The organism is Vreelandella olivaria (genome assembly GCF_023507745.1).
Taxonomy (GTDB): domain Bacteria; phylum Pseudomonadota; class Gammaproteobacteria; order Pseudomonadales; family Halomonadaceae; genus Vreelandella; species Vreelandella olivaria_A.
Genome location: NZ_JALPZO010000182.1, coordinates 1 through 115343 on the forward strand (window position 1 = coordinate 1; position 115343 = coordinate 115343).

95 protein-coding genes (1 of these 95 running past the window's edge) are annotated in these 115343 nt (G+C 50.4%); 78 read left to right on the forward strand and 17 right to left on the reverse strand.

The genetic code is table 11. The features are described 5' to 3' along the window. Together HP566_RS21695 and HP566_RS20910 are read left to right on the forward strand one after the other, a co-directional pair. A partial coding sequence (locus HP566_RS21695) for an Ig-like domain-containing protein (RefSeq protein ID WP_284041609.1) occupies positions 1-2620 on the forward strand: 2620 nt, incomplete at its 5' end. Between the two features lie 107 nt (positions 2621-2727). Continuing rightward, positions 2728-3051 (forward strand): tryptophan synthase subunit beta like protein, encoded by a 324-nt coding sequence (locus HP566_RS20910; RefSeq protein WP_249979230.1) that lies wholly within the window; start codon positions 2728-2730, stop codon positions 3049-3051. Positions 3052-3113: 62 nt separating this feature from the next. Here the strand turns inward: HP566_RS20910 and HP566_RS20915 are convergent, their stop codons facing one another. From HP566_RS20915 to HP566_RS20925, 3 genes are all read right to left on the reverse strand, one after another. Then, the gene (locus HP566_RS20915; RefSeq protein WP_249979231.1) at positions 3114-5021 is read right to left on the reverse strand and encodes a bifunctional diguanylate cyclase/phosphodiesterase; all 1908 of its coding nucleotides are present in this window, start codon (positions 5019-5021) and stop codon (positions 3114-3116) included. 14 nt (positions 5022-5035) lie between these two features. Further along, positions 5036-5749, reverse strand: a complete 714-nt coding sequence (locus HP566_RS20920; RefSeq protein WP_249979344.1) for a transglutaminase-like cysteine peptidase — start codon at positions 5747-5749, stop codon at positions 5036-5038. A gap of 97 nt (positions 5750-5846) precedes the next feature. Then, positions 5847-6518 (reverse strand): arylesterase, encoded by a 672-nt coding sequence (locus HP566_RS20925; protein WP_249979232.1) that lies wholly within the window; start codon positions 6516-6518, stop codon positions 5847-5849. Here HP566_RS20925 and HP566_RS20930 point away from each other — a divergent pair. From HP566_RS20930 to glyA, 3 genes are all read left to right on the forward strand, one after another. Further along, a complete protein-coding gene (locus HP566_RS20930; RefSeq protein ID WP_249979233.1) occupies positions 6517-7326 on the forward strand; it encodes an ABC transporter ATP-binding protein in 810 nt (269 codons plus the stop codon). The two genes, HP566_RS20925 and HP566_RS20930, sit on opposite strands and share 2 nt — an antisense overlap. Continuing rightward, complete coding sequence (locus tag HP566_RS20935) at positions 7319-9883, forward strand: ABC transporter permease (protein ID WP_249979234.1); 2565 nt, start codon at positions 7319-7321, stop codon at positions 9881-9883. Before HP566_RS20930 ends, HP566_RS20935 begins: the two co-directional genes overlap by 8 nt. Before the next feature lie 195 nt (positions 9884-10078). Further along, positions 10079-11344: a serine hydroxymethyltransferase gene (gene glyA, locus HP566_RS20940; RefSeq protein WP_249979235.1), complete on the forward strand. Its 1266-nt coding sequence runs from the start codon at positions 10079-10081 to the stop codon at positions 11342-11344. A gap of 96 nt (positions 11345-11440) precedes the next feature. Here the strand turns inward: glyA and HP566_RS20945 are convergent, their stop codons facing one another. From HP566_RS20945 to HP566_RS20955, 3 genes are read right to left on the reverse strand one after another with little or no spacing between them, the layout of a single operon-like run. Next, complete coding sequence (locus tag HP566_RS20945) at positions 11441-12244, reverse strand: glycosyltransferase family 32 protein (protein WP_249979236.1); 804 nt, start codon at positions 12242-12244, stop codon at positions 11441-11443. Positions 12245-12288: 44 nt separating this feature from the next. Beyond that, the gene (locus HP566_RS20950) at positions 12289-12879 is read right to left on the reverse strand and encodes a FlgO family outer membrane protein (protein WP_249979237.1); all 591 of its coding nucleotides are present in this window, start codon (positions 12877-12879) and stop codon (positions 12289-12291) included. 4 nt (positions 12880-12883) lie between these two features. Next, positions 12884-13621: a hypothetical protein gene (locus HP566_RS20955; protein ID WP_249979238.1), complete on the reverse strand. Its 738-nt coding sequence runs from the start codon at positions 13619-13621 to the stop codon at positions 12884-12886. Positions 13622-13724: 103 nt separating this feature from the next. Between HP566_RS20955 and HP566_RS20960 the strand changes: the two genes are divergently transcribed. The 3 genes from HP566_RS20960 (at position 13725) to HP566_RS20970 (ending at position 17187) form a co-directional block, all read left to right on the forward strand. Then, positions 13725-14732, forward strand: coding sequence for an OmpA family protein (locus HP566_RS20960; RefSeq protein ID WP_249979239.1), 1008 nt, complete (start codon positions 13725-13727; stop codon positions 14730-14732). Between the two features lie 265 nt (positions 14733-14997). Beyond that, the gene (locus HP566_RS20965) at positions 14998-15933 is read left to right on the forward strand and encodes an HAD-IIB family hydrolase (protein WP_249979240.1); all 936 of its coding nucleotides are present in this window, start codon (positions 14998-15000) and stop codon (positions 15931-15933) included. Between the two features lie 33 nt (positions 15934-15966). Then, entirely contained in the window at positions 15967-17187 is a 1221-nt protein-coding gene (locus HP566_RS20970) for a glycosyl transferase (RefSeq protein ID WP_249979241.1), read from the forward strand. Between the two features lie 58 nt (positions 17188-17245). Here HP566_RS20970 and HP566_RS20975 read toward each other — a convergent pair whose 3' ends face one another. Next, the gene (locus HP566_RS20975) at positions 17246-18850 is read right to left on the reverse strand and encodes a methyl-accepting chemotaxis protein (RefSeq protein ID WP_249979242.1); all 1605 of its coding nucleotides are present in this window, start codon (positions 18848-18850) and stop codon (positions 17246-17248) included. 197 nt (positions 18851-19047) lie between these two features. Here HP566_RS20975 and HP566_RS20980 point away from each other — a divergent pair, with 197 nt between their 5' ends. From HP566_RS20980 to HP566_RS20995, 4 genes are all read left to right on the forward strand, one after another. Next, a complete protein-coding gene (locus tag HP566_RS20980; protein WP_249979243.1) occupies positions 19048-19914 on the forward strand; it encodes an MBL fold metallo-hydrolase in 867 nt (288 codons plus the stop codon). 61 nt (positions 19915-19975) lie between these two features. Beyond that, positions 19976-20167, forward strand: coding sequence for a YgaP family membrane protein (locus tag HP566_RS20985; RefSeq protein WP_249979244.1), 192 nt, complete (start codon positions 19976-19978; stop codon positions 20165-20167). A gap of 20 nt (positions 20168-20187) precedes the next feature. After that, a complete protein-coding gene (locus HP566_RS20990) occupies positions 20188-20649 on the forward strand; it encodes a YeeE/YedE family protein (protein WP_249979245.1) in 462 nt (153 codons plus the stop codon). Further along, positions 20646-21077: a YeeE/YedE family protein gene (locus HP566_RS20995; protein WP_249979246.1), complete on the forward strand. Its 432-nt coding sequence runs from the start codon at positions 20646-20648 to the stop codon at positions 21075-21077. The genes HP566_RS20990 and HP566_RS20995 overlap by 4 nt, the downstream gene beginning before the upstream one ends. A 42-nt stretch (positions 21078-21119) precedes the next feature. Here HP566_RS20995 and dsbG read toward each other — a convergent pair whose 3' ends face one another. Together dsbG and HP566_RS21005 are read right to left on the reverse strand one after the other, a co-directional pair. Next, the gene (gene dsbG / locus HP566_RS21000; protein WP_249979247.1) at positions 21120-21899 is read right to left on the reverse strand and encodes a thiol:disulfide interchange protein DsbG; all 780 of its coding nucleotides are present in this window, start codon (positions 21897-21899) and stop codon (positions 21120-21122) included. A 97-nt stretch (positions 21900-21996) separates the two neighbouring features. Next, positions 21997-23775, reverse strand: a complete 1779-nt coding sequence (locus HP566_RS21005; RefSeq protein WP_249979248.1) for a sugar phosphorylase — start codon at positions 23773-23775, stop codon at positions 21997-21999. Positions 23776-24045: 270 nt separating this feature from the next. On the opposite strand from HP566_RS21005, the gene nrdR reads away from it, so the two are divergent. The 12 genes from nrdR to ilvD all read left to right on the forward strand — a co-directional run bounded on the left by nrdR (position 24046) and on the right by ilvD (position 40097). Further along, positions 24046-24555 carry a transcriptional regulator NrdR gene (gene nrdR / locus HP566_RS21010; protein ID WP_249979249.1) on the forward strand — a complete coding sequence of 170 codons (510 nt, stop codon included), beginning with the start codon at positions 24046-24048 and terminating at the stop codon, positions 24553-24555. Further along, on the forward strand, positions 24555-25724 hold the full coding sequence (gene ribD, locus HP566_RS21015; protein ID WP_249979250.1) for a bifunctional diaminohydroxyphosphoribosylaminopyrimidine deaminase/5-amino-6-(5-phosphoribosylamino)uracil reductase RibD: 1170 nt from the start codon (positions 24555-24557) through the stop codon (positions 25722-25724). The genes nrdR and ribD overlap by 1 nt, the downstream gene beginning before the upstream one ends. A 70-nt stretch (positions 25725-25794) precedes the next feature. Continuing rightward, positions 25795-26961: a bifunctional 3,4-dihydroxy-2-butanone-4-phosphate synthase/GTP cyclohydrolase II gene (gene ribBA / locus HP566_RS21020; RefSeq protein ID WP_249979251.1), complete on the forward strand. Its 1167-nt coding sequence runs from the start codon at positions 25795-25797 to the stop codon at positions 26959-26961. 4 nt (positions 26962-26965) lie between these two features. Next, complete coding sequence (ribH, locus tag HP566_RS21025) at positions 26966-27454, forward strand: 6,7-dimethyl-8-ribityllumazine synthase (protein WP_249979252.1); 489 nt, start codon at positions 26966-26968, stop codon at positions 27452-27454. After that, the gene (gene nusB / locus HP566_RS21030; protein ID WP_249979253.1) at positions 27451-27954 is read left to right on the forward strand and encodes a transcription antitermination factor NusB; all 504 of its coding nucleotides are present in this window, start codon (positions 27451-27453) and stop codon (positions 27952-27954) included. The genes ribH and nusB overlap by 4 nt, the downstream gene beginning before the upstream one ends. 35 nt (positions 27955-27989) lie before the next feature. After that, entirely contained in the window at positions 27990-28967 is a 978-nt protein-coding gene (gene thiL, locus HP566_RS21035) for a thiamine-phosphate kinase (RefSeq protein WP_249979254.1), read from the forward strand. Beyond that, positions 28964-29437, forward strand: a complete 474-nt coding sequence (locus tag HP566_RS21040; RefSeq protein ID WP_249979255.1) for a phosphatidylglycerophosphatase A family protein — start codon at positions 28964-28966, stop codon at positions 29435-29437. The genes thiL and HP566_RS21040 overlap by 4 nt, the downstream gene beginning before the upstream one ends. A gap of 95 nt (positions 29438-29532) precedes the next feature. Then, positions 29533-30786, forward strand: a complete 1254-nt coding sequence (locus tag HP566_RS21045; protein ID WP_249979256.1) for a DUF945 family protein — start codon at positions 29533-29535, stop codon at positions 30784-30786. Between the two features lie 152 nt (positions 30787-30938). Next, on the forward strand, positions 30939-33389 hold the full coding sequence (gene lon, locus HP566_RS21050) for an endopeptidase La (RefSeq protein WP_249979257.1): 2451 nt from the start codon (positions 30939-30941) through the stop codon (positions 33387-33389). 154 nt (positions 33390-33543) lie between these two features. Next, positions 33544-35700: a methyl-accepting chemotaxis protein gene (locus HP566_RS21055; protein ID WP_249979258.1), complete on the forward strand. Its 2157-nt coding sequence runs from the start codon at positions 33544-33546 to the stop codon at positions 35698-35700. Positions 35701-35967: 267 nt separating this feature from the next. Then, the gene (locus HP566_RS21060; RefSeq protein WP_249979259.1) at positions 35968-38121 is read left to right on the forward strand and encodes a methyl-accepting chemotaxis protein; all 2154 of its coding nucleotides are present in this window, start codon (positions 35968-35970) and stop codon (positions 38119-38121) included. A 131-nt stretch (positions 38122-38252) separates the two neighbouring features. Then, entirely contained in the window at positions 38253-40097 is a 1845-nt protein-coding gene (gene ilvD, locus HP566_RS21065) for a dihydroxy-acid dehydratase (RefSeq protein WP_249979260.1), read from the forward strand. A gap of 218 nt (positions 40098-40315) precedes the next feature. On the opposite strand, the gene nudE is transcribed toward ilvD, so the two are convergent. Continuing rightward, positions 40316-40930, reverse strand: a complete 615-nt coding sequence (nudE, locus tag HP566_RS21070; RefSeq protein ID WP_249979261.1) for an ADP compounds hydrolase NudE — start codon at positions 40928-40930, stop codon at positions 40316-40318. A 70-nt stretch (positions 40931-41000) separates the two neighbouring features. Here nudE and yrfG point away from each other — a divergent pair, with 70 nt between their 5' ends. The 10 genes from yrfG (at position 41001) to HP566_RS21120 (ending at position 52684) form a co-directional block, all read left to right on the forward strand. After that, on the forward strand, positions 41001-41678 hold the full coding sequence (gene yrfG, locus HP566_RS21075; RefSeq protein WP_249979262.1) for a GMP/IMP nucleotidase: 678 nt from the start codon (positions 41001-41003) through the stop codon (positions 41676-41678). A 12-nt stretch (positions 41679-41690) separates the two neighbouring features. Then, complete coding sequence (gene hslR, locus HP566_RS21080; RefSeq protein ID WP_249979263.1) at positions 41691-42080, forward strand: ribosome-associated heat shock protein Hsp15; 390 nt, start codon at positions 41691-41693, stop codon at positions 42078-42080. A 59-nt stretch (positions 42081-42139) separates the two neighbouring features. Further along, a complete protein-coding gene (hslO, locus tag HP566_RS21085; RefSeq protein WP_249979264.1) occupies positions 42140-43015 on the forward strand; it encodes an Hsp33 family molecular chaperone HslO in 876 nt (291 codons plus the stop codon). 315 nt (positions 43016-43330) lie between these two features. Then, positions 43331-44887, forward strand: coding sequence for a phosphoenolpyruvate carboxykinase (locus HP566_RS21090; protein WP_249979265.1), 1557 nt, complete (start codon positions 43331-43333; stop codon positions 44885-44887). Positions 44888-45172: 285 nt separating this feature from the next. Beyond that, positions 45173-46366, forward strand: coding sequence for an alpha-hydroxy acid oxidase (locus HP566_RS21095; RefSeq protein WP_249979266.1), 1194 nt, complete (start codon positions 45173-45175; stop codon positions 46364-46366). Between the two features lie 286 nt (positions 46367-46652). After that, complete coding sequence (locus HP566_RS21100) at positions 46653-47660, forward strand: extracellular solute-binding protein (RefSeq protein WP_249979267.1); 1008 nt, start codon at positions 46653-46655, stop codon at positions 47658-47660. Between the two features lie 79 nt (positions 47661-47739). Further along, positions 47740-48744 carry an ABC transporter ATP-binding protein gene (locus HP566_RS21105; RefSeq protein ID WP_249979268.1) on the forward strand — a complete coding sequence of 335 codons (1005 nt, stop codon included), beginning with the start codon at positions 47740-47742 and terminating at the stop codon, positions 48742-48744. After that, positions 48741-50429 (forward strand): ABC transporter permease subunit, encoded by a 1689-nt coding sequence (locus HP566_RS21110; RefSeq protein ID WP_249979269.1) that lies wholly within the window; start codon positions 48741-48743, stop codon positions 50427-50429. Before HP566_RS21105 ends, HP566_RS21110 begins: the two co-directional genes overlap by 4 nt. Before the next feature lie 3 nt (positions 50430-50432). Further along, positions 50433-51209 (forward strand): DeoR/GlpR family DNA-binding transcription regulator, encoded by a 777-nt coding sequence (locus HP566_RS21115; protein WP_249979270.1) that lies wholly within the window; start codon positions 50433-50435, stop codon positions 51207-51209. A gap of 134 nt (positions 51210-51343) precedes the next feature. Beyond that, positions 51344-52684, forward strand: a complete 1341-nt coding sequence (locus tag HP566_RS21120; RefSeq protein WP_249979271.1) for an aspartate aminotransferase family protein — start codon at positions 51344-51346, stop codon at positions 52682-52684. Between the two features lie 17 nt (positions 52685-52701). Here the strand turns inward: HP566_RS21120 and HP566_RS21125 are convergent, their stop codons facing one another. Beyond that, positions 52702-53556 (reverse strand): LysR substrate-binding domain-containing protein, encoded by an 855-nt coding sequence (locus tag HP566_RS21125; protein WP_249979272.1) that lies wholly within the window; start codon positions 53554-53556, stop codon positions 52702-52704. 121 nt (positions 53557-53677) lie between these two features. Between HP566_RS21125 and HP566_RS21130 the strand changes: the two genes are divergently transcribed. The 5 genes from HP566_RS21130 (at position 53678) to rsd (ending at position 59271) form a co-directional block, all read left to right on the forward strand. Next, on the forward strand, positions 53678-53914 hold the full coding sequence (locus HP566_RS21130; RefSeq protein WP_249979273.1) for a DUF1127 domain-containing protein: 237 nt from the start codon (positions 53678-53680) through the stop codon (positions 53912-53914). Between the two features lie 110 nt (positions 53915-54024). Beyond that, entirely contained in the window at positions 54025-56367 is a 2343-nt protein-coding gene (locus HP566_RS21135; RefSeq protein WP_249979274.1) for a Tex family protein, read from the forward strand. A gap of 142 nt (positions 56368-56509) precedes the next feature. Continuing rightward, positions 56510-58150, forward strand: coding sequence for a glutamate--cysteine ligase (gshA, locus tag HP566_RS21140; protein ID WP_249979275.1), 1641 nt, complete (start codon positions 56510-56512; stop codon positions 58148-58150). Further along, the gene (locus tag HP566_RS21145; RefSeq protein WP_284041611.1) at positions 58150-58647 is read left to right on the forward strand and encodes a disulfide bond formation protein B; all 498 of its coding nucleotides are present in this window, start codon (positions 58150-58152) and stop codon (positions 58645-58647) included. The genes gshA and HP566_RS21145 overlap by 1 nt, the downstream gene beginning before the upstream one ends. A 135-nt stretch (positions 58648-58782) precedes the next feature. After that, positions 58783-59271 (forward strand): sigma D regulator, encoded by a 489-nt coding sequence (rsd, locus tag HP566_RS21150; RefSeq protein WP_249979276.1) that lies wholly within the window; start codon positions 58783-58785, stop codon positions 59269-59271. A 168-nt stretch (positions 59272-59439) separates the two neighbouring features. Here rsd and HP566_RS21155 read toward each other — a convergent pair whose 3' ends face one another. Both HP566_RS21155 and HP566_RS21160 read right to left on the reverse strand, forming a co-directional pair. Next, complete coding sequence (locus tag HP566_RS21155) at positions 59440-62511, reverse strand: efflux RND transporter permease subunit (protein WP_249979277.1); 3072 nt, start codon at positions 62509-62511, stop codon at positions 59440-59442. Beyond that, positions 62495-63622, reverse strand: coding sequence for an efflux RND transporter periplasmic adaptor subunit (locus tag HP566_RS21160; RefSeq protein WP_249979278.1), 1128 nt, complete (start codon positions 63620-63622; stop codon positions 62495-62497). Before HP566_RS21160 ends, HP566_RS21155 begins: the two co-directional genes overlap by 17 nt. 234 nt (positions 63623-63856) lie before the next feature. On the opposite strand from HP566_RS21160, the gene HP566_RS21165 reads away from it, so the two are divergent. After that, positions 63857-64831 (forward strand): malate dehydrogenase, encoded by a 975-nt coding sequence (locus tag HP566_RS21165; protein WP_249979279.1) that lies wholly within the window; start codon positions 63857-63859, stop codon positions 64829-64831. A 152-nt stretch (positions 64832-64983) separates the two neighbouring features. Next, positions 64984-65217: a hypothetical protein gene (locus HP566_RS21170; protein WP_249979280.1), complete on the forward strand. Its 234-nt coding sequence runs from the start codon at positions 64984-64986 to the stop codon at positions 65215-65217. A gap of 673 nt (positions 65218-65890) precedes the next feature. On the opposite strand, the gene HP566_RS21175 is transcribed toward HP566_RS21170, so the two are convergent. Continuing rightward, the gene (locus HP566_RS21175) at positions 65891-66547 is read right to left on the reverse strand and encodes an HAD family hydrolase (protein ID WP_249979281.1); all 657 of its coding nucleotides are present in this window, start codon (positions 66545-66547) and stop codon (positions 65891-65893) included. Between the two features lie 188 nt (positions 66548-66735). Here HP566_RS21175 and HP566_RS21180 point away from each other — a divergent pair, with 188 nt between their 5' ends. Beyond that, positions 66736-67230 (forward strand): RNA pyrophosphohydrolase, encoded by a 495-nt coding sequence (locus HP566_RS21180; RefSeq protein WP_249979282.1) that lies wholly within the window; start codon positions 66736-66738, stop codon positions 67228-67230. An 86-nt stretch (positions 67231-67316) separates the two neighbouring features. Continuing rightward, complete coding sequence (ptsP, locus tag HP566_RS21185; RefSeq protein WP_249979346.1) at positions 67317-69578, forward strand: phosphoenolpyruvate--protein phosphotransferase; 2262 nt, start codon at positions 67317-67319, stop codon at positions 69576-69578. Between the two features lie 28 nt (positions 69579-69606). On the opposite strand, the gene HP566_RS21190 is transcribed toward ptsP, so the two are convergent. Next, complete coding sequence (locus HP566_RS21190; protein ID WP_249979283.1) at positions 69607-70383, reverse strand: NRDE family protein; 777 nt, start codon at positions 70381-70383, stop codon at positions 69607-69609. A 172-nt stretch (positions 70384-70555) separates the two neighbouring features. On the opposite strand from HP566_RS21190, the gene HP566_RS21195 reads away from it, so the two are divergent. The 8 genes from HP566_RS21195 (at position 70556) to HP566_RS21230 (ending at position 77554) form a co-directional block, all read left to right on the forward strand. Beyond that, the gene (locus tag HP566_RS21195; RefSeq protein ID WP_249979284.1) at positions 70556-71725 is read left to right on the forward strand and encodes a response regulator; all 1170 of its coding nucleotides are present in this window, start codon (positions 70556-70558) and stop codon (positions 71723-71725) included. Further along, positions 71722-72519 (forward strand): sulfite exporter TauE/SafE family protein, encoded by a 798-nt coding sequence (locus HP566_RS21200; protein WP_249979285.1) that lies wholly within the window; start codon positions 71722-71724, stop codon positions 72517-72519. Before HP566_RS21195 ends, HP566_RS21200 begins: the two co-directional genes overlap by 4 nt. 50 nt (positions 72520-72569) lie before the next feature. Then, positions 72570-73358 (forward strand): prolipoprotein diacylglyceryl transferase, encoded by a 789-nt coding sequence (gene lgt / locus HP566_RS21205; protein WP_249979286.1) that lies wholly within the window; start codon positions 72570-72572, stop codon positions 73356-73358. Between the two features lie 250 nt (positions 73359-73608). Further along, positions 73609-74382, forward strand: a complete 774-nt coding sequence (locus HP566_RS21210) for a thymidylate synthase (protein WP_249979347.1) — start codon at positions 73609-73611, stop codon at positions 74380-74382. After that, entirely contained in the window at positions 74379-74918 is a 540-nt protein-coding gene (locus HP566_RS21215) for a dihydrofolate reductase (protein ID WP_249979287.1), read from the forward strand. Before HP566_RS21210 ends, HP566_RS21215 begins: the two co-directional genes overlap by 4 nt. Beyond that, positions 74884-75723: a ProQ/FINO family protein gene (locus HP566_RS21220; RefSeq protein WP_249979288.1), complete on the forward strand. Its 840-nt coding sequence runs from the start codon at positions 74884-74886 to the stop codon at positions 75721-75723. Before HP566_RS21215 ends, HP566_RS21220 begins: the two co-directional genes overlap by 35 nt. Before the next feature lie 263 nt (positions 75724-75986). Next, the gene (locus HP566_RS21225; RefSeq protein WP_249979289.1) at positions 75987-77105 is read left to right on the forward strand and encodes a porin; all 1119 of its coding nucleotides are present in this window, start codon (positions 75987-75989) and stop codon (positions 77103-77105) included. Positions 77106-77221: 116 nt separating this feature from the next. Beyond that, on the forward strand, positions 77222-77554 hold the full coding sequence (locus HP566_RS21230) for a hypothetical protein (RefSeq protein ID WP_249979290.1): 333 nt from the start codon (positions 77222-77224) through the stop codon (positions 77552-77554). Between the two features lie 117 nt (positions 77555-77671). Here HP566_RS21230 and HP566_RS21235 read toward each other — a convergent pair whose 3' ends face one another. Next, positions 77672-79102 (reverse strand): phosphomannomutase, encoded by a 1431-nt coding sequence (locus HP566_RS21235; RefSeq protein ID WP_249979291.1) that lies wholly within the window; start codon positions 79100-79102, stop codon positions 77672-77674. A 587-nt stretch (positions 79103-79689) separates the two neighbouring features. Between HP566_RS21235 and HP566_RS21240 the strand changes: the two genes are divergently transcribed. From HP566_RS21240 to HP566_RS21280, 9 genes are all read left to right on the forward strand, one after another. Further along, positions 79690-81111, forward strand: a complete 1422-nt coding sequence (locus HP566_RS21240; RefSeq protein WP_249979292.1) for a mannose-1-phosphate guanylyltransferase/mannose-6-phosphate isomerase — start codon at positions 79690-79692, stop codon at positions 81109-81111. A 55-nt stretch (positions 81112-81166) separates the two neighbouring features. Further along, positions 81167-82375 (forward strand): oligosaccharide flippase family protein, encoded by a 1209-nt coding sequence (locus HP566_RS21245; protein WP_249979293.1) that lies wholly within the window; start codon positions 81167-81169, stop codon positions 82373-82375. Positions 82376-82378: 3 nt separating this feature from the next. After that, positions 82379-83233 carry a glycosyltransferase family 2 protein gene (locus HP566_RS21250; protein ID WP_249979294.1) on the forward strand — a complete coding sequence of 285 codons (855 nt, stop codon included), beginning with the start codon at positions 82379-82381 and terminating at the stop codon, positions 83231-83233. A gap of 28 nt (positions 83234-83261) precedes the next feature. Continuing rightward, positions 83262-84605 carry a hypothetical protein gene (locus tag HP566_RS21255; protein ID WP_249979295.1) on the forward strand — a complete coding sequence of 448 codons (1344 nt, stop codon included), beginning with the start codon at positions 83262-83264 and terminating at the stop codon, positions 84603-84605. Then, positions 84598-85596, forward strand: coding sequence for a glycosyltransferase family 4 protein (locus tag HP566_RS21260; protein WP_249979296.1), 999 nt, complete (start codon positions 84598-84600; stop codon positions 85594-85596). The genes HP566_RS21255 and HP566_RS21260 overlap by 8 nt, the downstream gene beginning before the upstream one ends. A 39-nt stretch (positions 85597-85635) precedes the next feature. After that, on the forward strand, positions 85636-86760 hold the full coding sequence (locus HP566_RS21265) for a glycosyltransferase family 4 protein (protein WP_249979297.1): 1125 nt from the start codon (positions 85636-85638) through the stop codon (positions 86758-86760). A gap of 91 nt (positions 86761-86851) precedes the next feature. Beyond that, positions 86852-88249 carry an undecaprenyl-phosphate glucose phosphotransferase gene (locus tag HP566_RS21270; protein ID WP_249979298.1) on the forward strand — a complete coding sequence of 466 codons (1398 nt, stop codon included), beginning with the start codon at positions 86852-86854 and terminating at the stop codon, positions 88247-88249. Between the two features lie 12 nt (positions 88250-88261). After that, positions 88262-89269: a UDP-glucose 4-epimerase GalE gene (gene galE, locus HP566_RS21275; protein ID WP_249979299.1), complete on the forward strand. Its 1008-nt coding sequence runs from the start codon at positions 88262-88264 to the stop codon at positions 89267-89269. Positions 89270-89437: 168 nt separating this feature from the next. Next, positions 89438-90703 carry an O-antigen ligase family protein gene (locus HP566_RS21280; RefSeq protein ID WP_249979300.1) on the forward strand — a complete coding sequence of 422 codons (1266 nt, stop codon included), beginning with the start codon at positions 89438-89440 and terminating at the stop codon, positions 90701-90703. Between the two features lie 24 nt (positions 90704-90727). Here the strand turns inward: HP566_RS21280 and HP566_RS21285 are convergent, their stop codons facing one another. After that, on the reverse strand, positions 90728-92071 hold the full coding sequence (locus HP566_RS21285; RefSeq protein ID WP_249979301.1) for a UDP-glucose dehydrogenase family protein: 1344 nt from the start codon (positions 92069-92071) through the stop codon (positions 90728-90730). A 303-nt stretch (positions 92072-92374) separates the two neighbouring features. On the opposite strand from HP566_RS21285, the gene HP566_RS21290 reads away from it, so the two are divergent. The 18 genes from HP566_RS21290 to cysQ all read left to right on the forward strand — a co-directional run. Continuing rightward, on the forward strand, positions 92375-92782 hold the full coding sequence (locus HP566_RS21290) for a DVU3141 family protein (protein ID WP_249979302.1): 408 nt from the start codon (positions 92375-92377) through the stop codon (positions 92780-92782). Then, on the forward strand, positions 92782-94506 hold the full coding sequence (locus HP566_RS21295; RefSeq protein ID WP_249979303.1) for a polysaccharide biosynthesis/export family protein: 1725 nt from the start codon (positions 92782-92784) through the stop codon (positions 94504-94506). Before HP566_RS21290 ends, HP566_RS21295 begins: the two co-directional genes overlap by 1 nt. A gap of 70 nt (positions 94507-94576) precedes the next feature. After that, complete coding sequence (locus tag HP566_RS21300; protein ID WP_249979304.1) at positions 94577-95386, forward strand: ABC transporter permease; 810 nt, start codon at positions 94577-94579, stop codon at positions 95384-95386. Between the two features lie 3 nt (positions 95387-95389). Further along, the gene (locus tag HP566_RS21305) at positions 95390-96487 is read left to right on the forward strand and encodes a chain-length determining protein (RefSeq protein ID WP_249979305.1); all 1098 of its coding nucleotides are present in this window, start codon (positions 95390-95392) and stop codon (positions 96485-96487) included. 1470 nt (positions 96488-97957) lie between these two features. Beyond that, positions 97958-99349: an MBL fold metallo-hydrolase RNA specificity domain-containing protein gene (locus HP566_RS21310; protein ID WP_249979306.1), complete on the forward strand. Its 1392-nt coding sequence runs from the start codon at positions 97958-97960 to the stop codon at positions 99347-99349. Between the two features lie 103 nt (positions 99350-99452). Beyond that, positions 99453-99860: a hypothetical protein gene (locus tag HP566_RS21315; RefSeq protein ID WP_249979307.1), complete on the forward strand. Its 408-nt coding sequence runs from the start codon at positions 99453-99455 to the stop codon at positions 99858-99860. A gap of 322 nt (positions 99861-100182) precedes the next feature. Continuing rightward, positions 100183-100995 carry an ABC transporter ATP-binding protein gene (locus tag HP566_RS21320; protein ID WP_249979308.1) on the forward strand — a complete coding sequence of 271 codons (813 nt, stop codon included), beginning with the start codon at positions 100183-100185 and terminating at the stop codon, positions 100993-100995. A gap of 18 nt (positions 100996-101013) precedes the next feature. Further along, positions 101014-104454 carry a hypothetical protein gene (locus HP566_RS21325; RefSeq protein WP_249979309.1) on the forward strand — a complete coding sequence of 1147 codons (3441 nt, stop codon included), beginning with the start codon at positions 101014-101016 and terminating at the stop codon, positions 104452-104454. Beyond that, the gene (locus HP566_RS21700; RefSeq protein ID WP_284041613.1) at positions 104444-105124 is read left to right on the forward strand and encodes a CatB-related O-acetyltransferase; all 681 of its coding nucleotides are present in this window, start codon (positions 104444-104446) and stop codon (positions 105122-105124) included. The genes HP566_RS21325 and HP566_RS21700 overlap by 11 nt, the downstream gene beginning before the upstream one ends. 14 nt (positions 105125-105138) lie before the next feature. After that, on the forward strand, positions 105139-105927 hold the full coding sequence (locus tag HP566_RS21340) for a hypothetical protein (protein ID WP_249979310.1): 789 nt from the start codon (positions 105139-105141) through the stop codon (positions 105925-105927). After that, positions 105927-108104: a tetratricopeptide repeat protein gene (locus HP566_RS21345; RefSeq protein WP_249979311.1), complete on the forward strand. Its 2178-nt coding sequence runs from the start codon at positions 105927-105929 to the stop codon at positions 108102-108104. The genes HP566_RS21340 and HP566_RS21345 overlap by 1 nt, the downstream gene beginning before the upstream one ends. Positions 108105-108113: 9 nt before the next feature. Further along, a complete protein-coding gene (locus HP566_RS21350) occupies positions 108114-108845 on the forward strand; it encodes an acyltransferase (protein WP_249979312.1) in 732 nt (243 codons plus the stop codon). A 2-nt stretch (positions 108846-108847) separates the two neighbouring features. Beyond that, positions 108848-109690 (forward strand): 3-deoxy-8-phosphooctulonate synthase, encoded by an 843-nt coding sequence (gene kdsA, locus HP566_RS21355; protein WP_249979313.1) that lies wholly within the window; start codon positions 108848-108850, stop codon positions 109688-109690. A 10-nt stretch (positions 109691-109700) separates the two neighbouring features. Beyond that, positions 109701-110987, forward strand: a complete 1287-nt coding sequence (gene kdsB / locus HP566_RS21360; protein ID WP_249979314.1) for a 3-deoxy-manno-octulosonate cytidylyltransferase — start codon at positions 109701-109703, stop codon at positions 110985-110987. A gap of 25 nt (positions 110988-111012) precedes the next feature. Further along, the gene (locus HP566_RS21365) at positions 111013-111960 is read left to right on the forward strand and encodes a KpsF/GutQ family sugar-phosphate isomerase (RefSeq protein WP_249979315.1); all 948 of its coding nucleotides are present in this window, start codon (positions 111013-111015) and stop codon (positions 111958-111960) included. A gap of 183 nt (positions 111961-112143) precedes the next feature. Next, the gene (pgm, locus tag HP566_RS21370; RefSeq protein ID WP_249979316.1) at positions 112144-113739 is read left to right on the forward strand and encodes a phosphoglucomutase (alpha-D-glucose-1,6-bisphosphate-dependent); all 1596 of its coding nucleotides are present in this window, start codon (positions 112144-112146) and stop codon (positions 113737-113739) included. Positions 113740-113832: 93 nt separating this feature from the next. After that, a complete protein-coding gene (locus HP566_RS21375) occupies positions 113833-114687 on the forward strand; it encodes a UTP--glucose-1-phosphate uridylyltransferase (protein ID WP_249979317.1) in 855 nt (284 codons plus the stop codon). 105 nt (positions 114688-114792) lie between these two features. Then, positions 114793-115343 carry the 5' portion of a 3'(2'),5'-bisphosphate nucleotidase CysQ gene (cysQ, locus tag HP566_RS21380; RefSeq protein ID WP_249979318.1) on the forward strand. 211 nt of this gene lie beyond the right edge of the window, so 551 of the gene's 762 nt are visible here — the first part of the coding sequence; the start codon lies at positions 114793-114795; its stop codon lies off the right edge, out of view.

Consider the following 115343-nt stretch of genomic DNA (forward strand, 5'->3'; position numbering starts at 1 on the left):
CGACGGCAGCTACACCACCAGCGAAGACCTCAGCAGCCTGGTCGACGGCACCATCACCGTCGAGGCCACCGCCAGCGACCGCAACGGCAACCCGGTGACCGACACCGACAGCGGCGAACTCGATGCCTTCACGCCAGATGTAGAAGTCGTGTTGCTGGGGGCTGGTAGCGATGGTATCTACAACATTGATGAGATTGCACAAGGGGAGGCTGGCAGTGTCAGTGCACAAATCACCTTGCTTGATGGTACTCAAGTTGGCGATACCCTAGTGGTGCGTGACGGGCTAAATTCCGTATTGCTGGACACAACGGTAACTAGCGATATGCTGAATGACGGCTTGGTGGTTCAGGTGCCGGTCGATAGCAGCATGGAAAGTGTCAGTGTGACAGCGACAGTCACCGACCCGCAGGGAAATATGGAATCAAGTAGTGATACTAAAGGTGTGGATGCCATTGCTCCAAGCGTAAGTGTGGAACTGCTGGGGGCCGGCGATGATAATGTCTATAACATCGATGAGATTGCTGCTGGAGTGCCAGGTAAGGTAGCTGCCAAAGTTACCCTAGGTCAGGATACGAAAGTAGGCGATGTACTGGTTGTCACGGATGGCTCTGGCAATGGGCTGGTTAATCGCGCGGTTACTCAGGCTGATTTGACCAATGGTGTCATTGTGCAGGTCGCTGTAGCTGAAGGGGTCTCCAGTGTTAGCGTCACGGCTACGGTAACCGATCCAGCGGGTAACAGTGACACTGATAGTGATAATAAAGGTGTTGCAAATGTCGCGCCTGAGGCAATGATCTCCATCAACCAGCCGTTGTTTGGGTCTGACAATGTGCTTAACAATAACGAGGTAGATCAAGCGCATACTATTCGTGGAAACGTAGGTGGAGATGCCAAGGCTGGGGATGAGGTTACGGTTACCATCGATGGCAATGAGTTCGTTACTGCGGTAAACGCGGATCTGAGTTGGGAAGTTGAAGTGCCCGTCGATATAGTGGGTAGTCTGTCCAGTGATAGCGTTTCCGCGATTGTGAATGGGGCAGACCAGTACGGCAATCCTTACAGTGCTAGCGACAGTGTTAGCTATCAAGTACAGGAGAGTGCTTCACTGGAAATAGGTGGTAACGGTAGCGATACTATTGAAGGCGGTGGTGGGGATGATGTCATTATTGGTGATCGCGGCGGTAAGGTTACCATTATCGATCCAGCAACAAACTACAATATCTCGCTGATCGTTGACGTTTCAGGCAGCATGAATAACCAATCGGGTACACCTGGGGTGTCCAGAATGGACCTGACCAAGCAGGCGCTGGTTAATTTGGCTAACCAACTCCAGGGGCATGAAGGGGTTGTGAATGTACAGTTAGTGCCATTCTCAACGCATGCTTCAAATCCTGTTGTGTTCGAAAACGTAAGCTCTGCAAATGTGCAGCAACTAATTAACGCTATCAATAGCCTCTCTGCCGTTGGTGGCACCAACTATATGGCGGCCTTCCAGGCCTCTGCAGCGTGGTTTAATGCCCAGAATGATCAGCAGGCATCAGGTGAATTTGAAAATCTGTCCTATTTTCTGACAGACGGTGATCCAACTCTTTACTATAACTCGTGGGGCAACGTATCTGGTCCCGGTAGTAGTACGGACTACAATACATTTAATGCCTCAGTTACCGCATTTGAAGCACTTTCAGCCATATCCTCGGTAAATGGTATTGGTATCGGCAGTGGTGTGTCGGAAAACTATCTGAGGTTCTTCGACAATACCGATATTACTGGCGATGGCAGTGTATCTTTCGGCTGGTGGGGCTTAAACGTTGTTACCGGGCCTGTAGGAGATGTGGATATTGTCAATAATGCCGAAGATTTAGCTGCCGCTTTAGAGGGTAGTTCGGAGTTCGATGAGCTGGCTCCCTTGGGTGAGGATACTCTCTATGGTGGGGATGGCGATGATATTATCTTTGGCGATACTATCAACACAGACCACTTATCGTGGACTAATGGTGATACAGGGGTAGCCTATAATGCGGGTGAACATGATGGTATGGGGTATCAAGGGTTAAGAGAGTTCCTCCGTTGGGAAGTTAATGATGGAACTGCTCCCGATGATGATCAGGTGCTGGATTATGTTCGTCAAAACTGGGAAGCATTGATTGATACGGTACGCACTGATGGCGGTAACAACGTGCTTGATGGTGGGCAGGGCAATGATATTCTCATCGGTGGTGCCGGTAACGATACGCTGATAGGCGGCGAGGGGAATGATATTCTCATCGGAGGAGACGGCGATGACATCTTCCTGTGGAATCTGGGCGACCAGGGAACTGAAGATGCTCCGGCTGTGGATATTGTCAAAGACTTCGGTAACGGTAACAATGTTCTGGATATTGCTGACCTGCTCCAGGGAGAAGAGGATGCGACTGATCTAAGTACCTATATTGTTGCTGAAGAAGAGGGCGGCGATACTGTGCTTTATCTCAATTCTCAAGGTAATTTAGCCGGTGATAAAGAGAATGCTGACCAGGTGATTCGCCTGGAAGGCAAAACCTTCTCTGACTTTGGGGGAGGTAGCCCGCAGGATGTTATTCAGCATATGTTGAATAATGATCAGTTAAAAATTGATCAATAGTATAGGCAGTTAGCGCCAAGGTCGCCCATGAGGGCGGCCTTGGTCTAATCTTGATGCTATTTACGTTTGGCAATATTTTGGTGCTTATACTGACAGAGGAAGCCGCTATGCTTTATATCAAGCGCAATGCCCAAGGGGAGATTGTGATGCTCAGCAAGGAACCATCGTCTGAGTGCAACGACACCATTACAGAAGACTCACCAGAAGTGTTTGCTTTCCTGGCCGAGCAGACAGGGCAGTCGGCACAGTTTATTGCCTCTGACCTCGCCTTTGTGCGGGTCGTGGAGGATATGTTGGAGGTGTTGTTGGAGAAGGGAGTACTTAGTTTTACCGATTTACCACCCGCAGCTCAAAGCAAGTTGATGGAGCGTAAGTCGCTGCGCTCAAAGAGTGATGTTAGTTTGATTGGCGACGATGGTGGTATCATCTAACAGCAGCGGCAGGTATTGATACTCATCCACGCCGCCGCTGTTAGATAACCTTATTGACTTGGTTAGACTTGTACCCCTGGTCCTGTAGCACCATCCAGCCCTGCCCGGAATAGACTTTCCAGCTCAGCCTGTTCTGTCACCCCTTCTGCAATTACCTGAATGCCCAGCGAGTGGCACAGTGTTGCCATTCCCCGCACAATGGCTTGTTGTTCGCTGGAAGTATGAATACCGCGAATGAGACTACTGTCCACTTTTAAATAGGCCAGGCCCACATCATGCAGGTCAGCCAGTTTGGTAAATTCAGTTCCTACATGCTCAATACCAAACTGGCAACCAAACGGCCTTAGGGCGGTACATAAGCCACGTAAACTTCCTATGGCGTGAGTATTGAGTACAGCAGGCACTTCAAAACAGAGCTGTTTGGCCAATAGCGGCTGTTTTTCCAGCAACATACGCAGCTCAATCACAAACTGGGCATTCGTAATGGAGGCAATGGAAAGGTTAATACCCAGCTTTTGGGCTGGATGTCCTGCCAGGTGTTCAAGCGCTTTTTTAACTACTGCAATGTCCAGTGCGGGTTCTAAATTGAAACGGGTGACCCAGGGGATAAAAACGCCTGCTGTTTGCCACTTTTGAGCAAGCTCTAAGCGGGCAGGTGACTCATAGTGAAGAATGTTGTCATGTGCATCAATGACTGGGAAGTAGGCTAACTGGGGCCCTTGGGTAATGGCTGCATTCAGTGCAGAACGCCACTCAGCATGGTTACTATACAATGAGCCTTGCTCACGTTTACGAATAATTATACTGCTGGCAGAGACACTGGTGCTTTCGGCTTCCGCAAGCGTATCGTCGATAGCAGCGAGCAGGGCACTCCGTTCGTCCTGAGGTGTATAAGTAATGATAGCGGTAGGTAAACGTATCTCCACTTGGGAGGCGCTATCCGAAACCAGTTCGAGTGCCTGACTTACACGCGATGCTAGCGCGTCCGCACTCTCGTCTAAAGGCAGCATCAGCATAAAGTCACTGCCATTGAGGCGCCCCACCAGTGCCTCTTCTGAAAGGTCATCAAGTTGGGCGAGTTGCTTTACCAACTTGCTAAGCAGGTTATCGGTCGCTTGATGCCCCAACTGTTCGTTTAATTGCTCCAGGGCTTGTACTCTAACCATTACCACCAGTCCTGTGGCACGTGCATCGTCACTACCTAACAATGAGGCCATTCGGCCCATAAAAACATCGCGGTTAAGGGCGCCTGTGACTCGGTCATGCTGAAGGTGACGCCGTAGCTCATCGAGTTTCAGGCTCTCTTGGCTAAGCATTTGGCGAACATTGGCGGAGAGGATATTCATCGCTTGTGCCACTTCGCGCAGTTCCAGTGTGCGGGGCTCTTTAATGGTCGTGAAGCGACGGGCACTAATATCTTTCGCCTGAGCGACAACGCGAACCAGGGGGTGTTTGATACCGCGAACCAGTACTGTAGCAATCGCTAAGCTGATGGCGCCTGCCAGTAGGAACCAGCCTGCCAGCTCAATCATGCTGCGCCATAAAGAGGCATATGCAAAACTGTGATGGCTGTCAAGTTCCAGAGTGCCGAATTGACGCCAACCATCCTGTATAGTGGCCGTTCCGGTGGGAACATCAAACTGAATCAAGTTACGAAACCAAGCAGGTACATCGCCACTGTAACCACTTGCTGAACGCTCAATCAACACATTGCCTTCAGCATCGCGTAGTGTGATATTGCGGTAATATCCGGTATCAAACTGAGCTGAAATCAGTAGCTCCAATGTCACCATATCTTTGTCGAGCTGGCTCATGGAAAGTGCCAGTGCTGTCGCATTGTCTTCGTTTTTAATGCGGACTTCCTGCTCAATATAGTCGCGGCTAGAGGCAATGCTGATGGCAAGGCTGCCAATAAATGAAAGTAGTAGTAGCGCGATAATGGCCAGCCAGAGCTGTTTAATAAGCGACATAGTGCCAATTCCTCTTAAATAAAGCCTTGTGATCGCATACGCTCAACCACGCTGCGCCAGCGAGATAGCCGTGCCAGTGGGTCGGCACGTGATTCAGAAGAGCCCCCAGCCCACAATCCCTCACTGTTAAAACTAAAGACAGGGTCAAGATCGGTACGTTGTGAGGCGGGGGTAATAGAAGGTGCAATATTATCAAGAATTAACGGTTCGGCACTGGGCGTTGCGTAGTAGCCCAGTACCATATGGGCCTGGGAGATTTGGCTACGGCCAATACGCGCTCGAACATAAATCATTCGAAGGCGTTCGCCGGGTACACCCAATTGCTTAAGGGTAATATATTTGCCAATTGAATACTCTTCGCAATCGCCTCGCCCCTCTCCTAATGCCTCTAGAGGCGTCGCCCAATAATCCTCTTGACCCCAAACATGGATATCGTCAACCCAGCGAATACGGCGGTTAAAAAAATCATTCACATCACGCAGTTGTGTCTGAATATCCTGGCCGCGTAAACGCTCCAGCATGGCAAGCCACTCTTCCAGAACCGCAAGACCGCTTTCTCCATACTGCTGTTGCATACTTTGGCGCAAGCGTTGAGGATTAAAAGCGGTTGCTGAGACAGGTATAAGCCCGATGCCTGTGCCTAATATGAGTGCGCCTGCAGTTATTAAAAACTGCCTACGGGACAAGGAACCGGTAGAAGGGCGAAAGGACTTAGGCATAGACGCCATCAGCATTGGACAAATAATCGTTAAGACTACAAGCTGTGGCGTTGAAGTGCTATATCTACTTAGTAGAAAGTACTATTATGAGGTAGCCATGATGCCATCACTCCTCTGCTGCAAGCAGTACACGGTCCAGTAGAGGTTCAAGTTCTGGCCATACGTTTTCAAGAATGATGGGTTGTGCCTCGGCGGTGGGGTGTATGCCATCGCTTTGCATCAGTTGGTCATTAAGCGCTACACCTTCAAGTAAAAAAGGTACCAGCGGCACATCGTACTCCTCAGCGAGGGAGCGAAAAACGCCAGTGAATGCATCGCGATAGGCTTGCCCATAATTGGGTGGTATATCAATACCCAGTAGCAGTACATCCGCGCCTGCCTGTTGGCTTTGATCAATCATACTTGCCAGGTTGTCGCGCATTTGAGTTGGAGACAAGCCTCGCAAACCGTCGTTACCGCCCAGCTCCAGAAGAACGATGTCAGGTTGCCGCTGTCCGATAATACTTGCAAACCGTTGTGCACCGCCGGAGGTCGTTTCACCGCTTATACTGGCATTGATCACCTGTGCCTCGCCCTCAAGGCGCTCAGCCAGAAGTGTGACCCAGCCCTGTTCCTGCTCAATACCATAGGCAGCACTTAGGCTATCGCCCATCACTAACAGCGTGGGTTGTTGATCTGCATTGAGTGTTGAAGCGCCAAGGGTGACTATCAGTACCAGTAACCCTCCGGTTACCATGCGGTTAAGTTTTTGCCACATTACAGGGATGCCACGCTTCATGTCTTACTCCTCAGACCAAGCTTCCAATATATCAACCGATGATGCTCCCGCCCATCGCCCTTTCACCGACACCCAGAATACCCGACAGGTTCCTCATGGGCATCACTCCGTTCTACATGCTGAAAAACTCTCTAAGCAGGTCTCGAGCGGAGAGCGATCGTTGACTATCTTACACAACCTCTCTTTAAGCGTAGTGGCGGGAGAAAGTGTTGCTATTTTAGGTAAAAGTGGTTCTGGTAAGTCGACACTGCTGGGGCTCTTGGCCGGATTGGATACCCCAAGCGATGGTGAGTTAACGTTGTTTGGGCAACCACTGAGCCGTTTGGATGAGGATGGCCGAGCAGCGCTGCGGGCGGGGCGAGTCGGGTTTGTATTTCAAAATTTTCAGCTACTACCCACGCTGAGCGCGCTGGAAAACGTGTTATTACCGCTTGAGCTGTCTCCGCGGGCAGGAGAAAATCAGCATGCTTCCCAATGGCTTGAGCGTGTTGGCCTTGGTGAACGTACGGACCATTTACCCAAACAGCTTTCTGGTGGTGAGCAGCAACGTGTGGCGATTGCTCGCGCTTTTGTCACCGACCCTGAACTGGTTTTTGCTGATGAACCCACAGGTAACCTGGATCCCGATACCGGTGCACAGATTATTGATCTGCTCTTTACCTTGAACCGGGAAGCGGGCACTACGTTAATCCTCGTCACCCATGATCACGCCCTTGCACGTCGTTGCGGCAGGTGTTTGCGGTTAGTCAATGGTCAATTGGAGCCATTCCAGCCAGCAGCGATTTCTAACGGGGGTGGCGATGAGTGATCATAACTGGCGTCTTGCCGCCCGTAGTTTGAAGCGAGATATACGGGCGGCAGACGTCCGGGCGTTGTTTGTCGCCCTGGTCTTGGCCGTTGCAGCTTCCACGATGATTGCTTTTTTCCTTGATCGCCTGGAGCGAGGTCTGGAGCGTCAGGCGGGCCAAATGCTGGGGGGAGATTTGGTCTTGGAGCAGCGACAACCTTTCGATGAGGAACTGCGTACACGATTAGAGCAAGTCGGCTTTGTGCTGAGTGACCAGGTAGACTTAGTCTCTATGATCAGTCGGGGAGAGCGCTTTCAACCCGCCAGCTTAAAAGCGGTCGATGACGTTTATCCACACTATGGTGTATCCCACGTGGATCGTGGCAACGGCACAGAGGAAATCGCATCCGGCCCACCACCGGGCGAAGCCTGGGCTGACCCACGCCTTGCTCAATTGATAGAAATCGAGTTGGGCGACCGCGTACAGGTAGGCCAAACAGAACTCACCATCAGCGGTATTATTGAACGTGAGGCGGATCAGTCCGGTGGGTTTGGTAACTTCAACCCTCGATTGATGCTGAATACTGCTGACTTGGAGGCCACAGGGCTGGTACAGCCAGGGGCGCGTGTCGATTTTGAGTTGTTGGCAGCCGGGCCGCCAGCTGCACTGGAACAAGTGCAAGGGCTACTTGCCGGACTAAGGCGTGACGGTGTTGATGTTAGGGATGTACGGGTCGATCGCCCTCAGTTAGGTAATGCCCTCCAGCGTGCGGAAAGCTATCTCGGTTTAGCCGGTCTGGCGGCTGTGCTGTTGGCTGGTGTTGCTGTTGCCATGTCAACCCGTCGCTACGTTGAGCGCCACCTGGATACTGCCGCATTACTACGCTGTTTTGGTGCCAGTCAATATCAGCTTGTGGTGATTTTCTCGCTTCAGTTACTGGGGCTAGCGCTGCTCGCATCAGTGGTCGGGGCGCTACTTGGCCTCATCGGGCAAGCGGTATTGCTTTGGCTACTCGTCAGCTTTTTACCCATGACACTGCCTCCACCCGGCATTATGCCGCTATGGTTGGGTATTTTTACCGCTTTAGCGGTACTGGTTGGCTTTGCAGGGCCAACGCTACTTCGCATCAAGCAGGTAAGTGCACTGAAAGTATTGCGCCGCGAACTAGACCCACTGCCACCCTCGGCATGGCTGGTAGTCGGTGTTGCCAGTATTGTCTTCGGTGGGCTGCTCTGGCTTTACTCGGGTAGCTTTCCACTGGCATTAGCGCTTCTCATTGGTGGAGCCGCACTGTTGGGCTTGCTATGGACAATCAGTTCGCTGCTACTTAATGGCTTGCTGATCGTTGTACAACGGATGACGGGGGGCGGCGAATGGTCCCAGGCGTTGCGTCTTGGTGGCAAACAGCTTGCCCGGCGCAAACAGGCAGGCCTTGGTCAACTATTGGCATTCTCGGTTACCTTTTTTGCCATGGCGATGATTGTCCTGGTGCGTGGTGACTTGCTGACTACTTGGCAGGATCAATTGCCAGAAGATGCTCCCAACTACTTTGCGATCAATATACAGCCCAGCGAGCGCGACGCTTTTGAAAGAGTGATTGCTCCTCGCGTCGATACCCAAAGTACGCTCTATCCTATGGTGCGTGGCCGGATTACCGCGATTAATAACCAAGCACCAGGAGATGTCGTTCCACCTGACGCCAGAGGCGATGGCTCGTTACGCCGTGAGCTGAACCTCACCTGGCAGGCCGAACTGCCGGAAGGTAATCAAATAGTGGCAGGGCAGTGGTTTACGACATTGAGCGAACCACAAGGGTGGATGGGGGCTGTAGAGGCAACACCTCGAGCCGTTGATGAAAGCGTGCCCATATCAGTGGAAGATGGGTTGGCTGAGCGGCTGGGCTTAGGTGTGGGCGATGAGCTAACGTTTTCAGTGGGTAGTGACACCATTACTACTCATATCGAGAGTTTGCGTAGCCTCAATTGGGATAGTTTCAACCCCAACTTCTTTGTCATTTTCCCGCCAGGCATACTGGAGTCTTTTGGGCACAGCTATATCACCGCGTTCCATCTGCCAGATAGTGAGCAGGGGCTGATACGTCAACTGGTTAGCGATTTCCCCGGTGTTTCGTTACTTAATGTTGACGCTATTCTAGGCCAGGTGCGAGACGTGTTAACTCAAGTAACCCGTGCAGTAGAGTTAGTGCTTGCTCTGGTGCTGCTGGCGGGCATCAGTGTGTTATATGCTGCGCTGACCGCAAGCCGACCAGTGCGTGCCCATGAAAGTGGGCTGCTACGCGTATTTGGTGCGGGGAACCGCATGATATCCCGGGTGCAATGGGCAGAGTATGCGCTACTTGGTTTTACCAGTGGCCTGATGGGGGCTGCCCTTGCCGAGCTGGCGACTGCCGGGCTCTACCTGTATTGGTTGGATCTAACTCCGCGCTTGCATATAGGGCTATGGGTCATACTGCCATTAGGCGGAGCGTTACTGATCGGTGCGATTGGTCATGCCCTTTCTTACAGCCTTAGACGACAGGCACCTGCTGCCAGCCTTGGGCTGATAGGAGAAGCCTAGGTAGTTTGATGTGGTAATGGCCTACCCTGATAAGGGAGTATTGCTGCGGGCGTGTAACGTCTGTGTCTGCTCCCTTCAACATGAAACATGCTCATGCACGACCTGACGCGGATGCGATGAAAGTCGCGTCAGGCTGCGTTATCATAGCGCCCTCGCTTCTCCCATGATGATCCTTTCGCTACGAGGTTCCCGCCGATGTTCAGCCGCGATATGACAATTGCCGGATTTGATGATGCACTTTTTTCCGCTATGCAGAAAGAAGTCGAGCGCCAAGAAGCCCATATCGAACTCATTGCTTCTGAAAACTATGCCAGCCCTCGCGTACTGGAAGCCCAGGGCAGTCAACTGACCAACAAATATGCTGAAGGCTACCCAGGCAAGCGTTATTACGGCGGTTGTGAGTTTGTCGATATCGCTGAAAACCTCGCGATCGACTATGCCAAGGAGTTATTCGGCGCTACCTACGCTAATGTGCAACCGCACTCCGGCTCTCAAGCCAATAGTGCGGTTTTTCAGGCGCTGGTAAAACCAGGCGATACTATTTTGGGGATGAGTCTGGACGCGGGAGGGCACTTAACCCATGGTGCCAAGCCTAATTTCTCTGGCAAGCACTATAATGCCATTCAGTATGGACTGAACGAACAGGGCTTGATTGATTACAATCAGGTCGCTGAGCTGGCCCGTGAGCACAAGCCTAAGATGATCATCGCAGGCTTCTCAGCCTACTCACAAATTGTTGATTGGGCTAAATTCCGTGAAATCGCTGATGAAGTTGGCGCTTATTTACTGGTAGATATGGCTCATATTGCAGGCCTGGTGGCGGCCGGTGTATACCCAAGCCCATTGCCCCACGCCCACGTTGTTACCTCTACCACCCACAAAACGCTACGCGGACCCCGTAGTGGCGTGATTCTCTCAGCGGAGAATGACGCGGATATTGAGAAAAAACTCCAGTCAGCTGTTTTCCCCGGAGGGCAGGGCGGGCCGCTAATGCATGTTATTGCGGCTAAGGCCATCTGCTTCAAGGAGGCGATGGCGCCTGAGTTTAAGGCTTATCAGCAGCAGGTGGTGAAAAATGCTCAAACGATGGCCAGGGTATTTATTGACCGTGGTTACGATATCGTTTCGGGCGGCACTGAAGATCATCTGTTTCTACTCTCCCTGATTAAGCAGGGGGTAACTGGAAAAGACGCGGATGCTGCTCTTGGTCGTGCCCATATTACGGTGAATAAAAACGCGGTACCTAACGACCCGCAAAGCCCCTTTGTGACCTCGGGTTTGCGTATTGGTACGCCAGCCGTTACCACGCGTGGTTTTGGTGAGGAAGAGTGTCGTCAGTTGGCGGGCTGGATTTGTGACATTCTGGACCAGTTGGCCAAAGGCGAAGACACCAGCGCCATTGAAGCCCAGGTGCAGGAAAAAGTGGCAGATGTATGTGGCCGCTTCCCTGTCTATAAGTAATGTGCTGTGTACTTAAAGAACCACGTATGAGTGGTTCTTTAAGGTAAACAAAAAGCGCTAGCGAAGAGCTAGCGCTTTTTTTTGCAGTGGTAGCTATCACTCCTCTTGGCGGATAATGCTCACCGTTTGTTGCTCTTTAGTCCATTTTCCCGCTTTTTTATCAATGTACTGGAAATACTCGTTGGTAAAACTTCCCTGGTTGCAAGCATGCCGGTAAGAGACAGTGGGCACACTATTCTGGTCCAATAGCTTGATAAACACCCCTGGTCCTGTCAGTTCGAACACATTGGTTAGCGCGTTTTCATTGATGTTTTGATGTACTCGTTCAATCAGTTGCCACAGGTGAGGATTGTTAGGTTTGCTCGCGATAAAATAGTTACTCAACTCACCTCTGCGGGTGGTTACATATAGCTCATCAATAGTAGTCGGGACGACGTGGGAGAGTGGCCAAATAGCATGTGCATCAATGTCTAAATACACGCCGCCATGCTTGTACAATACGAGTAAGCGCCACAAGTCAGCCTGGGCAGCCCCAATCTGTAGTTTTGAGTAGCTATCTAATAAGGCGCCATCATAGTTTTGGGCGATGAAGGCATAGCGCGCTTCCGTAATCATAAAGCGGTATTCGAAGCGTGGTGCCATCAACCGATTAAACAGGTAATTGAGATAAACCGGTAGCGTGACCTTATTGGTGAAGTTGGTTTGCCAAATTATCTGGGGGATAACAGATGTATGTTTTGGCTTCAATAACGGGGCAGCATAACCAGGCAGTGTAAAGCGTTTATTGGGGAAAAAAGTATGAAAAACATAGCTAAATAGCTTAGTGATGTTGGCAAGTAATTTAATGACACGACTTGCTGCCACGATCATGATGTTTTTTACACGTGAGCTGGTTGGCATATTGCTCCTGCCTGTGAGGGAGAAATCATATGGTTGATAAATGCTTACCAGCCGCCTTGGCTTTCCAATAAACTGCGGGTGTTGTTGTTCAGTGGCAGTCTGAAGTCCGCGCTGCCCAGTACCATGGCATCGCCTGCCCTGACGACCCGAGCACTAACATAAAGGTAGTCCTGCCCTTGAGCATAAGTACCCATCAGAATAGAGCGAGCATTATGCTGGGCACTTAACCTCTGAACCTGGCGGGATAAAATGAGTTCACCCACGTTCTCTTCAATAAACATGCTATCGCGCATTTTTACTTCACGTACCTGCATTCCTTCCCTGGCTAATGCTGATGCCATGAGCTCAGAGCTGATACGTCCAAAGGTGGAAGACTGGCTCAGATTGTCGATGCTGACAAAGGTGGCGGCAATCATTGGGCTGTAGCGGGTGAGGTCTGGGTTATTGGCGACCATCTGTTGGGCCGCCATATGGGCCAGTTCAGAGAGATCGGGTTCAGGCTCAGCCGTTTGGGCATTGGTATTACCAAATGTGCTACACCCGGCCAGCATAAGTATAGCAAAAGCAATCGACAGCCCGCTGGTGGTTCGAGCTAAACAGCGCAGCTTCAGCAGGGAAGAAAAAAGTAAAAGCATGTTGTTACCAAGTGTCGGTGATAGAAACAGTCGGTGTTGTCGGAGCTTGAGGGACGCGATGGGGAGCGTATTGGCGCCGATCACCCGCATTAATGTAATAAATATTGGATGAAGAGTAGAGAATACGGTCTTCCTCAAGAATCTGGGTGGTAACAATAATTTCCTCGTTTCCGCCATGCGTCCAGCTACCCGTGGTGGTATCCGCTATCATGGCGGCAGGAATCAGGGCCAGAGCAGGCTCACTCCAGTTGCGCAGCGGCATACTGGCTACCGCAATACCTCCTGCAAGCGCGGTATAGGCGCCAAAAGGGGGGCGTGTATAGCCCCTGTCGCGGTGCTCGACCACTTCTACTTCTATCTGGACAGTGGCACCCCCTGAACGGGGCTGTGTGGTTACACTTCCCCCGCGGGACACCAGCTCACTGGTGAGCAGCGTACGAAAGCCGCGTTCAAACTCTCCGCCGCTGTAAGCACTTAGGTAAGGGTGCTCTTCAGCAGGGATATAGAGGTCTCTAAAACGCACTCGTTCGCTGCGTAGAATACCTGCTGCTTCATGTTGGGCAAGCACCTCCCAGTGCTGGGCAGCCTGCATACGCTGCTGTTCCGTGTATGGATAAGTGGTCGCCACCGGTGCCTGTGATGTGTTGGCATAGAAGCAGCCGCTTAGCATCAGGCTCGCAAATCCTAGGCTAACAGGACGTAATAAATAACCGATAGAGGATGATATAGAACGGATGCGCACCTGATAGTTCCTTCTCGCTACGAAACGGCTTTTGATAGACTAGTTTGCCATGCTTAGTTTAAATCGGCTACGAGGTTAAAAACTTGAATGAGTAATAGCACCTATGCTTGAAGATCACCGCGCCGGTCCGCGTCACGACACGCTACTTTCCAGCTATCTGGAAGATGACAGCAATAGTGGCTGGATGATTAGCTACATTGACATCATGACGCTGCTTGTAGCGCTGTTTGTGATCATTATTACAGCTGCGGGTGTCACTTCGCCATCCTGGCTTCCACAGCAAGCGCTTTCTGAGCAGGATGATGATGTATCACCCGTCTTCGAAGTTCCGCTGCCTATAGAGCTTGGAAGCATACGCCAACAACGTCAGGCCAATGTAGTGAGCAGTATACCTGGAGAATTAAGCCCAATGGCCATTAGTGCGGCGCTGGGCGTGGCGGGACTGCCCGCGCGTCGGCCAGTGATGGCAGTACCGCCTCTATTAGCCAGGGTGGTGGATGAGCCGACTGCTCCAGAGCCTCCGGCTAGTGTGGTATTACCACGATTACTACTGCCTACTCACGAAAGAGAGCTCGCGTCGCCGTTGGCTGATTATATGGTGCTACTGACGGATCGTCCTCCCGTTAATGTCCAGGAAGTAACCGATGAAGCGATGAGCAGCGTTCTGGTGCTTGATGAACAGTTGCCGGAGCGCGTGGAAACCTCCACTTATCTCCCCAATCTTGAAGGTGTGGAAGTTTCCCGCGTAGCCGAAGGGATTAGCCTGCGCGTACAGGACCAACTGCTCTTCCCTTCGGCTACAGCGGAGCTGACAGAAGGCGGTTCTTCGTTGGTAGGGAGTTTACTGGAGACTATTCAGCGCTATGAAGGTGAGGTCTGGGTAGAAGGGCATTCTGATAGTCAGCCCATCAATACCCCTGAGTTTTCCTCCAACTGGGCACTTTCAAGTGCTCGTGCTATCGCCATTGTCGAGACCCTTGAAGCCGCAGGGGTTGATGCTGCACGCTTAAGAGCCGTAGGTCTGGCTGCTACACAGCCATTAGAGGATAACAGCACACCCGAGGGGCGAGCACGTAATCGCCGGGTAGAGGTTGTTATTCATGTGGAGTAGCGTAACTGAACTGGGTACAGCTTTTTTTATTGTTAATGATTACGTTGACAGTTGTGCCAATAGGCCAGTGTAACAGTGGGAATAACCTAATATTCAAGAGCGCACCTATTTGGTGCATTGTGCTAATGCTTTTTCTTATTTGTTTGTTTTTCCTTTTTTAAATTATTGAATTTTAATTTATTTTATTGTTTGGCATATAAAATGCTTGGCTGCTTATCTACACACCAAAAGTGCACAAACACTTTTTAGATCAATAGGTGGTGCTATGTCTGAACACGCCAATGCTCCTTTAGCCTCCGCAGCGATAAGCAGTATTGATCCGGCGCTGCAACCACGCCTGGTGGTTACCGACCTTGATGGCTCACTGTTGGACCACCATAGCTATGACTTTTCTCCTGCTGCTCCCTGGCTTGCGCGCCTCAAGCAGTTAGGTGTGCCGGTCATTCCGGTTACCAGTAAAACCCGCGCTGAACTCATCCCCCTACGTGAGACTCTTGGACTGACAGCGACCCCATTTATTGCAGAAAATGGAGCAGTGATTGGCTTGCCCCCCGGTTGGTGTCATGCCCGTTTAGACCGGCCAGGCAACGCACAGGATGGAATTGTGATTAAGCACACAGGCGTTGATATCGGCTTTATCCGGGCGCGGCTCAATATATGGCGGAAGCGGCTTAATATTCACTTTACCCGTATGGGCGAACTCAGTACTCAGGAAGTGATGGAGTTGACAGGGCTGGATGAAACACGTGCCAAGGCGGCCCGTCAGCGTGAAGGAAGTGAACCACTGATTTGGCGGGATGATGAAGCTGCGCTGGAGACATTTCGGCATGCTTTGGAAGGGGATGGCCTTGAGCTGACTCAAGGCGGGCGTTTTTGGCACGTAATGGGGCGCGCATCTGATAAGGGGAGTGCTGTGGAATGGCTCATCAAGCGCTTTACCTCCTTACGAGGAAGCCAGCCCGTTTCATTGGGTTTAGGTGATGGGCCGAACGATATCACCATGCTGGAAGCGGTGAATCAAGCCGTGGTCATCAAAGGATGTCATGACCTGCAGGTGGAGCCGCACAACGTGTCTTTATACCGTACCCAAGCAACAGGGCCAGCAGGCTGGGCTGAGGGGGTGGCTCACTGGTGGGGGCGAGATAACGGTCGTTTAGCGGAGGTGCCGGATAACAAAGCCGCTAATTCTGTTGCGGTATGATTGCATGATCGTATAAGCCAAGGGAGGCTGCTCATGAGTGATTTCCATCAAAATGGCGTGATTACCGATTTTCACAACTTAACGCGCCGCTCGGTTGAGGCACTTGAGCAGGAACTGTGCCAGTTTGCAAAACGTCGCCCAATGGGGTTGATTTTACCCTCGCTTTTTTCAGAGCTTGAAGGGCCTGCACTATCAGCTATTGTGAATGAACTGGTAAAAGTGCCTTATCTCACGGAGATAGTGGTAGGCCTGGATCGGGCCGATCGAGAGCAGTTCTTATATGCTCGGGAATTCTTTGCCCGCCTGCCGCAGCACACACGTATCCTCTGGAATGATGGCCCTCGATTAAGAGCGCTGGATGCTGAGCTTGAAAGCCATGGGCTTGGAGCACTGGAGCCAGGTAAAGGAAGGAATGTTTGGTACTGCGCCGGTTACATTCTTGCGTCGGGACGTTCAGCAGTCGTGGGTCTGCATGACTGCGATATACTTACCTATGACCGGAGCCTGCTGGCACGCCTTATGTACCCCGTTGCTCACCCGCGTTTTAATTACAACTTTTGTAAAGGATACTACCCTCGTATTGCCGAAGGAAAGCTTAACGGTCGGGTATCGCGGTTGATGGTGACGCCCCTCTTACGGGCCCTCAAAACCGTCTGCGGGCCACTTCCTTACCTGGATTATCTGGATAGCTTCCGTTACCCATTGTCAGGCGAGTTTGCGATGCGAAGCGAAGTGTTGGAGGGGATTCGAATACCAGCAGACTGGGGGCTGGAGATCGGAGTTCTCTCCGAACTGCAGAGAAACTACTCTCACCGGCAACTGTGCCAGGTGGATATTGCTGATGCCTATGATCACAAGCACCAGCCAGTCAGCGAGGAAGATGCCAATAGCGGCCTTAACCGCATGAGTCTGGATATTGCCAAAGCGCTATACCGTAAGCTTGCTACCCATGGAGTAAGCTTTAGCAGTGAAGATTTTCGTACCCTCAAGGCCACCTACTACCGTCTTGCATTAGATCTGATTGAAGCTTATGACCACGATGCCACGATGAACGGCTTGAGTCTGGATAGGCACTCCGAAGAGCAAGCGGTAGAGCTGTTTGCCAGCAACTTATTAGAGGCCGGCAACCTGTTTTTGGATAACCCCCGTGAACGCCCGTTTATCCCAAGTTGGAACAGGGTTCAGGCGGCTGTGCCCGATTTGCTGGTGCGCATGCATGAAGCCGTCGAGCTGGATAATCAGGGCAGGGTATAGTGCATGGGGTGCTCGGCCTGACATTTGTCAGGTCGAGCACTGGTTCCCGGCGTCTTCACTAGAAATCAGTGGTAACCGAGTGGGTGGGGCTTGTCGTCAGTTGAGGGGCTGTGTGTGCGGCATCCCTATGAATGCGGAAATTAGCCACCAACTGACGCAGTTGGGTGCTTAGATGGGCCAACTGTTGTGTTGCATGATTGCTTTGCTGTACCAGCCCCGCATTTTGTTGCGTCATCTGATCCATCTGAGTAACCGCCTGATTGACCTGCTCAATACCGCTGCTTTGCTCGATCGTTGCAGCGGAAATCTCCTGTACAAGGGTGCTTAGTTGCTGGATATCAGACACAACACTATTGATGATATCGCCGGTATTGCTCACCTGATGACTGCCTTCCGCCATTTGGGCGGTGGCATTTTCGATAAGCCCTTTGATCTCTTGAGCAGCGGACGCCGAGCGGCTCGCCAGATGGCGTACCTCATTAGCCACTACGGCAAAGCCACGACCCTGTTCACCAGCGCGAGCGGCCTCGACGGATGCGTTGAGTGCAAGGATGTTCGTTTGGAAAGCAATTGCGTCAATGGTGTTTACGATGCTACTCATCTGAGTGGCACTTTCATTAATCACTGCCATCGTATTAATGACTGATGCCATGGCATCGCTGCCATTCTGGGCGCTTTCAGCGGTGTTGGTTGCCAAGGTGCGCGCGTGGTCGGCATGTTCTGCATTTTGTTTAACAGTGGCCGTCAGTTGCTCCATGCTGGATGCGGTTTCAGCTAATGAGGCTGCCTGTTCTTCCGTGCGTGTCGAAAGCTCTTCATTGACACTTACGATCTCCTCAACACCATGATTAACCTGATCGGCTCCGTGATTAATATCTCCAATCGTGGCAGCCAATGTTTCACGCATACGGTTTATATCAAATAACAAGCTGCTCTGATCGTTAGCCGACAACTGAGCCGTATGAGTTAAATCACCATCTGCAATATAGCGAACCACACTGGCAGCGTAGCGCGGATCACCGCCAAGCCGACGGGCGACATCACGAATTACCCAGCCCATTAGCAGTGTTACCGGAACGCCAATAATGAGCAGAATAAAGGCCGAACGAATCAGTCCTGCAATAAACGCCGCGTTAATATCATCAATATAAATACCTGCTGCCAGTGTCCAGCCCCACTCAGGGAGTTGTATAACATAGCTTACTTTGGGAACCTGATCATCACCCGTAATACGGCGGGAAAAGTAGTTAACGTGACCACCACCGGACTGAGCTGTTTCAAGAAAAGCAGCATATAAACGCATACCGCTGGCATCTTGATAAGCGCTCATATCCTCGCCTCTAGGGCGATTAGGGTGCGATACGATATTAAGGTTTTGATCAAAGGCAAAGATGTACTCGCCCTCGCCAAAGCGAACACTGGCAATATTGTCTATCGCACGCTGCTGGGCATCTTCAATGCTTAACTCGCCACTGCTGGCGCGCGTTTGCAGGGTTTGTAGTTGAGCATGAATACTGCTGACAACATGCTCAACGCTGTCTCGCCTTTCGCTTTCAATGGTTTGTCTGTTTTCCCATGCAAGCCAGCCCACCAAGAGCAGCATTGCAATCCAGATAATGCCAAGCGTGCTCCAAAGCTTTTGTGTCGTCGTTAAACTTTTCATGAATTCTGTTAACCCTTCCAATCAGTGAATACCCCTACCTTCATTTATCGGCCAGTGTGGGTCATACCTTAGTCGAGTTCTGAGAAATACATGCAGAATTTGGCTTGATAGTTGTTTTTGTTATAAACATATTCAATTTTTATTGTTACAATGAGAAGCTAACGCTCCCACAGCAGGTCTGTCACTGGAGGCAATGTATGCAACGTCCGATCGTTACCCACTTTTTTGACGAGACAAGCAATACGTTCAGCTATGTGGTGCAAGACCCTGAAAGTGATGCCTGCGCCATTATCGATTCGGTACTGGATTTTGATTATGCCGCTGGCCGCACAGATGTCCGTTCGGCCAATGAAATCATCGGGTTTATTCGGGAGAACGGCTTGGTAGTTGAGTGGATCCTGGAAACTCATGTACATGCTGACCACCTCTCCGCAGCACCTTATTTACACCAACAGTTAGGCGGTAAAACCGGGATTGGCTCACATATTGTCGATGTACAGGAAATCTTTGGCAAAGTGTTTAATGCGGGTACTGAATTTGCCCGAGATGGCCGTCAATTCAATGTGCTGTTCAATGAGGGTGATACGTTCACGATTGGCTCTTTGCAAGGTTATATATTGCATACTCCAGGGCATACACCTGCTTGTTTAACCTATGTAATAGGCGATGCCGCTTTTGTGGGCGATACGCTGTTTATGCCGGATTATGGCACCGCGCGATGTGATTTCCCCGGCGGTGATGCACGCACACTGTACCGCTCAATTCAGAGAGTATTGGCGTTACCGGGGCAAACGCGACTGTTTTTATGCCACGACTATAAAGCGCCAGGGCGGGAATCCTACCAACATGAAGCCACCGTGGCTGAACAGCGCACTGCTAATGTTCATGTGCATGAAGGCATCAGTGAAGAGACGTTTGTGAACATGCGCTCCGAGCGGGACGCCACGTTGGGCATGCCAACGCTGATCATACCATCGGTGCAGATCAATATGCGGGCTGGTGAATTACCACCTGCCGAAAATAATGGGCAGATATATTTGAAGGTGCCGCTTAATCGGTTTTGAGCAGTCATAGCGTACTTAACATCACATCAACGGCATTACACAAACGAGTAGGTGGACAGCAATGAAAGCTAACGTAGGCGGAGTCGACAAAATAGCACGTATGGCCATCGGTTTGCTGCTCATTGTGCTGGCGCTAACGGGCACGGTCGGGGCATGGGGATGGATTGGGGGCGTGCCATTGGTAACGGGCCTGTTCAGTTTCTGTCCTCTGTATCCGTTATTGGGTATCTCAACGTGTAAAACCAAGCGCTAGGTAACATTAAGGAGTTGACTGTGGACTGGACAGCAGGTTTGCAGGGGTTGATAGGCGGAGTGTTGATAGGACTTTCAGCCGTATGGCTGATGGGCTCACTTGGTCGTATCGCCGGGATTAGCGGAACTATTGGCAATTTAATTACCCAGCGTACAAAAGGCGATACTGCCTGGCGTTTGGCGTTTTTAGCCGGGTTAATTAGCGGCCCGCTGTTACTCATGGCATTGGGTGGTGGATTGGGCAATGTGGCTGGTATACCTGGAGCCGTCATCGGTGAACCAGCAGGTGGTGTACCGCTCATGCTGTTGGCAGGGCTGTTGGTTGGGCTGGGCACGGGGTTAGGTAGTGGGTGCACCAGTGGACATGGGGTCTGTGGCCTGGCGCGTTTGGCGCCCCGCTCAATGGCTGCGATGGGCATGTTTCTGATGACAGCCATCGCCACGGTTTATGTGGTACGGCATGTGATTGGAGTTGCTTTATGAATAGTACCACCGTAAAAACCGCTGCGGGGTATATGGCTGGCCTGCTATTTGGTCTGGGGTTGGGGATCTCTGGTATGACAGATCCCGCTCGGGTATTGGGGTTTTTGGATATTGCAGGTCATTGGGACCCAACGTTGGTATTTGTTCTGGGTAGCGCCGTGGGAACCACTTTTGTGGGGTATCGGTTGGTATTTGCGCGTGGCACCCCGTTATTTAGCCACAATTTTCAATTACCCACCAAACAGGAACTGGATGCGAAGTTGCTGGGTGGTGCAGCGCTTTTTGGGATTGGTTGGGGGCTTTCGGGCTACTGCCCCGGCCCTGCCATTGCCTCCATGGGAGGAGGGCTTTCGCAGCCGCTACTGGCTCTACTGGTGGCCATGGTCACAGGTTGGTTGATAGCTGACCGTTTGAACGCATCCTCCTGATGTCTGCTTTTTACCCTTTAGCTGTCGCGGGCCTCTAACCGATTAAGGCGCTTCGCTACCCATCATATCAACCAGACGTTCTGCACTTGGTAAGCCTTGGATGCGGTCAATGCGTAAATTACCGCTGTCGGCTACATACTGAAAGGCGCTGGTAGGGGTTGCATACAAGCCTAACTCTTCAAATAATTGATTGTTATCATACACCTGTTCTTCAACATTTCTTGGTTGAGCGTCGGCGTTAATAATCTCACCCTCATTATGTGCATGCAGGGTGGCAGCAGGGTCCTCGGAGCCTAAAATAGTCGCCGCCAGTGCAGGACTGTTTGGGGCTAAAATGCCGATCATAATATGGCGCAGTTGAACCTCTCCAGCCTCTACCCAGGGGCGAGCTTGTTCCCAGAACTGACGGCAATAAGGGCAGTTGGCATCGGTAAAGGTATAGATAATACGTGGCGCATTGTCATCGCCATCCTGGATCCAGTGGCTATCCTCCAGTAATTGCCACGTTTCGGCTTCGAGTGGTACTCGTACATGCTCGTCCAATTGCGCTTCGGTAAGGTCATTGCCTGCACTATCCATCAACGTACCCACGATGGCATGTTCCCCGTCGGGCGTTAAATAGATTGCCATATCCTGCCCTTGAACGCTGGCTCCATAGCCACGTAAACCTCCTGGGGCATCGAACTGCCCGTGAATGGTGAGTCCCTGGTTGGCCAATGTTTGAACCGGTGGGGGTAGTTCATCTGCCTGGCTTGTCAATGCGGTACTGATACTCGCTAGTATCAAAAAATTACTTAGGCTGGATAGAGCAAAGCGTTGCATAACAACATCCCTATTTAATGGGTAATGATCATTGCCTTAGTCTGTCATAGACAGCTTATCTTTGATGATTTGGCCTCTTCTCCTTGAGTGCAGACTCTCACTCATCCGCCACCAGCCAGCGTACAGCATAGGGAGGCAGGGAGGACTCAGTTCCCCAATGGCTCTGTGCATCCAATGCCTGCCATGCATGCAGATCCAGTGCTTGGCTCACCGCTTCACCCACATTTGCCAGTGGCAATAATGTATCGGTAACGTTAAATAGAGCCAGCAAACGTCGCCCATTGCTCAACGGGCCTCGCTCAATGGCGAGTAATTCTGGTGGTGAGGGAAGCACGCGCTGGGCGGCGTGAGGATGAAAGCAGGGCTCATGGCGGCGCTGGTCCAGTAGCTTCCCAAGGGCATGGAAAACATCATGGGTAGGGGTGGAGGGGCTTTCAAGCAGTAATGCAAGTTCATCCCGCTGCCAGCGGCGGCGGTTGATAGAGCGTAACCGTCCGCTGCGCTCAATGCCTTCCACATCATTAAGCGTCCCTGTCAGCGTGTGGATATAGAGTGCCGGAATGCCCTGCAGGCTGAGCATAATCGCCTGGCTACATAGAAAACGCGCGATTTGCCATGGGTCTGGGCCGCGCCGTGTACCCCGCATGGCTTCAAACCAGGTAATGTTGATCTCATAAGGTGTATCACTGCCGTCAGGATTACTGCGCATACTTACAAAACCACCAAAACGGTGCATCAACTCCAGCAGGGCATCCCGCTCATGGTCTGGCAGCAGGCCCTCCAGGGGGCGTACACCGATGCCATCATGGCTGGCTGTAAAGTTTAAGTAGGTGCACTGTTCCGGTAGTACCGGCAAGCCCGAAAGCCAGGTTTGGATAGTGGTTGTCTCGCCGCGGGTCAGGGTATGGAGTAATAGCGGTGGTAGCGCGAACTGGTACACCATATGCGCTTCATCAGGCGAGCCTTCGGGCAGGCGCTCAAGGCCGAAATAACTAATATTTTCCGCATGGGGAACGTTGGTTTCGGTGATTAACAGGGTACCCGGTGCCAGCTCATCCACAATGGCTCTTAGTAAACGCACGACCGTGTGGGTTTCTGGCAGGTGAATGCAGGGTGTACCCAAACGTTTCCATAAAAAAGCCACTGCATCCAGACGGATGATCCGTACGCCTTGCTGAAGATAAAAAAGCAGAATGCCTACAAATTCCAGCAGAACGTCTGGGTTTTCAAAATTCAGGTCAATCTGATCCTCTGAAAAAGTGGCCCACAGGTGGCGGGTACCCCGGCGGGTGGAAATCGGCACTAGCAGAGGATTGCTGCGCGGTCTTGTAACCTGTGAGACATCGGTATCAGGGTCCACTTCAATGAAGTAATCACGCCCAGGCAAGCTCCCGGTCAGATAATCCACAAACCATAACGACTCACGGGAGACATGGTTAAGCACCAGATCAGCCATCAGGTCATAGTGGCTGGCTAACTCCTGGATATGCTCCCAATCACCCAACTCGGGATTCACCTCCCGATAATGGATAACTGAAAAACCATCATCACTGCTCCAGGGGAAAAAGGGTAAAACATGAACACCACTAATGCGCTCGCCTAAATAGCGCTGGAGAAACTCGCTTAGCACCGCAAGCGGTGGCAAGCCCTCTGCCACAATGGAATCGCCATAACTAATGACCCACTGGTCTTTTTCGCTCCAGGTGGGGGCATGACCAACATGCTGGGGGGCATTGCTTGCCGAAGGGAACGGGGTATCACGAAAAACCGTACGGTAATGATCAATATGTTGCCCTAAACGCCGCTGCACTTCGTCTGCACGGGGACCATAAAGATGAGAAAGATAATGGTGAACCGTCTGCTCAAAGGGGGTCATGCGGGCATCCTCTTAAAACAATCTGATACAAACGCTGCAGCTTGTATGCCGAATCGTTACAATACTAGGCTAATGCTGCGTTTAATGAAGAGGCTACCCTTTACTTGCAACAGCTCTTTTTCCGATAACAATCGAAGCGCGTGACAAGGTAGCGTGTGAAAAGCTGTCAATGGCAGGTATTTTGTACAACACCTAAGACGTGGTTAACAATAGCTTATAACATGCTGCTTAATGCTGTTATCCGCACGTACTGACAACAGGTTGACTGCTATGCATTGCCCTTTTTGTGGTGCCAATGATACCCGAGTGAGCGATTCCCGGCTGGTGGCGGATGGTGATCAGGTCCGTCGTCGCCGCCAGTGTGCCAACTGCCATGAGCGCTTTACTACCTATGAAACCGCCGAATTGATCATGCCGAGGGTAGTGAAATCAGATGGATCCCGGGAGAGCTTTAACGAGGCTAAATTGCGGGCGGGTATGTTACGTGCACTCGAAAAACGTCCTGTCAGTGCGGAGGCCATTGAAGCGGCTGTTGAGCGTATCCGCCAATCATTACGTGCTCGTGGTGATCGCGAGGTTAATGCCCGCGATATCGGTGAAGCGGTGATGAAGGCGTTGAGAAATCTTGATCAAGTCGCTTATATACGCTTTGCATCGGTCTATCGGAAATTCCAGGACTTGGATGAGTTTCGTGCGGAAATAGACCGGCTCTCCCAGGATACCGACCAAGCCCCCGCCATGAAAACGCCGCTTGGCGACGATGGGCACGGGGAGCACTAATGAGTCCTGAGTCGCGACAAGCGAACACTACCATGTTTGATCATCACTATATGGCACGAGCCCTGAAGCTTGCTGAGCAGGGGTTATACACCTCGGACCCGAATCCCAGGGTCGGTTGCGTTATCGTTCAATACGATCAGGGAGCAGAGGGGCGTATTGTTGGGGAGGGCTTTCATCTTCGCGCGGGTGAGCCCCATGCGGAAATTCACGCGCTCAACGCCGCCGGTGCAGCAGCAAAAGGGGCAACGGCTTATGTCACCCTGGAGCCCTGTTCTCATACGGGAAGAACAGGCCCCTGCGCTGTGGCACTGGTAGAAGCCCAGGTTGCTCGGGTGGTGGTGGCGATGGTAGACCCAAACCCTCAAGTGAGCGGACAAGGTATTGAGCGGCTTCAAGCAGCTGGCATTACGGTGGAAGTGGGGCTGTTGGAGCAAGATGCGAAGGCGCTGAACCCTGGTTTTATTTCCCGCATGCAGCGCCAGCGTCCTTTTGTGCGATTAAAAATGGCGATGAGCCTTGATGGGCGCACCGCCATGGGGTCGGGTGAATCCCAGTGGATTACCGGCCCGGAAGCCCGCAGTCAGGTGCAGCGCCTGCGAGCACGCTCAAGCGCTATTTTGAGTGGTGTGGAGTCCATTATTATGGATGATTCGCGGCTAACGTTACGGGCGGATCAACTGGAATTGGCTAATGCTGACGACATCATTAAACGCCAGCCGCTGCGCGTTATTCTGGATTCGCGGCTGCGTTTGCCGCTAGCGGCTGCCTGTCTGCGGGAGCCAGGACGAACATTGATTATTGCCACGGAACAGCACAGTGATGAGAAGAGGCGCAAGCTGGAAGCTGCCGGTGCTGAAATACACGTCCTGCCCATGGCCCAGGAAGGGCGGGTATCGCTAACTGACATGCTGCATTGGCTGTCGGAAAATGAACAGGTTAACGAGCTGCTGGTGGAAACAGGTGCCACCCTGGCCGGTGCGCTGGTAGGCGCCGGTTTGGTCGATGAGCTGCAACTCTTTGTTGCTCCAACGCTCCTTGGTGGCGAAGCCAAGCCCTTGTTTGCATTACCTGACTTAACCCGGATGGTGGATCAGAAGCGATTGACCATCAAGGAAGTACGCGCTATTGGGCATGATTGGCGCATTATCGCCGAGCCCCTTACTGACTAGCGCAAGCGTCGATAGCAAGGTACCCTGACGCGCGAAATCGCTGCAATGCGACCACTTTTTTGGAGATTCCATGACGCACTCCTCTACTGAAGGTTTGTCCTCAATCGCTGAGCTGGTGGAAGATATTCGCCACGGTAAAATGGTGATTCTCATGGATGATGAGGATCGCGAAAACGAAGGTGATATCATCATGGCGGCCGAAAAAGTTCAGGCCGAGCATATCAACTTCATGGCCCGCTATGCGCGTGGCCTTATCTGTATGCCGATGACCCGTGAGCGTTGTGAACAGCTTAACCTGCCACTCATGGTGCAGGATAACGGCTCTGGTTTTGGTACTAAGTTCACGCTCTCTATAGAAGCGACAGAAGGTGTCACGACAGGAATCTCGGCAGCTGATCGTGCCCGTACCGTCCAAGCGGCGGTGGCGCCGAATGCCAAGCCAGCGGATATCGTTCAGCCGGGGCACATTTTTCCGCTGATGGCGGAACCAGGTGGTGTCTTACGTCGCGCAGGGCACACCGAAGCCGCCTGTGATCTTGCTGCCCTGGCGGGTTGCGACCCTAGTGGGGTTATCTGCGAGGTGATGAACGATGACGGCAGTATGGCGCGTCGTTCGGAGCTTGAAGTATTTGCGAAGACTCACGGTATCAAAATCGGTACCATTGCTGATCTGATTCACTATCGTATCGTCAACGAGCAAACCGTTGACGCGATTGAAACCACCAGCGTTACGACAGCCCATGGTGAGTTAGCGCTCCATGTCTTCCGCGATCGTATTCAAGGGGCGCACCATTTAGCGCTGGTGAAAGGGCAGCCAGCACCTGAACAGGCCACCACGGTACGTGTTCACCTGGCTGATACACTGCGGGATGTGATGGGGCTGCTGAAGGGGGAGCAGTGCCGCTGGGATGCTAATCGTGCACTTGAAGAGATTGCCCATGCGCCAGCCGGTGTGTTTGTGCTGATTGATGATGGCCGCCCCCATCAGGATTTGAAAGATCAGTTGGATATCTTTCTGGACCGTGTACGTCAGCCACGTACCAGTGACTCAGATGGTGCCGGCAACTACTTAACGATTGGTACTGGCTCGCAAATTCTGCGCCACCTGGGCGTGGGTAAAATGCGGCTACTTAGCTCCCCGTGGAAATTCTCGGCACTCTCAGGATTCGATCTCGAAGTTGTCGAGCGCCTGGGACCCAATGACACGGCGTATGAGCCAACTACTCAGCAGGAATAAATTGATGCAATCCCTTTCGCAAGTTGAAGGCAGTTTTGTGGATGTCGATGGGCGTTATGTCATCGTCGTAGGACGATTTAATCATCATGTGGTGGATAGCCTGGTAGAGGGAGCGGTTGATAGCCTTACCCGGCACGGGGTAGATGCTGAAAATATTCATATTGTCCACGTACCCGGTGCCTGGGAGCTACCACTGGCAGTCAAGCGGGTGCTGAGCGTTATGAAGCCCGATGCCGTGATTGCCCTTGGTGCCGTTATCCGTGGTGGTACGCCGCATTTTGAATACGTGGCTGGTGGTTGCAATACCGCGATCAATCACCTCCAGCTTGAGTTTGAAACACCGGTAGCGAATGGCGTGTTAACCGTTGAATCTATCGAGCAGGCGATTGAACGCGCTGGTACTAAAGCCGGTAATAAAGGCACTGAAGCTGCTATGGCTGCGATGGAAATGGTATCGCTGCTGCGTGCTCTGCCGGTGGGAGACTCGAAATGAGCGAGCGTCGTGAGCGTAAGCCCTCTGCCGCACAGCAAGGGCGTCACGCTGCACGTGAGTTGGCGGTTCAGGGGCTCTACCAATGGCAAATGACGGGCAAATCCATCACAACCATCGAAGCTGAGTTTCGTAGCCAGGTCGCCGATGACGATCTGGAAGACCACGAAAACTGGCTAAAAGTGATGGAAATTGCCGATAAAGCGCTGTTCCATGAGCTGCTACATAACACGGTACGCTTTAAAGCCGAGCTTGATCGTGAGATCTCGCCGCTGCTTGATCGTCGTTTGGAAGATCTGGATGCGGTGGAGTTGGCGATCCTTCGCCTGGGTGCTTACGAGCTTTCCCGCCGTATGGAAGTTCCGTACCGTGTTGTGATCAACGAAGGCGTTGAGCTGGCTAAATCATTTGGCGCCACCGACGGCCATAAGTACGTGAATGGCATTCTCGATAAGCTGGCAAATCGCTTACGTAGTGCCGAAGTCAGCGCCCGCCGTTTATAAGACGGACCGTCTGATAATGCGTTTAAGGGGCCTTTGTGCTTGCCGAATTTGATCTGATTCGACGCTACCTTATGTCGCCGCAGGAGGCGCAAGCGGCAAATGGCGTTGCCCTTGGAAATGGTGACGATGCCACCCTGTTGATGCCCAGGGCCGGGCAGCAGTTAGTGGTTAGCGTCGATACGTCTGTTGTTGATGTGCATTTCCCCCACGATGCCCCCGGCTTTGCGATCGGGCATCGAGCATTAGCGGTTGCCCTGAGTGACCTGGCAGCCATGGGAGCAGCGTCTCGCTGGTGTTTAATGGCGCTAACACTGGATCAGCGGGCCTTTGTGGATAAAAAGGTCGCAGAACAGTGGGTGTCTGATTATGCCAGAGGGTTTCATACACTCTGTCAGCAACATGCCACCACTCTGGTGGGTGGCGATGTGACCTCTGGGGCACTAACGATCTCAGTCACGGTCATGGGGGAGGTACCCACAGGTATCGCCATGACCCGCTCAGGTGCCCAGGTGGGCGATGTTATTGCCGTCACCGGGACCTTGGGGGGAGGCGCTGGTGGGCTTGCGCTGTGGCAAAAAGGTGAGCGGGATATCACGCACCCCTTGTTACAGCGCTATCTATTACCTGAGCCTCGCTTGGCTGCGGGTGTGGCGTTACGCAGTATAGCCACTGCCGCGATGGATATCTCCGATGGCTTACTGGCGGATCTGGCCCATCTTCGTGCAGCCTCACATGTAGGAGCTACGTTAGAGCCTGAGGCATTGCCACTGGCGGAAGGGCTGGAGCAACTGCTCGGCCAGTCAGACGCCCGTAAAGCAGCCTTATCAGGAGGAGATGACTATGAATTGCTGGTCACACTTGCCCCGGAAGATGTCGCCTGTGCCCAGGCACGGCTTGCTGACTTAGGTATAACACTGACCGTCATCGGGCGCTGTAATGAAGCCTTAGGCGTGACCGGAGTGTCCTCAGCCGATTATGCTGGCTGGCAGCATTTTAGTGGGGATACGCCATGAACCGCGCACCGGCAAGTGTTTGGCGACGCCCAACTCACTTTTTTGCTTTCGGTCTGGGCAGTGGTACTGTGCCCTGGGCGCCCGGCACGTTTGGCACCCTGGCTGCGATTCCTTTCTACTGGGTGATGGCTGACTTGCCCCTTGGCTGGTATCTGGGGCTGGTGTTTGCTGCTTTCGTGGTTGGGGTATGGCTGTGTGATAAAACCTCCCAGGATCTAGGCGTACATGATCACTCCGGGATCGTATGGGACGAATTTGTTGGCTACTGGATTACCATGGCAGCGGTACCCTTTTCCTGGGAAGCTGCGCTATGGGGCTTTATCGTGTTTCGAATCTTCGATGTCTTTAAACCCTGGCCCATCCGTTGGGCAGACCGTCGGGTGGCTGGCGGATTTGGTATCATGATTGATGATGTGATGGCAGGGATTTATGCCTGGAGTACAATGCACCTTTGGTTCTGGCTACATTGAAGGTTTTAAGTGAACGCAAAGGACAATGCTGTAGTAACCTAGCGATTATCGGTGGCGAATAACTCCTCAATCGTGGAGCTGTTCAAGGAGATGGCATGCGCAAGGAACGTCTGATCGTCCCCATACTGGCGGCAGTTGCCGCTGTATGGATGGTGGCGCAACTGCTTTCTAGTGTGCTGTTCGAGCGTAGCCTTCGCCAGGCGTTGGATGACCTGGAGGCGCGAGGAGAATGGCGGGTTAGCCGTACAGACAGTCGTCAGGGGTGGTTAACCTCACAGGGAAGCGTACTGCTGTCACCACTGCTTGGTCGCCCCTGGCGCTTAGAGCTGACCTACCGTGCCCGCCACGGCGTCTTAAGTACCGATGTTGAAGGGACACTGCTACCCCGGTTGGATAGCGTACTGCAAAAAGCGGTTGGCGAGGTATCTGCCCCCTCCGTGCCTCGCTGGCAGGGTCGCTACCATACACTAAGCGGCCGCACTGAGCTTAGATTGGCACTGGCTCCCTTCATTGTGCAGCAAAGTGGTCGCGAGCTGGATGTGCGTGGCTTGCGCCTGCGGCTGGAAGGTGTGTTCGGTGACTGGCGGCTACGTGCGTTATTGGATCAACTTACCTTAACCGACGGTTTGTCCCAGTTAGCCCTCGGGCCTACGACCCTTGAAAGCCGCTATACTTATATTCACGATGCGTACCATTTTGCGCAGCGGGATCACCTTCATATTGAACACTTGGCACTCCATTACCCCGCTTACGATATCCAGATGACCTCTCTGGATGCCATTAGCCATATGGTGCTGGATGAGAGTGAACTGCGTTTAAAAGGCGAACTCGTTCTGGGGGAGGTACGTGTGCCCAGCGAAGCGCCGGATACACCACTATTAAGTGGCCGAATAGAAGCGGAGCTTTCGCGCCTCAATGCTGACGCTGTGCGCCAGGTGATTCGCAAGCTGCGCCAGGAAGCCGCATGGGGGGATACAAGCCTCCCCATGGCAGAAGGTCTGTTAGCCCGGCTAGAGCCTGATCTGCTGCAGGTAATGAGCGACTCGCCCCGTTTGGATGTCACCGCCGTATCCATTGAAAGCCCGCTATTGGAGTTGAGTGTAGAGGCCGATGGTGCACTGTTTTTTGATGCCCGCCGCCTCAATGAGCTGAGTTTGGCGGCATTGGAGAAGCCCGAAGAGCGAGCCCGTTGGTTAGAGCGTATTGATGGAGATTTTACCTGGTACGATGCGCCCACTGTGGCTGCGCTATGGCTCGGTTTGCCGTTGGGTACCCGAGAACTGCAGTTTGATGTGATTCGCGGTGTATGGCGGGTTAATGGTCGGCCAATGCCCGAATTATGGCCCTGAACGTTTTTTAGTAGTAACTGATTAATGATGATTCCAGGCCTTATTCACGAGTCAGTTAAATTCCCCAAGGGTTGAAGTTTTGGCTATGTGCCCACATTCCAGTAGCAACACTAAGCGGTGAAATCCGCTAGTCACTGTTGATTGGAGGGCGCATGAGCGACCAGGATTACGACCGCGATCAAGAACACGCCGACTGGCTAACTGATAGCGAGTCGCGAGAAGAGTCCCATAGTAGCGAAGAGCACCGTTCCGATGGTGAACGGGTCAATTCATTAGTTCCTGCCAGTGAAATGCTGCCAGAGCGTATCTACCTGTTACCGATCCATAATCGTCCCTTTTTTCCTGCTCAAGTACAGCCGTTGGTGATCAACCGTGAGCGTTGGGAAGAAACCATGCGCCGAGTAGGTAATACGCCGCACCACACTATCGGTGTTGCCTTTGTTGGTGAGCAGGGTATTGAATCGCTTGATCATGAAAACTTCCCGGAGATTGGTACTGCTGTCAAAGTCCACAAGCTAAAGGGCGAAGATCAGCAGATTCAGTTTATTGCCCATGGGCTACAGCGCTTCAAAATCCAGCGTTGGCTTTCGAAAGAGCCTCCTTATCTGGTAGAGGTCAGTTACCCCAAAGAACCCGTAAATGCCGAAGATGAAGAGACCCGTGCTTATGCCATGGCGATCATTAACGGCATTAAAGAGCTGTTGCCCATTAACCCGCTGTATGGTGAAGAGCTCAAGCACTACCTGAATCGCTTCAGCCCACACCAACCAGGTCCGCTAACCGATTTCGCCGCGGCGATCACTTCTGCAAAAGGTCCCGAATTACAGGACGTATTGGCGACACTGCCTGTCGCTGAGCGCATGCACAAAGTATTACCGCTGCTGCGCAAAGAGATTGATGTCGCGCAACTGCAAAGTGAAATCAGTGAGCAGGTGAATGCACAGATGCAGGAGCGCCAGCGGGAGTTCTTCCTGCGCGAGCAGTTGAAGGTCATTCAGCGCGAGCTGGGTATCTCCAAAGATGACCGCGAAAACGATGTTGATACCTTTAGAAGTCGCCTGGAATCGCTGGTGGTACCCGAGCGTGTCCAGTCGCGCATCGACGATGAGCTTAACAAACTGAGTGTGCTGGAAACCGGTTCTCCAGAATACGGTACCACCCGTAACTATCTCGACTGGTTAACCTCTCTGCCGTGGGGGGTTACCAGTCAGGATAAACTGGACCTTGCCCATGCCAGGGAAGTGTTGGACCGCGACCATGACGGTTTAAAGGACGTCAAAGAGCGGATTATTGAATTCCTTGCAGAGGGTACCTTCAAAGGTGACGTAGGGGGCTCGATTGTACTGCTGGTTGGGCCTCCCGGTGTGGGTAAAACCTCCATTGGGCGTTCGATAGCAGAAGCGCTGGGAAGAGAGTTTTATCGCTTCTCTGTCGGAGGCATGCGCGACGAGGCAGAAATCAAGGGACATCGCCGTACTTACGTGGGTGCCATGCCCGGCAAGCTGGTTCAGGCCTTCAAGGAAGTCGAGGTTGAAAATCCCGTCATCATGCTGGATGAGATAGACAAGCTTGGCCAGTCGTTTCAGGGAGATCCTGCTTCAGCGCTGCTTGAAGTGCTCGATCCTGAGCAAAACGTGGATTTCCTGGATCACTATCTTGATGTGCGAATGGATCTCTCAAAGGTGCTGTTTGTCTGTACCGCCAATACGCTGGACTCTATTCCGGGGCCACTATTGGATCGCATGGAACAGATTCGGCTATCGGGTTATATCGCGGAAGAGAAACTTCAGATCGCCAAGCATCACTTATGGCCCAAATTGCTCAAGCGCGACAAGCTGCCGAAAAAACGCATTAACCTTACCGACGCTGCACTCAAGCAGGTGATCGATGGTTATGCCCGTGAAGCTGGTGTGCGTCAGCTGGAAAAACAGCTTCACCGTATTGTGCGTAAAGCAGCCGTCAAACTGTTGGAAGACCAACTGGAGACCGTCAGCATCTCTGTTAAGAACCTCGAAGAGTTCCTTGGCGCGCCGCTATTCCGTAAAGAAAAGGTGCTCAAAGGTGAAGGGGTGGTCACCGGGCTGGCCTGGACGTCCATGGGTGGCGCGACACTGCCCATTGAAGCGGGCAAGGTGCATGCGCTGGATCGTGGTTTTAAATTGACGGGCAAACTTGGCGATGTAATGAAGGAGTCCGCCAATATTGCCTACAGCTACACGCTGGGCCATTTGCAAGAGTATGGTGCCGATGCTGACTTCTTCGACTCCGCGTTTGTGCATCTGCACGTCCCGGAAGGTGCCACGCCAAAAGATGGTCCATCTGCGGGAGTGACCATGACGACTGCACTGTTGTCACTGGCCAGGCACCAGGCGATTGAGCGCCCCCTGGCAATGACCGGAGAGTTAACGCTCACCGGTCAGGTGCTGCCAGTGGGTGGGATTCGTGAGAAGGTGATTGCCGCACGGCGCAGCGACATTTTTGAGGTAATACTTCCTGAAGCTAATCGCCGCGATTATGAAGAGCTACCCGACTACTTAAAAGAGGGAATGACCGTACACTTCGCAAGCCGTTACCGTGACGTAGCCAACGTGGTTTTTAAATAGAAAGTAGCTGATAAACACAGCAAACTATCCGTTAGAAGCGCCGCTCTGAGGAGAACGGTGCTTTTTTACATCTATTTACTGGTTAAATCTACTTGAGAAACGGGATAATAGGAGTAAGTCAAAAATTAAAAAAACCACCCCCTGGGAGCTATCCATGCGCAACAACCAACCCATCACGCAGCGTGAGTACGTGCTGGACGATGAAGCCGTTCTAATCTCTCGCTCAGATGCAAAAGGTAACGTCACCTACGCGAATGCAGGCTTTGTTGAAGTCAGTGGATATTCACGTGATGAACTGGTAGGGGCTCCGCATAGTCTGATTCGTCATCCTGATATGCCTGAAGCCGCCTATGCTGACCTGTGGAATACCATCCAGGCAGGTGCCACATGGCAGGGAGTCGTCAAAAACCGTCGTAAAAACGGAGATCACTACTGGGTGAGTGCTACCGTGGCGCCGCTAAGAGATGGTGAGCGGGTCGTGGGCTACACCTCAGTGCGCCGCAAGGCACCGGCCCAGAGTGTCACCCAGGCCGAACAGGCCTATGCGGAAATACGTGAGAAAGGCAAATCCCGTCATTATCGCCTTAACCGTGGCACCCTCCAGCGCAAAGGGGTTCGCGGCTTCTTTGCACGTTTCCAGCTCACCAGTCTAAAAGCCAGGCTCACTGGGATGGTGATTGCCTCGCTGGTCTTGTTAGCGTCTGCAGGCGGGCTTGGGGTATACGGTTTGATCGCTTCGGGAGAGCGCCTGGATACGCTCAACCGGTCCGCTCTTGAGTCCGTGGCAAACCTGCAGCGTATTGAACGTGGGGTCGGGCAGGTAGTGGAGATACTGGAGCCCGCAGTGCGTAATCCACGACGGGTGGATATAGAAGAGGTCACTACTTCCATTGGTGAACATACTGAAGCGATTCAAACCATGTGGGATAGCTATCGCGTAAATGATGATGCAACCAGCGATAGCCAGGTTGCATTTGATAGTGCCTTAACAACGTGGCGCAACGGTATCAACTCGGCGTTGGTTGCTATCAGAGACGCGAATGGGTTTGCAGCGTTCGAAGCACTCACCGATTCGGTTCAACCGACAACAGAAGTGCTGCGCCAGGTAAGCAGTCAGTTGGTGATCCAGGAGCGTGACAATGCAGAGGTACTGGTTGCTCAGGCACACCAAGGTCGTCAGCAAATGCTCATTGCCCAGCTTGTGTTGATGACGGTAGGCCTTCTGGTGATGGTAGGTCTAAGTGTCGCTATTCTGAAATCGGTGTTCCGCAGTCTGGCGGGCGCACGCCATATGAGTTTTCAAATTGCATCTGGTAACTTAGCCGCTCGAGAGCGTCGCCAAACCAATGATGAATTGGGCGAACTCCTTTATTCGCTCGATACCATGCGTTTTAGTCTGGCGAGCATTGTGGGGGATGTAGAAAAGCGGGTCTCGGTGGTGACCCCTGCCGTACAACAAATTGCTGCTGAAAACGAAGAACTTGCATCACGTACCGAACAGCAGGCCTCATCGCTTCAACAGACCGCTTCCAGTATGGAGGAAATGACCTCAACAGTGCAGCAAAACACTGAAAATGCACGCCAGGCAACCGAGTTGGCTGCTCAGAATGCTCATAGCACGCGCGATACCCGGCAGCAAATGGAGCAGTTGGTGGAGCGTATGCAGCGCATAGCCCAGCGTGCTGAAAAAATGACCGAAATGATTGGTGTGATTGATGGTATTGCGTTCCAAACCAATATTCTCGCGCTTAATGCATCGGTAGAGGCAGCACGTGCTGGCGAGCATGGGCGAGGCTTCGCTGTTGTAGCGAGCGAAGTACGTAGTTTGGCTGGTCGCAGTGCCGATGCGGCTCAAGAAATACGCAAAATGATTGATAGTACCACCCAGGAGGTAAACGGTGGCCGTAGTGCCGTGGAACAGGCGGAGTTGTCGATCGAAAATGTGGTAACGCAGGTCAGTCGGGTGAGTGAGCTGATGGCATCCATCAGCACGGCTTCCAGCGAGCAGAGCAGTGGTATCGGGCAAATTAACTCTGCCATCGCTGAAATGGATAGTGTCACCCAGCAAAATGCCACTAAGGTTCAGACCATAGCCGCGTCGGCTGATAACCTTGCTATTGAGACATTTGAGTTGGCTAATGTTGTTGATGCATTCCGTCTTGAAGGTGCCCAGAGCGAAAGCACGGCAGCTGCTCGTGAAAAGCTTCAACTGGTCAATCAGGCGCTGCGTAAAGCATCGCTTGGTTTAGCTGCCTCAGAAGCATCGTTACCTGCACATGCGCACCGGGCTGAGCCTTGGGAGGCGTTTTAAACGTACAATTCCTCAACGCTGCAGTCCATGTGCCATATCTATTAATGGCCTCATTTCTTGGGCTGATGCCTCTAATATTAAACACTTGCGTGCCACCTTTGAGTGGCACGTTTTATGCAGGGTAAGGAGTGAATGGTGTGGTACGCACAGATGTTGTGCGTATGGCTAATGCAGTATCACTAATTTAAAACGATCGGCTTGGTAAAGGAAACATCGCTAAGCGCCATGGTGGCACTGGCTATTTATAAAAAAGAGTAGGGGATTTGAATGAGCACTATTACCCAAGCGACTTTTGAGCTTTCCGATGACCAGGTATTGATCTCTCGCTCTGATCGTCAGGGCAGAATTACCTACGTTAACCAAACGTTTGTCGAGATCAGCGGCTACTCACCAAGTGACCTGATGGGTGAGCCCCACAGCTTGTTCCGTGACCCCGAGATGCCCTCTCAGGTATTTAAAAACCTGTGGGAAACCATAGAGCAGGGTAAAACGTGGCAGGGAATTCTTAAAAACCACTGTAAAGATGGCCGCACTTATTGGGTGCACACAACCGTTGCGCCGCTATTAGACGGTAACCGCGTTGCAGGCTATACCGCTATCCATCGTAAGGCGAGTGCCAAAAGAGCCGCTCAAGCTGCCAGCGTTTATAGTGCTATGCAAAGGGGCAAGGTGCGAGGTTTTAAGCTTCATTATGGTGCGTTGCGGCGCACGGGAGTGCGCGGCTGGGTTCAGCGCTTTAGCTTCAGCAGTATGCAGGCAAAATTAATGGGTATGGTTTTTGCGGCGATTGCATTGTTGGTGATTGCTGGTGCTGCTGGTGTGTATGGTTTAACTAGCTCGGCAGAAAGGCTGCGTACCCTGAACCAAACCGGGCTGGAAGGCATTGCCGATCTGCAACAAATAGAGCAACGAACCGGCCAGTTACTCCAAGTACTGGAGCCTGCGGTGCGAAATCCTCGTCGAGTAGACATGGATCTACTGGAAGAGCAGGTGAGTACGATGAGTGCGGATGTTGAAGAAACATGGCAGAACTATACCGTCCAGCGCAGTGAATCTAGCGTACTACAGGAGGGGCTCACCGCCCATCTGGAGAGCTTTTTGGCAGGCGCTTATGATGCGTATGCCGCCATCCGTGATGGCAGTGGTTTTGCCGCTTTTGAAGCATTTAACGATATCGTACAACCCGCCTCTGAAAGTATTAGTGCCACGATTAATTTACTGGTTGACCAGGAGCGTGCTGCAGCAAACGATTTGATGGAAAATGCTGAACGCCAGCAACAGCTGTTGCTATGGACTCAACTGGGTGTGTTATTGCTGGGTATATTGCTAATGGTGGGATTGAGCGTTGCGGTATTGAGGTCGCTGATCAAATCCCTGAACGAAGCCCGCCGTGTTACCTTCCAGATTGCTGCCGGTAATCTGGCCAACCGCGTTACGCTCAAGCGCAATGATGAGTTGGGTGAGCTGCTTCGATCGCTGGAAACCATGCGCGCCAGTCTGTCAGGCCTTATTACTGAAGTGGGAGGTAAAGTGGCGGTGGTAACGCCAGCATCTGAGCACATTCAACAGCAAAATGAAGATTTGGCCTCCCGCACTGAACAGCAGGCATCCTCTTTGCAGCAAACCGCTTCCAGTATGGATCAGATGACGGCCACGGTTCAGCAAAATACGGAAAATGCCCGTCAGGCCAACCAACTGGCGATGCAGAATGCAGCGACCAGCCGCGAAACGGGCGAGCGTATGCAAGCACTGGTAGAGCGTATGGAGCGCATTGCCACTAGCGCCGATAAAATGAACGACATTATTACTGTCATTGATGGTATTGCTTTCCAGACCAACATCCTGGCTCTGAACGCCTCAGTGGAAGCTGCCAGAGCCGGTGAGCAAGGCCGGGGTTTTGCGGTCGTTGCCAACGAAGTGAGGAGCCTGGCCGGGCGTAGCGCTGATGCTGCAGGTGAAATCCGTCGCCTGATTGATACTTCATCCCAGGAAATTACCGGTGGCGCTCAAGCGGTAAAAGAGGCAGAGCAGGCGATTGAACAGGTAGTCACCCAGGTAATGCGGGTGAGCGATATTATGGAGGAGATCAGTACCGCATCCGATGAGCAGAGCAGTGGTATTGCACAAATTAACACTGCTATCTCAGAAATGGATCATGTGACCCAGCAAAACGCCACCAAGGTGCAGTCTATCTCCAGCGCTGCGCAAAGCCTGACGCGTGAAGCGCTCGAGCTTGCTAATGTGATCTCAGCATTCCGCCTTGAAGGAGCCGGTGAAGAGAGTAGTGACACCGCCCGGAGCCGCTTGCTTGAAAACAAGGATGTTGAGCAATTGTCACTACCAACGGCGGGTAAATCTTCTCAACCTGATCTTAAACGACCGTCTCCCATGGTAAAAGAAGAGGCGTGGGAAACGTTCTAGCTGTTTGGCGCAGGCTGGTTGCCTTCTACATCTAGTCTCTAGAGTTGGCTCATGCCACAATCTAAGGCCGCTGGATTCACTTACCTGCTGCCTGGAGTGTGGCAGGCCACTATAACGATGTAGAGGACACCATGCCTGAGTATCGCTCCCGTACTACCACCGCTGGCCGTAATATGGCTGGTGCCCGTGCCCTTTGGCGCGCCACCGGCATGAAAGATGATGATTTCCACAAGCCGATTATCGCGGTTGCGAACTCTTTCACGCAGTTTGTGCCGGGTCATGTTCACCTCAAAGACATGGGGCAACTGGTCGCGCGTGAAATTGAAAAGGCAGGCGGTGTTGCTAAAGAATTCAATACGATTGCCGTCGATGACGGTATCGCCATGGGCCACGATGGCATGCTCTATTCGCTGCCCAGCCGCGATATTATCGCCGACAGTGTTGAATATATGTGTAATGCCCATTGTGCCGATGCGCTGGTGTGTATTTCCAACTGCGACAAAATTACACCTGGAATGCTAATGGCCGCCATGCGCCTTAACATCCCGGTGATTTTTGTATCAGGTGGCCCCATGGAGGCCGGGAAAACCAAATTGCTAAACCATGGCCTGGATCTGGTTGATGCCATGGTGATGGCCGCCGATGATAATGTCGACGATGAGATGCTGGCGGAAGTGGAGCGCAGTGCTTGCCCCACCTGCGGCAGTTGCTCTGGCATGTTTACCGCCAACTCCATGAACTGCCTGACTGAAGCGCTGGGCCTTGCATTACCTGGTAATGGTACCGTGCTGGCTACCCATGCGGATCGTCGTCGCCTGTTCGAGACTGCAGGCCATCGTATTGTGGAGCTGGCCAAGCGCTACTACGAAGGTGAAGAAGCCCACTTACTGCCTCGTGCAATCGGCAGCAAAGCCGCATTCAGGAATGCCATGACGCTGGATATCGCCATGGGCGGCTCAACCAACACCATTCTGCACCTGCTGGCCGCGGCACAGGAAGCGGAAGTCGACTTCACCATGGCGGATATTGACCGCTTATCCCGTGAAGTTCCTCAACTGTGTAAAGTTGCTCCCAACACCCAGAAATACCACATTGAAGATGTACACCGTGCAGGCGGCATCATGGCCATTCTGGGAGAGCTCGATCGCGCAGGCGTATTGGATACCACGGTGCCCACTGTGTATGGTGATAGCCTGCAAGCAGCGCTGGACGAGTGGGACATTATGCGCTCGCCCAGCCCTGAGATCGTCGAGTTTTTCAAGGCAGGCCCTGGTGGCATTCCCACCCAAACCGCATTTTCACAAAGTGCCCGTTGGCCCAGTCTGGATGGTGATCGCGCCAATGGATGTATTCGCGATCTTGAGCATGCGTTCTCCAAAGAGGGTGGCCTGGCGGTGCTTTATGGCAATATTGCTCTGGACGGTTGTGTGGTTAAAACCGCAGGTGTTGATGACTCGATTCTGGTGTTTGAAGGTAAGGCTCATGTAGTGGAGTCCCAGGATCAAGCAGTGGCTAATGTGCTTGACGGCAAGGTTAAAGAGGGCGATGTAGTGGTCATTCGCTATGAAGGCCCCAAAGGCGGGCCTGGAATGCAGGAAATGCTTTACCCGACCTCTTACTTGAAGTCCAAAGGGCTCGGCAAAGCCTGTGCACTGCTAACGGATGGTCGATTCTCTGGTGGTACCTCGGGGCTGTCCATTGGGCATGTATCTCCTGAAGCCGCTGCGGGTGGGGCGATAGGTCTGGTGGAGCAGGGAGACACGATTCTGATTGATATTCCCAATCGAGCGATTAATGTCAAACTTAGTGACGCTGAACTCGCCAAACGCCGGGACGCCATGGAAGCTAAAGGCAAAGATGCCTGGAAGCCCGTTGAGCAACGCCCGCGTAAAGTGACTCCAGCCCTGAAGGCCTACGCGCTATTAGCCACATCGGCTGATAAGGGCGCGGTGCGCGATCTTTCCAAACTCGATTAATCGTAGCAGCGAAGCGCACCCGCGGGTGCCTCATTAGCTCGTTCCTTGCGATGCGCTACGGGTTCATACCCTCGTTTGCGGGTGTGGGAGTTCGAGTCTCCCCATCCGCTCAACTTATTTCCACGCGCTAAGGAATGGCCCGGTGGTGACTTTGGCTCATTCCTCACCGCCGTGTTGCGGGATAGCGAATCCTCTATGGTGGCATCGGTTGTGATGGTTTAGAGTAAATCCATAGCGCTATTGCGTTTCTCTTCGCGCAGTTTATCCCGGGCAATATACAGGGCGGCAATGGCGCGCGCCTCATGAAAATCTTCCCGCAACAACAGGGCGGGTAACTCTTCAATGGCATGGGTTTCCACAATTAACGGCTCTGGCTCATCGCCTGACAAACGCATGGGATACAGGTCTGTCGCCATCAGCACCTGCATGCGATGGCGCATATAGTTGGGTGCTAATGAAAGCTCCACCAGCGGTTCAATACAGTGTGCACCGAAGCCGCACTCCTCCATCAGCTCGCGATTAGCTGCAGTGAGCATATCCTCGCCAGGATCCACCAACCCCTTTGGCAGGGTCAGTACATAATCCTCAAAGCCGGCAGCATACTCGCGGATCAGCAGTACGTGCTCCGGATCGGGCATTGCGATAATCATGACGGCGCCACGGTCAGCGCCAGTTAAGCGCTCGAATTGGCGCTCCTCGCCATTGGAGAAACGCAAATCAAGGGTTTCAATATGAAATAAGCGGCTTCTGGCGACGCTCTCTCTGGCCAAAATCTGCGGCTTGCGCGGGTATCCGGTTGAGGTATCGCTTGCCGATGTGTCGTGGATAGGCATCGTGCCTCCGTGGCTGCAAAAAACGGGTTACGCTACAATAGCACGCTTACTCTTTCAGACTGGAGCGGCAATGATTGATTGGCGCGGGATTGATACCGTCCTACTTGATATGGATGGTACGCTGCTGGATCTGCACTTCGATAGCCACTTCTGGCTAGAGCATCTGCCCAGACGCTACGTGGAGCTTCATCAACTGGACGAGGCCAGCCAGGAAGCATTGCGGGCACGTATTATTGACGAACAGGGTACCCTCAACTGGTACAGCCTTGCCTATTGGAGCCGCGAGTTAGGCGTGGATATCGTTGCGTTAAAAAGAGAGGTGCAGCACCTGATTGGCCTGCGGAGTGATGCCTTGGATTTTCTCACGTGGTTAAAGCAGGCCCATCCCCGCGTGGTGCTGGCCACCAATGCTGATAAGGCCAGTCTGGCGCTAAAATTGCCGCTCACGGGGTTGGAAAAGTACCTTGATGCCATCATCTCCTCTGAAGACGTAGGGTTTGCCAAAGAGGAGCAGGCCTTCTGGTTTGCCTTGCAGGCGCGTGAGCCCTTCGACCCCTCGCGTACCCTGTTTATTGATGACAACACGCGCGTACTCGAAAGTGCCCGTGAGTTTGGCATCAAGCACCTGCTAGGGATCAAACAGCCCGATAGCCGACGGCCTGAAAAAGAGCTTCAGGAGTTTATTGCCCTAGACCGATTTGCCCAACTGCTGCCAGCTAGTCTGCCAGGGCAGCTCTCATCAAGTTAAGGAGAGCGTTGAATGAACGACAGTGTTCGCTTGGATAAATGGCTATGGGCGGCGCGTTTTTTTAAGACGCGTGCCCTTGCTAAAAAAGCTATCGAAGGTGGCAAGGTTCACTATGATGGTGCGCGTGTTAAAACCAGCAAAAATGTTGAACTGGGGGCACTCATACGTGTTCCCCAGGGATGGGATATTTTCGAAGTGGAAGTGATTGCCCTAACCGACCAGCGCCGTGGCGCACCGGAAGCCCGCAAGCTCTATGCAGAAACCCAGGAGAGCGCTCAACGTAGAGCCCGGGAAGCAGAGGCTCGTCGCTTGACCAATGAAGCCATGCAGCACCCTCTCAGGCGCCCCGATAAAAAACAGCGTCGGGATATTCAGCGCTTTCAGCGCCAGCAGGGTGAGTGAGCAACGGCTCATTCACTATTCGCCGCAGGTTTTCCTTCCCTCTTTCCTATGGTTATTTTATGTCTGATCAAATTCAACGTTTCCTGTTTGACCAAACCAATGTGCGCGGCGAGATCGTGACCCTTGGTGACGCCTACCATGAGGTGCTGGACCGCCACGCCTACCCACCTGTGGTTAACGAACTGCTCGGTGAGCTATTGGCCGCTGTAGCGCTACTGACCGATACGGTTAAACTGGATGGCACGCTAAGCATTGAAGTGCGCGGCCAAGGCACGCTTGCGCTGCTCATGGCGGAGTCCAACCCTGGGGGTGAGCTGCGTGCCATTGCCCGCATTGCAGAAGGCGCTACACTGCCTGATGAACACGCCAGCTTCCGCGAACTGGTAGGCCATGGTCAAATCGTTATCACCCTCGACCCCCAGGAAGGGCACCGCTACCAGGGCATTGTGGCGCTTGACCACGATACATTGAGCGGTTGCCTGGAAGCCTACTTCGGCCAATCAGAGCAGTTACCTACCCGGCTGTGGCTGGCGGCTGATGGTAAGCGGGCAGGAGGACTTTTACTGCAGCGCTTGCCGGATGCATCACAAAACCAGGACGTCGATGCCTGGGAACGCAGTGTTCATCTGGCGGATACCATCAAGCCTGAAGAGTTGCTGGGGCTTGAGCAGCGGGAAGTCCTTTACCGACTCTATCACGAAGAGACGGTACGGGTATTTGATCCAAAAACAGTACGCTTTGGCTGTACCTGCTCACGTGAGCGTATGAGTCATGCGTTGTACACATTAGGGCAGGAAGAGTTGCGCGATATTCTGCGTGAGCAGGGCGCTATTGATACGCAATGCCACTTTTGTCACACGAAATATCACTACACCGCCGCGGATATTGAAACTTTGTTGGAAAACCCGGATGCGCCACCCCCAGTAATTCACTGATTATGTAGTCGGCCTGAGAGTGAGGGCTGAAAACAGCTGGTCATTGCCGTGCCAGATACAGCAATGCACGTGGCGTACCGAATAAACGATTGTTTGAAAGAAATACTGCGCTGCAACACAAAATGTTGTGTAATTGTAGTAGTTTAACTACAAAATATTTGCTTAAAGCCCCCGTTTCCTGGGGGCTTTATTTTTGCCATAATGCGCCGGACTTCAGCGCCCCCAGCCCTCTACCCAAGAGGATCGGGATGACTATTTAAGGCGTCGGTGACGCCCGGTAAACGAGAGAAAAGGCCTTAAGGCCCAGGAATCGACATGACCACGACTCAAGCCGCTCCCCAACCCCACGTTAATCTCAGCAGCGCCGAACTGATCGAGCGCGCCGTGGCCCGTGGTGAAGGCCGCCTGTCGGCTAATGGTGCCCTGGTGGTAAACACCGGTCTACGTACAGGGCGTTCACCTAAAGATCGTTTTATCGTCGATGAGCCTTCTACCCGCGACAGTATCGATTGGGGCGCTGTTAACCGTCCGTTCGATGCGGAAAAATTCTCAGCGCTGTGGGCTCGTGTAGAAGACTACCTGGGCAGCCGTGAGCATTTCGTTGCCGAACTCCACGTAGGCAGTGATTCCACGCACTATCTGCCGGTACGCGTTACCACCGAAACGGCATGGCAAAACCTGTTTGGCCATACCATGTTTGTACGTCCTGAGATCTATAATCAAGCAGCCAAAGACGAATGGACTATCCTGAATGCTGCGGGCTTTGAGTGTGACCCAAATCGTGATGGCACCAATTCAGATGGATGCGTGATTCTCAACTTTGCCGAGCGCAAAGTACTGATCGCCGGTATGCGTTATGCGGGCGAGATGAAAAAAGCGATGTTCTCTGTGCAGAACTTCCTGCTACCGGCTGCCGATGTACTGCCGATGCACTGCTCTGCAAACGTGGGTGAAGATGGTGAAACCTGCCTGTTCTTTGGCCTTTCAGGTACTGGCAAAACAACCCTTTCCGCCGATCAGGCGCGCTACCTGATTGGTGATGACGAGCACGCCTGGGGTGATGGTATTGTCTTCAACATGGAAGGCGGTTGCTATGCCAAATGTATCGATCTCTCCGAGAAAAACGAGCCGGTTATCTGGAACGCCATTAAGTTTGGCACCGTGCTGGAGAACGTGGTTCTAAACGATCGACGCGAACCAGATTACGCCGATGATAGCCTGACCCAAAACTCCCGTGCCGCCTATCCGCTGGAGCATGTTGAGAAACGTGTACCGGAAAATCTGGCAGGCGAGCCAAGTGCCATAGTGTTCCTGACCTGTGATATGTCTGGGGTATTGCCGCCGGTATCTGTATTGTCGAAAGAAGCCGCCGCGTACCACTTCCTGTCTGGCTACACCGCTAAAGTGGGTTCGACAGAAATGGGCTCCTCCGAAGGTCTGGCAGCAACGTTCTCCACCTGTTTCGGTGCACCGTTCTTCCCGCGTCCGGCACGTGAATACGCTGACCTGCTGATTAAGCGTGTGGCAAAGAAAGATGCCCAGGTATATCTGGTCAACACTGGGTGGACCGGTGGCGCCTACGGTGAAGGTGGCTCACGCTTCTCTATTCCCACCACCCGCGCCATTATCAGCGCCATCCAGTCTGGTGTGTTGCGTAACGTTGAAACCAAGCACATTGATGGCTTGAATCTGCAGGTTCCGGTCGCTGTGCCGGGTGTCGACTCCAGTCTGCTTGACCCACGCGACACCTGGAGCGATCGCGAGGCTTACGAGCGCCATCTTAAGGATCTGGCTAGTAAGTTCGTGGATAACTTCAAGAAGTTTGAAGGTGTTAGCGAAGCCATCATCCAGGCGGGACCGCAGTTAGGCTAAACGCATAGCGGCATGCTCCAACAAAAAGCTCTGGCATCACTGTCAGGGCTTTTTTTATTGCCACATTTTTTACCTCACAATCCCCTTAAAAAATCCATCTTTAAAATTAGGAGTAGAGCAAGTTTAAAGCGGGTTAGTCCGCTGGTTTGGTAAAGAGTCATCGGAGGAGGGCCAAAACATAAATAACGACGCTATTTTATTTAGCCAACAATAATCAAATAGGCAACTTGATAATATGAATAATATGGTCAATAAACGACCCAGGGAGATAAGGAGAGCCACGGCATGAATTTTCTGATCCGGAGGACCCTTTCCAGAATCCACAACCTCCACGATGTGGAACGCCTTGCACAGCGCAAGCTACCCAGGCCGATTTTCGGTTATATCGACCATGTAGCGGAGGATGGCCGCACCCAGTGTACCAACCTGTCCGCCTTCGACGAGTACTGTTTCCTGCCCAAGGCTTTCGTCAACGTCTCCCATATCGATCTGCAAACCGAGCTCTATGGTAAGCGCTATGCGGTGCCCTTTGGCATTGCGCCAATGGGAATCAGCGCGCTATCTGCCTATCAGGGGGACCTTGTGCTTGCCCGCGCGGCTGCCGCGCGTAACCTGCCGATGATCATGAGTGGTTCATCATTGATTCCTATGGAGCAGGTGGCTGAGGTTGAGGGAGCAGACTGGTTCCAGGCCTACCTACCGGGCACGCCAGAAGGCATTGAAGCCTTGATAGAGCGAATCAAACGGGCGGGCTTCAAGAAGCTGGTGGTCACGCTTGATTACCCGGTTCCACCCAATCCCGATAACCTCCGCCGGTCGGGGTTTTCGTCCCCCCTCGAACCTAGCCTGAGGCTCGCTTTCGACGGCCTGATACGCCCCGATTGGTTATGCAATACCTTCCTGCGTACGCTGTGGAAGCATGGCATGCCCCATTTTGAAAACAATCATGCGGAGCGCGGTGCGCCGATGATTTCACGGAGGGCTGCGCGGGACTTCTCGGGACGCCGCCACTTCGACTGGGGGTATCTCGATCTGGTACGTCGCTTATGGCCTGACACCCTCATCGTTAAAGGCATTCTCAATCCTGATGATGCGGTACGTGCGCATAAGGCAGGTGTCGAAGGCATTATTCTCTCCAACCACGGGGCGCGTCAGTTGGATTGCACTATCTCCCCGCTGCAGGTGCTACCGGAGGTGAAACGCCGCGTTAGTGATATTCCCATTATGATCGACAGTGGCTTCCGTCGCGGTACTGATGTGATCAAGGCGCTGGCGTTAGGGGCCGATTTTGTCTTCGTTGGTCGCCCCTTCAACTATGCAGCTGCCTGTGCAGGGCAGGCTGGCGTGGAGCATGTCGCCGATCTGCTGGAGCGTGAAATCGAAAGGAATATGGCGCTGCTGGGGCTTACCAGTCTCTCTCAACTGAATTTTGCTTGCCTGTGCCAGCCCTCCAGGAGCGGGGGGCTAAACCCAGAGTAAGAAGGTAGTCATTGTATTTTCAGGACGCTGGTGGGGGGCCGCACCTGGCGGGGTGATTCCTGTCGGGTTCTGCCCGTGGGGCAGGTAATGATATAGGCCTGATATCACTACCAATTGCCACTGTGCTATCTCAGGCTTTCTCATGCAGCCTGAAAAAAATGCTTGCAGACTAAAATCGAGTGTGTTTTTAATAAATAGCATAAAAAAACACAAAACCACATAAAAACAACTTTATCAGACGCTCGCCATCATCACACCTGTTTCCATCTACGTTGGAGAGACTGCGATGCGTCCTACATCTACGAAATTAATCGGTGCCGCTTTACTCAGTATCAGTGCAGCAACCTCAATGGCCCATGCCAGTTCCATCACTGTGTACAGTGCCCTGGAACAGGATGAAATCAACACCTATCTACAGCAGTTGCGTTCCGACCACCCTGACCTGGAGGTTAATGTGCTGCGGCTCTCTACCGGGGATCTGGCGGCACGCTTGATCGCTGAAGCCGAACGGCCACAGGTGGATGTGGTATGGGGCATGGCACTGAGTAACATGATCGACCCGCAAATTCTCGGTCAACTGGCCCCCTATACACCTGAAGGAATCGATGTACTCGCAGCACCCTATAAGGATGACGAGGGGCGCTGGTTTGCGGCAACCGGGTATTTGGGAGCGTTGTGTATTAATGAGCCGATGATTGAGCGTCTGGGCTTGCCTATGCCCACCTCATGGGCCGATCTCGCTGATCCTGTTTACAAAGGTGAGATTGTGATGCCCAACCCCGCCTCTTCAGGAACGGGCTACATGCAGATGGTGGCCATCGAGCAGGGCACACCGGATGGCTGGGAGTTAATCGAGCAGATTGATAAAAACGTGGCGCAATACACCAGTTCAGGCTCACGGCCATGTCAGATGGCGAGAACAGGCGAGTATGCCATCGGCGCCTCATTTGCGTTCGTGGCGATGCGCTCTATTGCGGAAGGATACCCGATCAAAATGGTAATTCCAGAAGATTTTGCAGGCTATGAGCTGGAAGCATCAGCCATGCTAAGCAGTTCCGCCAACCCGGAGGCTGCGCAGAAATTCTTGGATTGGACGCTATCTGACTCGGTGGCTGACTTATATGGCGCGTACAAGGAAATTGTCACCATTCCTGGTGCCAGCCGACCTGAAGGAGCTGATGAGGCAGGCCTTCCAGCCAATGTCGAGGAGGTTCTCTTCCCGATGGACTTTGCCCAGTCCGCAAATGATAGACCGAACTTTATGGCCGAGTGGCAGCAGCGTATAGGGCGCTAGGAAGAAGGCGGCTTGGCCACAGGCCGAGCCGCTTGTCCGCCTCCTCTTCGAATTGGCTTCTATACGGCTGGATGAAATCATGTATCTAGAGATAGATAATTTATACAAGATATTCGGGGATAACATCGTTCTCGATCGGATCAACCTTGAGGTCGATAGCGGAGAATTCGTCTGCCTGTTAGGCCCCAGCGGTTGTGGCAAAACCACCTTACTAAGAATCATCGCAGGCTTGCTGCCCTCTGACGGTGGCAAGCTCTCGCTTGATGGCAAACATCTCACCAACCTGCCTGCCAGAGAGCGTAATTTCGGCATCGTATTTCAGTCATACTCCTTATTCCCTCATATGACGGCCAAAGAGAACGTGGGGTATGGTCTGAAGATCAGAGGGTGGAATAAAAAGGAGATCGAAAAGCGGTCGATGGAGATGCTTGAACTGATCAATCTTGCCGAGATGTCGAACCGGTATCCCCATCAACTCTCAGGGGGGCAGCAGCAAAGGATTGCCCTGGCCCGGGCGCTGGCGATCGACCCTTCGATCATACTGCTTGATGAGCCGCTCTCTGCACTGGATGCCAAAGTGCGCGAAAAAATGCGCATGGAAATAAAAGACGTACAGCGGCGGTTGGGTATTCCCATCCTGATGGTGACCCACGATCAGGAGGAAGCGCTGGCACTGGCTGATAAAGTGGTTTGCATGAATAAAGGGATGATTGAGCAGATAGGGCGCCCGGATGAGCTGTATTTACGACCCCGCACACGCTTTGTGGCCGATTTCATCGGTGCCAGCAATCTCATGGCGCTGGATTGGGTAAGTAAGCACTTACCGGAAGCAATGGCAACACTACCTCAGGAGCGTGATGAATACTTCCTGTGCATAAGGCCGGAATTCGTCATTCTAAACGGTGATGCTGCAAAACCGGCCAACGTAAAGAGCGTCACCTTCCATGGCAGTTTTAACCGAGTGTGCGTTGAGTATGCCGGGGTGGAGATGACCGCAGAAGTACACAACCATATTCAATGTGATCCAGGGGCCAGTGTGGGAGTGTCGTTTGATGCCAACGGGTTTGTGTGGGTGAAATCATGAGTCATATTGCCTCGCACGCAGCGAAGAAGGGGGGATTCATTTCAGGCCCTCATCTCAGCCTCGATAAAGTACTTGTGGTGGCGTCTATCCTGATTCCTCTTGTCTGCCTGCTACTGTTCTTTGGGTATCCACTCTATATCGTTTTGATCAGGAGCCTTACCCTGCCTGATGGCACCCTGGGGCTGGTGAATTACGCCCAGGTGTTTAGCAATGCGACGCTGGTGAGCGCAACACTTAATAGCCTTGTGCTAAGCGCTATGACGATGTTGATCTCTCTGCTTCTGGGGTTTGCCATTGCCTATCGGCTGGAGAGAACAAGTGCCAAAGGGAGAGCGTTTGTTACCGTCGCGCTTGCCTTGCCACTGCTGGCCCCATCACTGGTGCAGGGGCTGGGGCTGATTTTCATATTTGGCAGAAATGGGCTGATTAACCAATGGTTCGGTATCAGCATCAATCCGTATGGTTTCTATGGATTGCTGATGGCCAACATTCTTTATGCGCTACCGCAGGTGGTATTAATCATCCAGGCGGCACTGAGGCAATCGGATGCGCGACTCTATGAAGCCGCTGGTGTGATGGGCGCAACCAACTGGGAAAAGTTTCGCGATATCACGTTACCCAACGCCAAGTTCGGGTTGATAAGCGCGGGATTTGTCGCCTTTACCGTCACCATTACTGACTTTGGTAATGCCGCCGTCATCGGTGGTGATTTCAGAGTTCTGGCGACTGAGATTTATAATCAGGTCGCAGGGCAGATGAACTTCAGCATGGGGGCTGTGGTAGGCATACTGCTGCTGATTCCTACAGTGGTGGCTGTTGGAGTGGAGCGGTTTGCCGCCAGAAAACAGTCCGCATCAGCCAGTGAGAGCGCTATACCCGTCCAGCCTGATACCAATACCTGGCGTGATGTTTTGCTGGGAGCGCTGACCCACTCCTGCTCTGCCATGATCTATCTGGTGATCGGCGTTACCGTGTTTGCCAGCTTTGTTGACCTATGGCCCTACCGAATGGAGCTTACCCTGCGCCATTACAACATCAGTATGGCAGGGGGCTATACGCCCTTATGGATGTCGTTATGGATATCGCTGCTCGCGGCATCTTTGGGCGTTGTGCTTATTTTCCTGATGGCGGTATCCATGAAGAAGCTGCCCGCCCAGATAGGACGCATCGTTAATTTTATTGCCATCATGCCAGTGGGGGTACCTGGGTTGGTACTCGGGTTGGCCTATATCCTCGCGTTTAATACCGGAGGGCCGCTCACCTTATTGTATGGCACACCGTTGCTGATTGGGTTGTGTAATCTATACCACTATCACTCCCAAGGCTTCCTGACGATGATGACAGGGCTACGAGGAGTGCCCGTTTCATTGGAAGATACATGCACCTGCTTTGGTGGTGGCATGAAGGAAACGCTTCGGGACGCCGTGTTCCCATTTATGTTAACCACCTGTATTGCTGTGTTCTTTTTCCTCTTTATGCGCTCCATGGTGTCGTTGTCTGCGGTTATTTTCCTGATCACACCCAGTATCAATGTTGCCCCTGTTGCCATCATGCAGCTTAGCGACGCCGGACGAATTTCCGAGGCCGCCGCGTTTTCGACTTGCCTGATGTTGCTTGTGGTGACCGCGATGCTGCTATTGCGTTGGCTGATTAAAAAAGTGCCATCACCGGATAAAAGGAGTTAATTCATGTGGCATCACGAGCGCCACCAGCGCATCTGCTCTCTGATTAATACGTTTAACCAACTTTCCACAGAAAAGTTGGCAAGTGAGTTAGGCGTTTCGAAAGAAACAGTAAGAAGAGACTTATTGCATCTCGAAGCCGTTGGCGAGTTGCAGCGTATACACGGCGGGGCGATCTCCGTAAATAAAGAAGAGCCACCCATTAATATACGTTCGAAGCTCCATGTTAATGAAAAAAAATCGATGGTTAAGTTGGCGCGTAGCCAAATTAAAAGTGGCCAAACGCTCTTTGTGGATGCGGGGAGCACCACAACATTATTGGCAGAAGAGCTTAATAAGTTATCCGGGCTGATTGTGATAACCAACTCATGGGATGTCGCCTATATTCTGGAGTCCTGCAATCAGGAAGAGGGAGCGTCGGGATCAAACCAGGTCATTCTTCTCGGTGGCAAGGTGAATCCGCAATTAAAGTCCACCTTCGGGCAGCAAACGGTCAGTGAAATACATACTTACCGAGCGGACATGGCCTTGCTGTCACCGGTAGGGATTGAAGCCACTTTCGGTGCCAGTAGCTACGATCACGACGAAGCGGCGGTTGCACAAGCCATGGTGAATAATGCCGATAAAGTACTTCTCCTTGCAGATCACTCGAAAATAGGCAAAGTCAGTCGGGTCAGTTATTGCCCTACTAAAAGAGTGGACTTCCTGATTAGTGATCAACCGATCAATGATGCACTGATGATGGACGCATTACATCAAAGTGCTGAAGTACTGACTGGCTAAATGCCGGTAGCGTTAAAGAGATTTTAAACCTGCTTTATGTCAGCGGGTTGGGTCACTGTGTTTGTACGTTTTTATAAATTACCGCACTTCTGTCTCATAAATGAAAAGGCAGAGACGCTCCGTAGGAGTTTAATATGGCAACTCGCTCGACCATTATGGATACCAACAGCTTTCGCTCGGAATTTTCGCAGGCGCTTGATGATGACACGCGTCGCATGACCAACAAGCGCGAGGAAGTACTGGGAAAATCGTATCGGCTCTTTTACCAGAAGCCTGTGCATCTGGTGCGTGGCCAGGGGCAGTATGTATGGGATGCACAAGGCACTCAATATCTGGATGTTTATAATAATGTTGCCAGCATTGGCCATTGCCACCCCGCAGTGGTTGCCGCAGTGTCGCAGCAGATGCAGTTGATTAATACCCATACCCGCTATTTGCATCAAAGTATTCTGGACTACACCGATTCGATTCTTGCCACTGTGCCCGGTGCTATTGATCGTGCGATGTATATGTGCACCGGCTCTGAAGCTAATGATCTGGCTATCCGCGTTGCCAGAGCTTTTACCGGCGGTACTGGCATTATCGTGACCAAAGAGGCCTATCATGGCACCAGTGAACTGACTTCCGGGGCTTCCCCCGCACTGGGCAGTGGGCAGTCGCTTTCACCCACCACCTTTCTGGTGCCATCTCCTGATCAGTATCGGATAGGGATGGCCACTTTAGGGGAGTGGTTTGCAGGGGAAGTTCAAAAGGCGATCAGTACCATGAACGCCCAGGGGATTAAATTGGCAGGCTTTATCGCCGATTCCATTTTCTCGTCGGATGGTGTGTTACCGGGCGTGCCAGGTTTTCTGAAACAGGCTATTGACGTAGTGCATGCCAACGGCGGTGTGTTTATTGCCGATGAGGTTCAGCCAGGTTTTGGTCGTACCGGGGAAGCATTTTGGGGCTTTGCCCGCCACGGTCTGGTGCCCGATATTGTCACTCTCGGCAAACCGATGGGAAATGGAATCCCCGTCTCTGGGCTGTTGGCGAAAAGCGATGTATTGGCAGCGTTCAGCGACCAAATACCCTATTTCAATACCTTCGGTGGAAATCCGGTCTCCATGGTGGCGGCACAGGCGGTGCTGAAGGTTATTGAGGAGGAAGACCTCCAGATCCACAGTTTGCGGATGGGGGAGGCACTGCTTAAAGAGTTGTTACCGCTAAAAGAGAAGTACAACTGTGTAGGGGACGTACGGGGAGCGGGGCTGTTTATTGGATTTGAACTCGTCACCGATCAGCAAAGTAAAACTCCCAACAAGGCGTTGGCACTCCAGGTGATCGAAGCTCTGCGCGAAGAGCACGTGCTGACCTCGGTCGCTGGCCCCTATGGCAATGTACTAAAACTGCGCCCACCTTTAGCGTTTCAGACCCATGATATTGATTGGCTGGTAGGGGCATTGGATAAGAGTTTGGCGAAGCTCGCCTCTTAGCGCGGTGGCATAATTTATTACAAGCGAAACCCTTCCATAATATGTTCCGCCAGACTGTCAATAATGGGCGATTGGGTGGAGGAGGTGCGCAAGAGCACAATGGAGGCTTCCGGTAATTCAGGGAAGCCCTCTTCCTTGCCTAATACCTGCATATCTGGCGTAACCAAACTACTCATCCAGGCGGAAACGGCCAGGCCTGCGCTTACGACTGCCTGAAGGGTGGCAAGGCTAGGGCTACTATAAGCCACACGGTAAGCGCGACCCTGGCGATCGAGAGCATTGCAAGCATGGCGTCGGCAAAAGCAGGGGACTTCAAACATCGCAAGCGGTACCGGCGAAGTTAGATGAATGCTATGGCTAGCTGCCGCAACCCACACGGTGGATTCGCGCCGTAAAATAACGCCGATCTCATCACCTACCTCCCGGGTCATAATGCTCAGGTCAAGATGTTCCCGGGTTTGCTGCGAAAGCACCGATGAAGGCGCACAGAGAACATCCACATCCACCAGGGGCCAGGCTTGAGAAAAGGATTTTAGAATGCCGGGAAGAAAGCGCATCACATAATCATCAGGAACACCCAACCGAACCTTGCCTACCATATCCGGTTGGCGCAATACGTTTAGCGCCTCCCCGTGCAGGTCCAGAATACGCCGGGCATAGCTAAGCAGCGTATGACCTTCACTGGTCAGTCGTAGTTGCTTCCCTTGACGTAACAGTAGCGGATGCTGAATCACATCCTCTTCAAGCCGCTTCATTTGCATGCTCACCGCCGACTGAGTGCGGTTTACTGCCCGTGCTGCTTTTGTGAACCCACCATTATCAACAATGGCAATAAAGGTACGTAACAACTCATGGTCAATGGTGGGCTGCATAAGGAGCGCTCGCCTGATCATCAATTTAAATGATGCTGTGTATAAGAACTATTCGTTGGATTGATTTTAGAGCCTCCTTAATACTTTCTCCATCATTAAATGAGAGGTGGAGGAGGACACAATGAACTATCTATTAAAGCAAGCGCATCAACAGGGGCAGGCAGCGCAAACGGCCTTGTGCACAAAGGCTAAAGCTGGCTGGCGATTAAAGTTAAAGCGGTGGCGCCAGTTACGGCGTGAAAGACATGCACTGCGCTATTTAAGCGATGCCACCCTGAAAGATATCGGCCTTAGCCGCGAACAGGTACAGAGCGAAGCCAGTAAGCCATTTTGGAACGATAAGAACTGGTGCCGCTAGCAGGGTGCGGCAACAAAGCGCTGGGCTGGCGGGTTGGCAATCCATGCCAGCCCTGGTCGATTGTGGTACCTTGTCGGCACCTCGAATGCTGCATGAGTTAGTTGCACGTTATGGATGTCAAACAACGCATTATTTTGCGCTTAGCCACCGAGCTAAACGTACGGCCTGAACAGGTCTCCGCCACGGTAGAGCTTCTGGATGGTGGCGCTACCGTACCGTTTATTGCCCGCTACCGTAAAGAAGTGACCGGTGCACTGGACGATACCCAGTTACGCCAACTTGATGAGCGTTTGCGCTATCTGCGTGAGCTTGAAGAGCGCCGCGAAGCGGTACTGTCCGCCATCGATGAGCAAGGCAAGCTGGACGACGCGCTTAAAGCGACCATTCAGGCAGCAGAAACCAAGCAGCGACTGGAAGATCTATATCTACCGTTTAAGAAAAAGCGCCGTACCAAAGCGCAGATTGCCCGCGAAGCCGGGCTAGAGCCGCTGGCCGATGCTTTGCTTGCAAACCCGACATTAGACCCGGAAACAGAAGCAGGTAACTACCTGCGCCCCGCTGAAGGCGATATACCCGCCATTGAGGATGCCAAAGCAGCTCTCGACGGGGCCAAGCAAATCCTGATGGAGCGCTTCGCTGAAGACCCCGAACTGATCGGCCAGCTGCGCGAACGTTTATGGCAGGAAGGCGAGCTTAGCGCCCGTGTACTGGATGGCAAGCAGCAGGAGGGTACCAAGTTTTCCGACTACTTTGAACATGATGAAAAGCTTGCCAAAGTGCCGTCGCACCGCGCTCTGGCCATGTTTCGTGGCCGTAACGAAGGCATTCTAAGTCTCGCCATTCGCTTGCCTGGGGAAGATGAAGCCCCCATTCATCCCGCCCAGGTTGCCATTGCCAAACAGGTGGGTATTTGTGATGAAGGTCGCGCTGCCGACAAGTGGCTGAGTGAAGTCGTGCGCTGGACATGGCGGGTAAAGCTCTATACAGCCCTGGAAACTGAACTGCTGGGCCGTCTTCGCGAGCAAGCAGAGCAAACCGCCATTGATGTCTTTGCCGCCAACCTGAAAGACCTGCTACTGGCGGCACCTGCAGGCCAAAAAGTCACCCTGGCGCTCGACCCCGGTTTGCGGACCGGCTGCAAAGTGGCCGTTATCGATGCCACCGGGCAGTTTATCGATCAGGCGACGATTTATCCCCACGCACCCCAGAACCGCTGGGACGAATCGCTTAACGTGTTAGCCAAGCTGGTGAAGCAGCATAAGGTTGAGCTGATTGCGGTGGGTAATGGCACGGCCAGCCGGGAAACCGACAAACTGGCAGGTGAGCTGTTGAAAGCGCTGGCGCCAGAGCACCGTGTGAGCAAAGTGATGGTGTCGGAGGCTGGCGCTTCGGTATATTCCGCCTCGGAATACGCTTCACGTGAGCTGCCGGACCTGGATGTGACCGTGCGGGGGGCCGTTTCTATTGCCCGCCGTCTGCAGGACCCGCTGGCCGAGCTGGTGAAAATCGAGCCCAAATCCATAGGGGTGGGGCAATATCAGCACGACGTATCCCAGATGCAGCTATCGCGCAGCCTTGAAGCGGTGATCGAGGATTGTGTAAACGCCGTAGGGGTAGACCTGAATACCGCTTCCAGCGCGTTACTCTCCCGGGTAGCCGGTCTCAGTGCCATGATTGCAGAAAATATTGTGGCCCAGCGCAATGTAAAGGGCGCATTTAAAAGCCGTGAAGAACTGCTGGAAGTTAGCCGTCTGGGGCCAAAAACCTTTGAGCAGTGCGCCGGGTTCTTACGCATCAGCCATGCCGAAAACCCGCTGGATGCCAGTGCCGTCCACCCGGAAGCTTACATATTGGTAGAGCGGATGGCGAAGCAGACTGGGCGGGACATAAAAGGCCTGATCGGCGACAGCGCAACGTTAAAGGCGCTGAAGCCTGCCGATTTCGCTGACGAGCGTTTCGGGGTGCCGACAGTGAGCGATATTTTGAAAGAACTGGACAAGCCCGGTCGCGACCCGCGCCCGGAGTTTAAGGCAGCGGAATTCCGCGAAGGTGTCGAAACCCTAAAAGATCTTAAACTGGGTATGGTGTTGGAAGGCACCGTGACCAACGTTACGCACTTTGGCGCTTTTGTGGATATCGGTGTCCATCAGGATGGCTTGGTGCATATCTCGGCGCTATCGGATCGCTTTATCGACGACCCGCGTAGTGTGGTTAAGGCGGGCGATATTGTTACCGTTAAAGTCATGAGTGTGGATATACCCCGCAAGCGGGTAGGGCTTTCCATGCGTCTGGATGACGAGCCAGAGCAGGCACAAAACGCACCGGGTAAAGCCGCAACTGACGAACCACGCAAGCCCAACCGCAGTCAGCGCCAGGGGAGCAAAAGCAGTCAGGCACCTGCTGCGATGGGCGCGCTTGGTGCGGCACTACTCAAAGCGAAGCAGGGCAAATAGTCGCGCGTCTTGAATATTTAATGGTTGCCGCCATATCCTGCTTTCTATTCTCGCTAAAAGATGCGGGCAACGTTTATGGCAATGCCAGCTGATTTCACCAAGGCCTGCTCACAGCAGGCCTTACTGACAAGGAGTGTTCACCTTGCCTGAACCACTCACTGTGCCATCCTCGCTAACCGCCCAGGTGGAGCGTTTGTTGCCCAGCGCTCGCCTTGGGCGTTTGGGTCGCCTGCGTCGCGGGCTGGAGAAAGAAGGGCTACGCGTTGATGCCAATGGACATATTGCACAAACGCCACATCCGTATGCATTAGGCTCGAAGCTGACTCACCCGCATATCACCACCGACTACTCCGAAGCACTGCTGGAGTACATTACGCCTGTTTATTCAGAGCCGCGGGAAGCGCTGGCATTCTTGTCAGATCTGCACACCTTTACCTATCATCACCTGGAAAACGAGTGGATATGGCCGGGCAGCATGCCCTCACGGCTATCGGGCAACGACAGTGTGCCCATTGCCGATTACGGCATCTCCAATGTAGGCACCATGAAACATGTCTACCGCAAAGGGCTGGATGTACGTTACGGGCGTATCATGCAGGCCATCGCTGGGGTGCATTACAACGTATCGCTGCCGGATGATATGTGGCACGCTCTGCGGGAGCTGGAAAAAGCCACCAATATCCCCTTTAATGACTATCGCTCCACCCGCTATTTCGGCTTGATTCGTCACTTCCGTCGTCATAGCTGGCTGTTGCTGTACCTGTTTGGCGCATCGCCTGCGGTGGATAAAAGCTTTCTGCCTGAAGGTCAGGTGCCAGAGAAACTCAAGGTGCTTAGCGACGACACCTACTACGCTCCCTACGCCACCACCCTGCGTATGTCCGACCTGGGCTACCAAAACAAGGTGCAGTCCCAGCTAAAAATCTGCTTCAACTCGCTCTCCAACTACGTTAATACCCTGCGCCACGCGATTTCAACGCCGTGGCCCGATTATGAAAAACTGGGGGTGAACGAAGACGGTGAGTGGCAGCAGTTAAATGCCAATATCCTGCAGATCGAAAACGAGTACTACAGCGATATACGCCCCAAGCGTGTTGCCAAGCACAACGAAACGCCCAGTCAGGCGTTGGAAGCACGTGGTGTAGAGTACATCGAAGTGCGCTGTCTGGACTTGAATCCGTTTGACCCCCTTGGTGTCACGGAAGCTCAGATGCGGTTTGTAGACACCTTCCTGATGTGGTGCCTGTTAAGCGACAGCCCATGGATTTCCGATGACGAGTGCGACCGACTGGATGACAACCGTCGCTGGGTGGTAGAGCGTGGGCGTGATCCAGCGCTCACTCTGGTGCGCGATGGAGAAAGTACCACGGTGCGGGAGTGGGGCGAGCAGATCTTTGCTGAAATGGCCGAAGTAGCACGCTTGCTGGATGCCGTGGAAGAGGGGACTCCCCATGCTGCCGCGCTCAACGCGCTGGCCCCCCGTTTGCAAGACCCGTCATTGACGCCTTCTGCACAGATGCTCAAGTGTTTGGAAGAGGGCAATGGCTCGTTGAGCGATACGCTATTGAGCCTGGCTCAACAGCAGGCTGATAAGTTGAAAGCGACGCCTATGCTGCGTTCCCGTGAAGCGTTATTGGCTCAGTTAATTGAAACCTCTCATCAGCAGCAGCATGATATTGAAGCCGCCGATCATGTGAGCTTTAGTGAGTTTCTTAGCAGCTACTTCGCCAAAGCGCGTGAGTCTCGTGCGCTGTCGGCAATTTCACTCGAGGAAGGTCAATAATGTCACCAGCCATTCGTTCCACTGCACTTGCAGGCTTCGCATTTTGTGTACTTATGATGGCGGTCGCCTTGGGACTGGAGCATATAGGCGGGCTTGAACCCTGTCCATTGTGTATTTTCCAGCGGGTCGCGGTGATCACCACGGGGTTGGTGTTATTAATAGCGGCACTGCATAACCCTCATGGTAAGGTGGGTAAAGGGATCTACGGCCTGCTTGGTTTAGCCGCTGTAGGTACCGGCGCTTTTATTGCCGGGCGCCACGTATGGCTGCAAAGCCTGCCCGCAGATCAGGTTCCTTCATGTGGCCCAGGGCTTGATTACATGATGGATATTCTGCCCATGCAGGAAGTGGTTGCCATGGTGCTGTCAGGCTCTGGTGAGTGTGCGGAAATCGACTTTGTACTGTTAGGCCTCTCATTGCCCGCATGGACGTTAGTCGGCTTTTGCATCCTGGTTATCGCACCGCTGCGGATTTTATGGTTGGCTGTAAAGCGCTAGGATGACACGAACAAGAGGCCAGCCAATCAGTTGGCCTTGAGTATCAAAGAAACCATACCCGCTGGGATTGACAGGGTTAGCAGGAAAGGCGAGTCTAGCCCTCTTGAAGGCGACTATCTGCAAGGAGAAAGCCCCATGCTCGAAGATTGCAAAAATGCCCTGGAGCGCTGGGGGGGCGTACATAGCTTGATTGACCGCTGGCTGGACCAGCGCCGGTCGTTGTTGGTCAGTTTTATCGAATTGAAAGAAGCCTGCGATATTGAGTTGGAAGCGGTCAGTAAAGTGCGTATTGATACCTTCAGCGAATTGTTGATGGACTATATCAGCGCGGGCCATTTCGAAATTTATCCTCAGCTGGCGGAAGAGGCAAAGGCGTTCGATGATGAGAGCGCTTTGTTGATTGCTGCGCAGTTACTGGAGCGGTTGGATATGTCGACGGCGATGGTATTGGAATTCGATGAGGATTTCGTCTCGCCTGTGCGTTGCCAACAGAATCTGGTTCGTTTACCTGCCTGGATTGACCGCTTAGCCAAAGGTCTCACCGAGCGCTTCGCGCTGGAAGACCAGCTTATTGCCCGCCTACACGCTGCCCACAGCCCCAAACAAATGAAATCCCCCGCCTGAAACACTACCGCGCGCTACGCGAAACCACACCCTCATAAAACTTGGTGGAAGTATATCCCGTAGCGCTTGGTAACGAGTCTGCGAGGAACGAGCACCGAGGGCACCCGCGGGTGGCGGCGCCAACCGCCCCGGTTATGCCTCCATCATCAAACCCCAGCACCGCTACATTCACCCTCGCCGGCGAAGTTTTCCGCCAATCACCAACATACAAGGAGTCAGCAGCAGAGTGAGGGCGGTGGCGAAGGTCAAGCCACCAGCAATAGCACTCGACATCTGCATCCACCACTGGGCGGAGGGAGCGTTAAAGCCTAATGAGGGTGTAAATAGATCCACGTTAATCCCCAGTACCATCGGCATTAACCCCAGCACGGTGGTAATGGCTGTCAATAACACCGGGCGAAGGCGTAAGCAGCCCGCTTCCAGAGCGGCTTCTGCGGGTGACATGCCGTTACTGCGCAACTCATTGTAGGTATCAATCAAGACAATGTTGTTGTTCACCACAATGCCTGCCAGGGCAATCACGCCCATGCCTACCATCACAATGCCGAAGGCTTGACCCGTAATCAGCAGCCCCATCAGCACCCCCGCTGTCGAAAACACAATAGCGGAGAGCACTAAGGCTGCCTGGTAATAGCTATTGAACTGAGTCACCAAAATCAACGCCATCAGGCCAATGGCGACCAGGAACGCGCTAATCAAAAACTGCATGGCCTCCTGCTGATCTTCCTGTTCACCAGCCACATTGACCATCAGGCCATCGGGCAAGCGCTCCCTGCTGGCGGCCAGCAGCGCCCTCAAGCGTTCATCCGCCAAATTGCCTGGGGCTAAATCCGCCTCAAGGGTAATGGCGCGGCGCCCGTCAATTCGATTGAGCGTACCTACTTTGGGTGCGGGTGTTAGTGTCACGAAATGAGAGATAGGCACCTGGCCCCGCTGGGTATTGATGGTTAACCGTTCTAACTGATCCAGGGTGCGCCAGTTTTTAGGCAGGCGTACGCGAATATCCACTTCATCGCTAACGGTGGGTGGGCGATAGCTGGCTACCTGCAAGCCCGTCGTCAACAGCTGAACGGCGCTGCCAATGGTGGTGATATCGGTACCCATGCGGGCAGCTGCTTCACGATCTACGTTTACCTGCCACTCCACCCCTGGCAGGCTGCGGTTATCCTGAATATCGGTAAAGCCGCCCAAATCACGCATCAGTGATATCAGTTGATTAACACCTGCATTGGCGATTTCCGGATCTGTGGCGCTAACTTCCAACACAATCGGCTTGCCGCCACCAGGGCCCATTTCCTGCTCCTGAAACTCCAGTGTAATACCGGGAATATCACGGGTACGCTCCGCCATATCAGCCAAAATCGTGCGGGCAGGGCGGCGGTCGTACCAATCCACAAACTGGAACTGCAGCATACCCACCACGTCACTACCCATTTGCTGGTCGGGAACGGCAAACGAGCGGGCGTACAGTGCCTCCACTTCATTCATCCCCCCAAGCCGATTTTCAACCCGTTGCAAAATGGCATCGGTTTCCAGGGCGGAAAAGTCCCCGCGGGCACGTACCAGTACCTGGGCGCTATCCGGTTCTACATTGGGGAAGAAGTCCACACCATGATTAAACTTGCCATAGGCGGTATACAGCATGGCAATCAGTAGCATCGAAAACAGTAATACCCAGCCAGGGTGCTTCAGTAAGCGCTCCAATACCCGCCGATAGCTACGCCCCAGCGCCGTGCTTTCATCCAGGCCTGACGCTCCCTCTGGAGTTTTTGAGGTATTGGTTGCCAGCCGCCCAAGGGTGGGTAGAAACACCAGCGCCATGGCCAGTGATGCCAGTAGGCATAAAATGACCGTGGCGGGCAGATACTTCATAAACTGACCAACCACCCCAGGCCAAAACAGCAGTGGTATAAATACCGCCAGAGTCGTTGCTGTGGAAGCAATAACCGGCCAACTCATGCGCGATGCGGCATTCAGCCAGGCCTCATGGGGCGACTTCCCCTCTTTCAAGTGACGGTCGGCCAGCTCACTCACCACGATGGCGCCATCCACCAGCATGCCCGCGACAAGTATCAACGCAAACAGAACGACGATATTGAGCGTGAAGCCGAATGCCCATACCAGCAAAATACCCGTTAAAAACGCGCCGGGGATAGTTAATCCCACCAGCAGGGCCATGCGCCAGCCCATCACCGCGACAACCACAATCAGCACCAGCACAACGGCTGTCAGTACGTTGTTCAGCAACTCGGAAAGCATACTCTGAACGGTGATGGACTCGTCCAGAATCGTAGTGATACGCAACTGTTCGGGCAGCAGATCACCTGCCTGTTCAAAGCGCTCCCTTACGCCCTCAATGGTAGCAATAATATTAGCCCCAGCGCGTTTGGATATTTCCAACACCACCGCTGGCTGGCCATCAATACGGGCAAAGCCTTCAGGGTCTTTATAGGTAGGGTGAATCCAGGCCACATCACCAAAAGTGACCACCTGGTCATCTTCGATCTTGACGGGCATCTGCATGACATCCTCAAGGGACTCGATGATACCAGGCACCTTGAGCGCCAGTCGTCCTGCGCCGGTATCCAGGCTGCCTGCCGCAACAAGCCGATTATTGCGGGAAACCTGATCAAAGAGAGTATCAAAATCAATGCCGTAGCTTTCGAGCACCAGGGGGTCGACGACTATCTCCAGCAAGTCTTCGCGCTCCCCGGCAATGTCCACTTCCAGCACATCGGCAATGCCTTCGATTTCCTCTTTCAGGCGCCGGGCGATGGTAATGCGTTCGCGGGTATCCAACTGACCGGAGAGACCAATCGTCAGAACGGGAAATTCAGAGACGTTCACTTCCATAACCCGCGGCTCTTCGGCTTCATCCGGCAGGCTACTGCGGGCAATATCCACACGCTCCCGCACATCGGAAAGGGCGGCATTAGGGTCAAAGCCAGGGTCAAACTCAAGTGTAACGGAACCGTGGCCCTCACTGGATTGCGCTGTAAATTTGCGCAGCCCTTCAATACCCCTTAGCTCCTGCTCCATGGGGCGGATCAGCAGGCGCTCGCCATCCTCGGGACTCACCCCTTCCAGAGAAAGCGAGACGTAAATAATTGGAATGGTGACGTCCGGGTTGGCCTCTTTGGGAATGAACTGCCATGCGGCAGTACCTGCCAGCAATAGGCCTACCAGCAGCAGCAGGGTAGTGCGCGTATGGGTCAGCGCCGCATTAATTAACTGGCGCATGACCACCTTCCTGAGCGGAGGGAAGTGTCTCGTTGGAGTGTGCTTCCTCCGCAGGAACAGGGGTGACTGTCTCACCCGGTTCCACCAAGCCAGCTCCCAGGGTGATGAGGTGTAGTGGGTCCGGCAGGCCGGTGACATAGGCGCGTTCGATATCGGCACTTACCAGGGTAACCGCGCTTTGAGCCACCTGGTTGTCGTCCACTACGTGTTTAACGGCCAGTTGCCCTGGTTCATTCAAACTCAATAGCGCAGGCGAGAGAGTATGTACCTGGCGCGGAGGCAGTGTGACCGTAAACTCTGCGCTACCTCCCGCCAGACGTTGCCTGCCGGGGTTATCCAACGTTACTTCAATATAGAATGTACGCGTCGACTCCTCTGCCCGACTGCTGATATGCGAAACCTCGCCGGTGAGCGTATTGCCATTCAATAGCCTGGCCGTTACGGGTAAGCCAACGCTAAGCTCGCCCACCTGCTGTTGAGATACCCAGGCGGTTCCAGTCAGGCGCCGGTCATCAATCAGGCGTCCCCACTCTTCGCCGGGTTGCAATAAATCACCCAGCTCCACCTGCACCCGGTCAAGTACTCCCTCAAACGGTGCGGTAGGGCGGGTATCGTTAAGCTGCTTCTGTAATTGGGCTACCTGGGCTGCGCTGGCGCTTAGGGCGCTTTGTAAACGCAGCAACTCAGGCTGGGAGATCAGTTCGCGACGGCGCAGGTTCTGTGCTCCAGCGTATTCGGCTTGTGCCACGGCCAACTCATCCTGTGCTTGCTGTAAACGCTCAGGCAGGGCTTCATTGTCCAGTACCAACAGCGTTTCTCCCTGAGCTACCATGCCGCCCTGGACAATCGGTTTTTCCGCGACAAAGCCTGCTACATTAGCGCGTAGAATGGTTTCACGCTCGGCGGTTAACTGGCCTTGAATAATTTGCCGGGGAATGTAAGGCGTGCTGTGCTGAATTACCACCTCGACCCGTGGTGCCGACTCATTCTCGGTTGCGCTTGTTTCAGGGGCTGTGGTTTGAAAACGCTGAAAGTCGCCAAAGGCCAGCCATATCACCAGCACCAGTACCAGTAAGCTGGCCAGGGCATAAGAGTAGGGGATTCGTCGCATGGGGTGTTTATATCCCTATTAACACAAAAGTATCGCCAAAGATAAGTAATGCTGAGGGCAGGGTATATAGCCCGTCACACAATAGCGCAACTGGCGCCTCTCAGCGAGTACCAAGCAGGCACGTTAATGGGTAGTAGCCTCATGTCTGATTGAGTTTTTGGGCGTGTGGGCATACCATCTTGGCGTCTTGAGTTCTGTCGACCCACCCTCAGGCGAACCAACCAAGGAGCAATGATGAAAGATCCAGTACGTATTGCGATTACCGGCGGTGCCGGCCAGATCAGCTACTCTCTTATTTTCCGCATCGCCGCTGGCGACATGCTGGGGCCGGATCAGCCTGTCATTCTCCAGCTTTTGGAAATCCCCCAGGCAATGGACGCCCTGAGTGGCGTGGTGATGGAAGTCAACGACTGTGCCTTCCCTCTGGTACAGGATATCGTGGCGACCGACGACCCCAACGTAGCGTTCAAAGATGCCGACTTCGCGCTGCTGGTAGGTGCCCGTCCACGTGGGCCGGGTATGGAGCGTAAAGATCTGCTGGAAGCCAACGCCGCGATCTTCTCTGTACAAGGTAAAGCGCTGAACGATCATGCAAGCCGTGATGTGAAAGTGCTGGTGGTTGGTAACCCAGCCAACACCAACGCGCTGATTGCTTCCTGCAACGCACCGGATCTGGATGCAGGCCAGTTCACCGCCATGACACGTCTGGATCATAACCGTGCTTTGACCCAGTTGGCACAAAAAACCGGCAAGCACGTCACCGACGTTGAAAATATGATCATCTGGGGCAACCACAGTGCCACCCAGTATCCGGATCTGGCCCAGTGCACAGTCGATGGCAAAGCCGCTTTCGATCTGGTCGATCGTGACTGGTATGAAAACGACTTTATCCCCACTGTGCAGCAGCGCGGCGCCGCGATCATTAAAGCGCGTGGTGCTTCTTCTGCGGCATCTGCCGCCTCTTCCGCAATTGATCACATGCATGATTGGGCGCTGGGCAGCAAAGGCATCGTCAGCATGGCTATTCCGTCTGACGGCAGCTACGGCATTGCTGAAGGCATCATCTACTCCTACCCGGTACGTTGCCAGGGTGGTAAATACGAAATCGTTCAAGGCTTCGAGCTGGACGAGTTCAGTAAAGAGAAGATGCAAGCCACCGAGAAAGAGCTGCGTGAAGAGCGTGCTGCCGTCGAGCACCTGCTCGGCTAAACGCGCCTCCTGGCAGCACCGGTAAACGCAAACCCCGCAAGCCCCAGCTTGTGGGGTTTTTTATTGCTTGCTAGGTTGCTGATGCGCTGCTCGAATTTTTGGTAAAAAGAGTGTCAAATAGCTAGGTGAGTATTTGAGTATAAGGAGGAGGTATGCAGGCAATTGAATTTGAGACAGACATCCAGAATGGCATTGTTAAAATTCCTGATGAGTATGCACATTTAAAAAACCGGCATGCAAGGATCGTTGTGTTTTATGAAAATACAGCAGTGGAGACTGGTGAGTCTGCTCAACCTTCCGGTGTGGATTTTACGTCTGTTAAAGCTCCCACTCTGACAACTCATGATGGCGTCGAATATCAGCGGGGCCTCCGGGATGAGTGGTAATTAGCTACTCGATACCAATGTGTTTATCAATGCCATTAATCGGCAGTTGTGCCTACCTGCTGCGCATTATTTCTACTCTATTATCACAGAACTTGAACTCTTGGCTTTCCCAGAATTGCCTTTAGAAGAAGAAAAAGCCATTTCAGCAATATTGGCCAAATTAGCTAGGGTAGAACTAGATCACCAAGTTAAAACCGAAACTATCAAGGTACGGCGTAGGACACAGATGGAAACTACCCGATAGCATCATTTCTGCTTCTGCATTTGTCACGGCAGCTACGTTAGTCACTGATGATGTCAAGCTGGCAGTGAAGCATTCGGGTAATGTGATCTCGCTTAACACTCTTCTTAATCTCTAATTATTTAATTTTTTTAGAATGTTGTAGCGTGTGGTAAGCGCAGCACACCCGCGAGCATTTTGTATAAGCACAGCGCGCAGCGGTGCTGGGGTTGGTTAAAGTGGCATGATTGGGCGGCTGGCGCCGCCATTCGCGGGTGCCTCGTTTGCTCGTTCCTCGCACCCTCGTTGTTACCACGCGCTACGGGACGTGCTTCCACCAGGCGTTATAAGGGCGTGATTTTGTAGCGCGTGGTAAGCGTAGCGCACCCGCGGAGCATTTTGTATAAGTACAACGCGAAGCGGTGCCGGGGGTTGTACGGAGTCACTTACACCTCAGCCCCGCAAACTCATAATCCGCCAGTTGCGCTCTTCGGCAATTTTGCGAAGGGTATCGTCGGGGTCAACCGCCACGGGGTGGTCTACCTTCTCAAGCAGCGGCAGGTCATTGTGAGAGTCGCTGTAAAACCAGGCGCCATCCATTGAAATATCCTGCTGCTCATGCCACTGCTGCAAGCGGGTGACTTTGCCTTCGCGGTAACTGGGAACCCCGGAAACCCGCCCTGTGTAGCGGCCGTTTTTTACTTCAGGATTCACTGCAATTAAGTGATCCACGCCCAGACGTTCTGCAATGGGCGCGGTGATAAAATGGTTGGTTGCGGTAATAATCATCAGCGTATCGCCTTTAGCGCGATGACGGGCTAACAGCTCTTCTGCCTTGGGTAAAATGTTGGGTTCAATTTTGCTGGCCATAAACTGCTGATGCCAGGCAGCCAGTTGTTCGGGTGTATTATCGGCAAGTGGCTTAAGCGCCATCTCTAAAAACGCCGCCATATCCAGGGTGCCTGCGTTGTAATCGGCCATGAAGCGCTCATTGGCTTCCCGGTAAGCAACAGGATCGACGGCGCCCTGTTCGAGTAAAAACTCTCCCCAGGCATGATCGCTGTCGATGGATAGCAGCGTATTATCCAAATCGAAAATGGCCAGACTCACGGCGCTCCCCTTATCGTTTTATGGTGGTCGTTAATTGCAGTGCACAAAGCGGCGGATTATCGCAGAGTCGCTCTGGCTTTCCCACCAATTGAGAGTAAGCGTTAACCAGTTAGCGTTATATTGTATTGATACGCTTGTCTCCCTTGTGGAAAAATGGGGACAACTGAAAATTTATAAAGGTGATGTCCGTGATCGACGCTGACGGCTTTCGCCCCAATGTTGGCATTATTATTGCCAATAGCCAGGGGCAACTGCTTTGGGCGCGTCGTGTAGGACAAAATGCGTGGCAATTCCCCCAGGGAGGCATCAAAGCAAGCGAGACTCCACAACAAGCACTTTTTCGTGAGCTTCACGAAGAGATCGGCCTAACCGCCGACGATGTTGATATTGTCGCCTGCACCCGGGGCTGGCTGCGCTACCGTCTGCCACGACGCATGATTCGTACCCACTCGCAACCGGTCTGTATAGGCCAGAAGCAGAAGTGGTTTTTACTTAAGATTCGCTGTCAAGAGAACCGAATCTGTATGACGGCCACCCCAAAACCAGAATTCGATGGTTGGCGCTGGGTAAGCTACTGGTACCCTCTGGGGCAAGTAGTGCCGTTTAAACGAGAGGTATATCGGCGCGCGTTAAGAGAGCTTTCTCCCCGCGTACAGCGCCTGGCACAAGATAACGAAGGATAACAAGCACTTCACTGCCCTGTTTGGGCAGTGAGGGCTGCTGTAAAAATCCCTCAGCGAGGCAAACACAAGTGAATAGTAAAACCTCCATGCTTGAGGTGCTACGACGCGTTATTCAGGAAGTGAATGGCGCACGAAACCTCGACGCCGCGCTGTCAACAATGGTACGCCGCATACGTAAAGCCATGCAGACGGATGTCTGCTCTTTCTATCTCTATGATAAAGAGCTGGAATCGCTGGTGTTGATGGAAACGATAGGTTTGCGTACCCAGGCGGTAGGTCGTGTCATTCTGCCGCTAGGCGAAGGCCTGGTGGGGCTGGTTGCCAAGCGCAGTGAGCCGCTTAACCTGGAAGACGCACAGTCTCACTCCCATTTCCGCTATTTTGAAGCCACAGGCGAAGAGCGCTACTCAAGTTTTCTCGGTGTGCCGATTATGCACCAGCGCCATATGCTGGGAGTACTGGTGGTACAGCAGGCGGAAAAACGCCGCTATGATGATGAAGATGAAGCTTTTCTGGTAACCATGGCTGCCCAGTTGGCAGGGGTATTGGCTCATGCGCTGGCCACCGGTAACTTCACTCGCCCGGCACTGCCCGGCGGTCAGGCGATGTTCAAAGGTGTGGCGGCCTCTCCAGGTATGGCCATGGGGGAAGCAGTGGTAATTACACCGCCAGCCGACCTCAACAGTGTGCCCGACCTGATCCCCAGCGATCAGGAGTTTGAGATCGCCCGTCTGAAAGAAGCCATTGCCAAAACCCGTGATGAGATCCGCGCAGCGGCGGAGCGTTTGGTCAACCGTATTTCCTCCCAGGAACTGGCGCTGTTTGATGTGTACCAGCAAATGCTGGGAGAAGCAGCGCTGTCGGAGGAGGTTGAAAAGCGCATCCGTGAAGGACAATGGGCGCCCGGTGCGCTTGCTGATGTCGTGCGCCGTCACGTGCAATATCTTGAACGTGTTGATGATGACTACTTACGTGAGCGTGCAGCAGATATTCGTGACCTTGGCCGCCGTGTGCTGGCGCATTTACAGGAAGATACCCCCTCAACGCCGGAAACCTATCCAGATAACGCCATTCTTGTGGGTGACGAAATCAGTGTGGCAATGCTAGGTGAAGTACCTAGGGATAAGCTCAAAGGGTTGGTATCTGTACGTGGCTCCAGTACTTCACATGTCGCGATTGTTGCCCGTGCCATGGGGATACCCACTGTGTTGGGCATGGTCGACCTGCCGCTGCCGCGTCTAAATGGTGCGCCGGTAGTCCTGGATGGTCACCGGGGCAGGCTGTTTGTGCGTCCTGCCGCAGAGCTGAAAACCCGTTACGCCAGTCTGATCGCTGAAGAAAAAGCCCTCAGTGAAGTGCTGGAGCATGAGCAAGACCTGCCCAGTGAAACCCCAGATGGCCATGTTATGCCGCTGATGGTAAACACTGGCTTGGCGGTGGATGCTACGGCACTGCTGAAAAGTCGCATTGGTGGGGTAGGGCTGTATCGCACGGAAGTGCCGTTTATGATTACCGAGCGCTTCCCTGGTGAAAAAGAACAAATGCGCATGTACCGTGAGCAGCTTGAAGGCTTTGCGCCATTGCCCGTTGTCATGCGTACACTGGATATTGGCGGCGATAAGGATCTGCCGTACTTTCCCATTGAGGAAGCCAACCCCTTCCTGGGCTGGCGCGGTATGCGGGTAACCCTGGATCACCCGGAAGTATTAATGGTGCAGCTACGGGCCATGCTCATGGCTTCCCACGACGTAGGCAACCTCTATGTTCTCTTCCCGATGATTACCAACGTCGAAGAGGTAGACGAAGCCTTGCGCCTGCTGGACCGAGCTATTGTCGAGTTGGGTGAGGAGGGTATCGTGGTCACACGCCCTAAAGTAGGCGTAATGATTGAAGTGCCCGCCACCATCTACCAAATGGATGCATTGGCAAAACGGGTCGATTTCTTCTCAGTAGGTAGTAATGATTTAACCCAGTACCTGCTTGCGGTCGATCGTAACAACCCACGTGTATCAAGTCTGTACGATGCTTTGCACCCAGCGCTGTTGGGGGCGCTGCAAGAGTTATCTCAAGATGCCAAGCGACTCAATAAGCCGATTTCCCTATGTGGAGAACTGGCGGGGGACCCGGCTGGAGCGCTGCTGCTAATGGCGATGGGATTCGACAGCCTCTCAATGAATGCTCCCAGCCTGCCCAAAGTTCGAGCGGCGATTCGTAGGGTAACGCTGGTGGATGCACAGGTTCTGCTCGAAGAAATTATGCAGTTGGATACCCCCACACAAGTACATGAGCATCTGAATAAGCGCCTGGATGACTGGCAGCTTTCACATCTGCTGCCACCACGGGATTGATACCGCTTTATTCGAAGGGCTGATGGGGCTAGGTCAGTTCTGAAGAGGTGGAAAGGGTGGTTTCGCCCTCAAAGCAGCCTAGTGGTCCAAAACGCTGCTCGGTAATGCAGATATGCCCCGCCTTATCCATGCTTAGCCAAGTGGTAGCGCGGGTGCCATAGCGCTCCCCCACAATAAAAGCGGCGGAAAGCTGGCGCTCCAGTTCAATGCCCACTCCCGTATCGGGTAACGCTGAATCGGGTGCCTGTGTAGGGTTATGCAGGGCGTGTTGAGTCAAATAGCGCCAGTTTTCCGGTGTACTGGTCGCCATAGCCTCCCGTACGGCTTTGAGTTTAGGCCAGGGCGTATTCAGCGTGTCATTCGAAAGGCCATGTACACCTGCCGGTACTTCGTTTAGCGTGATACTGTAGCGGCCCCGGTGTAAGTGCCATAGATGCTCGTTGGTGCCGACCAGCAGGTTAAACCCGGCATAGTGCCGGGCGCCAGAGATGGCTAGCATTTTTAGCCAAGTCTCGATGTTGTCGCTTTGCAGGGCACTGGCAACCAGTTCACCACGGCTTGGTGCATTGGCGGGGGTGGCAAGCTGTGGGTCGCGAACATTGGTCAGCGCCGCGACCAGGCCACTCTTCCGGTCTGCCGCCAGCCAGGTGCCGCCCGCCTCCAGATCCCGCCCACCCAAAAGGTCGGGGGCATCGTTCCAATAGGCGAGTGGCGCGCTAGGGCGCGCGTAAAATTCATCACGGTTCCCGGCCAAACGTAGGGGGTGGGGGGTACCTGGAGCCCAGGAAAAGGTTATCAAACACATAGTGAACTCTCTATTCCCTCTAAAATTGGGCAGGAAGAGTGCCATCCCCTCCAGGAGCGGCATGACAGCATTGTGGTGTAGTCGTACACTAACCTTATATCCAGACGTTTTACCACAGCGTGGGCTGCTCATCCGGTAAGGAAATTACCCGCTACCCAGGAACGCACGATCTATGCAATTCTACCAGCGAGAGCACTTTTGGAATGCCATCGTTTGGCCAGTGCTATGGCCTTTGCTGCTCGTTCAGGCAGCGTTGGTCATACTGTGCATTTTTGTCGGATTAGTCATCTGGGGAATGTCGCCAAATCAGGTTTCCTGGAGTACCACACTATGGCTGGCGTTTACCTTGCTGTTGGGCAGCTGTATGAATGTAGGGGTGTTTCTTATGCTGGTGAAAGCCAGAGCCAAATATAAAGATGCCCTGTTCTTGCAGGAGCTGGCAGAACTGGAACGTCATTCGGAAACACTGTACTTCGAGATGGTAGGAACGGATATTCAGTCAACAGCGCCCGTGGCAAAACAGCACACGCTCCCTTTGCGGCGCTTGTCTCATGTTAATGATTTACTGGCAGAGCTGGTCAGAATCCATGCGAATACGCCGTTTTTTCCCCCGTCTTCCGAGCGCTCCAAGCAAGATCAAGCGTTGCTTGAGGATCTGCACCATCAGCAAAAGCAGCTTAAACACTTGATTGCGGGTCGCGACCGTGCACGGGAAGAGTCGCGCTTGAAGTCAGGGTACCTCACATTGCTGCAGCGGGAGGCGGACAGCCTGTTTGATCATGTGGGCGGTATGCTTAAGGAGGGTGCGTCAAAAGAATGCCGCCAAAATGTTACTCATGTCAGGGAACGGTTGGCCGACATACGTGCACTTCTTGCGAACTTCGTTCAGCAAAGCGTTAACGAAAGTTCTTCCTTTGAAGCGTTATTGCCCCCTGCCAAACGGCAATTAAAGGTACTGGTGGTGGATGATGGCCCCGTTAACCTCATGCTGGCTCGTCAGATGTTAGAATCCCAAGGTCTTCAGGTAGAAGGCGTAAGCAGCGGTGAACAGGCGCTAGAGCGCCAACAAACCACCTTTTTTGATCTGGTATTTATGGATATTTTCATGCCGACCCTGGATGGGCTTGAAACCACGCGCCGCTGGCGTGACTTTGAAAGTACCACTAATAGTCAGCGCAGCATTATCATTGCCCTGACCGCAAACGTCGATAACGCTGGCCGCGACACCTGTGAGGCCGCCGGGCTCAACGATGTGCTTGCCAAACCCTATCAACCCGAAACTCTAATAGGCATGATTACCAAATGGATGCCGAACGTCAATAACGAGACTTCTATCTCATGACAGCACTGACCATTGTGGTGGGATATTTAGCGCTAGGCGCAGCAGCAGGCATTATGGCAGGGGTATTCGGCGTTGGTGGCGGCATTATTATCGTCCCCGTACTGGTGTTTGCATTTGGTGTACAGAACATTGCACCAGAAATTACCATGCATCTCGCTGTTGGAACCTCATTAGCCACTATTGTGGTAACCGGAGCCTCCTCGGCACTTGGCCATATCCGCCGGGGCAGTGTACATCGTCCCTGGTTTATGGCATTACTGCCTGGGTTGATGCTGGGGGCCATTGGTGGTGTGTTTATTGCCGGTAGTCTATCGGGCACGATGCTGGGTACGTTATTTGGCATTTTCGTACTATTGCTGGCAACCAAAATGGTTCTGGGCCTCAAACCCAAGCCCGGTACAGTGGTGCCGGGTAAAACTGCCATGACCATTGCCGGTGGGGTCGTCGGCGCTATTTCCGCACTGTTTGGCATTGGCGGCGGCGCGATGACAGTACCCTGGCTCTCCCGTTGTGGTGCCACCATGACCCAGGCAGTGGGCACCTCTGCGGCTTGTGGATTGCCCATCGCGGTGGTCGGTGCCATTACGTTTATTATCGTAGGGTGGGGTAACCCACTACTGCCGCCATGGGCTACCGGCTTTGTCATGTGGCCTGCTTTTTTGGGCATCGTGGTAGCCAGCGTACCCTTTGCGCGGATTGGGGTTCGTCTTGCCCATGTGTTACCCGCCCATGTGCTACGGTTTTCCTTTGCTGCGCTGCTGGCCGTGGTAGGTTTACGCTTCATATTGGCGTAATCACCGCATGCCAGGCTGCCGCTTTCCACCTGTTAGCTTAGAGAGTCTTGATGATCAACTACCCAACAATTGATCCGGTCGCGATTTCCCTCGGCCCGATTCAAGTGCATTGGTATGGCCTAATGTATGTCGTCGGTTTTGTCGCTGCCTGGTGGCTCGGTTGCCGACGCGCCTCCCGTATTGGGTTAACCAGAGACGATATCAGCGATTTACTGTTCTACTGTGCGATTGGTGTAGTTGCCGGAGGGCGTCTGGGGTATGCACTGTTTTACGGGATGGGGCAGTGGGCCGCAGATCCGCTGTGGATTTTCCGCGTATGGGATGGCGGCATGAGTTTCCATGGCGGACTGCTGGGTGTGCTGCTGGCCGCATGGCTCTTCGCCCGCCGTAAACAGCTGGCTTTCCTTACGCTGACCGACTTTATTGCGCCCCTGGTGCCAATTGGTTTAGGGGCAGGGCGCATTGGTAACTTTATCAATCATGAATTGCCGGGGCGAGTCACATCGCTACCCTGGGGGATGCCGTTTCCAGGTATGGGGCCAGAACCACGCCACCCCTCTGCGCTGTATGAGGCGGTATTGGAAGGTTTAGTGCTGTTCGTCGTACTCTGGTGGGTGTCGGCCAAACCCCGCGCACGCGGCTTTGTGTCAGGACTCTTCCTGCTGGGCTATGGTGTATTCCGCTTCATGGTAGAGTTTGTGCGTATGCCAGATGCCCATATCGGTTACCTTGCCTTTGGCTGGTTCACCATGGGCATGCTGCTGACATTACCCATGATTGTGCTTGGTCTGCTACTCATGGCATGGTCGCGTAACAAGCCAATCGACGCCAAAGTTTAGAATGGTGGCACATCAACCTTGTAGCGCGTGGTAAGCGAAGCGCACCTGCAGCCCGGCATGGATTCACCGCGAATCGGTGCCGGGGTGGGCCCGCTGCCACTCGTGGGTGGGCTAGACCGTTGCGTTATAGCGGCCTAGAATACATTCCCAAATCGCCTGCAACTCTGGAACTTTTGTGACTGCAACAACGCCCACGCCGAGCACCACCACGACGCCTGCCACCGCGCTTGAACAACCCTATCTGGATCTAATGCGCACCGTGTTGGATCATGGCGTTGACCGCAACGACCGCACTGGCGTTGGCACACGTTCCGTGTTTGGCCATCAGATGCGCTTTGATCTCTCCCGTGGCTTTCCATTGCTCACCACCAAAAAACTACACCTGCGTTCCATCATTCATGAGCTGCTATGGTTTTTAAAAGGCGATACCAATATTGGCTATCTCAAAGAGAACGGTGTGCGCATCTGGGACGAATGGGCTGATGCAAATGGAGATCTAGGGCCAGTTTATGGTTACCAATGGCGTAGTTGGCCGAGTCCCAACGGTGGTAGCGTCGACCAAATCACCAAAGTGCTGGAGCAAATTCGCACCACGCCGCAGTCACGCCGGTTGATTGTTTCCGCCTGGAATCCTGGTCAGGTGGATGAAATGAAACTGCCGCCGTGCCACTGCCTATTCCAGTTCTACGTTGCCAATGGCCGACTCTCTTGCCAGTTATACCAGCGCAGTGCGGATATCTTTCTGGGGGTACCATTTAATATAGCAAGTTATGCACTGTTGTTAAGCATGGTGGCCCAGGTGGCTGGTTTGGAGCCCGGTGAGTTTATTCACACTCTGGGTGATGCCCATTTGTACAGTAATCACTTTGAGCAGGCCCGGCAGCAGCTAACGCGCACGCCATTGGCTTCGCCAACGTTGGTGCTCAACCCTAAGGTCACCAGTTTGTTTGATTTTACTTTCGACGACATCCAGATCAAAGGGTATGAATCGCACCCTCACATCAAAGCGGAAGTGGCCGTATGAACCATCAGGGCAGCCCATCGGATTCATTGGTACCTGTTGCCATGATTGTGGCCATGGCGAAGAATCGTGTTATTGGTGTTGACGGGAAACTACCCTGGTACTTACCTGAAGATTTAAAGTTTTTTAAACGCATGACCCAAGCCAAGCCTCTGGTTATGGGGCGCAAAACCTACGCATCCATTGGCAAGCCGCTACCTAATCGGCTTAACATTGTGGTAACACGTGATAAAAGCTTCAATGCAGAAGGCACACGGGTATGTTTTGATCTGCCTTCAGCCCTCGCCCTGGCAGACCAACAGGCCACGATTGAAGCAGCCGAAGAAATTATGGTGATGGGCGGTGGTGAAATTTACCGCCAGGCGCTGCCTTATGCACAGCGTTTGTACATTACCGAGGTGGATATTAACGTTAATGGCGATGCCGTCTTTCCAGAGTTTTCTGCTGAAGAGTGGCGCGAAGTGCAGCGTGTAGCGGGTAAGCCCACAGAAGGGCAGCCCCATTATGATTTCGTCATATACGAGCGCTTCAAAGACTGATCGGGTCAAAGGAGGGAGCATGGCCGCCAGCGTACAGCACTTATTAGAGTCATTGGAAACACATCTTGAGCGGACAAAAGCCGAGCTTCAAACGCTGCGTGAAGAGAATGCACGACTTAAACAGCAACTGGCTGCCCGGCAAGGCCATGCTGAAAATGCAGAAGAATGTAGTGCCGCTATAACGATGCCCGTTGCGACGGAGCAGACGCCCAAACCCGAAGATGAGCTTCAGTCAGCACCAGTAGGGACGCCTCCCGCTGCATTTGCTGAAGAATCGTCTGAAAAGCGAACTGACGAAAAGAGTGCCCCGCCAGAGCAGCCGCCTTCGCCCCAAGCGTTATTGAAACAGTGGTATCAGCGCTACCCGGATGCCTTTTTTAAAGGGCATACCAAACCGCTTAAAATTGGTATTCATCAGGACCTTGCGGAGCGTGAACCCTGGTCTGGAAAGCTGATTCGACGAGCCCTTGCCAACTACGTTAACTTACCGCGTTACGTAAAATCGATGCGTGAAGGAGCAGAACGGGTGGATTTAGATGGTAAACCTGCGGGAACGGTTGATAAAGAAGCCGCATTACATGCCAGCGAACGGCGAAAAGAGCAGCCGCAAAATGATGTACCTTTAGCGGCTAAAAAAAACGCCCACAAAAAACCTCGGCCAGCACAAACTAATACAGCAAAATCCTCTCACAGGCCCTATACTGAAGTAGTTGATCCAGGTCCGTCAGAAAAAAGTGAGCAGGATAAACCGCTTAGCTGGGAAGAGAAATTAAAGGGTCTTCAGCAAAAATTCAAAGGCCGCTGAGACCTAATAAGTCACTGCGGGTTCCATAAAAAAACGCAATTCGTAAAAAAACACTGTTTTTTTCTATTGCGTTCCCTGGAATCCCAGTATAGAGTTTGACCTGCGAGCATTGGACTATAACAAGGCTTAGTTGAGGACATGCCGCATACCACCGGGAAAAACCGGAGGATGGCAAAAGAGCATGACCCGCAGGCCAACTGCCACGCTTCACAGAAGCTGAGCAGAAACGATCGAAACAGTAAGCTAGTTAAGGAACCTACATCATGAAAAAGACACTTTTAGCGACTGCTATCGTAAGTGCATTCGCCGCCCTGGGTGCGACTTCTACCGTGCAGGCGGCAACTGTATATGATCAAGACGGCACCAGAATGGACATCTATGGTCGTATCGCCATGGGTATCCGCGGTGGCGGTCCTGAGTTCGAAACTGACGATGGTCAGCGCGTTGAAATCGACAACGGTGCTGAGTTTGTAGACGTATACTCTCGTCTGGGCCTGCGTCTGAGCCACGAAATTACTTCTGACCTAAGCGCTTTCGGTCATGTTGAGTGGCGCTTCCGCGGTGACGAGCAGGACTCTCCTGGCTTCCGCGAAACCCGCCAGAGCTACCTTGGCCTGAAAAGCGCTCAGTATGGTACTTTCCAAGCGGGTAACTTCGACAGCTTCTACAACCAGTTCGTTTCCCTGCCGTTCGATGTTTATATTGATGAAGGCCTGGAATTCGCGGGTCACCCGAAACAGTCGCGTGGCGACTCTATCGGTTACTACACACCTGATCTGAGCGGCTTCACTGCATTCTTGCAGCTTAAGCACTACAGCGAGCGTGGCCTGGCTGAAGGCGTAGACACTACCGACGAAGGTCAGGTTATTGCGGCCCAAGGTGGTGTGCGTTTCATCGATGGTCCTCTGACTATCGGTCTGGGCTTTGTTGAAGACGTAGAGCGTAGCCGTACCGGTGGTACTGGTTCTAGCGACGGCAACGGTGAGATGATTTATGGTCTGATCGGCTCTTACGATATCACTGACCAGTTCACTGCTCGTCTGGGCTACGAAGGTCGCGGTCATAACGACACCTACAACAACAATGGTCCTACTCCGAACGATAGCCTCGTAGGTTATGACACCTTCGGTCTGGGTGGTACTTTCACCACTGGTCCTTGGGCGTTTAACGTAGATTACTACCACATCGATCGTGATGGTCACTTCGACAACAGCAACTCCTGGGCTGCCGGTGGTTACTATAAAGTATCCAGCAACTTCGACGTGTTTGCTGAGCTGTACAACGGTGATGTACCTCGCCTGGGCGACAGCCAAGTTAGCGACGTATTCAACGACCTGACTGACGACGTATACTGGCTGACAGGCGCTCGTTACCACTTCTAAGCCTGGTTTCAAATACCGCGCTTTAAGTAGTAACACCTGCAGTTACGATAGAACCGGCCTCTTGAAGGCCGGTTTTTTTATGGGTGGATGGTGGTCAGTAGTGAGTGATATCGTAAGTGCGTGGTAATCGCAGCGGTGCCGGGAAGGCTAACCTTTCCCAGCAAAGTGACGAAGGCAGTGTAGTGGCTGGGCAGGCAGGTTTGCGTTATCAAAACGGGCCTGCCCAGATAGGCTTTGGCGCTGTAGAAAATGTGGTTCGGGGCGGTGGCAACGGTAAAATGCTGTATGGTCTGATAGGTGCTTATCAAGTCAGCGACCAGTTCTCTGCGCGCCTTGGAGCTGAAACTCAGGAAGACAGCGATGTTTATGGTGGAGGTTTCGATACAGTAGGACTGGGGCGACACCTATATGCTCGTTCGGGCGAGCTGATTGATAACGTATATTGTTAACTGGAGCACGTTACCTGCTCTAGTGGCGTGCTAGGAGCAGATGATAGTAGTTAAATGAAAAATTTGGCCTCCTTAGAGGCCAGCTGTTTTATAATCGATGCCTAAAGATTGTAGTGATTAAGTGTTTGCCAACTGAGCTAAGCAGTGTTTCGCCAAGCTATGAGCAGCTTTTTGCGAACTCGATTCACTGTAGCAGCGAAGCTCGGGAGCATTACCTGAAGGTCGTAAATGCACGATATCACCGTTTTTCAGCGTGGCACGCAGGCCATCCGTTGTATTGATCTCGCTGATAGCTGTCGGCAGTAATAATGCCTTTTCCATCGCTTGAGGCGTACTTTGCCAGTTGGCAATTAATGCTTGGCTGCGTTCGGTAGGGAAGTTTTGTAGCCGACCGCTATCTGTATGGCGGCTAGGTAGTTCGGCAACCAGTGTAGAGATTGCTACCCCTTGTTTTGCTGCAGTCACCATTAATGTTAAAGCGGGCAATAGTGCATCGCGAGTAGGTAGAGGGGCTAAGTAGCGGTTATCTTCCTGAAGCGCACTTTCCAATAAAAACCCGCCATTTGCCTCGAATCCAGCAACCTCAGAGTAATGCTCAGCCAGCGTGGCCATGCCCGATAAAACAAACGGTGAGCCAATGCGGGTTCTTTCAATATGCGTAAAGGACTTACTTAGCTCAATAGCAGTATTGCAACTAACAGGGACAGCCAGTGCTTTAATACCTAGTGCCTGGGCGCACAAGAGGCCCACAATGTCTCCGCGCTGCCAGGTTCCACTTTCATCGGCTAGCAGTGGGCGGTCTCCATCGCCATCGGTAGAAAGGAGTGCATTCAAATTATGCTCACTTGCCCACGCTTGTCCTAACGCTTGGTCTTCTTCACTAACGGCTTCAGTGTCGACTGGAACGAAGGTTTCGCTTCTACCTAATGTGACAACCTCGGCCCCAAGGTTTGATAAAATCTGATCATTGAGGTCGCGGCCAGCAGCAGAATGTTGATACAAGCCTACTTTCCAGCCCGCGAGCGGTGAGCCAGGAAACCAATGTGTAAAGCGCTCTATATAGCGCTGATTAGCTGTGTCGGATGGATGCTGAAGAGGGCTGTCGGTGGTAGGAGCTAAGGGCGTTTCTGAATTTAATATGTTAAGCTCATCGGCTTTTGTGATTTCCCCATCTGGGCGGTAAAACTTAATGCCATTACGGTCAAAGGGAATATGGCTGCCTGTAATCATTATGGCTGGAATGTTATCTGCCAAGGCCTGTAAGGCGAGAGCGGGAGTAGGCAGAATACCGTAGTAGTCGACCTCAAGCCCGGCAATACTCGCCGCATTAGCGCAAGCGGCTGCCATTTTGGGGCTGCTAGGCCGCCGATCAATACCAATCGCAATACGGTCAAACGTAAAAGTTGCTTGCATCGTAGAGATGAAAGCGATGCTGAAAGCTGCGCAGACTTCATCACTAAATTGTTCAACACGACCGCGAGCTCCGCTGGTCCCAAATGAAATGCCGCTTTCTGCAATAATCGAAGAAGCCGTCTGATGAGTCGCCAAAGTCATCTCCACGTTAGCATGGGGGAGTAATAAATCCAAAATCATAGAGTCATTTTGGCTTAAGCAGAGGGTGATAACAGCTAGTTAATCATACACAGTCAGGCTACGTAGTTACCAGCCCAAAGGACCTGCGTTGAATCTATGGCACAAGTCGTATAGGATCAGCACCGGCATGGAACTTTGTTGATATTGACGACAACGTGAAAAGAAAGTCGTTAAAAACCAATTTTTGCAGGGAATGCTGATGCTATGTGCCTACCGTATCTATCCGCTTTTACATGCAACATCTATTTCTACATATACTTAGATAATGGGAGTCGTTGCTAAATATAAGTATGCCATATTGGTTGTATTCAATTGATGATCAAAAAAAGCCTTTATGAAGTGTTCAAAATAGCGCTTTTTTGATATGTGATTAATTTAAAAAAAGCGGTATTTTTTAAAAAACTTGCCAGCATCATAAATGATATCGAGTCGGCATCATATTTAATGGTAAATAACAGAAAAGCAGCTTGTCCTCATAGGTAAGCTAGCGAATAAGATAGGCAGCGGAGGCTATTCGGGTGAATACTACATTAGAGAATGCTATGAAGATAACACCTATTATCATGGCGGGTGGCAGCGGCACAAGGTTGTGGCCTCTTTCGCGGCGCCTGCACCCCAAACAGTTTCTCGCTTTAACAGGCCAGCATTCAATGCTGCAGCAGACATTAACCCGCCTAGAGGGGCTACCCTGCGAAGCACCTATCATCATTTGCAATGAAGAGCATCGTTTCCTGGTTGCTGAACAACTGCGTGATATTGGAGTACAAGGGGCCAACATTTTATTAGAGCCCGAAGGCCGTAACACAGCTCCTGCTATTGCTTTGGGTGCACTACAAGCTGAAAAGCGCGCTCCGGGTCAGCAGTCATTACTGCTTATTTTGGCTGCCGATCATGTAATAGAAGATATAAAGGCGCTACATGAAGCTGTTAAGCAAGCTTCACCGCTGGCAAGCGATGGTTCATTGGTTACCTTTGGGATCTTACCTACGCATGCAGAAACAGGGTACGGCTATATTCAGCAAGGAACAAAGCTGGATATGCATGGGTATAGGGTAGAGCAGTTTGTTGAAAAGCCCGATAGCGAAACAGCTGAGCAATATATCGCATCAGGAAATTATCTCTGGAATAGCGGCATGTTCCTTATGCGTCCTGATGCATATCTAGAAGCACTCAAACGCCAAGCACCTGCTATACTAACTTCCTGTGAGCAGGCAATGGCTGGTGCTCAGGAAGACCTGGACTTTGTACGTATTGATAAGTGGGCATTTTTATCCAGCCCCAGCGACTCGGTTGACTATGCCGTGATGGAGAAAGAGTCTCAGGTAGCTGTGGTTCCTTTGGATGCCGGGTGGAGTGATGTAGGCTCTTGGTCCGCACTATGGGATGTGAGTAAAAAAGATAGAGCTAATAATGTTAGAAATGGCGACGTAATATTAGAAAATACTCAAAACTGCCTGGTACATTCTAGTCATCGCTTGGTAGCTACCGTAGGCGTTGAAAATCTCATCATTGTGGAAACCAAAGATGCTGTTTTAGTAGTCAGTAAACAAGAAGATCAGCGTGTAAAGCAGGTCGTGGAGCAGCTAAAGCAGAATGGGCGTAGCGAACTGAGCGCGCATCGTGAAGTTTATCGCCCCTGGGGTAAATACGACTCTGTAGATATGTCCGAACGATATCAGGTTAAAAGAATTACTGTTAACCCAGGACAAAAGCTTTCAATCCAAATGCATCATCATCGTGCAGAACACTGGATTGTAGTTTCTGGGACTGCCCGTGTTGGCATCAATGATGAAGAAATGCTGCTCAGTGAGAATCAGTCTGTCTATATACCGCTTGGCGCAAAACACTTTCTGGAAAATCCCGGTAAAATTCCGTTAGAAGTTATTGAAGTACAGTCAGGAGCTTATTTAGGTGAGGATGACATTGTTCGGTTCGAAGATGTATATGGGCGCTCGAAAGATTGAGTTTAAAGCAATCACTACTTTTAATTAATGAGTTATTAGGATAACGATAAATTTCATGTCAATTCTTATAAAAAATAGTGCCTGGGCATTAGTCGCACAAGGAGGAAAAGTAGTTGCTCAGGCTGGCCTTTTTATCATACTCGCAAGAGGGTTCGGAGCGAGTGATTTTGGCTTTTTTATGGCAATGTTTTCAATTGCACAGCTAATATATCCTTTTTCTGGGTTAGGAACGCATAATACGATGGTGATGCGAGTTTCAAGGCTTCCTAGACTGCTGCCATATTATTTCTGGACCCCCTTATTCGCAACGTTATTTATTGGCATCATTGCTGCAGTTTTATTTTCTTGGATTGTAGTAAGTTTTTATGATAGTCCTCAATGGATGGTGCTTCTTATTTTGCTCACAGAGTTGGTGAGTTATCGTTTATTAGATGTTGCTACACATGCATGGCAAGCAAAAGAAAATCTAAAAAAAGTATCGCTAGCGTATCTAAGTATTAGTTTGACTCGTGTTTTATTAGCCACTGTTCTTTTGTCAACTGGGTGGCTTTCACTATCAACATGGATTGTTTTTAATATAGTGTTCACTAGTTTGATAGCGGTGTGGTGTTTATATCTGGTAATTAAAAAATACGATCTATTTAAGTGCAAGGTGAGAGTTTATTATAAAGATATCTATCGCAGTATTTATTTTTCTTTTTCAGGTAGTAGTCAAGCCATTAACGCGAATGTAGATAAAATAGTCTTATCAAGAATAGGTACTTTGTATGATGTTGGGGTTTATTCAGCAGCATATCGAGTTGTGCAAATGTCTTTGATACCGATCATCGCTCTTTTTCAAGCGGCTTACCCGAGTTATTTCCGCGCTGGACGAAAAGAAATAAGAGGAGCATTAGAATTAAGTAGGCGGCTTGCATTGCCTCTGTTGGCTTATAGCTTATTTGCATCGCTATCGATTTATTTTTTATCACCAACTGTACCCTTTATACTAGGCGAAGATTATGAAGGGGCTGTTGATCTAATAAGATTATTATGTCCATTGCCGGTATTATTTGCGTTGCATCACCTTTTAGGTGAGGCAATGACTGGCGCGGGACTGCAAAAAGAAAGAGCGTTCGTTCAAATAATTGTAGGGTTTATAAGCGTTCTTATAAATATAGTGCTTATTAAGACATTTGGGGTGGTTGGCGCGGTATTCGCGATTCTGGTTAGTGAGTTTTTGGTTTTTTTAGGTTATTTTTTTATACTGAAAATGAGGGGGTGATTCATGGTTATGCTAACCATAATTGTGCCAACAATAGGGCGCGCAGAAGAGCTTATCCAGCTTTTTAAAAGTATAGAAAAACAATGGGATGATAGTCTTGAAGTTATTCTGGTGGATCAGAATGCTGTCGGCTTTATCCAGAACGTATTGTCTGAAGGCTGGCATTCAAAGATAACTTATATTCATAGTGAAAAAAAAGGAGCATCTCACGCAAGGAATCTTGGGCTTGAAAAAGCTACAGGTAAATATATTAATTTTTGTGATGATGATGCCGTTATTGAAGATAATTTTTTATCAAGTGTTATAAAAGGGTTTGAAAAATATTCCAATGCAGCAATGATTAGTTTTCGCGTGTTTGATTTAGAGCTTGATGAAGTAGTTATGTTGCCGTTCCCCAATATGGATTGTAAAATTGATAAAAAGAATTTTCACTCTGTAACTATAGAATTCTCTCAAGTTTGGAAGGCAGATGAGATCAAATCTTTAGACGGGTTTGATCCAATGCTGGGCGTGGGCAGCCCTTATGGAGCTGAAGAAGCAAAAGATCTAATGGTGCGCGCGTTAGATAGTGACTTAAATATGTATTATATTGCTGAAACTTGTTTTAGACATCCGAGCAAGAAAGATGCTCCGGCTAAACGTTATTTTAGCTATGCTGAAGGCACCGCATCACTTGCAATAAAGCATTACAATAAACCTCATGTTTGTATTAATGTTTTAATGTTCGCTTTTAAAAGCCTGCTTGGTGTTGTGATCTATAACTTTTGGGATAGAAAAAAATCTTATCGCTATTTTATGAGATTTGCAGGATTGATTTCTGGTTTTTATAAAAGATTCAAAGGGGTTGGGAGTAAGTGACTTTTTGTTTTTTTATAAAAGGGCATAGATGATGGCTGTTAAAGATTCTAAGTTTTTAAATAGTTTCCTTTTTCTGCTTTTTGTTGTAGCGGCTAATGATTTAGTTGCTATTTCATTAGGCTTTGAGCTAAAGCTTGGTTTCTTAATGTTAATTGTGTTTGCTCCCATTTTATGGCTAACAGTTTTTTCTTCTGTATCGCCACGTTATTTTTTTGAAAAAATAGACATACCTATATTAATCTGGGCACTACTTGCAATTTTATTTTGTGTGATGAATGGCGGTTTCCGAAACTACGTCTATACGATTGCTATGCTAATTTATTTAGGCATGGTGTTAGGTGCAAAAGCCCCTTGGCTGGAAATGTCAAAGTTTCGCTGTTTCGATCTTTATCTCTTATCAGGTATTGTTATCTCTGCGGTTGGAATAGGGCAGTTTATAATTTCCTTGTTTGGTTTTGGAGATATATTTTTTGTCCAACAGTGGTGGTATGAAGGAACAATAGCCAGAGTTAATGGTTTTATGTACGAACCTTCTTATTATGCCTTGGCTGTTTTTCCCTATTTTTTAATTTCTTTCTTTTTGATGAATGCTGTGTGGATAGATAGCAAGCGTAATTATATAATCCGCTGGCTATTTTATTTTTCCGCGTTAGCACTTATTCTTAGCTCTTCACGACTGGCTTTGTTTATTGGCGTATTGGCAGTTCCATGTATCGCTATTTATAGGTTGATTATATTACCACCAGCAAGGCAATACTGGAAAGGCGATATTTGGCGTCAAGCTGGTTTTATAGGCAGTGCCATTCTATTTTTTACAATAGTGAGTTTTTCAACTGACTATCTTGCGCAACAATCAATGGAGAAGAATACGTCTCAGGTTGAAGCGCTTATACGTCAGAGCGTGATGAATGGAACAGGTATCGGAGAGAGGTCTGATCATTCTGTCAGTATCCGTCGTCAAGATATGCTAGATACAGTAGAGTTAACGAGCCAACATCTCTGGCTTGGTGTTGGGTTAGGCAACATTGCAAAGGGTATCGCGCGAAATAAAGGCATCAATGAGCCCACAAGCGATGAAATACGTACAAACGAAGGTCTGGTTCCAGTACTTGAAATTACCGCAGCGACAGGGCTTGTCGGCATTGCTCTATTTTTAGGTTGGCTGTTGTGGATAACAATTCCTCGGTTATTGAAAAAACCCTTAAATGAAAGTGACCTGCTACAAACCAGTATGTGTATAGCTGTATTAGGCCAGTTTTTATTAATGCAGGGTAATCAAAACGTATTGCGTATGTATTTCTGGATCACGCTATTTGTTTTAATGATATTTAATTATTCAGCATCAAAGAAACTGAGAGTTATAAATGAATAAATTGGCGTGCATTGCAGACCATCGCTGGATCGGGCCCCATGGCATTGGGAGATTTGCAACCGAGGTATTGTCGCGCCTTGAGTATACGCCTCTGGCGGCTGAGGGAAATCCAGCGGCACCTCTTGATGGAGTTAAAAGTGGTATGGCGTTAAGGCTGAAACATAAATCGGCTAACTGCTTTTTTACGCCTGGATACAATCCACCATTACTTGCGAATATCTCTATTTTTATGACGTTGCATGACCTTATTCATCTTGATGTAGAGCAAGAAAGCTCTTATCTGAAACGCGCTTATTACCAGAAACTAATTTTACCCGCTGTTAAGAAGGCGGCCTGTGTATTTACCGTATCTACCTACTCGAAGAACAGGATTGTGGAATGGGCGGGTGTTGACCCTGATAAAATAGTAGTGGTGGGGAATGGGGTTGACCCTATTTTCACAGAAAACCAGCGTATGCATTCCCTCGGTGAGCCGTATTTTCTTTATGTGGGAAACCAAAAACCGCATAAAAATATAGAGTTTATGATAAGAGCCTTCGCCAAAAGTACCGTGCGGGATAATTTCTTACTAATACTGAGTGGTCGGTTCTCTGATACAGTCAGCACGTTAGTTGATCAATTAGGCATAGCTGACCGAGTTAGGGCGGCAGGCTTTATCGAGGAGAGTGACTTGCCCGCTTGGTATCGTGGTGCAAGCGCTCTCATCATGCCTTCGCTTTACGAAGGCTTTGGTTTGCCTGTGATCGAAGCGATGGCCTCCAATACACTTGTTCTTAGCAGCAATCGTACTTCTTTATCTGAGGTGGCTGGCAATGCAGCACATTATTTTGATCCTACCAACGAGCAGCAATTAATTGAGGCATTCAATTTTGCCTCTAACCCAGAAAACGGCGTAACGTTGCGTGAAAACGGCATTATTCAAGCCCGAAAATATAATTGGGATGATGTTGCTAACAAAATTAAAAGCAGCTTTAGTGATTTTACACGTTAAGCAAACAGAGTGAACGGCTGTGGTAGAGCGAGGGAGAGTATGAAAGTTGCGATAGTAAGTGACTGGCTAGTGTCTTATGCAGGTTCTGAGAAGGTGGAAGAAGCCATCTTGGAGTTGTTTTCCGATGCCGATATTTACACCAATATTTACGATGCTGAAGCATTCAAAGGCACTGGTTTTGAAAACCGCAACATAAAGCAATCCTTCATTGCCAGACTGCCTGGTGCGAAGAAGCACTACCAAAAATATTTGGCGCTGATGCCTTATGCTGTAGAGCAACTTGACCTATCGCGTTACGACGTAATTATCTCAAGCTCACATGCGGTTGCCAAAGGGGTGATCACAGGGCCTGATCAACTGCATATTTGTTACTGCCATACACCGATGCGTTACGCCTGGGACTTTCAGCACCAATACCTAGCGGATTCAGGTATGGCGAAAGGGTTAAAAGGCAACGTGGCCCGCTATCTGCTTCACCGCTTGAGGCTATGGGATTGTCGGACGTCAAATGGGGTGGATCATTTCATCGCCAATTCCCGCTATATTGCGCGCCGCATTAATAAAGTATACCGCCGTGAAGCAAGCGTTATATACCCCAATGTCGATGTGGAGAATTTCAATCTGTATGAGCAGAAAGAGAATTTTTACCTAGCGGCTTCACGCTTGGTCCCCTATAAGCGAATTAGCCTGATTGTCGAGGCATTCACTAAAATGCCTGATAAAAAGCTAGTTGTGATAGGAACGGGCGAACAGGCTGAAAAAATTAAACAGATGCTGACACCCAACATCACCTTCTTGGGTTATCAACCTACCGAGATACTGCAAGCTTATATGCAGCGAGCCAAAGCGTTTATTTTTGCAGCTGAAGAAGATTTCGGGATTATGCCTATTGAGGCACAGGCATGCGGTACGCCCGTGATTGCTTATGGGCGCGGTGGGGCGTTTGAAACAGTACGTCATGGTGAAACTGGTGCTCATTTTTTTGAACAAACCAGTGCCGCTATTCAGCAAAGTGTTGAGCAATTCGAGCACGAGGGGATTGCCTTCGATGCTCAAGCCATTCGCTATCACGCAGAGCAGTTTTCTGAAGCACGGTTCAAGCAAGAACTGAGCGCTTTTGTGGATACCAAATGGAATGAATTTGTAGAGCAGAGAGGCTTCTGACTGCCACTTCGGCAGCGTGCTTTATCGCTGTTTTCACGACAGATAGTTTATTAAGCAGTAGGCTAATTACTTGACCAGTTTGGAAGGTTACATGCCCTCATCAGATCAGCGCCCAGTCCGCCGTAAATACGACTGGCTATCCTCCATCATATTTCGCAGTGTGGATCTTTTTTCTGTACTGCTGGCAGGTTGGCTAGCCTATGTGCTGCGTTTTGATACATGGACAACTGTTGAGGAGCGCTATAGCTGGGCCATTTTGGTCGGCGGACTCCTGCAGCTATGGTTATTTCCTAATTGTGGCCTTTATCGCTCCTGGCGTGGGCATTTATGGACAGTGTTGGCTACACGGCTGATGGGTATTTATCTATTGTGGTGCGTTAGCATCATGATCGTTATGTTTGTTTTTCAGCTTTTTGATTTTTCCCGGCTATGGTTCTTTGGGTGGGTAGCACTGGCTGCATCTTTTTCACTATTACTGAGGTGGGCGGCCTATCCCTTTGTTAAGCGGTTACGGGCACAGGGCAAAAACCGCCGCAGCGTTTTGCTGATAGGAGATGCCGCTTCTTGTCGTAACGCGTACTATTCGCTGCGTCGCGATCCCGGCCAAGGGTTTTACATCACCCGGGTGCTGGTAGTAGATTACCGACTAAGAAAACGTTTGAAAAAATATATCGGGGTCGTTGAAAACTATGAACCTAGTAAACGAGTCCATGTAAAAGAGCAGGAAGTTTGGATATGCTTGCCGCTTTCACGAGGCTACGAAGCACAGAAGATCATCAACTCACTGGATACGGTGACTGCCAATATCCGTTTATTACCCAATATGTCGGATCTACGTCTGATCAATCACAGTACTGATAACATTGCCGGTATGCATTTGATCAACGTGAGCTGTTCGCCCATGACCGGCTGGAGCCGGTTCAAAAAGCGCTGCCTGGACATTATCTTATCCGCCATCATTCTATTGATGATTTTGCCGGTGCTGTGTTTTGTTGCGATTGGCGTAAGGCTCAGTTCACCAGGCCCAATTTTCTATCGCCAAGAGCGGGTAAGTTGGAATGGCCGCCCCTTTTGGATGCTTAAATTCCGCTCAATGCCGGTCGACTCAGAGCAGGGTGGCGTGCAGTGGGGTGGCGCGAAAAATAAAAAGGTGACGCGTTTTGGTGGGTTTATTCGCCGAACTAGCCTTGATGAGCTACCTCAGTTTATCAACGTCTTAAAAGGTGATATGTCGATCGTGGGTCCACGGCCTGAAAGAACTGTGTTTGTTCAACAGTTCCAGCATGAAATACCCGGCTATATGCAAAAGCATCTGGTGAAAGCAGGTATAACAGGGTGGGCACAGATTAATGGCTGGCGTGGCGATACTAGCCTTGAAAAACGCATCGAATTTGACCTTTGGTATATCGACAATTGGTCGGTATGGCTTGACCTTCGCATTGTACTGTTAACCATATTCAAAGGTTTTATTAATAAAAATGCTTACTGATCATAGAAAGATATGATTTTACTAACAGGCGGTACCGGTTATATCGGCTCTCATATAGCGGTAGAACTACTGGATGCTGGTCATCAGGTGGTTATTCTGGATAACCTCTCCAACAGCGTTTGCACGGTAGTTGACCGTATCAAAACCATCAGCCAAAAAGAGGTGGAGTTTTATAAAGGCGATGTGCGTGATGCCGCTCTATTGGGGGTGATTTTCAAAGCTCACAATATTAAGGCCGTGATTCATTGTGCGGGCTTGAAGGCAGTGGGTGAAAGCGTATCGAACCCATTAGCGTATTACGATGCAAACGTCTATGGCTCAATCTCACTCTGCAAGGCGATGGAGCAAGCGGGGGTAAAGCGCCTGATATTCAGCTCTTCAGCCACTGTTTATGGGCATGAGGCCGAACCGCCCTACATGGAAACCATGGCTCGGGGAAGTGCAAGCAGCCCCTATGGTGCCTCCAAAGCGATGATAGAAAAAGTGCTTGAAGACTTAAGCAGTAGCGATCCGCAGTGGTCTTTTTCAATTTTGCGCTACTTCAACCCCATTGGGGCGCATCCATCGGGCTACATTGGCGAATCTCCTCAAGGTATACCGAATAATTTAATGCCCTATATTAGCCAGGTCGCTGCTGGCGTTTTGCCGGAGTTGCTTATCTACGGCAACGATTACCCTACCGACGACGGAACCTGTGTACGTGATTATCTGCATGTGGTCGATTTGGCAGTAGGGCATAGAATGGCGCTACAGACCCTGGAGCAACCGGGTGTACATTATTACAACCTGGGGGCCGGTAAAGGTGTCTCTGTGCAGGAGATGGTCGATGCATTTATCCTGGCCACAGGTGTCGATGTACCTTACCGCTTTGCGCCACGTAGAAAAGGGGACTTAGCGGCATTTTGGGCGAGTTCAGAAAAAGCAGAAAGAGAATTAGGCTGGCGTACCAGGAAATCACTGGTTGATATGATGGTGGACACATGGCGCTGGCAGCAATTCACTTCTAGCGAAAACAGTTGAACAACTGAATGGATTCGGTCTCAAGCGTATTGTGATATTCCCGTATGAAGGCTGTTTAGCTGATAGATTACAGAATGGCTTTCACAGCTTACAAAACGTTGAATTGTGATAATATCATGCCCTTTTTGTATTCCTGCTCGTCTTTAGAGCACTAAAAGGATGTTTGCTTTGAAACTGGCTACAAATGATCGCTTTACAGGCACAGAGCGTAACCTTCCGCAGCTATATACTTGTGTTGCTGTATTCCTGTTTGGTGCGTTATCGTTGGTGGTGCCAAGCGGTTACTCGCTAGGTGCCGTGCTTCTGCTGTTAGGTGGACTGGGGTTGATTGTCTCTTTGCGCATTCCGGCAATTACCAGGGCTGATGTATGGATTATTGCAGCGTTGCTTGGTTATGTTTTGGTCACCATGGCAGAAGCATGGTGGGACGGCCAGGGAAGTAAAGGATTTGATAAGCCCAGCCGATTTCTCTTGGCAATTCCCGCGCTTTTTTGGGTGCTCCGTTACCCACCAAAATTACCGTTTCTATGGAGCGGCTTTGCCATTGGCGCTTTAGGGGCTGGAACCTGGGCCGCCTGGCAGAAACTGGTGGTAGGTGTTGAGCGGGCACAAGGGCATACCCACGTTATTCAATTTGGCAATTTAAGTATGTTGCTTGGGGTGCTGTGTCTGGCTGGCTTGGGCTGGGCGGTGGTTCAACGGCAGCGCAAACTCTGGGTTTGTCTGCTGTTGCTAGGAGCGGTGGCAGGCATTTTAGGCTCGCTTTTTTCCGGTAGCCGGGGGGGCTGGGTTGGGTTTCCTATCGTGCTGTTGGTGCTCTATCGCGCTTATGGTAGAAATTTAGCCCCTAAATTACAGGTGATTGCGCTGGTGGCCATGCTGGTTGGCGGTATGACGGTGTATGCCGTGCCGCAACTAGGTGTGCAGGGGCGGGTTCATCAGGCGGTTGAGGATGTAGGGCTATACATTTCAGGCGAAAATCGTGGTACTTCGGTGGGTGCCCGGTTTGAGATGTGGCGTGGTGCTGCGCTTCTGATTCAGGAAAAGCCAATCACTGGCTGGGGTTCCAACGGCTACAAGGATGCTATGTGGCAATTGGGTGAAGAGGGCGTTATTGATACTGAAGCTGCCCAATATGGCCATGCTCATAACGAGTTTGTCGATGCGTTTGCCAAGCGCGGCATCATAGGCTTTATCGTGCTGTTGGCGCTCTATCTAATTCCTATGCGCTTATTTTCCCGCCAGCTTCAGGCGCCGGATCTCTCAACGCGCGCACTGGCCACCGCTGGGGTCTTGCTGCCTGTTACCTACATCGACTTTGGGCTTTCCCAGGCCTTTCTTACCCATAATAGCGGGGTGATGGTGTACGCTTTTCTGCTGGTAATACTTTGGGGGAGCTATCGCTATCACCTTGGCATAGCCAAGCCCTTATAACGGCAGCCATGTGCCCATAGCCCTTCAAAATGTTATGGGTGCATGCTCACTGCCACGGCCAACTCCGATGTAACGCAGCCCTGCATTAGCCACGGCATGCGGGGCGTAAAGGTTACGTCCATCCACTACCAGTTTGTCGTTAAGCTGCTCGGCAAGCCAGGTAAAATCAACGCTCCGAAACGCCTTCCATTCAGTACAAATTACCAGTGCATCGGCACCTTTGACCGCTTGAATGCGGTCACCGGCCAGTACTAAGTCATCGCGCTCTCCGTAAAGACGTCGACACTCGTGCATAGCCTCGGGGTCAAAAGCCTGCACCGTTGCACCGGCCTGCCAAAGTGCTTCAATTAAGGTTCGGCTGGGCGCCTCACGCATATCATCCGTATTAGGTTTAAAGGCTAACCCCCACACTGCAATGGTTTTGCCGTTAAGGTCGCCAAGGTGAGCCGCAAGCTTGGTAAACAGAGTGTGTTTCTGGCGGGTGTTGACTGATTCAACTGCACCCAGTAACTCGGTTTCAAACCCTAGCTGTTTCGCGGTACGTTCGAGTGCAGAGACATCCTTGGGGAAACAGGAGCCGCCATAACCGCAGCCGGGGTAAATAAAGTGGTAACCAATGCGCGGGTCACTACCAATGCCTCGGCGTACTTCCTCAATATCAACATTAAGCCGTTCGGCCAATCCCGCGACCTCGTTCATAAAGCTTATCTTGGTAGCCAGCATGGCATTAGCGGCGTATTTTGTTAGTTCTGCGGCGCGCACGCTCATAAACATAAGCTTATCGTGGTTGCGGTTATAGGGCGCATAGCACTCATGCATCAATGCTTTTACCCGTTCGCTCTCGGTGCCAACTATAATGCGCGCACCGCGGGTGAAGTCCTCAATGGCGGCACCCTCTTTCATAAACTCTGGATTTGAGCACACATCAAAAGGGTGATCGGTGCTGCGTAGAAGTTGGGCACTGGTAATGGATTCGGCCACTTTCTCTGCGGTACCCACGGGAACGGTTGATTTATCAATGACCAGCTTGTAGCCATCCATATGCTCGCCAATACTGCGGGCAACATCCAAAACATAACGTAAATCGGCACTGCCATCTTCATCAGCAGGTGTACCCACCGCAATAAAGAGCAAGTCACCTTGTGCGACCGCTTCTGCGGCGCTGGTGGTGAAGTGTAGGCGCCCGGATTCTCTGTTTTGTTGCAAGAGTGTGCTGAGGCCAGGTTCGAAAATAGGGCTTTCGCCAGCATTCAGCTGGGCAATGCGTTCAGGGTTGATATCCATGCAGGTGACTTGATGGCCTACCTCAGCAAGGCAGGCACCTGCCACCAGGCCCACATAGCCTGTCCCAAATACCGTAATATTCATGGCACCACATCTCGCTTGAACGACCGTTTTATGGAGCTTATCACAAGGTTATGACAGCCCCGTGTTGAGAAAACAGAGCGTTAGTATAGCTATTTTCCCTTACAAACCGATTGGTTATGAACCCAAGTAAAATGAGTAGGTTATACAATGTTTGTTAACGTGGAGCCTTGCGGGTTAATCCCTTACAATGTCACGTGCATTTTAATAGCACAGGTAACCACTTTTCATCCGCACAGCGTAGGGCAAGGGAATGCGCCCGTTATAATCCCTGGGCGGTAGCGTGCCTTTTTACTGGAAATCTATATGTTAAATTCCCCCGTTTCTCTATCGCGGTCGGCTCGCATGCTGCTGGCGGCGTTAAGCGTTGCCGTGGTTAGCGGCTGCGCCACCAACTACCCTTCCGGAAGCTCTTCGGACCAACCGCGTTATGTGCTCAACAATGATGCGGCAAAACCTATTCAGGACGAAAGCCTAAACGGTTTTCTTGCCCAGGCACCTGCGGGCGGTATTCTCAATCTGGTGAGAAGCCCTTGGGGAGATAACGTGGAAGTGGTAGCTGATGAGCCCTATCTGGCAGCCAGCGGGCGCGCATGTCGGCGCTTGAGCATTATCGATGCCAGTGGCGCCTCACGCCGTGGACTGGCGTGCGAAACGTCGAATGGCTGGGTAGACCAGCGAGTGATTACCCAATCCTTAGAAGGGCGTAATTGATGAAAGGACCGATGTTAAAAAAGCCAGCTATATGGGGCAAAGCACTTGCTGCTACATCGCTGGTATTGATAACAACCTTTAGTACGCCCGCCTGGTCCCAGCTGCTTAGCCTACCCGGTGATACCCTTTCAACAGAGCGCAGCCAGCCCCAGCAGGAACAGCAGGTGGAAGATACCCCACGTGCAGACTGGCGCAGCGGTACCTATGGGCCAATCTCCACACCGCCCCGCGACCCTGATGCGTTACCGCCCTTTGGCTTTAACCTGTTTACCGGTGGTTTCCGGGGGGCTATGGGGGATGGCTTGAATCCGGATTACCGGATCAAACCAGGAGATCAGGTGACCGTGCGCGCCTGGGGTGCCTTTGAGCTGGATCGTGTATTTCCGGTTGATGCCCAAGGCAACATCTTTATCCCCGGCTCTGGCCCTCTCAATGTGGAAGGGCAGAACAGCCAGCAAGTGGATGCCAGCGTGCGTCAGGCGATCACCTCTGTCTACCCGGATAATGTTGAAGTCTATACCAACCTACAAGGCGTACAACCTGTTGCCGTTTATGTGACAGGTTATGTTGAGAACCCAGGGCGCTACGCCGGTACGCCTAACGATTCATTGCTTTACTTTCTCGATCAGGCGGGTGGTATCGACCAGGATTTGGGTAGCTACCGCCAGATTCGTGTAATGCGGGATGGTCAACAGGTTGCGACTGTAGACCTTTACGATTTCCTCATTGAAGGTGATATTCCGCGCCCTCAGTTCCAGGATGGCGATACCATCGTAGTGGAAGAGCGTGGCCCCGCCATTGCAGTAGTAGGTGACGTGCATCGCGAGCATCGCTACGAGTTGGTTGGCCATAGCCTAAGTGGCGCTGAACTGGTTCGGCTGGCGCGTTTGAAAAGCGGTGTTTCTCATGTGTTGCTACGTGGGGATCGTGATGATGGCCCCATTGCCCAATATTTCCCTCTGGCGATGTTCTCAGGTCAAACGATTCGCAGTGGCGACGAAGTGCTGTTCAGTGCTGATCAGCGCAGCGAAACCATCGTGGTTGAAGTGGAAGGCAGTTATTACGGGCCATCCCGTTATGCGTTACCCCGTAATGCACGGCTGAGTGAGCTACTGGATGCCATCGCCGTACCGGAAAGGCTAACCGCCCTGGAAAGTATTTCGTTGAGTCGCGAAAGTGTTCGCCGGCAGCAGGAGCAATCCTTGGAGGATAGCCTGCGCCGGTTAGAGACGACTTATCTGGGGGCCTCATCCCGCACTGATGAAGAAGCGCAAATCCGCCTGCGCGAAGCAGAGTTGATTGAACGCTTTATTGAGCGTGCACGTGAGTTGGAGCCAAGCGGCCGGTTGGTCGTCGCAACTTCCGATGGCATTGCCGATATTCGGTTACAGGATGGTGATGTGATTACCATTCCTGAGATTAGTGATTCTGTACTTATCAGTGGCGAAGTACTGGTGCCCCAAGCGGTGGTATACCGTCCAGGTATGAGTGTTATCGACTATGTAAACGGCGCAGGTGGCTTTACCGAGCGCGCGGATGACAGCCATATCCTGCTGGTTCGCCAGAACGGCGCTGTTGAGCATGCGAAGAATTCCCCGCTTCGCCCAGGCGATGAAATTCTCGTAATGCCCAAAGCTCCTACCCACAACCTACAGTTGGCCTCCACACTTACGCAAATACTGTTCCAGATAGCCGTTACCACCCGTGTCGCACTTGATTTGTAATGGTGGTCAGTGGTGAGTGGTGAATAAATTCACTACTCACTAACCATGTATTTCTGAATAAAGAAACACTATGGCAAATAGCACTAGCGCTCCGAAAGGAGCGCGCACCCCTTGGCAAGTAACCCGCAGTGTGTGGTACGCCATGTTTATGCGTGAGGCTATTTCCCGCACCATGGCGGATCGGATGGGCTGGTTCTGGATGATCTTCGAGCCTGTCGCTCTTGTCGCCATCATGGTGGGTATTCGTAGTTTCATCCGCGGTGACAGGTTAATCGTTAATGCTGAATTCATTCCCTGGATGATTGCCGGTTTGATGGGTTTCTTCCTGGTGCGCGAGGGCATGCTGCGTGGGATGGGGGCTATAGAAGGGAATAGCGCCTTGTTTGCCTACCGTCAGGTGCAGCCCGTTGACCCGGTATTGGTGCGTAACTTTCTGGAAGGGATGCTGCGTACCTTTGTATTTCTACTATTTATTGTCGGTGGGTTAATGCTCGGGCTGGACTTATACCCTGACAATGCTATTCGTGCTATGGCCGCTTGGCTATCGCTTTGGTATCTAGGCCTGGGTTTGGGGTTGTTTACATCGGTAGCTGCCACGTTAGTACCAGAAGTAGGCCGTATTATCCGTATGCTTTCGTTGCCACTACTTATTATATCGGGCGTAATCTTTCCGCTAAATCAGCTACCCCATTGGTTACTGGAATATTTAATGCTCAACCCAATCCCTCATGCGTTAGAAACATTGCGCTTAGGTTTTTTTGATAACTACCAAACTATCCACGGTACCAGCATGCTCTATTTCTGGCTGGTGACGCTTTCATTGAACGCTTTGGGGCTATTAATGCACCTGCGCTTTGTTGACCGTTTGAAGGCCAAATAATCCATGCACTCATCATTACGTCGATTTGTTACCTCTGCTCCCCACTGGGCTCTTGCTCTAATCGCAATTGTGCTGGTGAGCTTCTATTGGTTTATATGGGCAGAAGAACGCTATGTTTCCCGTGCGACGGTGGTGCTGGAAAGCCCACAGGTGGCGACACCTGAGTTTAGTCTCTCATCATTGATGGGCGGCGGGGGGGGCAACACGCACGATTTATTGCTCCTGCGCGAGCACTTACTCTCTGTGGATATGCTGCGCTTACTGGATGAACAGCTCGGTATACGTCAGCATTACAGTGAGAACGGTGATTTGTTTGCCAAACTGCGCAACCCTAATGTGCCTATCGAAGACCTGCACAAATACTATCTGCGCCGGGTAGAAGTCGAGCTGGATGAGTACGCCGGTGTACTTAATATCTATGTGCAAGGATACACCCCCGAATTCGCCCATAGTATGGCATCGCTGTTGTTAGAGGCTGGCGAAAACCATATGAATCAAATGGGGCACCGGCTGGCGGAGGAGCAGGTACGCTTTCTAGAGCAACAAATGGTACGCCTGGACGAACGCTTTACTGAAACCCGTGCAGCACTGCTGGACTACCAAAACGAGCATGGTTTGGTTTCGCCAACCTCTACGGTAGAGAGCATTAATCAGGTAGTCGCAACGCTGGAAGCGGATTTGGCGCGGTTTCAGGCTCAGCGCAATGCGCTGGCTAGTTTTCAAAGTGCCCAGTCCGCTGAGTTACGCCAGGTAGAGCGCAACATTGAAGCGCTGCGCGACCAGATTATTGAACAGCGTGACAGGTTAGCCCAGGCAACCGGCGACTCACTTAACCGCATCTCTGCCGAGTATGAAACTCTGGAGCTTCAGGCGCAGTTTGCCCAGGAAACCTATTCAAGTGCATTAGCCTCCCTGGAAAATACTCGCTTGGAAGCGGCTCGCCAACTTAAGCAGGTAAGCGTATTGCAAAGCCCGTTGATGCCTGAGTACCCTACCGAACCACGCAGGCTTTATAACAGCACCGTTTTCGCCATTATCACGATTTTCCTGGCCTTCATCCTCAGCATGATGATCATGATCATTAAAGATCACCGTGATTAAATGAGGGGGGAAGGGGGTAGAGAGTAGGGGGGAGGAAAGTCCACCTAGCGCGGTGTAAAAGAGCGAGACAGCGAGCGAAGAGACACCCGCGGCGGCGTTAGCCGCCCTGATAAAGCCATTGTACGCCATAGTGCCACTGTAAATTGAAAGGCTATGGATAGAACCCAGAAGTCCGCTCAATTCGAACCACATGATCTATAATGGATCTAAGGCTTCACAAGCTTTGCTGAGATGGGAAAAGCCATGAGTATGAAATCAAACCCCGAAAAGCTAGCGGTTGTGCGCAAGGGTAAGAGAAAAGATCCAATGCAAGACACCCGCTCACTTATGCAGTTTGCGAGCGAATCCTCGCGTGCGGCTATTCGAAAAACCTGGAAGCAGGTGTCTCTGTTGTATATGAACGTGATGGCTATCTGGTTGAGGAGTCGCCAGACCATGAGGTCAGACAGCTCAAAAAATTAAAAAAAGCACAGCCTTTCAATCTTAGGGAGTATTTGTGCCAAGGTTAAGGCTAATTGCTGGCCCGAATGGGTCAGGTAAAACTATCCTGACTCAATTCTTGCTTAGTAAAAAATACCATTGGGGCAATATTTAAATCCTGATGATATTGCTAAGCACATTGAGCTGAATAGCGTAATGGAAAGAACATCAACAGCAATGTCTACTGGCAATGTACCCTTAAATCATTTTGCCAAGGATTTTGAAGCTTATTTTGCTGCGATATCTGCTCAAGCGATTGCCATAGGCCTGAGAGAGGATTGGCTGGAATCTGGCCTCTCTCTCACCTATGAATCAGTTATGAGTCATAGTAGCCACTAAGATTTGTTGAAAAGGCACTTGGTTTAGGGTTTGAACCCTATCTCTATTATATTTGTACCTCTAGTCCTGAGATCAATCAGGCGCGTGTTGCACAAAGAGTTTCTAGTGGAGGGCACGATGTCCCTTCAGGTAAAATAACAAGTCGTTACCAAGCAAGTTTGTCACTTTTACATGAGATGGTTGTGAAATGTAGAAGGGCCTATTTTTTTGATAATTCAAGTGAAATGCATCTGCATTTTGCAGAAGCTACACCTGATGGCTTTCTGGATATCTACGAAAGCGAATTTGACCAAATTGATTCAAACTGGTTTGTCGAGTCAGTGCTTAAAAAATGGGATCGGCCTAAAGTAAGGTTTGCGAGCCCTTCATAATGCGATGAACCAATAAATCAAGGAACCCGCAGCGGCGGCCCCGGCATAACCCCGACACTACTCCGCGCTGCTCCTGCTCTAACCACGCGCTGCTAGATCACGCATTCACATGACGTCGTGGAAGCACATACCCGTAGCGCGTGGTAACGAGAAAGCGAGTTCGGCGAGCGTTTCGAGGCACCCGCGGGAGGCGTCTGCAAGACGCCCAATGGCACGCAACCCAACCCCGGCACCGCCTCTCATTGCTCACAAATCACTATCTCAAAAATCACGGTTTCGAATGCTTGATATAATCCACCACGGCGGGGCCACTGGTGTCACCGGCAGCTGCCACCAATTGATTCTGAATAAAAACGAATCCCTGCTGGTAGATTGTGGCCTCTTTCAGGGCGAAGACGCCACAGAAGACGCATTCGAGCAGCTACAAATCGGATTCGATATCAGTACTGTAAAAGCCCTGATCATTACCCACGTACACATTGACCATGTAGGGCGTCTACCATACCTGCTAGCCGCAGGCTTCAAAGGGCCGATTATCTGCTCAATACCCTCGGCCAAGTTACTGCCCTTGGTGATTGAAGATGCTCTGAAAATTGGCTTTACCCGCAATGCCCAGCTGATAGAGCGTTTTCAGGCGCAGCTTGAGTCGCAAATTGTCAGTGTCCCTTACGGTAAATGGCACACGGTAATTGAAGAAGGGGCCACGAAGACCCGCATCAAGCTCAAGCGAGCAGGGCATATCCTTGGTTCGACTTATATAGAGATAGCCCATCAGAACGAATGTGGTGAAAAAGAGCGGGTTATCTTCAGCGGTGATTTAGGCGCTCCCTATGCGCCGCTATTACCCGCACCGCAATCACCCTATGGCTGTGACCAACTGGTACTGGAAAGCACTTATGGCGATCGGTTCCACCCGAGCCGACGCCATCGCCGCGTTGTACTCAAAAAAGCCATAGAGCAAGCACTCGCTAACGGAGGCACAGTGATGGTGCCTGCTTTCAGCATTGGCCGCACACAAGAGTTGCTCTATGAACTGGAAGGAATCATTTATGAGGCCAGGAAGGGCCTCTGGCGTGATCTGGAAATCATTGTGGACTCACCTTTGGCTGCCCGCTTTACCCAGGTGTACCGCCAGCTCAAACCCTTCTGGGATAAAGAGGCCCAGCGTCGCTTGCGCAGTGGCCGTCACCCCCTTAACTTCGTCAATCTCTATACAGTAGATAGCCACACCGAGCACGAACAAACTGTTGAGTATCTAGCCAAAACTGGCCGCCCTGCAGTGGTCATCGCCGCCAGCGGTATGTGCGCCGGTGGCCGTATAGTGAATTATCTTAAAGCGATGCTGGGTGACGAACGTCATCAGGTACTGTTTGTTGGCTACCAAGGTGCAGGAACATTAGGGCGAGATATTCAGCAATATGGCCCGCAGGGCGGCTGGGTAGAGATAGATGGTCAGCGTATTGATATTAAAGCGGGTGTTACCTCCATCAGTGGTTACTCTGCCCACGCCGATCAAAAAGACCTGCTCAATTTTGTAAAACGCATGCGCCATTGGCCCCATGTCATCAGGTTGGTGCATGGTGAACGAAATGCCCGAACAGCGCTCAAACATAAATTGGAAGTAATGTACGCACACAAGGGCAAGGAAGTGAGAGTGATAAATGGAGAGTAATCTCGCACAGCTCCGTAGCACGCGGTAACGAGTAATGAGCATCAGTGGCAAGCGGTAAGCCTTTCCAGCAAAAACTCTCGAATTCGAGTAGCAAGGACAAGCAATGGCCAAACGAAAAAGCCACGATCAAAATTTCAAAAACCTGATCTTGGACTACCCACGCGAAGCACTTGCCTTTTTTGCCGCAGAGGAAGCCGATGACTTATTGCCCAGTGTCAAAGTAACACCCATACGCCAAGAGCAGTTTTTCAGTAGCCAGAATATTGTGGCGCGTTTAAACCATGTGAGGTGGGCAGAGCAAGACAAAATTGAAGTATATGCCAAAGCTATTCAAGGCCTGTTTGCACTTGAATCAAGCGTAGAGAAGCAACTTAAATACATAGATTTTGTCGATATTTATAGCGATCTAAACGAAGATGAGCGACAAGGCTACCAGAGGCGCTATCCACAGGAGGAAAGCAAAATGGCTGGTTTAGCAGAACGGCGCCGCAGCAAGGGCGGCAGAGTATGAAGCTGCTCCGTAAGCTAATGAGCTTAAAGTTTGGTGAGCTGCCCGAATAGGCAGAAGCCCGTATTAAGGAGGCCACTATTGGAAAGTTGGATGGAAGGCGTACTCAGCGCCAACACGCTTGAAGCGCTGATACCTCGCTAACCTACTCCCGCACTGCCTACCTGCGCTATGGGGTCAAAATGCTTGCTCAGAATGAAAGACAGATATCCGCTAAGCCACCCCTGTCGCGCGTGGTAACGAGCGTAGCGAGGCACCCGCGAAAGAAGTCGCGTAGCGGCTTCCAAAGGTGCCAGTTTGAAACATCAATGGCCTCTAAAACCCAATGATTGAAATTCGTAACCTCTACAAGCGCTACCACAACCATCACGGTAGCGACTGGGTGCTCAAAGACATTAACCTCATTATCCCCAAAGGGGTAAGTGTAGGGCTCATTGGCCCCAATGGTGCGGGTAAATCCACGCTATTACGCTTGATTGCAGGGATGGATTCTCCAGATAAAGGCGAGGTAATCCGCCACAGCCGGGTCTCCTGGCCAGTGGGGCTTTCTGGTGGTATGCAAAACAATATGACAGGTCGCCAGAATGTTAAGTTTGTAGCGCGTGCTCAAGGGAGTAATGCGAATGAAGTCAATCGGGTGATTGAGTTTGTTCAAGCGTTTGCAGAAATAGGTAGTGCCTTTGATGAGCCAGTACGAACTTACTCATCAGGCATGCGTTCAAGGATATCATTTGGCCTTTCTCTTGCTTTTGACTTTGATGTTTATATATCCGATGAAGCAACTTCGGTAGGTGACTTGCGCTTTCGCAAGAAAGCAACAGCAGCATTTAAAGAGAAAGTAGGTAAAGCCAGTATTATTATTGTTTCACACAGCGAAGGCATTTTACGTGAATTATGTGATGCAGGAATATGGATAAATAATGGTGATGCTGTTTGGTATGACAACGTGGATGATGCCATTAAAGCGTATCATGACAGCATGGCCGATCAAGAGAGTGAAAGTAATACTCAAGGAGAGAGTGAAAGTGCTAATGAAAAAGAAGTGTTAGCCGCAAAAAAGCTAATGGAACAAGCGAGAGTCGAATACCAAAAGCTGCGTGACCAATACGCAGCTCTTCGTGACTCATATTTTGATTAATGGTTTAAGGTGAGTATAGTGAGTAAGTTAACAAAGTTGTTAAAACATCCTGTTCTTTTTTTTGAAGATGCAGCAAAAAATAAAAAAATTAAGAAAGGTAAGCCAAAGATTTTTGTAGTGGGTTTTAGTACATGGAAAATCTATCTGAGAAAATATTTCTCGGAGTACGAGCTTATTTTTCTTCCAAAAGATATAAAGAAAAATCAATTTAATTCACAATATCGAAGAAAAATTCTCTCTCTAAAAGATAAATGTCAAGTATTTATTTGGGGTTTCAAGGCCCCAGAGTACATATTGGAGTTTTTAAGAGAAGAAAAAATACCCACCAAGTTTGTTGAAGACGGATTTATTCGTTCTGCTCAATTAGGCGCTACTAAGGCACCGCCTATGTCGCTATGTTTAGATAGCAAAACGCCTTATTTTGATGCAACTCGCGCTTCAGAGCTTGAGGATTTACTTAATAACTTCGATTTTTCCAGTCAGCCTAAACTATTAGAGCAGGCAAAAGAAGGGATTAAGTTGCTTCTGGAAACAGGGATAAGTAAATACAATAATAGCCAACCAGTTAATATTGAGAAAATGTATGGCTCTAAAACCAAGAAGCGTGTACTGGTGCTGGGGCAGGTAGAGGATGATGCGTCTATTCAGTATGGATGTGAGAAAAAGCTCACCAATAACGATGTAGTGCGTTTGGCAGTAAAAGAAAATCCCGATGCACAAGTGATCTACAAGCCGCACCCGGACGTGATGAATGGCCATCGGCCATATCAGTCGAACCCGACGGATGTGGAAAATATTTCTTTGGTTTTGACTAACGATGTGCCATTAGCCAATGCATTTGAAACGGTGGACCATGTCTATACGATCACATCGCTGGGCGGGTTTGAAGCTTTGTTACGCGGTATAAAAGTTACAACTTTAGGTTGCCCTTTTTATTCCGGATGGGGGTTGACGGATGATAGACAAAAGAATGAGCGTCGAAAACGACAGCTAAATTTAAATGAAATTTTCTCGATAGCATATCTCGTTTATCCAAAATATTTTAATGCTGATAGCGGCAATAAAATTAGTTTTCAGGATGTGGTAAAAAATTTGGCTAAGTCGTCAACGAATACTAGTGATCTTAAAAAAATTGAGGGAAAAGTGAATCCCAAGCCGAATCAGAAAAAAACACCAGTAATTAAAAAAAATAACGATCAAGTTGATAAAAATACTGAAGTGCCTGCATGGTACAACAGCAATCCCAATCGCTACTTACTGGGAAAAAATGTGGCCCCTAAATCAGTATTCTTGTTTATGCCATGGATAGCTGAACATGGGGATACTTTAATTGAAAAAATTAAAAATGATGATATCTATCAGCTTCTAGCTTTTGACCTTATCAAAGGTATAGAACCCAATGAGTTCAGGCGAGAAATTTTAAGGTTCGCATTAAATAACCCGGTTTTATATCGTAAAATGGTTGTAAGAAAGTTGATACCTATCAAAGATAAAGTGGCAGCTTTCATTTTTACATTTGATTGGTCTCCTGTGATGAGGGTAATCGCTTCTGTCTGCAAAGAGTTGGGAATTGAAACTATTCTTATTCCTCATGAGTCAGTCTTTGCTGATAGAAGTAAATACTACTGGTGCCCTAAAACTCAAGCAATGATTCCAACTGCTGATTTAGTGTTGGGATGGGGAGAGCTTCAAAAAGAGATATTTGTTGAACGAGGCTATCCTGCTGAGAGATTCATTAAAGTTGGAGCGCCGAAGTTTGATATCTATAAAGATTACGTGCCAATGCTCAGTAGAGAGCAGTATTGCCAGCTTTTTGGATTAAATCCTGAGGGTAAGATAATTCTCTTTGCTTCACAGCCATTAGATTCACAATTTGATGCCAAGGCAGCTCGAGACTCACAAAGAAAAGCCATAGAAGATTTGTATACAGTATCTAAAAAACTCGGTTATCAATTAATTGTAAGACTCCCCCCTTCTAAGGATAATATCTTAGGTGAAGATTTAACTGAAACTCTCATGACATCATCAGAAGCAGCTATTGATGATGCTGATTGTTATTTTGTTAATGCTGAAGAAACTATTTATCATTCGGATATAGTTACTTCTGTTAATAGTACAATGCTCTTTGAAGCAGTTTTAGCCAATACTCCTTCTTTCTCTATTAAGTATATCGAATTTGATCAAATATGGCGGGAAGTAGGTATCCCTGCTGCTTTAAGTATTGAAGACATAAAAGAACAAATTTTCGGTATAGAAACTCTTAAATATTCAATCCCTCAGGAAGGGGTCGAGTGGGCTGCAAATATGTTTGGTATAGGCGAATTTGATGGGTTAGCATCATCGCGTATTAGGGAAGTATTAAAAGCAATTGCTACTGGGTCCAAGAAAATAGAATCAATTGAGACACCTTTTGAAAAAATATTAAAAAATAAAAAATTAGATATAATAGCAATTCCTAGTAATAATAAAGTATGGTTAGGTGTGCAGAAATTTGTTCCTGATATGCTTAATGCACGTTTGAAAATTAATAGCAGCGGAGGACTTAATACTGCCAGCCAACTATCTTCAGTTGAGGCTTTCTTTCAATGGGGGATTGGAGAGAATATTGGAAAAGCAAAGCAGCGCGTAGTCGCTAAAGCTTTGGGTAAGCCCATAATTATTCTTGAGGATGGCTTTATTAGGTCTATAGATATTGGCCTTTCTGGCGAACCTGCACTTTCAATTATTATTGATGACTTAACTTCTTACTATGATGCTACTAAGCCTTCAAGGCTCGAAAAATTATTGAACTCAAATTCATCACTAACTAATAAGCAAGTCCAAAGGTGCAAGTGCATTATACAAAAAATAGTTACTAGCCGAGTGTCGAAATATAATCATGCTCCTGACTTTCAATTAAAAATAGGGAAAGCAGAGAATCGTAAAATTTTACTATTAGATCAGCGCTTCGGAGACCAGTCAGTGGTATCAGGGCTTGCTGATGAAAAATCATTTGATAACATGCTATTCGATGCTATCAAATACAACCCGGATGCAGATATCATTATTAAGCAGCATCCTGATGCGATTAAAGGTGGTAAGTCGAGTTATTTTAGTGATGAAAAATTAGCATTTTCTAAACATTTAAATAATATTTTTATCGTTAATTATGATATTAACCCATATGCGCTATTCGACATCGTCGATGAAGTATATGTAGGCACATCCGGCATGGGGTTTGAAGCCTTATTAGCTGGAAAAAAAGTTACTTGCTATGGAGCTCCATTTTACGCTGGGTGGGGCTTAACTGAAGATAAAGTAAATATTCCCAGAAGATCTGTTAATCGAAGCCTTGAAGATGTTTTTTATTACTCTTACTTATATCTAAGTCGTTACTTTGATCCAGTTAAAGGAAAACCTTGCCAGCTTGAAGAGTTAGTCGATTATGTTTTAAATCAAAGGTGCAATAATGGATGTTAAATACAATCCAGCTAATATTAGAGGGGAGTTAATTGTAGAAGCTCCTGTAAGTATTGCTGCTGTGGTAAAAGGGAAATGTGAAATTGGTTATATGTCTTATATAGGCTCACAATCAGAAATATATGGAGGCACAAAGATAGGTAGGTTCTGTTCAATAGCTTCAAATGTAGTGATAGCACCTACAAATCACCCTTTGGATCGCCTCTCAACTCATCTATTTACATTTGGTAATAATGGTCCTTTTAAGAACTCAAATGAATTTCAAAGTTGGAAAAGGAAGATTAATTTTAGTGAGAATCAGTTGAATACATATATAGGGAATGATGTATGGATTGGACGAAATGTAACAATTAAAAGAGGAGTTACAGTAGGCGATGGTGCTGTAATTGCGGCTGGTGCTGTAGTGAGTAAAGATGTTCCCCCATATGCAATAGTGGGCGGCGTACCCTCCAAGTTAATTCGTTTCCGGTTTGAAGATGACGTTGTTAAGGAATTGTTAGATATTAAATGGTGGTGTTATAATTTGTCTCTAGAAAAAGCCAGACTAGATGTAACTGATGTTGTTGCGAGTATAGCTTTGATTAAGCATTGGATATCAAATAAAACCCTTGAGCCTATCTCTCCTTTAAAATACAAATTGACAGCTTTGTCATGTGTTAAATTTAATTAATATGGGGTGCTTTAATGCGCATTTCGACTTTAGGTTCTTGCTATGCTAGATACGTTGCTAATCAATTAGCCATGTTTACCAACGGTAAAATTATTAGTTGTACTTATCACAACCGGAGTGATTTTTTTGTTGATAAGTATTTTAACAATAAGTACGACGATAGCTTTTATATTTCTTTAATAGAAGCGCTAAGTACTCCAAAGAAAGAGGCTGACAAATTAAATCCTGATTCTAATATTATTAATATATTAAAGAATCAAACCAGTATATATTCTGGAGCTCATAGATTAACATCAGGTGCTAATTTCTTTGATCGAGTTGATAGTTCTGATGTTTTTATTTTTGATAACTATATGGATGTTTCCGCTAAATTATTCTTAAACGAAGGTCATGATATGGTCTTCTTTAACTCCAAAGACCCCTCGGTTAAAAAATATTTAGTTGATCAGGGATATGTTAGCTTAGATAAAATGTCAGAGCTATTAACTGCACAAATATCTTTTGCTAGCTTTAGCAGAATTATAAACTATGTGAAAGATAAAAATCCAAAATCATTTGTTGTTTATTTAAATTTTCCATATAATACATATGTTGGAAATAAAGAAAGGATAAACCTGACTAAAAAGGGGGAGAGTCTTTCTGCTGGCTTAAATGCAGATTTGATTCTACCTTCTCTTTCGGTACCTAAATCTTTACAAACACATCAGAAGCAACATTATAAAAATGCTTTCTATGCTTATGTTGCTGGAAGAGTTATTGAAAGTCTTAATTTTAGATTAGGAATGAAAAGTAAGGCTTACTAATGAAAAAAAATGAAGATTGCGTAGTTTCAGCAATGGAAGCTTATAATAAAAAAGACTGGAATGCAGTTGATTTGCTTTATTCGAGGTTGGATCTTAATGTAGTAAATTTGTCGCATAAGAATAAAGTTCAATGGGTGGTTTCACTTAAAAAGTCCTTTTCTTTTGATAAGGCAGAAAATTTGATTACTTACTTTTTAAGAGAAGAAAGGGCAGACTTAAGGTATATCTGGCTTTATCATCTCGCTGAGTGTAAGCAGTACTCTGGGAAATATCAGGAAGCGATTGAGCTTTATGAGAGCGTAATAAGGTACAAAAAAGGCCATAAGAATTCTTTTTTTCGGTTATCTCAATGTTGTTTGAAAAGACGTGAATATTCTAGTGCTTTGTTTTATATTAATGAAGCTTTAGCTTGTTCTAGCAGTTTATTGTTTGTTGCGCAACTCGCTACTATTTACTATAGGCAAAATAATTGGAAATGTTGCGTAGATACCCTAAAAAATGCTATGACTGAGTTTGACAATAATAATTTTCGCCCTGTATGGGTTTTTTATTATGCAGATAGCTTATATCATTTAAACAATTTTACTGAATCATCTTCTTCTTTTAAGTTGTTGATGAAGTTTAAAGATGTTAAGTCTAGTTGGCTTTATAAAGCCTTTCGAGTTTTTTTTAAAAACAAAGAGTTTGATTTTGCTGAAGTTGCGCTTTTGAATGCCATCGTAGCTGATCCAAAGAGTTCTAAGCTTTATCTTGAAATGGCAAGATTACACTCTCTAAAGAAAAATATTAAAGAAGCAGAAATTTTTTATAAAAAATCTGCAGATTTAGGCAACTCTATAGCTCAGCATGAGCTTCTAAGCTTCGATGAAAATAAGCGGATAAAAATTTCTCCAAGGCAGCTTCTCACTCCGCAACGATTAGATCTTTTGGTGAAGCTACAATATGCTAAACACTTAATTTCCGAAAAGGAAGAAAACTCAAGTATCGATTGGTACAAAATATACCTGAGGCATATTTATTTAAGAACAAGGGGTAATGAGCCAGGATCTTCCCATAAAAATAACTTGATAGATTATACTATAATTTTTTCTGAAGTTATTAACTCCATCAGAAACAATGGATTCAACGATCTATATTCTGTTCCTGTAGCTAAAGATGGCATCCCAGTAAATGGTGCCCATCGTACTGCTGCTGCTTTAGCTTTGAAAATAGAAAGTATTCCAATTGTCTTGTCAAATAAAGAAGTGGGTGCTAAATGGGATTTAGAATGGTTTATTAATCATGGCTTTAATGAAAAAGAGGTGCATGAATTAGTTTATAGCTGGGTTGATAATACAGAGCTTAATCCACATATTGCTTTGGTGTGGCCAACTGTCTATGATAGTTGGGATAAAATTATTGGATTTATTAGTAATAAGGTCAGTATTGTTTATTCCAAAGTTATGGATTTTAGTAGTGAAGGTTTAAAAGATTTTGTTAAGGATGTTTATAGCGTCGATAGTCCTTCCGACTTTAGCTCTACAATTATGCGAAAAGCAGATTTTATAAGTGATTCTGGAAATCAAGTTCTTGTTCTGTTGTTAGATAATAAGGACGATGTATGTGTGGGATTGAAAGCTGCCGTAAGAGATGAATTTTGTCATTTTTTACCTAATGATCCTTTTTCCATTGTTCATATTTCTGATTCTAGAGGTGAAGTCAAGCATTTAAATATGATGCTGTTTCACTACGAAACTTCTAAGTTTCTAGAGTGTCGTAACTTTGGTACCACGGAAAACATTTCTCTTTGGATAAAGGAGGCAAAGGAATACTTTAAAAAAATGTGTATTAATAGCTTGGATGTATGTGGTGTAGGAGGGTCGGTACTTAATGTATATGGAATTAAAAAGTCCGACGACTTAGATATAACTGTAGCCTCTAACATTAGGTGGAGTTTTTTTTCAGATAAAGCTCAGCAAGTTAGTGATAATGTCGATATTGTTTCCAGGGATTATTATAGATCAATTGATAAAACTGTGTTCGATGATGCTTTGATCTACGATAGGGCTCTGTATATATATGTCAGAGGCTTGAAGTTTGCCAATATTGATGTTGTAAGGGATAGGAAAATGTTTTCATTACGTAAAAAAGATTTGATGGATTTGAGGCTTATAGGTGATTATTATGCTAATCGTTAAGGTGTTTGGATGATTAAATTTATTTTTGGTAAAATTTTTTTTATGAAAGATAATGATATTAAAGAAGCGAATAGTGATACGGTCTCCGCTAAATTGAAGTGGAAAGTAACAGCGGATGAAGGGAATGTGGTAGAACTTTATCGTGCTAAAAAGAAAGTTGGTGCCTTAACAATAAAGGGAAAAGGGAACGAAGTTTTTTTTGGTGAGTTATCTTCTTATGTTGGTAATATAACTATACAGGGTGATGAGAATAAGGTTTTTATAGGCGATGATAGTGTTATAAGAGCGCGGATATTGATTAAAGGTCATAATCAGAGAGTTTTTTTTGGTCAAAATACTACTATTCAATCTTGCTATATCCTATGTCAAGAGAGTTGCAATATCGAAATCGGCGATTGGTGCATGTTCTCAAGGGATATAGAGATACGTACCACTGACGCCCATTCTGTTGTAGATGTTAAAACTCGAGAGCGTATTAACAAGCCAGCCTCTGTCAAGATCGGTAATCATGTATGGGTAGGCGTAGGTAGTTTAATTAGCAAAGGCACTATTATCCCAGATGATTCCATAGTTGGTGCATATTCTTTCGTAAATAAGGAATTTGTTGACGAAAACGTGCTTATCGCAGGTGCACCTGCAAAAATAGTGAGATATGGAGTGACCTGGAACAGAGGGCGTAAGCCTAAATTCTCAAAGGCACAACTTGAGCATTGGAAAGAAACTCAATCAAAGGAGGAATGATTATGAAACTTAACGGATATGACATTTCAATTGCAAATACCAAAAAATTTACGTTGTTAGCAGGTATTAATGTTCTTGAGTCACGTGATCTCGCGATGACTGCCTGTAAGAAATATGTTGAGGTTTGTGGCAAGCTGGATATCCCCTACGTATTTAAAGCTAGTTTTGACAAGGCGAATCGCTCATCCATTCATTCCTATCGTGGCCCGGGTTTGGAAGAGGGCATGCGAATGTTTGAAGATGTCAAAAAAGAGTTCGGTGTGCCGGTGATTACTGATGTACATGAACCTTGGCAAGCGGCACCCGTGGCAGAAGTAGTGGATATTCTTCAGCTACCCGCTTTCCTTGCTCGCCAAACTGATTTGGTAATGGCGTTAGCGAAAACTGGCAAGCCCATCAATATTAAAAAGCCCCAGTTCTTAAGCCCTGGGCAAATGGTCAATATTGTTGAAAAGTTCAAAGAATCGGGTAACGAACAGCTGATGCTGTGCGACCGTGGTACTAGCTTTGGCTATGACAACCTGATCGTGGATATGCTTGGTTTTGGCGTTATGAAAGATACTTGTGGTGATTTGCCCATTATCTTTGATGTAACTCATGCGCTTCAACAACGTGACCCTCTTGGTGCTGCCTCTGGTGGTCGTCGCAAGCAGGCGTTGGAACTTGCACGTGCTGGCATGGCAGTGGGTATTGCGGGCTTGTTCCTCGAAGCCCACCCAGATCCGGATAATGCCAAGTGTGATGGCCCAAGCGCGCTTCCGCTTCACCTTTTAGAACCGTTCCTGACCCAGATAAAAGCTATTGATGATGCAGTGAAGTCTATGCCTGCGCTTGAAATTGATTAAGGAGCTGGGTGTGTCTGAATCACCGCGTATTGCATTAGTCATACCCGCTAGGTTTGGCTCAAGTAGACTGCCTGGAAAGCCACTGGCTGACTTATTGGGTAAACCCATGGTTCAGTGGGTATATGAGAAGGCACTGCAAGTGCCTTCTGCCAGTGTTGTGGTTGTGGCAACCGATGATCAACGTATTGTAGATGCAGTTCAAACCTTTGGTGGTCAGGTCGTTCTGACTTCTTCCCATCATCCATCAGGTACAGATCGGTTGGTTGAAGTAATGGGGCAAGTACATGCAGATATCTACATCAACCTTCAAGGAGATGAACCGCTCGTTCGTTCTGAAGATGTTGAGCAGCTTGCCCAAGGCATGTTAGCTGACCCCAGTGTAGATGTAGGTACGTTGTACCACGCCATTGATGATGGTGAAGCGCAAAACCCGAATGCGGTGAAAGTGGTATTGGGGCAGGCAGGCAACGCACTTTATTTCAGCCGTTCTCCCATTCCTTACCCGCGAGAGGGTGGCAAGCATCCAGGGTTTAAAAAGCATGTGGGTGTATATGCCTACCGTAAACGCATACTTGAGCAGTACGCTCAGTTGCCTGCCACGGCGCTTGAACAGACTGAGCAGCTTGAACAGTTGCGCTTACTAGCGGCAGGATTGCGTATTCGTGCCTTTGAAGTAGCGCCTACCGGCCCAGGTGTTGATACCCCAGAGTGTCTTGAGAAAGTGCGAGCCCTGTTAGAAGGGAAGTCTTATACGCCTGTTTCACCGCTAGCAAACGTCAGGCTGCTGATTACTGATGTAGACGGCGTGTTAACTGATGGTGGTATTTATTACGATGCCACTGGCGAGTGTTTAAAGCGTTTCCATGTGCGCGATGGGCTTGGCATGCGGTTGCTGGAAGAGAGCGGCATTCGTGTGGCGGTGCTTTCAGGGAGGGATTCTCCTACGCTGCGCAAGCGTGTAGCTGACCTTGGCATTAATCTTTGTGCGTTTGGTGTTAAGAATAAAGAGGCTGCGTGTATTGAACTCATGCAAGAGGCTGGTGTCACTGCTGAGCAGACTGCCTGCATTGGTGATGACTCGATTGATCTTCCCGCGTTTGCGGCGTGTGGGCTTTCTTATGCTGTGGCCGATGCGCCTGGTTATGTGAAGCAACATGCTACCGGTGTGCTTAAACTAGCGGGTGGACAGGGAGCCCTGCGTGAATTAGCAGATGCTATTCTCTTAGCGCATGGCAAGGAAGATGTATTTAGTTCAGCCGAAGGATTCCACTCAGTTTCGAGTGGGGCGGCTCAATAATTCGATGGAAAAGGAATGTAATAGTATGTCGAGTATCAATGTCGGTAAACAGGTTTTTGAAGTACAGGCCAAGGCACTGGAAGCCACGGCTACCCGACTGGATGGTGCTTTTGACCGCGCCGTAGATATGATTCTCGATACGCCGGGGCGCGTGGTTGTCTCTGGCATGGGAAAATCCGGCATTATCGGTAACAAAATTGCCGCTACCCTGGCTTCCACCGGTACACCAAGCTTTGCAGTACATCCAGCCGAAGCATACCATGGTGATTTGGGTATGTTTACAGCGGATGATGTGGTGATCCTGATTTCTTATAGTGGTGAAACTGAAGAGGTTATTCGTCTAATACCCTCTTTACGCCATTTCGGCGTTCAAACCATCGCTCTTGTGGGTAACCCTGAATCCACGCTTGGTCGCAATAGCGACTTGGTTTTGGATGTCTCGGTTGAGCGTGAAGCATGCCCTAATAATTTAGCGCCCACTACCTCTACCACTGTGGCGTTGGCAATGGGTGATGCTTTGGCCGTCGCGCTTATTGAACGGCGTGATTTTAAGCCACAGGATTTCGCGGTTTTCCATCCAGGTGGAAGTTTGGGGCGGCGCTTACTAACCCGAGTTAAAGACGTCATGCATTCGGAACTACCTATATGTGCGCCTCAAGACAACATGAAAGAAGTTATTATGACAATAACCCAGGTGGGCTTAGGTATTGCCGTAGTGGTCGACAGAGGCACTATCAAAGGTGTTATTACTGATGGCGACTTACGTCGAGCATTATTTAATCATGATAGTTTTGATGGTTTGACGGCGGCGAATGTAATGACACCGACTCCGTTAACTATCAATGAAACAGAAATGTTTGCGGACGCGGAAAATATCATGTTGAAATCTAATGTGACTTCTTTATTAGTAGTAAATGAAGATAGTGCATTAAGCGGTGTGCTTAAGCTGCAGGATGCTGGGCGCTTGGGTTAAGCTCAGAAGGTTGGTTCTTGCCTTCATAAAGCCAGCGAATAGCTGGCTTTTTTTGTGATAGATTACTCAAGTTTAGCTGATATAGTTAAGTTAATTTTGAAGCTATAATGTCTATAGATATTAGTTTTTACAAAGCAATGCTTATAGCCAATGTCAGGTGGAATTAAGCAGAGGGAGAGGCAAATGGAAGCCATCTTGAAAGCATTTTTTAATGAAACCCCTGATGCCAATGTAGCCAAGGAACGGGTGGCATTTGGCACTTCTGGCCATCGGGGCCGCGCTACCGAGCGCACCTTTAACGCGGCGCACATTATAGCCATTACCCAGGCCGTGGTGGACTACCGTATTGAAGAAGGCTACCAGGGACCGCTGTTTTTGGGCTTGGATACCCATGCGCTTTCCCGGCCAGCCTGGGAGTGTGCTTTGCGGGTACTGGCGGCCAATAAGGTGCCGGTGCTGGTTGAAAAAGACCATGGCTACACCGCCACACCGTTGGTCAGCCACGCGATTTTGCAACATAACCGATTACAGGGGCAGGGCTTGTCTGCTGCTGCCAAGGCCGATGGCCTGATTATTACCCCCTCGCATAATCCGCCGGAAGATGGCGGTATTAAGTATAACCCTTACCACGGTGGGCCGGCGGATACTGATGTCACCTCATGGATTGAGTTGCGCGCTAATGCGTACCTGATTCGTCAGTTAAGCGATATCACTTTGGTCTCGTTGGAAGAAGCGCTGGCCCACGCGCAGGAGCATGACTTTACTGCGCATTACGTGGCCCAGTTGGGCAACGTGGTGGATATGACCGCCATTCAAAATGCCAACCTAATCCTTGGGGTAGACCCCATGGGCGGTACGGCACTACCAGTATGGCAAGCAGTGGCGCAGCATTATGGCCTTAACCTTGACGTGGTTAACACCACGGTAGATACCAGTTTCAGTTTTATGCCGCCCGACCATGATGGCAAAATTCGTATGGATTGTTCCAGCGCCGATGCGATGGCTAATCTGCTGAAGATCAAAGATCGCTTCGATATCGCTTTCGGCAATGATCCTGATGCCGACCGCCACGGCATTGTGGATGCGAATGGTTTGATGAACCCCAACCACTTTTTAGCGGTATGCATTGATTACCTGATCACGCACCGCCCGGAGTGGGCGGCAACACTGAAAGTCGGCAAAACCCTGGTGTCATCCTCCATGATCGACCGTGTAGTGGCTTCCCATCAGCGTGAACTATATGAAGTGCCGGTGGGTTTTAAATGGTTTGTAGATGGCCTGCATGAAGGCTGGTTGGCTTTCGGTGGTGAAGAGAGTGCCGGTGCCAGCATGCTTACCCGCGATGGCAAACCATGGTCGACCGATAAAGATGGCATTGCGCTATGTCTGCTGGCCGCTGAAATTACCGCTGTCACCGGCAAAACTCCCAGCGAGTATTACCGTACGTTAACCGAGCGCTTTGGCGAGCCCTTCTACAAACGGGTGGATACGGCCTGCACGGTAGAAGAAAAAGCGGCATTCAAAAAGCTAAGCGCGGAAAGCGTGACTGATACCACGTTGGCGGGCGACCCGATTACCGCTGTATTGGTAGATGCACCTGGAAATGGAGCTGCCATCGGTGGTTTAAAAGTCACCACTGAAAATGGTTGGTTCGCGGCGCGCCCCAGTGGTACGGAATCTCTCTATAAAGTGTATGCTGAAAGCTTTAAAGGCTCCCGGCATTTGGATGAGTTGATTGAAAGCGCCAAAGCTCTATTGTCGGGTGTGTTGAAAGGGTAGTGAGTTGCCGGAGCACGGAAGACTCAGGTACTGCTCAATTTCGTGTAAAATGAGTGGGTGGCGTGGGCAACGTAACGAAAAAGGAAGTGATTAATGACTCAAGTGCGTAAAGCGATTATTCCGGTAGCCGGCTTCGGTACGCGGCTATTGCCGATCAGCAAGGCGATACCCAAAGAGATGGTGCCTGTGGTTGACCGGCCTTTGATTCAGCATGTGGTCGAGGAAGCGCTGGCATCGGGAATCAATGAAATCATTTTGGTTACGCGGGCAGGCAAGTCAGCGATTGAAGACCACTTTGATGCACACTTTGAGCTTGAGCACTCATTAGCGAGCAAAGGCAAGGATGAGATGTTAAAGACGCTCGCTGCCATTGCACCGGAAAAATTAAAGGTGACCAGTGTACGCCAGCCTAATGCGAAAGGCTTGGGCCATGCCATTTTCTGTGCTGCTCATTTGTTGGATGAGAATGAGCCGTTTGCCGTTATCCTGCCGGATGTATTGGTGAAGCCCCAGGTAGGCAACAGTGTTTGTGATTTGGGCAGTATGGTTGAGCGTTGGAGCGCTAACAACGCCGCTCAGATCATGGTGGAGGCGGTGCCCGAGGAAGAGGTGTATCGCTATGGTATCGTCGATTGCGACGAGCCCAGTGCCGGTGAAAGTGCGGATATGCGTGGCGTGGTAGAAAAGCCGAAACCGGAAGAGGCGCCTTCACGCCTTTCTGTTATTGGCCGTTATGTGCTGCCGTATCGCATTATGGAGTTGCTGCGCGACCTGCCACCCGGTGCGGGTAATGAGATCCAGTTGACCGATGCCATCGATCGCTTGATGCAAGAGGGGCAAACTGTTCAAGCGTTTCGTATGCAGGGCCGCACGTTCGATTGTGGCCATGTGGAAGGTTGGCTGCAGGCCAATACCACTTTGGCTCGTGAGGCCGGTTACGACCTTTAAACCACGCTGTGTCCAATCTGTTATGTTTGTTGTTTGGGAAGTTAGTGGTATGAATAAAACCGTCTGAATTTTCAGGCGGTTTTTTTATGTGAAGTGGGGGCATCCATGCAGGATTTAGTCGAACAGGTGTTGGCGATTGCCGTTGAAGCAGGCGATACCATTATGGCGGTGTATGGGCGTGACTTTTCTGTAGAGCTAAAAGATGACCTCAGCCCTCTTACCGAAGCCGATAAAGCAGCCCATACCGTGATTGTACGTGGTTTGGAGAGACTGCCCGTTCAGCTCCCTGTGCTTTCTGAAGAGGACGTGGAAGGGTTCTCGGGAGTGAGCGATGATGGCCGTTACTGGTTGGTAGACCCGCTGGATGGCACTAAAGAGTTTGTGAAGCGCAATGATGAGTTCACCGTCAATATCGCGCTGATCGATAACGGTAGGCCAGTACTGGGTGTGGTTACCGCTCCTGCCTTGGGAGTGGCGTATATGGCGGCGGAGGGTGTCGGTGCATTCAAGATTGATCGTGATGGCCTGCGCCATGCCATTCGGGTATCGGGTAAGCCGTCCGAAGGGGAAGTCTGGCGCGTGGTGGGTAGCCGATCCCATACAAGCCCTAAGTTGGCCGAGTGGCTGGATGCGTTGGGGCCTCATACTGTTCAGCC

Excerpts from the sequence above, each read along its gene's own strand:
- HP566_RS20910 (WP_249979230.1), top strand. The coding sequence starts at position 2,728 with ATGCTTTATATCAAGCGCAATGCCCAAGGGGAGATTGTGATGCTCAGC.
- HP566_RS20915 (WP_249979231.1), bottom strand. The coding sequence starts at position 5,021 with ATGTCGCTTATTAAACAGCTCTGGCTGGCCATTATCGCGCTACTACTA.
- HP566_RS20920 (WP_249979344.1), bottom strand. The coding sequence starts at position 5,749 with ATGGCGTCTATGCCTAAGTCCTTTCGCCCTTCTACCGGTTCCTTGTCC.
- HP566_RS20930 (WP_249979233.1), top strand. The coding sequence starts at position 6,517 with ATGTCTTACTCCTCAGACCAAGCTTCCAATATATCAACCGATGATGCT.
- HP566_RS20925 (WP_249979232.1), bottom strand. The coding sequence starts at position 6,518 with ATGAAGCGTGGCATCCCTGTAATGTGGCAAAAACTTAACCGCATGGTA.
- HP566_RS20935 (WP_249979234.1), top strand. The coding sequence starts at position 7,319 with ATGAGTGATCATAACTGGCGTCTTGCCGCCCGTAGTTTGAAGCGAGAT.
- glyA (WP_249979235.1), top strand. The coding sequence starts at position 10,079 with ATGTTCAGCCGCGATATGACAATTGCCGGATTTGATGATGCACTTTTT.
- HP566_RS20945 (WP_249979236.1), bottom strand. The coding sequence starts at position 12,244 with ATGCCAACCAGCTCACGTGTAAAAAACATCATGATCGTGGCAGCAAGT.
- HP566_RS20950 (WP_249979237.1), bottom strand. The coding sequence starts at position 12,879 with ATGCTTTTACTTTTTTCTTCCCTGCTGAAGCTGCGCTGTTTAGCTCGA.
- HP566_RS20960 (WP_249979239.1), top strand. The coding sequence starts at position 13,725 with ATGCTTGAAGATCACCGCGCCGGTCCGCGTCACGACACGCTACTTTCC.
- HP566_RS20965 (WP_249979240.1), top strand. The coding sequence starts at position 14,998 with ATGTCTGAACACGCCAATGCTCCTTTAGCCTCCGCAGCGATAAGCAGT.
- HP566_RS20970 (WP_249979241.1), top strand. The coding sequence starts at position 15,967 with ATGAGTGATTTCCATCAAAATGGCGTGATTACCGATTTTCACAACTTA.
- HP566_RS20975 (WP_249979242.1), bottom strand. The coding sequence starts at position 18,850 with ATGAAAAGTTTAACGACGACACAAAAGCTTTGGAGCACGCTTGGCATT.
- HP566_RS20980 (WP_249979243.1), top strand. The coding sequence starts at position 19,048 with ATGCAACGTCCGATCGTTACCCACTTTTTTGACGAGACAAGCAATACG.
- HP566_RS20985 (WP_249979244.1), top strand. The coding sequence starts at position 19,976 with ATGAAAGCTAACGTAGGCGGAGTCGACAAAATAGCACGTATGGCCATC.
- HP566_RS20995 (WP_249979246.1), top strand. The coding sequence starts at position 20,646 with ATGAATAGTACCACCGTAAAAACCGCTGCGGGGTATATGGCTGGCCTG.
- dsbG (WP_249979247.1), bottom strand. The coding sequence starts at position 21,899 with ATGCAACGCTTTGCTCTATCCAGCCTAAGTAATTTTTTGATACTAGCG.
- HP566_RS21005 (WP_249979248.1), bottom strand. The coding sequence starts at position 23,775 with ATGACCCCCTTTGAGCAGACGGTTCACCATTATCTTTCTCATCTTTAT.
- nrdR (WP_249979249.1), top strand. The coding sequence starts at position 24,046 with ATGCATTGCCCTTTTTGTGGTGCCAATGATACCCGAGTGAGCGATTCC.
- ribD (WP_249979250.1), top strand. The coding sequence starts at position 24,555 with ATGAGTCCTGAGTCGCGACAAGCGAACACTACCATGTTTGATCATCAC.
- ribBA (WP_249979251.1), top strand. The coding sequence starts at position 25,795 with ATGACGCACTCCTCTACTGAAGGTTTGTCCTCAATCGCTGAGCTGGTG.
- ribH (WP_249979252.1), top strand. The coding sequence starts at position 26,966 with ATGCAATCCCTTTCGCAAGTTGAAGGCAGTTTTGTGGATGTCGATGGG.
- nusB (WP_249979253.1), top strand. The coding sequence starts at position 27,451 with ATGAGCGAGCGTCGTGAGCGTAAGCCCTCTGCCGCACAGCAAGGGCGT.
- HP566_RS21040 (WP_249979255.1), top strand. The coding sequence starts at position 28,964 with ATGAACCGCGCACCGGCAAGTGTTTGGCGACGCCCAACTCACTTTTTT.
- HP566_RS21045 (WP_249979256.1), top strand. The coding sequence starts at position 29,533 with ATGCGCAAGGAACGTCTGATCGTCCCCATACTGGCGGCAGTTGCCGCT.
- lon (WP_249979257.1), top strand. The coding sequence starts at position 30,939 with ATGAGCGACCAGGATTACGACCGCGATCAAGAACACGCCGACTGGCTA.
- HP566_RS21055 (WP_249979258.1), top strand. The coding sequence starts at position 33,544 with ATGCGCAACAACCAACCCATCACGCAGCGTGAGTACGTGCTGGACGAT.
- HP566_RS21060 (WP_249979259.1), top strand. The coding sequence starts at position 35,968 with ATGAGCACTATTACCCAAGCGACTTTTGAGCTTTCCGATGACCAGGTA.
- ilvD (WP_249979260.1), top strand. The coding sequence starts at position 38,253 with ATGCCTGAGTATCGCTCCCGTACTACCACCGCTGGCCGTAATATGGCT.
- nudE (WP_249979261.1), bottom strand. The coding sequence starts at position 40,930 with ATGCCTATCCACGACACATCGGCAAGCGATACCTCAACCGGATACCCG.
- yrfG (WP_249979262.1), top strand. The coding sequence starts at position 41,001 with ATGATTGATTGGCGCGGGATTGATACCGTCCTACTTGATATGGATGGT.
- hslR (WP_249979263.1), top strand. The coding sequence starts at position 41,691 with ATGAACGACAGTGTTCGCTTGGATAAATGGCTATGGGCGGCGCGTTTT.
- hslO (WP_249979264.1), top strand. The coding sequence starts at position 42,140 with ATGTCTGATCAAATTCAACGTTTCCTGTTTGACCAAACCAATGTGCGC.
- HP566_RS21090 (WP_249979265.1), top strand. The coding sequence starts at position 43,331 with ATGACCACGACTCAAGCCGCTCCCCAACCCCACGTTAATCTCAGCAGC.
- HP566_RS21095 (WP_249979266.1), top strand. The coding sequence starts at position 45,173 with ATGAATTTTCTGATCCGGAGGACCCTTTCCAGAATCCACAACCTCCAC.
- HP566_RS21100 (WP_249979267.1), top strand. The coding sequence starts at position 46,653 with ATGCGTCCTACATCTACGAAATTAATCGGTGCCGCTTTACTCAGTATC.
- HP566_RS21105 (WP_249979268.1), top strand. The coding sequence starts at position 47,740 with ATGTATCTAGAGATAGATAATTTATACAAGATATTCGGGGATAACATC.
- HP566_RS21110 (WP_249979269.1), top strand. The coding sequence starts at position 48,741 with ATGAGTCATATTGCCTCGCACGCAGCGAAGAAGGGGGGATTCATTTCA.
- HP566_RS21115 (WP_249979270.1), top strand. The coding sequence starts at position 50,433 with ATGTGGCATCACGAGCGCCACCAGCGCATCTGCTCTCTGATTAATACG.
- HP566_RS21120 (WP_249979271.1), top strand. The coding sequence starts at position 51,344 with ATGGCAACTCGCTCGACCATTATGGATACCAACAGCTTTCGCTCGGAA.
- HP566_RS21125 (WP_249979272.1), bottom strand. The coding sequence starts at position 53,556 with ATGCAGCCCACCATTGACCATGAGTTGTTACGTACCTTTATTGCCATT.
- HP566_RS21130 (WP_249979273.1), top strand. The coding sequence starts at position 53,678 with ATGAACTATCTATTAAAGCAAGCGCATCAACAGGGGCAGGCAGCGCAA.
- HP566_RS21135 (WP_249979274.1), top strand. The coding sequence starts at position 54,025 with ATGGATGTCAAACAACGCATTATTTTGCGCTTAGCCACCGAGCTAAAC.
- HP566_RS21145 (WP_284041611.1), top strand. The coding sequence starts at position 58,150 with ATGTCACCAGCCATTCGTTCCACTGCACTTGCAGGCTTCGCATTTTGT.
- rsd (WP_249979276.1), top strand. The coding sequence starts at position 58,783 with ATGCTCGAAGATTGCAAAAATGCCCTGGAGCGCTGGGGGGGCGTACAT.
- HP566_RS21155 (WP_249979277.1), bottom strand. The coding sequence starts at position 62,511 with ATGCGCCAGTTAATTAATGCGGCGCTGACCCATACGCGCACTACCCTG.
- HP566_RS21160 (WP_249979278.1), bottom strand. The coding sequence starts at position 63,622 with ATGCGACGAATCCCCTACTCTTATGCCCTGGCCAGCTTACTGGTACTG.
- HP566_RS21165 (WP_249979279.1), top strand. The coding sequence starts at position 63,857 with ATGAAAGATCCAGTACGTATTGCGATTACCGGCGGTGCCGGCCAGATC.
- HP566_RS21170 (WP_249979280.1), top strand. The coding sequence starts at position 64,984 with ATGCAGGCAATTGAATTTGAGACAGACATCCAGAATGGCATTGTTAAA.
- ptsP (WP_249979346.1), top strand. The coding sequence starts at position 67,317 with ATGCTTGAGGTGCTACGACGCGTTATTCAGGAAGTGAATGGCGCACGA.
- HP566_RS21190 (WP_249979283.1), bottom strand. The coding sequence starts at position 70,383 with ATGTGTTTGATAACCTTTTCCTGGGCTCCAGGTACCCCCCACCCCCTA.
- HP566_RS21195 (WP_249979284.1), top strand. The coding sequence starts at position 70,556 with ATGCAATTCTACCAGCGAGAGCACTTTTGGAATGCCATCGTTTGGCCA.
- HP566_RS21200 (WP_249979285.1), top strand. The coding sequence starts at position 71,722 with ATGACAGCACTGACCATTGTGGTGGGATATTTAGCGCTAGGCGCAGCA.
- lgt (WP_249979286.1), top strand. The coding sequence starts at position 72,570 with ATGATCAACTACCCAACAATTGATCCGGTCGCGATTTCCCTCGGCCCG.
- HP566_RS21210 (WP_249979347.1), top strand. The coding sequence starts at position 73,609 with ATGCGCACCGTGTTGGATCATGGCGTTGACCGCAACGACCGCACTGGC.
- HP566_RS21215 (WP_249979287.1), top strand. The coding sequence starts at position 74,379 with ATGAACCATCAGGGCAGCCCATCGGATTCATTGGTACCTGTTGCCATG.
- HP566_RS21220 (WP_249979288.1), top strand. The coding sequence starts at position 74,884 with ATGATTTCGTCATATACGAGCGCTTCAAAGACTGATCGGGTCAAAGGA.
- HP566_RS21225 (WP_249979289.1), top strand. The coding sequence starts at position 75,987 with ATGAAAAAGACACTTTTAGCGACTGCTATCGTAAGTGCATTCGCCGCC.
- HP566_RS21240 (WP_249979292.1), top strand. The coding sequence starts at position 79,690 with ATGAAGATAACACCTATTATCATGGCGGGTGGCAGCGGCACAAGGTTG.
- HP566_RS21245 (WP_249979293.1), top strand. The coding sequence starts at position 81,167 with ATGTCAATTCTTATAAAAAATAGTGCCTGGGCATTAGTCGCACAAGGA.
- HP566_RS21250 (WP_249979294.1), top strand. The coding sequence starts at position 82,379 with ATGGTTATGCTAACCATAATTGTGCCAACAATAGGGCGCGCAGAAGAG.
- HP566_RS21255 (WP_249979295.1), top strand. The coding sequence starts at position 83,262 with ATGATGGCTGTTAAAGATTCTAAGTTTTTAAATAGTTTCCTTTTTCTG.
- HP566_RS21260 (WP_249979296.1), top strand. The coding sequence starts at position 84,598 with ATGAATAAATTGGCGTGCATTGCAGACCATCGCTGGATCGGGCCCCAT.
- HP566_RS21265 (WP_249979297.1), top strand. The coding sequence starts at position 85,636 with ATGAAAGTTGCGATAGTAAGTGACTGGCTAGTGTCTTATGCAGGTTCT.
- HP566_RS21270 (WP_249979298.1), top strand. The coding sequence starts at position 86,852 with ATGCCCTCATCAGATCAGCGCCCAGTCCGCCGTAAATACGACTGGCTA.
- galE (WP_249979299.1), top strand. The coding sequence starts at position 88,262 with ATGATTTTACTAACAGGCGGTACCGGTTATATCGGCTCTCATATAGCG.
- HP566_RS21285 (WP_249979301.1), bottom strand. The coding sequence starts at position 92,071 with ATGAATATTACGGTATTTGGGACAGGCTATGTGGGCCTGGTGGCAGGT.
- HP566_RS21290 (WP_249979302.1), top strand. The coding sequence starts at position 92,375 with ATGTTAAATTCCCCCGTTTCTCTATCGCGGTCGGCTCGCATGCTGCTG.
- HP566_RS21295 (WP_249979303.1), top strand. The coding sequence starts at position 92,782 with ATGAAAGGACCGATGTTAAAAAAGCCAGCTATATGGGGCAAAGCACTT.
- HP566_RS21300 (WP_249979304.1), top strand. The coding sequence starts at position 94,577 with ATGGCAAATAGCACTAGCGCTCCGAAAGGAGCGCGCACCCCTTGGCAA.
- HP566_RS21305 (WP_249979305.1), top strand. The coding sequence starts at position 95,390 with ATGCACTCATCATTACGTCGATTTGTTACCTCTGCTCCCCACTGGGCT.
- HP566_RS21310 (WP_249979306.1), top strand. The coding sequence starts at position 97,958 with ATGCTTGATATAATCCACCACGGCGGGGCCACTGGTGTCACCGGCAGC.
- HP566_RS21315 (WP_249979307.1), top strand. The coding sequence starts at position 99,453 with ATGGCCAAACGAAAAAGCCACGATCAAAATTTCAAAAACCTGATCTTG.
- HP566_RS21320 (WP_249979308.1), top strand. The coding sequence starts at position 100,183 with ATGATTGAAATTCGTAACCTCTACAAGCGCTACCACAACCATCACGGT.
- HP566_RS21700 (WP_284041613.1), top strand. The coding sequence starts at position 104,444 with ATGGATGTTAAATACAATCCAGCTAATATTAGAGGGGAGTTAATTGTA.
- HP566_RS21340 (WP_249979310.1), top strand. The coding sequence starts at position 105,139 with ATGCGCATTTCGACTTTAGGTTCTTGCTATGCTAGATACGTTGCTAAT.
- HP566_RS21345 (WP_249979311.1), top strand. The coding sequence starts at position 105,927 with ATGAAAAAAAATGAAGATTGCGTAGTTTCAGCAATGGAAGCTTATAAT.
- HP566_RS21350 (WP_249979312.1), top strand. The coding sequence starts at position 108,114 with ATGATTAAATTTATTTTTGGTAAAATTTTTTTTATGAAAGATAATGAT.
- kdsA (WP_249979313.1), top strand. The coding sequence starts at position 108,848 with ATGAAACTTAACGGATATGACATTTCAATTGCAAATACCAAAAAATTT.
- HP566_RS21365 (WP_249979315.1), top strand. The coding sequence starts at position 111,013 with ATGTCGAGTATCAATGTCGGTAAACAGGTTTTTGAAGTACAGGCCAAG.
- pgm (WP_249979316.1), top strand. The coding sequence starts at position 112,144 with ATGGAAGCCATCTTGAAAGCATTTTTTAATGAAACCCCTGATGCCAAT.
- HP566_RS21375 (WP_249979317.1), top strand. The coding sequence starts at position 113,833 with ATGACTCAAGTGCGTAAAGCGATTATTCCGGTAGCCGGCTTCGGTACG.